Raw genomic sequence first — 114780 nt, forward strand, 5'->3', positions numbered from 1 at the left:
GTGATTCCGCCGTGGTGTGCAATCGGTCAATGGCTTCGGTTGCAATAGTGACCGCGGTATCAAAGCCGAAGGTGTAGTCCGTGGCGCTGAGATCGTTATCGATGGTCTTCGGTACACCCACCACGTGGAAACCGTGTTCGGTGAGTTTGGTGGCAACACCGAGGGTGTCTTCGCCACCAATGGCGATCAATGCGTCAATGCCCATTTCTTTGAGGTTCTTCTCAATGCGCTCGATGCCACCTTCAACCTTGATCGGGTTGGTACGTGATGAGCCAAGGATCGTGCCTCCTCGCGGCAAGATGCCGCGCACTGCTGCGATATCCAACGGCATGGTGACACCTTCGAGGGGACCACGCCATCCATCGCGGAAACCCACGAATTCATAGCCATAGTCAGTAACGCCTCGGCGAACCGCTCCGCGGATCACAGCATTCAAACCTGGGCAGTCGCCTCCGCCAGTGAGGACTCCAACGCGCATGAGGTGCTCCCTTCGCCGGCCAAACCGACCGGGCAATGTAACCGCTGTCACAGACAACCGTACACGACTCTTCAAGGGTTATCTAGTTAGTCGTCTTGGGACCCAACATTGGATGCATCTGCAGGCAGACCCCGTGCGATGAGCTCCTTAGCCTTGGTGGCATAGATATCGACGTACTGCTGCCCTGAAAGGGTTTGCACTGCGTACATCACCTCATCAGTGACCGAGCGAAGAATGAAGCGATCTTCTTCTTGCCCGTAATACCGGCTGAAGTCCATCGGCGCACCGATCCGGATACCAACGCGCCCCAGGCTTGGCTTGATAGCCCCCGGTGGCTGAATCTCGTAGGTATTAATCATTGCGACCGCAACGATAGGAACCTGTGATTCCAAGGACATGCGTGCCACACCTGTACGACCACGAAACAACGTGCCATTGGGTGAACGAGTGCCTTCTGGGTAAATGCCCAGCAAACCACCGCCCCGCAAAATTCGCTGTGCTGTACGCAAAGCGGCCTCGCTTGCCCGCCCACCTGATCGGTCGATTGGAACCTGCCCCACCCCGGCGAAGAAGGATTTGGTCAACCACCCCTTGATGCCCTTGCCAGTGAAGTACTCACTCTTGGCAAGGAAGGCGATATGGCGAGGAACTACAAGGGGTAAGAAAAAAGAGTCCGAAAACGATACGTGATTGCTGACCATGATGGCGGCGTCTTCTTTGGGCACATTTTCAAGGCCTTCAACCCAAGGGCGAAACAAAATGCGCAGCCAAGGTCCAATGATCAAGTACTTAAAGAACCAGTACATCACCGACAACCACTCCTACCAACGCTTCAGGGGCCGTTGCCCTTGAAGTGGCAGACTATCGCCATGAACGTTCAGTTCGGCAGTCATCCGTGAGCACGAACTCCGGCGTGCCCGACGAGCAGGCAGCATGGGCCGCGATCGTTGCCGATCTTTCCCAAGATCCTCATTTAGTGCGCCATACCTTCATCACGCCTCCCGCCACGCCCGTTGAACCCGTGCCCGAACACGAGACGGACTCAGACGATGTCTTTATCGAAGCACTGCTCGATGACACTCATGAAGAATTCCAAGCTCCCGATCCAGGTCCACTCGCACTCCCCTCACATCCAATCGCGCGATTTGCTTGGGCAGGCGCACTCGGTGGACCCGTGATGTTGTTGCTGTCGAACATCTTTGGCTGGGGAAAATTTATTTCAGGTATTGCGGTGGCCGCATCAGCCATTGGCTTTGTCACCTTGATTGCTCGCCATTCAGATGAACGCAAGGACGACGACGATAACGGAGCCGTCGTCTAGGTCGACATCATTTTGGCGGGTCTAGGTCGATCCAAGTAAACGGCTCATCATCATGAGTCTCTGACGCATTGGGCGACTGTTGGAATAACTGCATTGCCTTGCAGAGCAAACATGTCGGATGATCTGCAGGATTGAGATGTGCTTGGTGCGTGGTCAAAAGTGAATCGCGCGCCCACTCGATGATTTGTTGCGCACTGCTTGCAATGCCACCTAAGTCAAAAGTGCTACTCGGAGGTTCTTCTCCAGAAAACCACCAAGGTTTGCTGCCACTCATGATTGCTCCCGCCACACTTTTGGATCTGGCTCAAACTTCATCACCAGTGACGAACCAACCATCCCCCCACCTCTAATCGTGCAGCGCTTGAGCACTGCTGGGAGTTCAAGCTGTCGTCTATATCCGTCGCACACGACTAACACAAAATCACCCCGGCGCCCAACCTGCACATCAGCACCGGCCCGAAGGTGCACGCTCAGCGCGTAACCCTTTTTCGTTTCACGCATGACCCAGAAGTCATCTGACGCACTGGTGTCAGCCATCAATACATCGCTGAGGGGACCAAGCCATTTGGCAACCTTGGCTGGTTTTGGCGAACCTTGGGAGCGGTCGGGCAACATCACTACCGGCACGCCAATGCGATCTACTTGTTCAACACATTCGTTAAGTGCGCGACGCTTTACTTTTGCATCTTTCTTGGTCAACACCGGCATTTTGTTGAGCACAATGGCCGCGGGCGTGCATCCGTATAGTCGCAATGTGCCACTCGATTCAACCAGCACGTCGGCATCATGCGACGTACCAACAAGCACACTTTGGGCTGTGCTGACAGCATCGCGCGCAGCACCTACATGTGTGACGAGTCCGTACCAGGCAGCAATAAGTTCATCGGGATTAGGTGCAGAGAGTTGCGCGGCCGCAGGGCCAGTGAGTAATCGATCTAGGAGTACCGGAATGGTGTCGAGAAGCTGAAGGGTACGCAATGCTTCACGAGTAGAGCCCATATCCCAGACCACAACATCAATATTCGAGTTGCCAACTGCATCAGCAACCATGACACCCGTAAGCAGTTCATTAATGCCGATGAGACCTTCAATTTCGTTAGACGAAAGCGCAGATGACCCAAGACCTTTTAGCCATACGCCAAAGGTTGCAACTGCGTCAGACCACACCTGCGATGAACCAAGCGGTGCCGCAAGCGCCGATGTGATTTCAGCAGTCGTTTGCCCCTCTTGGCGAAGTACGCGAGCAATTCCTTGAGCAACAGTGGTGACACCTGAGCCGCCAGCGCCACTCACTAACAAAAGTGTCATGCCTGCTCAACTCGAGCTTTTAAGCCTTTGAGTGCTGTGTCAATTATGGTTTTTTCAGCTTTGCGCTTCAGCATTCCCAACATTGGGATTTTAATGTCAACCGTGAGCGCATAGGCGACCTCAGTTGAACCATCGCCCAAGTCTCGCAACTGGTAGGAGCCGTCCATCAAAGACAGCACTGTCGCGTCGACAAGATGCCACTCGACCAACTCCGGTTTCCAGGTATAGGCAAGTTCATATGTGTCTTTAATGATGCCAACATCCAGGATGAACCGCGCTGCGACTGGACGATTCTCCTGCGACTTCAGCACTTCGACTGAGGTAATCCCCTCACTCCATTGTGGATATGCCTCAAGATCTGCAATAACTTCGGTAATGGCGGCCACAGAAGCGTTGATAATGATGGTCGATTCAGTCCGGTCAGCCACGAGTTTTCTCCAGTTCTAGAACATACGGAACTTTCTTGGCATGGAAGTGCCCAACGTTGATGCATTCAGTACGTCCAATTCGAGTTCGGCGACTGAGCGGCTGATGCACGTGCCCAAATAAATGAAAACGTGGTTGAACTCGTTCAATGTAAGCATTGATGGCCCTACTACCCAACTCAAAGCGCCGCGCGACCACGTCGTAAGTCAACTCAGGTATCTGGGGCGGGATGTGGGTAAACAACACATCAACAGGCCCGAGCTGACCAAACTTGGCGGCATAGACCTCGGGTTCAATCTCATACGGCGTACGCATAGGGCTAATTAACCCGCCGCCAACGAAACCCATCTTCAGCCCATCAACATCAATGACTTCCCCATCAACGAGGCGATGGCCAGGCTTGCGATATTCATCCCACAGTGCAGGCAAATCAACGTTGCCATATGTCATCAGTGCTGGTTGCGGCATCGTAGCAAACATCGCCTCGTACTGCTTACGAATATGTGATTCCATCGCAAGCCTTCGGTCTTGCGGATCAACAATGCCAAGGCGTGCCCAGGCTGCAGCGCTCAGTTCCCGCGCATCCTCAAAACGACCCGCTGTTCGGGCTGTGATGTAGGCACGGGAATGCTCCTCGCCGAAGAGTTCGGCGTAAATTCCTTGGGATGGATCCTCATAGTCGAGGTACAAAATCAGGTCGCCTAGACAAACAAACACGTCACTTCCGACCGCGGCCCGGGCAAGGGCAGCAGCTGCACCGTGAACGTCAGACACGACATGGATGGAAACCACGAGGTCACAATGCCACGAGATCACCTGCACATGACTCTGGGGATCGCGTACGGTGACAGCTATCAAATTCAATGGGCTGCCTAGCCCACGAAATGAGGAGTCACCCATGCTGCAGGAGTACTCCTCACCTGGCCCGGCGGACTCCCCAAGCGCCCCGAATCTGGCAAGTCACATCATTGCCAATGCGCTGAGCCATCCCGATCGTGTTGCATTTCGTGTTCGCGAAGGTTTCTTGTTAACAGACGTGACCTGTGCGCAATTCCACGATGAAGTCCGGGCTATCGCTAAAGGATTCATGGCTATTGGGGTGGAGTTTGGACAGCGCATCGCATTGATGTCACGCACACGTTACGAGTGGACACTTTTCGACTATGCAATCGGTTATGCCGGTGCAGCAAGTGTGCCAATTTACGAAACATCGTCTGCTGATCAAGTGCAGTGGATCTTGGAAGACTCTGGCGCGGTAGCAATCATCTTGGAAGGTGAAAAACTCAAGCAGCTCTTTGAGCCAATTGCGGGGTCACTGCCTCAGGTCACTCACTCGCTTGTGATCGATGATGGGTGCATCGCATTTCTTAAGCAGGTCGGTTCAAATATTTCAGATGAGCAACTTGATGAACGCCAACAGCGCGTGCAACTCAGCGACACTGCGACCATCATCTACACGTCTGGAACAACCGGCAGACCAAAGGGTTGTGTTCTAACACAAGGCAACTGGGTCTTTGAAGTCGATGGGGCAATTGAGGCCTTCGGACACATCTTGCGAGACGAGAGTTCCTCGACACTGCTTTTCCTACCCTTTGCACATGTGTTCGGACGCATCATCGAACTTGCTGCAGTGAAATGTCGGACAGTGATGGGCTTTTGTTCGGATACCGCAACATTGGTTCCTGAACTTCAAGAATTCAAGCCGTCCTTCATTCTCGCTGTTCCACGAGTCTTCGAAAAGGTCTACAACACTGCAGCACAAAAAGCCCAGAACGATGGAAAGGGCAAAATCTTTAACACAGCAGTATCTGTAGCAATTCGCCATAGCGAGGGAATCGAGAGCGGATCGCATCCACTCGCACTCACCCTTAAGCACAAACTGTTCGATCTGTTGGTGTACAAGAAGATTCGTGCCGCAATGGGTGGTGAGGTGATGTACGCAATTTCTGGTGGCGCGCCCTTGGGCACGCGGCTTGGCCACTTCTACCGCGGTATTGGTCTTGAAGTATTTGAAGGCTACGGGCTCACGGAAACCACATCAGCAATTGCTGCTAATCATCCAAATGCCGTGAAGATCGGCACGGTCGGTACTCCGATGCCAGGTACCACGATTCGCATTGCCGAAGATGGTGAAATCATGGCTAAGGGCGGTCAGATCTTTACAAGCTATCTGCACAATGAACGTGCGACTGCAGATGCGTTTACCGCAGACGGCTGGTTCCACACTGGTGACATTGGAACCCTTGACGATGAAGGCTTCTTATCAATCACCGGCCGCAAGAAAGAAATCATCGTCACTGCAGGTGGCAAGAACGTTGCACCTGCAGTGCTTGAAGACCGCATTCGTGCACATTGGTTGGTATCGAATTGTTTGGTTGTTGGTGAAGCCAAGCCATATATCGCTGCAATCATCACGATCGACCAAGAAGCTTTTCCCGCCTGGCTTGCAGCACATGGAAAGCCAGCTGGTGGAACTGTGGCTGACTACATCAACGATCCAGATCTCATTCTTGAAATCCAAGGCGCGGTCGACGACGCCAACTCAGCTGTGTCACATGCAGAAGCAATTAAGAAATTTGTGATTTTGGATCACGATTGGACCGAAGCTGACGGTCACATCACGCCATCGCTGAAATTGAAGCGCTCAGTGGTGATGCGCAATTACCAAGAAGCCATTGATCAGCTGTACTCACGCTGACACACCGATTTAGAGAACGCGACCCACACCGGTGAAGTAGGTGCGGTACCAAGGGCCCAACACCGGAGTAATGACCACACCATCTCCTGGGTTCGCTGCATGCACCATTTTACCGCCACCGATATACATACCGACGTGGTGAACACTGCCGCCAAAGTAGAACACGAGGTCACCTGGCTTGGCCTGACTCAACGGAATTTTTCGCGCCTTGCTGTACTGCGAGTAGCTGTAGTGCGGCAGCGAAATACCTGCCTGCCGCCATGCGGCCATCGTTAAACCTGAGCAATCAAAGGTTGTGGGGCCAGATCGCGCTGCCACATATCTATTGCCAACTTTGGATAACGCGTAGCGCACTGCCTTGGAGGCGCGAGGATTCACACCTGGAATTGGCCGAGTTGAAATTTGACGCTTTGCTTTCTTAGCCGCTGCTTGGGAAGCCTTTTTAGCTTTGGCAGCTATTGCAGCAAGACGCTGGCGTTCTTCAGCCTGTAGACCAGCAAGAACAGCACTTGCTGCAGCAAGTTGCTTATCGGCTTCACGTTTGGCTGAGGCCATCTCATTGCGATTGCCTTGGGCAATTTTTTCTTTGGCAGCCATCTCAGCCTGGGTTTGCGCGAGACGAAGCCGTGCAGTTTGGGTGCGTCGAATTGAAGCCGACTGAGCTTTCGCGACTTGATCAACTGCCGCAGCCTGAGACAGGAACTGACTTGGATCATCCGCGAGCAAAATCTGCAGCGAACTATCAAGGCCTCCGCCGATATACGTGGCTCGAGCCAAGTTATCAACAGACCCACGTACTGCGTTGAGTTCAGATTGTTGACGGGCAGCCTTAGATTTGAGAACCGCCAGGGTGGCATTGACATCATTGAGGCGACCCTGCGCCTCGTTGAAACGCTCAGTTGCGCTCTCTGCCTTGGCTTGCAGATCCATCACATGATTGCGAACAGCTGCCAAGTTCCCCGGCTCTGCGCTCGCTGAAGTCGCCGAGATGGAAACAATGCTGCCAAGCGTGATGACGGCTCCTAGGAACGCGGCAAGTCCACGATGTCGTTGGTGAGCCAAGACAAGACCTTCCTCGCGTGCGCCGGTGTGAAACATCTTGGGTAAGACGCCTGCCACCTGCGGGCCGTTCCCGCATGCCCTAAACCAGCATTTTTCTCTGTTCAGAACGCTACGACGGTAACACGAAGGGCTATCCGGCCCGCCGCTTCGCGCCGATATTTGGACCATTTCCCGGGCCCATCACCAGACGCAATGGGGGAACCAACCCACCATGCGCCAAGGCTGTGACCGCCGCCACATGCTCATCAGCGATCGCCGGTACGTCATGTGTGGAAAATTCCGGCATTCCTAACAAAACGGAAACAACGCAATCCCCGCAAGCAAGCGGGGCTGCCGTGCACAGATCACAGTCAATGTTCATACCCAGAACGCTAAAACCTGGGTCTGACAATCAGCTGGCCTCAGACTCCGCCGTCTCCTGGGCCTTCACTGGCTGGACCACCAAATTCTGGACGAGCCACGATCTCAACAGCATCGCTGGCATTGCACCAACGGCATTGGATCTTTTCAACCTCTTCAGAGAGAACTTCGCGTTCTTCAATGACAGGAACACCCGCCATATCTAGGTGCCAGAACTCCTGCACGCGTGACGAGCGCACCACCGTAAACCGGGTCAGGTTGCCACAATGGGCACAGCGGAACCGGGACTTGTCATCAGGAAGAGTGTTTGCCACCCCTAAATCCTAATGGCCACGTGTGGCGAACCTGCCGCGCACTGTCACACGGGCGACATACCCTCATGAGTGTGTACGAGCAATTGGCTACCGAGGATCTGGGTCATCCCCTGCTCGAGACCACCTTTGTCATCGTCGACTTAGAGACCACGGGTGGCAGCCCGAAAGCCGCTGCCATCACTGAAATTGGTGCAGTAAAAGTCCGCGGTGGTGAAGTTCTTGGCGAATTCGCAACATTGGTGAATCCCCAAGTTGCTATTCCACCGTTCATCGCAGCACTCACTGGAATCACTGATTCGCTCGTTGCAAGCTCGCCAACTATTCGAGCAGTCATGCCGTCACTTCTTGAATTCATCGGCGATGCGGTTGTCGTTGCACATAATGCGCCATTTGATATTGGCTTTCTCACTGCTGCCTGCGTGCAGCAAGATCTCGCGTGGCCTAAACCTCAAGTAGTCGACACCGCACGGTTAGCGCGTGTTGCTTTGCAACGTGACGAAGTTCCGAACTGCAAACTCGGCACACTTGCCGCACACTTCCACTCACCCACAACCCCAACACACCGCGCACTTGATGATGCTCGTGCAACTGTTGACGTGTTGCACGGACTCATAGAACGCATAGCAAATCTTGGCGTGAACACACTTGAAGAACTCAAAGCATTTACTTCTCGTGTCACCGTCAAGCAACGTGAAAAACATTACCTAGCAAAGGGTTTACCCTCAAAGCCTGGTGTGTATGTGTTTCGTGATGCTCAAGGTTCGCCCTTGTATGTTGGAACGTCGAAAAACATTCAAGCAAGAGTGCGCAACTACTTCACTGCAGGTGAAACTCGACGCCGCATCAATGAAATGGTTGGCATTGCAACACAAGTTCAACCAATTGTGTGCGCAAGTGTTCTCGAAGCTCGCGTGCGCGAATTGCGTCTCATCTCCAGTGAGCAGCCACGCTATAACGTGCGTTCGAAAAAACCTGTGTCGCAAGCATGGATCACCCTGACCAGCGAAGCCGTTCCTCGTTTCACTATTGTGCGCACACCTAAGGATGACAACACGTTGGCATTTGGACCTTTCAGCGGTCGACATGCAGCGCAAAACGCACTTGAAACTCTGAACTGGGTGTTTAACATTCGCACCTGCACAACCAAGTTTCGCAAGATTGCAGTAGTAAACACATCGGCCGCACGTGGCTGTGGCCGCTTTGATCTTGGTCGATGCGTTGCGCCCTGTCAGGGAACTTACGAACCGCATGAAAGCGAGGTTGCCCGCGCCTCTCGCGCAATGGCCGGAGATTTGCGAGAGATCACCGAATCAATCACTGCGCACTTGCAATTCCTGAGTACCCAAGAACGTTTCGAGGACGCCGCGATGTGGCGTGATCGCTTAACCATGTTGGCTCAGTCAAGTGTTCGACTGCATCGCTTAGGCCAGTTATGTCAGATTGAAGAACTCGTCGCCGCATGCCCAACTGCTAGTGGCGGCTGGGAAATTCACGTGATTCGCTACGGGCGCCTGGCTGGCGCAGCTATTGCCGATCCCGGCATCGACCCACTTCCAATCGTTGATTCCCTGATTGCGACATCTGATGCTGGGATGCACGAGGTACTGACCGAGGAAACGGCAGCAATCGCCGATTGGATCGATCAACCTGGCGTTCGCCTTGTACGCACGAGCGCGGCCCTATCCATGCCAGTGCACTGCGGTGGACATTTAATGAATCAGCTCATTTCAGCCAGAAAAGCGGCACACACGGCCGTACTCCAGGTTGATTCTGGTTTGCCATCATTGCGTCCGATCGGTCCCGCAATGGATGCGGTAACGAGAATTCGCACTATTGCTTGAGGCTGAGTTCTTGACTCAAAGCAATCCATCTCGTCAACACTTCGGCAATAGCGCCACCGCTGAGAACTTCACGAACCTGAGGAAGTTTTGCAGCGACGCGCTCCTGAAGTGTGCCCGCTAAACCAATATCGCTGAGCGAGTCGTACGCAACGAGTGCTGCTGCCGCATTCAGGGCAACAACATCCTGAATCGCAGTGATTCGTTCTGCCTGGCCATTATCGATGACATCGACACCCATTGCTTGGCGAAGAAGTGATGCATTGCGTACGCGATCGCCACCAACAAGCATTGATGGATTCACTGCGTTCAATCCAAGCGCAGTTGGATCGAACGAGGTTTTTACAACACTGCCACCAGTAACATCCCAAACGGTTGATGTCGTGGTTGTAGAAAGCTCATCAAGGCCGTCATCACCTCGCACCACAAGCGCGCGCACGCCGCGAGCTGCGAGCACTTCAGCGATCACTGGTGCACGCTGAATATCTGCAACACCGAGCAGCATCGCTTTTGTGCCTGCAGGATTAGATAGCGGCCCAAGGATGTTGAAAACCGTAGGAATACCAAGCTCTTTTCGCACGGACCCTACATGGCGCATCGCGGGGTGATGGCGTGGCGCAAAGGCGAATCCAATACCAACGTGATCAACACATTGCTTCACATGTTCAGGCGTGAGCTCAATTGCAACGCCAAGTTCTTCAAGCACATCCGCCGTGCCTGTTTGTGATGATGCTGCGCGATTGCCGTGCTTGGCGATTGGGATTCCACTAGCAGCAACGACCAATGCTGTCATCGTTGAGATATTGACTGTGTTGGCTTGATCTCCACCTGTACCAACAATGTCCATGGCTGGTAGCTCTGTGGTGAAAGTGTTCGCATGCTTGGCCATTTCGGCAACGAGGGTGCTCACTTCGTTTGAAGTTTCGCCCTTAGCTCGCATGCCGATAACAAAACCGGCAATCTGCGCATCAGTTGCCTCGCCGGCCAGCATGCGTTGCATGGCCCATGAGCACTGCTCTGGAGAAAGTTCCTGACCTGCGACCAATGCACCAAGCAATTGCGACCAGGTGGGATCGGTGCTCACGGAAAATTAACTTGCGCGAGCGACCCGGCGCTGCAACTGCTCGCCCACGCGCATCGCTAGATCAATGGCATTGATGGGGTGCGCAGCAACTGCATCAGCGCGGGACCAGGTTGCCAACCATGCATCTTGGGCACGGGCGATCAGCACCAGTATCGGCGGGCATTCGTAGATCTCGTCTTTCAACTGACGTGAGATTCCCATGCCACCAGCTGGGGTTGCTTCCCCATCAAGGATGAACAGATCGATACCGCCGGCATCTGCTGCCGCGATGAGGGCTGGCTCAGTGGCCACTTCGAGGTAGGTCACCTCTGGGAGCCCTGGCACTGGGCGCTTACCTAGGGCCAGCAGGACATCGCGTCGAACAGCGTGATCATCGCTATAAACCAGGACGCGAAGTGGGCGTGGGGCAGGTGCTGAAGTCACCCGTGAACTGTAGCCGCACGGACCCAAATCCACCCCTTCGGGCACCCCGGCAAAAAAATGTGACGAATCCCTAACTAAATAGACCGGGGTCAGGGAGCATTCGCAGCGGCGATCTGCCAGACTCGCCCTGTGGCAACCGCAACCGTTCCCTCCGCATACACACACGCTCCGGCGAATCGCCCCAACATGGTGTCGATTGGCACCATCGTGTGGCTGTCCAGCGAACTCATGTTCTTCGCTGCACTCTTCGCCATGTACTTCACCCTGAGGGCGGTGAATCCTGAGCTTTGGGCCAACGAGACCGCGCTGCTCAACATCCCGTTCGCCAGCATCAACACGACCGTGCTGGTGTTGTCCTCGGTGACCTGCCAGCTTGGTGTGTTCGCTGCTGAACGTGGTGACGTCAAGATGTTGCGCCGTTGGTTCATCATCACGTTCCTCATGGGCGCGTTCTTCATGGCCGGTCAGATCACCGAATACACAGTTTTGGTGCGCGAAGGCCTCACCCTTTCGTCAAGTGCGTACGGAAGCGCCTTTTATCTGACTACCGGTTTCCACGGACTTCACGTGACCGGCGGTTTGGTTGCCTTCCTCTTCGTCTTGGCAACGACCTACGTGGCTAAGCGCTTCACCCATGATCAGGCCACCCGTGCCATCGTCACCTCGTACTACTGGCACTTTGTTGACGTCGTGTGGATCGGTCTGTTCTTCATGATCTACATCCTCAAGTAATCCCATTCACTTTCCCTCCTGCAGTACTCAAACAAGGAAAGGTCCCAGCGAGTGAAGTTCCTGGCCGCACGTCGGCGCAATCCACTGGTTGCACTTGGCCTGTTACTTGCCGCGCTCGTCGCGGTTGGTGGCGGCTACGCAGCCATCGCGAATGTGCAACCGGCACAAGCATCAGCGAGTTCCCAAACTCAGGTCGAAGAAGGCAAGAAGCTCTACCTTGCCGGGTGTTCCTCTTGCCATGGCATGGAAGCCCAAGGCTCCGCAAATGGGCCAACGCTGATCGGTGTTGGTGCAGCAGCGGTTGACTTCCAGGTGTCCACTGGGCGTATGCCAATGGCTGCTCCTGGTGCCCAGGCAGTAGCTAAGGCCAACACGTATACGCAAGAGCAAGTTGCAGCGCTGGCTGCATATGTGGCTTCTTTGGCCCCTGGCCCTGCCATCCCAACTGCGGAACAGATCGATTTTGAAGGTGCCGATGTTGCACAAGGTGGCGTTCTCTTTCGCACGAACTGCGCTCAATGTCACCAGGCTGCAGGCCAAGGTGGTGCACTGACTCAAGGTAAGTACGCACCAAACCTCATGCAGGCAACACCAACTGAAATTTACGAGGCCATGATCACCGGCCCACAGAACATGCCAGTTTTCAGTGACGGCACCTTGCCTGTGGACGACAAGAAAAAAATCCTGGCCTACATTGACGACCTCCAGAATGCTTCAAGCCCAGGAGGACTCGACCTTGGTCGACTTGGCCCGGTAACTGAAGGCTTGTTCTTGTGGACCGCAGTTTTCGCAGCTCTCATCGGAGCTGCCATCTGGATCGGAATTAAGGCGCGATGACCGACATCACTCCGCACGGCTCACAGCCGGCAAAATTAGGCCACTCCCCTGTGGCTGACGTTCCGCACGTACTTCGGGCAGCGGACACCAACCCAAAGGCCGCTAAGCGCGCTGAGCGGCAAGTCGCCAGCATGTTTTTGCTGTCCATTGTTTTGGTGATCGCCTTCATCGTTTCGTTTGTCACGATCGATAAAGACACCGTGGTGTATATCCCAGTGTTCGGTGAAGTTGGACTTCTCAACATCATGCTGGGTCTGACCAGTGGCCTGTCGATTTTCCTCATTGGCGCTGGCGCGATTCAGTGGGCTAAGAAATTGATGCCCGATGTCGAAGTGGTGCAGATGCGCCATGAAATGACCTCACCTGCTGATGCAACGGCAGAAGCTGCAGCCAACTACGAGCGTGGCAAAGAAGAGTCGGGCTTTGTTCGCTATCCGATCATTCGTCGCACGTTGATCGGCGCGATGGCGCTGTTCCCAATTCCTGCCTTGTTCCTGCTTCGCGATCTTTGGAGCGGTGGTCTGAGCGGGAAAGAAAGCCCAGATGAGATTCTTTCGCACACCATCTGGCGCAAGGGCGAACGCATCGTTGTTGACACTCCAGCAAACGAAGAGGATCTCCTCACCGGGCCTCAGCTCTTCGTCAAGCCTGAAGATCTCCCTGTCGGTGGCTTGGTCTCAGCTGTACCAGCCAGTTTGCGTGAAGTTCAGCATCATGACCAAAACCTCAATGCGCGCGGCAAAGCAGCGATCATCCTCGTGCGTATGGATCCATCGGAAATTGTTGCCCAACAAGGCGATGGTTGGGATTACCAAGGCATCGTGGCCTACTCCAAAATCTGCACGCACGTGGGTTGCCCAATCGCCCTCTACGAACAACGCACCCATCACCTCCTGTGCCCTTGCCATCAGTCGACCTTCGACTTGGCCAATGCTGGGGCGGTAGTCTTTGGGCCGGCAGCGCGCAATATGCCGCAGTTGCCAATCGGTGTAGACGATGAGGGCTACCTGGTAGCTCTCGCTGATTTTGCAGAGCCAGTCGGACCTAGTTTCTGGGAGCGTGGATGAGTACGACAAGCCCTATCGAAACAAAAGGTGCAAGCGCAGCAACCTACGTTGATCAACGATTAGGAAGCAATAAGTTCTTAGCACGCAACCTTGGCAAGGTATTCCCTGATCACTGGTCGTTCATGCTCGGTGAGATTGCCCTGTATTCATTCCTCGTTGTGCTGCTGACAGGTACCTATCTCACCCTGTTCTTCAAGCCTTCAATGGTTGAAGTCATCTATGACGGGTCATACGTGCCTCTTAAGGGCATCCAGATGTCCGAGGCATATTCCTCCACGCTGGATATCTCCTTCGATGTGCGTGGCGGTTTGTTGATTCGCCAGATGCACCACTGGTCAGCGTTGATCTTTGTTGCGTCGATGTCGGTTCACATGTTCCGCGTGTTCTTCACTGGTGCATTCCGTAAGCCACGTGAGTTCAACTGGATTATCGGTGTGGTGTTGGTGACCTTGGGCTTGGGAGCAGGCTTCTCGGGATACTCACTTCCAGATGACCTTCTTTCCGGCACGGGCCTTCAGATTGCTCGCGGCATTGTGCAGTCAATCCCAGTTATTGGTACGTGGGGAGCTTTCCTGCTCTTTGGCGGTGAATTCCCTGGGACCGACTTCATCTCGCGGCTCTATGCAATCCATATCCTGCTGATTCCAGGGTTGATCTTGGCCTTGGTCACTGTTCACTTGATTATGGTGTTCACCCAAAAGCACACCCAGTTCCCTGGGCCTGGTCGCACCAACGACAACGTTGTGGGCTACCCATTGATGCCGGTCTACATGGCAAAAGCAGGTGGCTTCTTCTTCATCGTCTTTGGCATCATCACCTTGATCGGTGGTCTGGTCACCATTAACCCAATTTGGTCCTTCGGCCCATACGTCCCAGATCAAGTCAGCGCGGCAACCCAGCCTGACTGGTACATCGGTTGGCTTGATGGTGCATTAAGAACGATGCCGAACCTCGAAAGCACAATTGCTGGGTTCACGCTGTCGTGGAACGTCCTTGTTCCAGCTGTGATCATTCCGGGCATCATCTTCACAGCACTAGGTGCGTACCCATTCATTGAAGCATGGGTCACCGGTGACAAGCGCGAGCATCATCTCCTTGATCGCCCACGCAATGCTCCTACCCGTACCGGTCTTGGAGTCATGGCAATCACCTTCTATTTGCTGCTGTTCATCGGTGGCGGTAACGACTTGATCGCGTCTGCATTCAATATGTCGTTCAACTCCATTATTTGGGCCTTGCGTATCTCGTACTTCGTATTGCCACCGTTGATGTTCGTGTTAACTCGTCGCATCTGCCTGGGCTTACAGCGTCGTGATCGCGAAAAGTTGCTGCACGGGTACGAAGCTGGCCGCATCTTGCGCCTGCCACACGGTGAATTCATCGAAGCGCATGAGCCACTGTCGGTTAAGGAACTCGCAGTCATCACCAGTAAGAACGATGTCGCTCCTCTCCCAGCTCCACAGAAGACCGATATCGATGGTGTGAAGAACAAGAAGTACAAGAGCCAAAACCGCCGTTCAAAGCTCAGCCACTTCTTCTACGGTGAAAATGTGCCGCTGCCATCGGCTGCAGAAATTGAAGCCGGTCAGGCGCACGCAGCGCATGGTTCCGAGCTCGAAGCACCGCTTCATGCTTACGAAGATGCCGATCAGATCAGCACGTTCCATGGTGGTGTGTTGCACCATCCTGGAATGGCCGACACGAATGCAGAGCAACAGAACGAACGTTAAGTGTCAAAGCATCAATGAAGAAGGCCCCCAACACATGTTGGGGGCCTTCTTCATTGCCTCGTTTCGATAGGTTGCTGTTATGGCATTTGCTCAACCACAACACCCCGCTTGGTATGGCTCTGTGATGGGCACAGGCGCTCTTGCGCTTGTGCTGTCAACCGAAGGTTCAACGGGGGATGCCGACTGGTTGAACGTCGCTAGCGCAGTGGGGCTCCTTGTAGCCAGCCTGCTTGGCGTGATCCTGCTCCCGCGCTATCTCAGGCGCTTTCGCGACCGTTTGGCCTTGATGAAGGAGATCTCCAACCCCACCGCAGGGCCCATGCTGGCGACCTTGCCCGCCGGGCTACTCGTGCTCTCAGCAGCGTGGGGGCGTGTGGGCCCTGAGCTGGTGTTAGCGGGCCTATCGCTTTGGATCGCAGGCATTCTCTTGACTATCGGCGCCCTGCTGGTCATCGTCTTTTCACTCACCTGGGCGCTGGCCATCATGCAAACTGATCTGCAGATGAATGACATTCACGGCGGGTGGCTCATCCCCCCTGTCATGAACCTGCTGATCCCAGTGGCATTGGCCCCGATCATCGAAGCCAACCTTGGCGCCTCAGAGCTACTCCTCATTATTGGCTTTGCGTTCTACGGCCTTGGCTTGTTGCTCTTCCTAGGTATGTTCAGTCTGTTCGTGGCGCGCATGGTGTTGGGGAGCCCATTCTTGGGCCCGTTGGCCACGGGTTTATGGATTCCCCTAGCCCCAGCAGGCTTGATCGGCCTGGGCGCGATCCGACTTCAGCAATCCGCAACTGCAACGACGATCGACTGGCTCCAAGTCCCTTCAGCCTTCGGAGTCATGGCCAGCGCGCTTAGTCTTGGCTTTGGTCTGTGGTGGTCGCTCTACGCCCTCATCGCCTTCAGGGGCATTCGCAAGACGGGCACTGCCCCAATCCAGCCTGGGTGGTGGGGACTGGTCTTCCCTATCGGTGCTCTCACCCTGTCAACTGCTGTACTTGGTCAAACCACCAACATCACTGCCATCGAGGTGTTTGGCGCCATAGGAGCGATTGTGCTGGCCGCTTGCTGGGCAGTTGTAGCCATAGTGACGTTTTCCCCAGTCAGGTCCTAAGACCCCCACGGCATTTCAATAAAGCAGAAGGGTCGGTGCCATTGGCGCCGACCCTTCTCAATTCGTGGGTAACTACTGGGCGAAGTTTCCGCGGTAGTACTCAAACAGCCAACCAACCAGTGCGATCACGAGCACGAATGCTCCAAGTGCGGTCAACCAGACTGCGAAGACTAAACCAAGGACGACCACGGTTGTTCCAAAACCAATCATCAATGGCCACCATGAATGCGGGCTGAAGAAGCCATATTCTGGATCGGCTTCATCAATATTTGCTTCGCCGCGATCCTCTGGGCGTGGGAACACGCGCTTAGCCGTGTAGAGAACATAGAACGCAACGAGCGCAGTCAAACCACCACACATCGCCAATACAGTGGTGCCGATTGGATCATGTGACACGTAGTTGTAGATGAACGCCACGATAAAGAAAAACGGCGTGCCATAAGCAAAGAGCTTGCCTTCAATCTTCATTAGTGGCCGCTCCCAACTGCTGCCGGCTTGCTCATCTGCGTTGGTGTATCCGAGAGTTCTGGATAGTGGAGATCGAACGCTGGGCGCTCTGAGCGAATTGGAGGAAGCGCAACGAAATTGTGGCGCGGTGGTGGGCAAGAAGTTGCCCACTCCAATGAACTTGACCAACCCCAAGGGTCATCAACTGTGACCTTTGGTGCGTTCTTCGTGGTTGTGATGACGTTCCAGAAGAAGAACAGCATCGAAATACTCAGTAGCACTGCTCCAGCCGTTGAAATCTGGTTGAACACCTCGAAATTGTCAGCTGGAAGGTAATCGCCATACCGACGTGGCATTCCTTGAACACCCAACCAATGCTGAATCAGGAACGTCACTTGGAAACCAATGAACAGCAGCCAGAAGTGCCACTTGCCGATCTTCTCGTTCAGCATCTTGCCGGTCATCTTCGGCCACCAGTAGTACAGGCCGGCAAAGAACATGAAGACCACGGTGCCGAAGACGGTGTAGTGGAAGTGAGCAACAACGAAGTAGCTGTCTGACACGTGGAAGTCCAACGGTGGTGCCGACAAGATGATGCCGGTCAAGCCACCGAACAAGAAGGTGACCAAGAAGCCCATGGTCCACAGCATCGGTGTATCAAACTGAACCGAGCCCTTCCACATGGTGCCGATCCAGTTGAAGAACTTCACGCCAGTTGGCACTGCGATCAGCATCGTCATAATCGCGAAGTAAGGCAGATAGACCGACCCAGTCACGTAGAGATGGTGAGCCCATACCGCCATCGAAAGTGCGCCGATTGCCAGCGTTGCAAAGACCAAGCCTTTGTAACCAAAAATTGGCTTACGCGAGAAGGTAGGAATGATTTCGCTAGCGATACCGAAGAACGGTAGCGCCAAGATATAAACCTCAGGGTGCCCGAAGAACCAGAATAAGTGTTGCCACAGCATGGCCCCACCGTTCTCTGACGCGAAAACCAGTGATCCGTATTCACGGTCAATGAAGGCCATCGCCAACGCGGCTGCAAGAACTGGGAAGCACAGGAGCACCAACACGCTGGTGACAAGAACCGTCCAGGTGAAGACCGGCATACGGAACATGGTCATGCCAGGTGCGCGCATGCAGAAGATGGTGGTGATGAAGTTGACCGAGCCAAGAATCGTTCCCAGACCACCCATGGTCAAACCGAGCAACCACAAACTGCCACCCACTTCTGGTGAAAACACCGCATTGCTCAGAGGTGCGTACGCAAACCAACCGAAGGCTGCAGCGCCACCTGGGGTGAAGAAGCCAGCTGCGGCAACCAAGCCACCGAAGAAGAACAGCCAGAAACCCAGCATGTTCAAACGTGGGAAGGCAACGTCAGGTGCACCAATTTGCAAAGGCATGATGATGTTGCCGTAGGCCACAAACAGTGGCGTTGCGAAGAGGAAAAGCATGATGGTGCCGTGCATCGTGAAGAGTTGGTTGTACTGCTCCAACGAAACAATTTGCAGACCAGGAACTGTAAGTTCCGCACGTATCGCAACAGCCATCAAGCCTGCAAGTACGAAGTAGAACGTTGACAAGATGAGGTACATGTAGCCAATGACCTTGTGGTCAGTTGAGGTAATCCATGAGACAACGACTGAGCCCAGGGACTTCTTCGGCTTAGGTGCAGGCTCTGGCGCAGCTGCGACTGGGCGTTCGCTCAGAATCGTCATACCGTCTTCTCCCCTGGCATGGTGCCTTGGTTGCTAAATGGTTCGCTGTTAAAGGTTCCGGTGTTGCCCTTGGCCTTGAGTTCAGCCATATGCGCATCAAAAGCCGGCTTTTCAACCACCTTCACGTTGAACAACATGCGTGAGTGGTCGACACCGCACAGTTCAGCACACTTGCCAACGAAGGTGCCTACTTTGTTTGGTGTGAGTTCGAAAACGTTGGTCTTGCCTGGAATAACGTCCATCTTGAACAAGAAACTTGGCACCCAGAAGGAGTGGATGACGTCAGGTGAGTTCAGTTCGAACCGTACCTTTTCATTGACTGGCAGCCACAGCGTTGGTGGTTCACCAACGGTGCCTTCGCCTTGTGGCATTCCGGTCTCGTAAACCTTCTGGTCAAGGTAGTTAAAGCCCCAACTCCAGCGGTAACCCACGACGCCGACGCTTTGCTGCTGATCGTTTTTCACGGTGAGCAGTTCACTTTGATCGCGAGCCGTGAAGTAGAACAAACCAAGGATCATGATCAACGGCACAACGGTGTACAGAATTTCAATTGGCAGGTTGTACTTGGTTTGCACTGGAGCACCTTGGCGCTTCTTGCGACGGTAGGCCACCGCAGCGAACAACATGAGCGCCCACGTGAAAGCACCAACGATCCACGCAGCGATCCATGAGCCCTGCCAGAGGTCTTGGATGATGAAGCCTTCTTTGGTTGCCGGTTCAGGCAAATCAAAGAAGAACGCCTCGTTGGCAGTACATCCTGAGAGGAAGACTGCAATTGCAATGGTGCCAAATCCGATAGCTGCACGCCGCATGGTGCGTGCGCCTCTCGGCTGGTGCGCGGTGGAAGCCACTAGTCGCCTTTCAGTCCACTTCGGGAAAGCACAAACTCCAGGGAGACTAGCGCACCGCTCCTCACAACTTCTCGTCGGATCCATGTGATCCGCCGCTCAATTTTTGCCCCGTTTGTCCGCCCCCAAGTACCGTGCACACCATGACTGGCCTACCCCGTGCACCTCGCGGGTACTTTGACGCCGTTGGCGGACTCGAAATGGCGCCCGCAACTGCTCGGGCACTCTCGCGGGCTAACGAGTTGGGCTGGGCAGATCCAATTCGCGCACACCAAGCAGGCCGCCAATCGGCTCTTTTAGCTCATACGGCCCGGGCCAGTCTGGCCGCCAGCCTGACAACGGTCACCGGTGTGGAACTCACAGCCGACCAGATCTTTTTGGCTCCCACGATGAGTGTGGCTGCATCATGGGCCATTCCTGGCTTTCGTGGAATCACGCAGATCATGCACAGCCCCATTGAGACCTTGGCCCTCCTTGATGCTTGCCAGGAAACTGGCCTACCGCTCACCTCGTTGACAGTTGATGCCCTCGGCCATGTTGATGTGAGTTCACGTGCAGACCTAAGTCAAGCGTTGCTGGTCATCCAGGCGGCGAATATTGAAATTGGGACAATTCAAGACTTATCTGGCATTTCATCGACTGCACTGCCCCTGTTGCTCGATGCCACCGCCATCATCGGGCGGGCACCAGTCCCTGCAGGGTGGTCCGTCCTGCTTGGCCATGCCAGTAGTTGGGGTGGACCAGCCGGAGTGACCGTGATTGCCGCACACCCGACATCTTCATGGGGACCTTCCAGCTTGGCACCGCATGGCTGGGTGAGCGATGGCTCCAATGTTCCGGCGATCGTTGCCGCAGCAACGGCACTTGAATCGCTTCTCCCCCATGTCGACGACCAAGGTCGTCTGACGTTTGAGCTCATCGAACACCTCCGCACTCGGCTTTCACATGAGATCGCCGATGTCGCATTTGCCGGTGATCCCGTTCAACGCGTTCCACACATCCTGAACTGCTCAGTGCTCTACGTCAGCGGTGAAGCGCTGGTCAGCGAACTTGATCGACGCGGATTCGCAGTAGCAAGCGGTTCAGCCTGTGTTGCAGATAGCGATCGAGCAAGTCATGTACTCGTTGCCATCGGCGCATTCACCGGTGGCAACCTGCGCATTTCACTGCCATTTAATTGCACGATTGATGATGTTGATGCACTCGTTGACGCTCTTGTGCTCGTTGTTGGCCAGTTACGCGCCGAGGCCGGCGCATGAGCCCCGAACTTTGGCTTGATGAACGCGGACGTCGTTGCCCTATTCCAGTGATCGCTCTTGCGCGTGCCCAAACACAGTGGATGAACGACGATGCTTATGCTTCACGCGTTGTTGGAGTACTCGCTGACGATCCAGCAGCGCAATATGACATTCCTGCTTGGTGCCGACTTAAAGGTGCTGAATTCATTGGTGAAGTGCTGGCACCCGATGGTGGGGTTGGTGTTGGTTACATCGTTCAATTCATTGCGAAAAACAACTAGGCGCAGCAACTGCTTCTGCCAGTAAATCAAGATATACATTTCTAGGGATTTCAACCACCCCAAGGCTTGCTAGGTGATCAGTTTTCCACTGCACATCAAAAAGGCGAATACCTCCAGCGGTTTTAAGCCGTTCCACAAGAGCAACGAATGCAACTTTTGATGCATCACGTTTGCGATGAAACATGGATTCGCCGGCGAATAACCCGCCAACTTCAATGCCATACAAGCCACCGACAAGTTCGTCGCCATCCCACACTTCAACTGAGTGCGTCCATCCCATTTCATGAAGTGCGCAGTATGACGAAATGAATTCATCAGTAATCCACGATTCATTTCGGCCTTCATCACATCCGCGCATCACCGCTTCAAAGGCTGTATCGAACGTGACGCGATAGCGGCGAATTGATTTTCTCAATGACCTTGAAACCTGCAAATTATTGAGGTCCATCACTCCGCGCGGATCAGGTGACCACCACGCGAGTTCACCCGTCGACACGTGCATAGGAAAAAGCCCACTGCAATAGGCAGAGAGCAATGTTGAGGGAGCTAAGTCAGCGCCAATTGCCAATATCTCTTCACCGGGTTCTCCGTCGCGCGGATCAGGAAGATTCCACACACATGGGCCCGGATCAATGAGGGTCACGAGACTTACGACACCACCACATGCGCAGAAACGTCAGCAGCAGCTGCATCCCCGTAATTCTGGGCAAGCCGATCAAGGAATGACTCTCGAGTAAAGGTGTACTCCTGAGTGCCCACGGTTTCGATGACATAAGTAGCCATCAAAGAACCAACCTGCGCTGCTCGTTCATCGCCTAATCCCCATTGGATACCTGTGAGATAGCCCGATCGGAAGGCGTCGCCAACACCTGTTGGATCTGCAATGCGTTCCGGCGTACATACGCCTACGAAAACGGGCTCCGCACCTCGACGATGAATACGTGCACCCTGCGCACCCAGCGTGGTTACTCGAATTTCCACCATTGCAGCAAGATCGGACGTGCTGAGCCCCGACTTTTGTTCGATCAACGCACCTTCGTACTCATTGCTGAATAGATACTTCGCACCCTCAATCAATGGCGCAATATCTTCGCCATCCATGAAGGCAAGCTGCTGACTTGGATCAGCAGCGAAGTCATAGCCGCGGTCACGGCACTCTTGGGTATGACGTGCCATCGCTCCTGGGTCGTTCGCGCCGATGAGCACTACATCTGCCCCACCGACGCGATCAACAATCGGCCGCAACTCAATGTTTGCAGCTTCTTGCATCGCGCCTGGGTAGAACGAGGCGATCTGGTTTTGTTCAGTATCTGTTGTGCAGATGAATCGCGCGGTGTGATGAAGCTCTGAGACATGCACGCCGGATGTGTTCACTCCATGGCGTTCAAGCCAAGCTTGATACTCTGCAAAATCAGCACCAACAGCTCCTACAAGCACTGGATTCAAACCTAGGCGTCCCATACCAAAAGCAATATTGGGCGCAACACCACCGCGTCGAACTTCAAGGTCATTCACCAAGAATGAAACAGAGATTTTGTCGAGTTTGTCTGCGACGAATGACTCGGTGAACTTCCCGGGAAACGTCATCAGGTGGTCAGTAGCAATAGATCCAGTTACGAGGATGGCCATGTGGCAGGACTGTAGTCAATGAACCGGGCATACTTTCGCCATGCGCACACGTTCCGCGATTCTCATCGCTTCGGCAACAATGCTCACCGCTGCCACTGTTGCTGGATGCAGCTCCCAAGACACCTCTGCAGCGACAAATCTCGTAGGTACTTGGAGTGGCACCTACTCCTACCCAAGCGTGACTCATGGCACTGAAACATCATCGTTATCGATCGTGATCACCAAGCAAGAAGGTGTGCTGCTCTGGGGAACTGAGAAGTGGACCAACCAAGGCAACAACCTAGAAGCCGCACTTGTGGGTTCCGCCGCTCCCTCAAATGGTCAAATTACCTTGGCCGAGGTAGGTGGCTCCTTCAATGGCTTTGTCCAAGACAGCACAATGAGTTTGCAGTTCGTTCGCACGGATGACCCACCAACAGCGTTCTACGTGACCCTGACTCGCACATCGTTGTAAAGAGACGGAGAAAGTGGTGTGGGGCAAGACCATTGGCCTTGCCCCACACCACTTAACTTCTCAGGTCTACTTCTTAACTTCTCAGGTCTACTTCGCCCACTTCGCGGTGAGGTTGATGCCAAGTTGCGAAACCGCGGTGATCTCCGCTGGCGTGAACTTTTCCTGAGGATTCACATAAGCGGTCGTTGCGATGATGACGTTGCCAGTTTGTGAGTACAGCGTGAAAGCAGACGTCTTATCGTTGTAACGCGGGATAGAGCTTTCGAAATTTGATTGATCCATTACGTAGAAATTCTGGTAAATCGCTCCGGGATTCGAACCGGTCGTCCAGGTTTCTGTGATCTTGCTGGTGGTGTCGGTTCCATTTTGAGCCGTTGTTGAACCGTCGCACTTCTTCGAACCTGCATAAAGGGAGTTGTAGGCAGCAAGCGCATCTTTCGCGCTCGCGTACTCATACACATGCTCCGTCACCGAGGTGTATGCATTGCCATTCTTGGTTTCGATGTCAACAACTGGCTGATTCTTTGGTGCCGGTTGTGAATACAACGTCACGCCAGCGGCATTCGAGCACAACCAAATTGACTTGTCGGGGCTTGCTGAATTGAAGTCGTAGTTCTTCGCCTTACCGAAAACCGAAGGCACCTCTTTCTTTGACAACATCTTTGAGGCAACTGACGGCGCAGCCATCGCTGCAGGTGCGAGCACTGAAGCAACTGCGAATGCAGCGGAGGTTGCCAAGAGTGCGGTGCGCTTGCGTGACATAAATCTTCTCCCTGAAATGCAATGAAGGGCCCGCATTCGCGGACCCTTCAAGGTTAAATCTTTTCGTTCAGGTTTAGCTGAATGAATCGCCGCATGCACAGGAACCGCTGGCATTTGGATTGTCGATCGTGAAGCCCTGCTTCTCGATGGTGTCAACGAAGTCGATGGTTGCACCATTGAGGTACGGAGCGCTCATGCGGTCAGTGACCACGGCAACGCCTTCGAAATCCTTGTTGACATCGCCATCAAGCTTGCGGTCATCAAAGAAGAGTTGGTAGCGAAGTCCTGAGCATCCACCTGGCTGCACGGCAACGCGCAGTGCAAGGTCATCGCGACCTTCGGATTCAAGAAGGGCCTTGACCTTCGATGCAGCGGTCTCAGTGAGCACGATGCCGTCAGTCGTTGGCGCCTCAATGGTGACGTCAGTGGTCATGGCGGTCCTTCCGTAGGTTGGTAAAGAGGAGTCTATGTCAGGTCTAACAACCCAACTTCACATCCCATTCCCATTTTTGGCAACGAATGTGGACAATATGCAGATGACCGAACTCGGGCTCGAGCCCAAGCCAACGCCTTTGGCACTGCTTCTCCTTGGCCGCGATGCGGATCCTGACAGCGAAAAAGGCGTGGAATGTCCAGGTTCACTCCCCCAAGCCTCTGATCCAGACCTGGTGGCGCGAGCTGGCGCCGCTAAAGCAAGGTTAGGTAATCGGGTCTTTATTTTGGGTCACCACTACCAGCGCAATGAAGTCATCGATTTCGCTGACGTAACCGGAGACTCCTTCAAGTTAGCTCAACAGGCCGCGGCACATCCCGAAGCTGAATACATCGTGTTTTGTGGTGTGCACTTCATGGCCGAAAGCGCCGATATCCTCACCTCAGCCTCACAAGCCGTGGTCCTGCCCGACATGGCCGCCGGATGCTCAATGGCAGATATGGCAGCAATCAACCAGGTCGAAGCCTGTTGGAAGACCTTGCAAGAAGCAGGCATTGCAGATGTCACCGTGCCCATCACCTACATGAACTCAACTGCCGCTATCAAGGCATTCACCGGGCGTAACGGCGGCGCTGTTTGTACATCGAGCAACGCAAAGCGCAGCCTTGAATGGGCCTTTGAACAGGGCGAGAAAGTGTTGTTCCTTCCAGACCAGCACTTAGGACGCAACACCGCAGTTATGGACTTGGGTTTTAGCCTTGAAGACTGCGTCATCTTCAATCCACTTCTACCCAACGGTGGCGTGAGTGCCGAAGAACTTCGCGCAGCCAAAATGATTTTGTGGCGTGGCCACTGCTCGGTTCATGCACGGTTCACTGCCAAGGCAATTGCCGATGTTCGAGCACAAGTGCCTGGTGTGAACGTGATCGTGCATCCAGAATGCGCCTATGAAGTGGTCGCAAACGCCGACGTCGTCGGTTCCACTGAGGCCATCATTGCCACAATTGCAGCGGCTGAACCTGGCACTGCGTGGGCGGTTGGCACTGAACTGAACTTGGTGAAGCGATTGGCTCAAGACAATCCAGACAAGCAGATCGTGTTCCTTGATCACTCCGTGTGTTTCTGCGCAACTATGAACCGCATAGATCTTCCGCACCTGGTGTGGGCCCTTGAATCCTTAGCCGATGGCAACTTGGTCAACCAGATCATCGTTGACCCCGATACCGCTCATTGGGCCAAAGTTGCCCTTGATCGCATGCTTGCCCTTCCCGGCCCGTCAACTGTGCGTGACTAACCAGCTACGCTGAACACATGTTTGGAAACAAATCAGAATCTGCACAAACTCCGGCTTCGAGTACGGAAGAGTCCGCCAGCGGTAAAGGCCGACCAACTCCAAGCCGCAAGGATGCAGAAGCGGCTCGCAAGATTCGCGCCAAGGTTCCCAACAATCCCAAGGAAGCCAAGAAGGCTGCACGCGATCGCGCCCGCCAAGATCGCGAACGCTCACGTCAAGGAATGATGGCGGGCGATCAGCGCTACTTGCAGGCACGCGACCAAGGGCCAGGCAAGGCCTTTACCCGCGACTTTGTAGATTCACGATTTGCGCTGGCTGAGTACTTCATCGTTGTTGCAGTTGCAGTGCTCGTTCTTGGTTTCGTGCCAGTTACAGCAATTCAATTTTGGGTCACCATCATCTTCTTTGCCTTTACAGCAATTATGGTCATCGACGTCATCATCATGGTGGTCTTGCTCAACAAAGCAGCAACGAAAGCCTTGCCAAATCCTGCTGACCGTAAGGGGCTAACTCTCTACGCGATTTTGCGCGTGATGCAGTTCCGTCGCTTACGCCTTCCACCTGCACGCGTTCGTCGCGGTGGCGCACCTAAGTAACTGCTACTCAGCTGGACGCAAACTCATCGGGCCGTACACAACCGTTGCACCATTGAGCAAAGACACCTGCTCAACACCCTCATCAAGCAACTCTTGCCAATTCTCACCGATCCAAGATTCTGCATCGCTTTGCGTTGGGAATGACGAATCATTGGCCAAGATTGATTCTGCGCTTGAGCCATCGGCGCGTTGGGTTTGCCAGGTCCAGTCCATGTTCAAATCCGTTTCTATGGTCGAGTCGTTGGCGAAGTGGTCAGTGCTGGATCCGTGCTCACGACATCTCCAAGAGCCAGATCGATTGCAGTCAAGACATCTTCAGAAAGCACCACACCAGATGCTTTCACGTTTTCATGAACTTGCTCTGCACGTGAGGCTCCAACGATTGCAGCAGAAATATTTGGTTGATTGAGCACCCAAGCAACAGCTAACTGTGCTGGCGTTAATGACAACTCTTGCGCAATTGGAACAAGGCGTTGCACAGCAGTGAGTACTTCATCGCGCATCCACCGCGCAATCATGTTTGCTCCGCCACTTTCATCTGTTGCTCGTGACTGAGCCGGTGGTGGCTGCCCTGGCAAGTACTTACCGGTGAGCACCCCCTGCGCAATTGGGGAGAACACAATCTGACCAACACCCAGCTCCTGAGAAGTTGGTACCACCTCTTCTTCAATCACTCGCCACAACATGTTGTAGTGCGGTTGATTTGAAATCAATCGGTCAAAGCCCATGTCATCGGCAATTTGAATTGCTGCCCGGATTTGTTCAGCATTCCATTCAGAAACACCGATGTACATCACCTTGCCTTGACGCACCATGTCGTCAAATGCACGCATCGTTTCTTCAAGCGGAGTCTCAACATCAAATCGATGGGCTTGATACAAGTCCACGTAATCTGTGCCAAGCCGACGCAGGGATCCGTTGATGGACTCCATCATGTGCTTGCGGCTCAAGCCACGGTCATTGGCACCACGCCCTGTTGGCCAATACACCTTGGTGAAAATTTCAACGCCTTCGCGGCGCTGACCTTTCAGTGCAGCACCCAATACCTCTTCGGCCTTAGTTCCGGCATACACATCTGCCGTGTCAAATGAGGTAATTCCCGCCTCCAACGCTGCGTGAACCGTCGCATGAGCGGTTGGGTCGTCAACCTGTGAACCATGGGTAATCCAGTTACCAAGCGTGATTTCACTGATTTTGAGACCGCTTCGACCTAGGTATCGATGCTGCATGGAATACACCCTAGGATGTGATGCACAACTTCATCCACGTACTTGAAATTCAGGGGAAGTCCGGTGAGATTCCGGCGCTGTCCCGCAACCGTAATCCTGTGCAAAGCAGGCAAGTCGGAGCACCTGACACGTACGAGCGGCTCCATCCGTCGAGGCAACGGAACGGGCCCCATTGAACCTTTGGGTGCTTTCCATTGGTTTGCGGGCAACTCGTTTCTTGGCCCGCTCACCGAAAGAGAAAAATGAAACGCACCATCACTCGCACCATCACCGCTGTTGCCGGCGTCAGCTTGGCGTCCATCGGTCTAATCTCTCCCGCAATGGCCGCATCCCCCGATGCAGGATTATTTGGATCAATGGATCCGACCTATGACGGCGTTTACCGTCAATCAATTGCAATCCTTGCTCTAGCCCCACTGAATAAAGTCCCGACGCAATCGGTCACTTGGCTCAAGAGTCAGCAATGCCTTGATGGTTCATTTGAGGAATATCGCAAATCAATTCGCACCGCATGTGCTGCACCAGACCCAGCGACGTTCACTGGCGCTGATTCCAATGCAACGGCGCTTGGCGCAATGGCGTTGCGCGTAGTGAAAGAAAATTCCGCAGCAGACAAAGCAATCGCAGTGTTGCTGACTAAGCAAAATAAAGATGGCGGCTGGGGCTACACCCTGGGTGGCGCTTCTGATGTGAACTCAACTGGACTTGTGCTCGCAGCACTGAACGGTTCGCCAAAATCATCGGTGATCAAAACAGCGGGTAACAGTGCACGTGGGTACCTGGCGGCAACACAGGTTGCTTGCACGGGTACCGGAACGTTCGGTCTGCCATATCAACCAGGCGGCGTCACTGATGCACTTGCATCAGGCCAAGGCCTCCTTGGGTTAGCAGGCAGTTTGCCAATCACAAAGCCCACAACATTTGGATCAGTCAACAAAACCACATGTAAGTCTCCAGTGATCAACAAGGTTGCGACCTACTTGTCTCAGCAATTGATGGCAACGCGCGGTGCGCTTCCATCATCGATGGATCCAAAGCAAACAGATTGGAACGCTACTACCAACGCAGTGTTGGCTCTCTCGTCAGCGAAGCTTGCAAAGCCCGCGATTGATGCAGGCGTCGCGGCACTTCAAAAGAATGTTGACGCCTACACCGGTAGTGGCGACAAGTTCAAGGCTGCCGCAAATGGCGGCTTAATTCTTGTCGCACAGGCAACCGGACTTAATCCCGCATCCTTTGGCGCGAAGAAGACCGACCTCGTGGCTCAACTGCTGAATTCAGTCACCAAGTAACGAGAGCCTCATGTTGAAGTCACGCCAACGAGTAGTCAGCATTTTTGCGCTGGCTCTCGTTGGCGTGCTCATAAGTTTTGCGGCAGGGACATCAGCGCAGGCTGTGTCGTACCGATACTGGACATACTGGACGACTCACAACGGGTCGTGGGAGTTTCGCCAGATTGGCCCTGCAGCCAATATTCCCAAAGATGGATCTGTTGAAGGCTGGAAATTTGCCATCTCCTCGCAAACCGGTGATGAGCAAGCCAAGCCAGCATTTACAGCTGTCGACACATTCCAGGAAATATGCGGATCAACGCCAGCAGTTACTCAAAAGAAACGCATAGCGCTCGTCATAGATCCTGGAACCCCGCAGTCCGCTCCCCAAGATGAGCAACCTGGTTCACTCACAAGTGCCTGCGTCCAGATAGAACCGAGCGCCACTGGCTATAACGTGTTGCGAAGTGTGTTTCAGGTCCGCACATCACTTGGATTGATTTGTGGCATTGACGGTTACCCAGCTTTCGAATGCGCCGATGTTCTCGACGAGTCAACAAGTGCGATGGAATCCACCTCAACTTCATCTGGCGAATCAATTTCTTCGTCTAGCCCACTTCAAGTGGTGATCGTTGCTGTGATTCTTGGCGTTGGCGGCGGCCTCTTATGGCACCTACGCAGGCGCAAGTGAAGGCCGCATTGCAAGTTGGGTCGCATGCGTCTGCGCGATGGCTACATCCCGGCGCTTGGTGGATATGGGCGCTTGGCCTTGCCGCCGCAGCGAGCCGCACACTTAATCCATTGCTCCTAGTTCTGATCATCTCTGTGGCAGCGCTAGTAGTCCACGTACGTAAACCAGATGCACCTTGGGCTCGTTCTTTTATGTTCTTTTTCAAACTTGGTATTGCCATCATTGTCATTCGCATATTTGTTCAAGTTCTCTTCGGCGCTGCCATAGGTCAAACCACGCTCTTCACATTGCCAAGTGTGATCTTGCCTGAATGGATGGCTGGTGTACGCCTCGGTGGGCCTGTCACCTTTGAAAGCATTTTGATGGCGTTCTACGACGGACTTCGTTTGGCAACCATCATCATCTGTATCGGCGCCGCAAACTCCCTTGCTTCACCTAGCCGTCTGTTGAAGTCGGTTCCTGCTGCGCTCTATGAAATTGGCGTCAGTGTGGTTGTTGCCTTGACATTCACACCCAAGTTGGTTGCTGATGTTTCACGCGTGCAATCCGCACGCCACTTACGTGGACGCGTTACTCGTGGCCCACGCGCGATTGCCGGGGCTGCGATGCCGGTACTCGAAGGCGCACTCGAAGGTTCTGTCACATTGGCCGCAGCGATGGACTCACGCGGCTATGGGAGACGGAACGACATGAGTGTGAAAGCAAAGCGCACATCTTCAGCATTACTTGTCGTTGGACTTATTGCAGCCTGTATTGGCACCTACGGACTTGTCGCAGCGACCTCCCCCATGGTGCTGAGCGCTCCTATGTTGATCGCTGGCGTTGTGGTCAGCTTGGTGGCGATCACTCGATCTGCACAATCAGCCGTGCGCACGAGATACCGCCCCGATCCTTGGTGGACGCCTGAGTGGCTCGTCACGATCGCGGGTATCAGCGTTGCTATGTGCTTCATCATCGGGATATGGATTGCACCTGGAGCAATGGAAACTTCCATTGACCCTGCGGCGTGGCCGGAATTGCCACTCATTCCACTCGCTGGACTCTTGATAGCGGTGACACCTGCACTGACTGCTCCTCCAATTCCACGCACCTTCGTTGATGAGCCTCGGCAAGAGCTGCAAAGCTTCGAGGTGGCTGCATGATCATTTTCGAAAATGTTTCTGTCACCTACGACGGTGAGAGCGCTCCCATCCTTCGCGATATCAATCTTGAACTTGTTGAAGGTGAAATGGTGCTCGTTGTTGGGAGAACCGGCAGCGGCAAAACAACCTTCTTGCAAATGATCAATGGTCTTGTTCCACATTTCACGGGTGGAACCCTGAGTGGTCGCGTCACGATTGACGGTCGCGATACGCGACTGAATCCACCCCGTGAACTTGCCGATCTCATCGGCGTCGTGCCACAGGATCCAGCGAGCGGCTTTGTTGCCGACACTGTTGAAGAAGAACTTGCCTTTGGTATGGAGTGCTTGGGCCTTGCCCCTGAAGTCATGCGGCGACGGGTTGAAGAAACCTTGGACCTGTTGGGTCTCAATGAACTTCGCTTCCGACCTTTAACGACCTTGTCAGGTGGCCAACAACAGCGCGTTGCCATTGGTGCCGTGCTGACCTCACACCCAAAGGTGCTGGTGCTTGATGAACCAACATCGGCACTTGACCCTGGTGCCGCTGAAGAAATTCTTGCGGCCTTACAACGTTTAGTACATGACCTGGGCATCACTGTTGTGCTGGCTGAGCACCGCTTGGAACGAGTGGTGCAATACGTGGATCGTGTCATCGTGGTTCCTGGAAATGCTGAACCATTGGTGATTGGCGCACCACAAGACATTATGCGCACCGCTCCAATCGCTCCACCCGTAGTGGAACTTGGTCGCGTGGCTGGGTGGAACCCCCTTCCTCTGAGTGTGCGTGATGCGCGACGCGTTGCTGGGCCACTGCGCAATTTATTGATTGACCAAGTTCCACCGGTACACAGCTATGCGAGCACTGAACCCGCTGAAGTTTTAACAGAAGCAACAGGCCTCACAGTTCGCTATGGCCAACACGCAGCACTCAAAAATGTTTCGCTTTCTGTTCAACGAGGCGAAGTGATTGCATTAATGGGCCGTAATGGAGCGGGGAAATCAACGCTCCTCAATGCCATGGTCGGCCTACGTATCCCAAGCTCAGGGTCAATCAGTACACACAACAAAGATCCAAAATCCTTGAAAGGCACAGAACTCCTGAAGAGCGTGGGACTGGTTCCACAATCGCCCGGTGATCTTCTCGAAGCGACAACGGTCGGCGATGAATGCAAAGCCGCGGATCGCGACGCACATGTTGAAGGCGGTACAACTCGTGCACTGCTTGACCTATTGGCTCCGGAAATCGACGACCGCACACATCCACGCGACTTATCAGAAGGTCAGCGTCTTCTCCTAGCGCTCGTGATCGTGCTGGCCGCTCGCCCGCCATTACTCCTACTCGATGAACCCACACGCGGCTTGGACTACCCCACAAAGATTCGTCTTGTAGATGCTCTTCGCAAACTTGCTCAGGATGGTCACGCAATCATCTTGGCCACTCACGATGTTGAACTAGCCGCTGAAGTTTCAACTCGAGTCATTGTCATCGCTGAAGGCGAAGTAGTCGCCGATGGCCCAACTGCCGATGTTGTGGTGGCGTCACCGATGTTCGCCCCACAAATCGCCAAAGTGATGGCGCCGTATCCATGGCTCACCGTGACCGATGTCGTCAACACGATCGGGCCATTGATTCTGAGAAGCCATGCGCCAATTAGTGGGGATGCACTCACATGACCCCCGCAATCGCTATCGGCAAACGGTCCTTCTTCGCGATACTTGCAACGACCATTGTTGGCATCATCGCTTTTGGGTGGCCACTCATCGCCGCCCCTGAATCTGATGCAGTTGCACATTCAGGCGATGCCCCCTGGCTCTTTGTGATTGTGGTGCCACTGTTGCTCGCAGTGGTGCTTGCACAATTCACCGACGGTGGCATGGATGCAAAAGCCGTTGCTGTGCTCGGTGTTCTTGCAGCAGTGGTCTCAGCAATGCGCCCGTTAGGCGGTGGAACCGCAGGCCTAGAACCCATTTGGGTCATTTTGGTTCTTGGCGGAAGGGCACTTGGCCCTGGATTTGGCTTCAGCCTTGGCGCGGTTTCGCTCTTTTCTTCTGCCCTCCTCACCGGCGGCGTTGGCCCTTGGCTTCCCTTTCAAATGCTTGGCGCGGCGTGGGTTGGTCTGGGGGCGGGCCTGCTCCCTCGCGCAACAGGGCGCAAGGAAATCTTCATGCTTGCGACCTACGGAGCGTTTGCCGCATTCGCTTACGGACTGTTACTGAATCTGTGGTTCTGGCCATTCACTGCTGGGCTTCCCAGCGCAATTGCCTTTGTTCCAGGTGCGCCACTCGCAGAAAATCTCTCTTCCTGGTTTCATTTCACATTAGTGACCAGCCTTGGCTATGACATCCCTCGTGCAATTCTTACAGTGGTGCTGATCTTCGCGGCCGGACCAACCATCTTGACTGCACTACGTCGCGTCAGTCGCAAAGCGCGTTTTGGCGCTCTTCCTACATTTGAATCGGTGACTCAGTGAAGATTCAACTCTTAGGTACTGGTTCTGCTGATGGTTGGCCAAATCCATTCTGTGAATGCGAAAGTTGCGCAACGCAGCGTGTAAGTGGCAAGGCCCGTGCATCAAGCGCTGCTTTGATTGACGATTCAGTGTTGATCGACTGGGGTCCCACCCTTGGGCACAACGCAAACCTGCATGGCGTATCGATGCGCAATGTCCAACACATCTTCTTTACACATGGCCACCCAGATCACCTCGCTCCAGATTTCCTTCTGTGGCGTTCGTGGATCTCCGATCTGTCCACCTTGCACATCTGGGGTCCACCTATGGCCATCGCTCGGTTTGAACATTGGGTGATGGATGATGCGCCTGTTTCATTCCACATTGTTGCTCCCGGCGACGAATGCCTAGCTCGTACTGCTGCCGGAAATGTTGTAGTCCAGGTACTGGAAGCTGCCCATGGCCATGGCAATGGCGATGTGTTTGCCGATGAAGCAGTGCTCTACGACATCACAAGTGTCGACGGCGATCGGTTGCTCTACGCCAGCGACACTGGGCCACTCAAGGCTTACACCGTTGCCGATGTTGCCGATAGAGAATTCAACGTAGTGCTCATTGAAGAAACCTTTGGATTCAAAACCGACCACAACACCGGTCACCACGATCTCTCAACCTTGCCAACAACTTTGCAACAGTTGCGTGATGCCCGAGCCGTTACCGCATCAACTGATGTGATTGCTTTCCACCTCAGCCACCACAATCCACCCACACAAGAACTTGCACTTGAACTTGCCAAGTGTGGTGCTCGCGTTGTTGATGACGGAACGGTGATCAACACTCGCACTTCCCGAACCAAGAAACACCTCATCCTTGGTGGTGCTCGTTCTGGTAAGTCAAGGTACGCAGAGCAGCGCGCACGCAATCTCGAGGCGGTGACCTATGTCGCTACAGGGGGTGTTCGTGCAGACGACGCCGAATGGAACGCTCGAGTCGCTCTTCACCAGGAACGCAGGCCGCAACATTGGTTAACAATTGAGTCAACCGACCTCGTCGGCGTCATTGCACAGGCCACTTCTCCCCTTCTTATTGATTGCCTCACTATGTGGCTCACCGCAAAACTCGATGAAGCAGATGCATGGAATGCAGACCAAACCGTCCATGCAAAAGCACTACACATAGTGCATATGGACATCGATGCACTCGTGCACGCCGTTCAGCAATCACCAGTTGAATTGATCTTGGTCAGCAATGAGGTTGGTCAAGGCATCGTTCCTGTCACGGCATCTGGTCGCCTCTTTCGCGATCTCATGGGAATAGTGAATGCCCGAATTGCCGAGGTTTGCACTGAAGCAGTCTTTGTCATTGCCGGTAAAGCCATTCCCCTACAAGCCATTGCACCGTTGCTAACAAAGGAATCACTGTGAGTGCGTTACCTCAGGTTGAATTGCCGAATGAAGCAATGCGCGAAGCTGCCTTTGCACGTCAACTTCAACTCACCAAACCCACAGGAGCACTTGGTCGCTTAGAACCGATGAGCACCTGGGCTGCCGCCGTGCAGGGCCAGTGCCCACCACACCAGTTCCGCCAACCAACCGTGGTCGTGTTCGCTGGCGACCATGGGATTGCGCGCACATCAGCAACCTCCGCTTACCCGCCAGAAGTCACTGCCCAAATGGTGCTGAATTTTATCAATGGTGGCGCCGCAGTGAATGTGTTTGCGCGGCAATTAGGAGCAACAGTGCGCGTTGTTGACGTCAGCGTTGATTGCGATCCGACATATCTTGATTCCCTGGCACCGATGGTCGCCGCACACCGAATTCGTCGAGCAAGCGGATCAATTGATCACGAGGATGCGCTCACTTTTGATGAAGCCAAGCGTGCCTTTGAACTTGGGCGCGCTATTGCTGATGAAGAAATTGATGGTGGTGCAGATCTACTTATCCCTGGCGACATGGGCATTGGCAATACCACTCCGGCAGCAACACTTATTGGTTTACTCACCAATCTTGACGCGGCGAAAGTCACCGGGCTTGGCACTGGAATCGATGACGCTACTTGGATGCGCAAGTGCGCAGCGGTGCGCGATGCAATGCGCCGCGGGCGCCCTGTGCTTGGTGATCCCCTTGCTTTACTTGCAACAGTTGCAGGCGCTGATTTTGCCGCCATGACCGGATTTATTTTGCAGGCAGCAATTCGCAAAACTCCAGTGATTCTCGACGGAACCATTTCAGGCGCATGCGCGATGGTTGCTGATCGCATGGACTTCCGAGCAAAGCAATGGTGGCTTGCCGGACATCAATCAACTGAGCCAGCTCACCGCGCAGCTCTTCACCATCTTGATCTTGAGCCGGTACTTGATTACGAACTGCGCTTAGGTGAAGGCACCGGTGCAGTACTGGCGCTTTCAATACTCCAAGCATCTATTGCAATTTTGAGTGACATGGCAACATTTGATGAAGCCGGCGTGAGCGATAAAGATGCCTAACGCACTCAGGTTGGCACTTGGCACGTTCACTCGCGTGCCAGTTCCACCTCCAACAATTGTCAACAATTCAATTGCAGGCCAAGCGATCGCACTTGCACCACTAACTGCTGCGCTACTGGCCTTGGTCTGCGGCATTCCATTGCTCTTTACCCAAACGCATGCCCCACATGCGCTGCTCGCAATCATCAGCGTCGCACTGCTGGCCTGGCTCACTCGCGGTATGCATCTTGATGGGCTGGCAGATGTTGCCGATGGCTTGGGCAGCAACAAGCCTGCTGCACTTGCGCTAGAAATTGCGCGAAAATCAGACATCGGTCCATTTGGCGTCGTCACGCTTGTGTTCACACTTGGCCTACAAATAAGTGCACTGACCGTATGCCTTGACCAGGGAAAAGGATTCTTAGCTTTCGCACTCGCGCTGTTTGCAAGTCGCACAGCATTGACCTGGGGTTGCATTAAGGGGTGGCCTGCAGCGCGCAGTAACGGTCTCGGCGCAATGGTTGCCGAAAGCACAGCAATTGCTGTGCCAATTATTTGGACCGCCCTAACCCTTGTGGGTAGCTACCTAATATTTGGTTCAGCCGGAACTGCTGCAACAGCAATAGGAATCATTAGCGCGATCGTGGTGCTCAACATCACCAAGCGCCGTTTTGGCGGCGTTACCGGAGATGTGTTCGGCGCAGTGCTCGAAGTATCGATGACTGCCGCCATCGTGGTGCTCGCGTTAGCGAACTGACGACGCCACAAATGGAACTTTCACCACTGCAAATCGAATTGCCTTACCGCGCACATCGATCAATACCTCGCTGCCAACTTCGAGATCGGCATTGAGCAACGCCAACGCGACTCCTTGCTTTAACGTTGGCGAAAAGGTTCCACTGGTGATGTCGCCAACAACCTCGCCTGCAAGCTCAGCATCATCGCTTGCGTAAGCATGCATGTGTGCGCGCGGAATTCCACGGTCAATAGCTTTCAATCCACGCAGCTTGCGCCTTGGACCGGCTTCGCGTTGCTTGACCAGCACATCGCGACCATGGAAGTTCGGCTTATCCCAGCCCACTGCCCAACCAAGCCCAGCTTCAACAGGCGAAATATCTTGAGCGATGTCTTGACCATGAAGCGGGTAACCCATTTCCAAGCGCAAGGTGTCACGTGCACCAAGTCCAACAGGAACGACACCAAACTGCGCACCCTTTTCCAGCAGTGCATCCCAGACCGAACCAAGAATGATGTTTGGAACGACGAGCTCAAAGCCAAGTTCGCCGGTATATCCCGAACGACACACAATCACTGGTTCACCGCGATGGCTCGCGCTGACCATTGACATGTAATCGTGATCTGCGGGCAAACCAAGAGCCTCAATGACTGCACGACTGTTTGGACCTTGCACCGCAATGATGCCGTGATCGTTGTGATGATTATCGATAGTTATCGAAGCCGGTGCAGCTTCACGAAGTGCTGCAACTACGTTCGATGCATTCGAAGCATTGGGCACCATGAAGACTTCATCATCAGACCACTTGTAGACGATCAGATCGTCAATGACACCGCCATATTCATTGCACAACATCGTGTACTGCGCTTGACCATCATTGATCCGGTTGAGGTCATTCGTCAGTACTGAATTTAAGAAGTTTGCTGCCCCCACACCATGGATGCGCACCTTGCCCATGTGTGAGACATCGAATATTCCAGCTGCACTCCGAACCGCTTGGTGCTCGACTAAGACGCCTGCGTACTCAATTGGCATATCCCAGCCGCCAAAATCTGCGGTTTTGGCGCCTAGAGCGACATGGCGGCTATGAAGTGGGGTCTGCTGCAGCAATGGATTCACAGCATGACCGTAGCGGTTGCCGGAACCATCAATTCAGGTACTCGACCCCCAAAGTCCGGGCTAGGGTTTCCCCATGACATTGACCTTGGCCACCACAGCCGTTTCTGCCACCACCTGCGACGCACTCGTTGTTGCCATCATGCCCAAAGGCAAGGCCCTTGAGCTTGCTGCACATGGCATCACAACAGCACAGAGCACCAAACTGCTTGCTGCGCTAAAAACACTCGGTGCGACTGGCAAATCCGGTGAAGTCACCAAGGTTGCAGGCATTGCTGGAATTAAGGCACCGCTGATCGTGGCTGTCGGCATTGGCGATACTCGCAAAGGACTTGACCTTGAAGCACTTCGAGTAGCAAATGGCAATGCCATCCGCGCACTTGCAGGTACCAAGAAAGTCGCGATCGCCGCTGCCCCTCAAGAAGAGATGCTGCGCGCATCAGCAATGGGTGCCGCGCTTGCTGCCTATTCATTCACTTCATTTAAATCCAACCCCGCCAAGGGCTCTGCGCCTGTCGCTAACATCGTGCTCCTTGTTCCTGGAGTTGCTAGCGACGCCCAGAAAGCTGTGGTTTCCGAAGTCAGTGTGATTGCCGATGCAGTGAAGCTCAGCCGCGATTTGGTGAACACTCCCCCAAATGCTTTGGCTCCCGCCGATCTTGCACTTGAAGCCAAGAAGGCAGTTGCTGGCCTTCCCGTGAAGGTCACCATCTGGGATGAAAAGGCGTTGATGCGCGAAAACTGCGGTGGCATCTTGGCCGTGGGCCAAGGTTCGGCAAACCCACCACGGTTGACCAAGCTTGAGTACACACCCAAGGGCGCAACTAAGACCCTGCACATCGTGGGCAAAGGCATCACATTCGATACAGGTGGCATCTCGATCAAGCCAGCTGCTGGCATGGATGAGATGAAGGGCGACATGGGCGGTGCGGCCGCAATCGTGGGGGCCATGCAAGCCATCGCTGCCCTTGGCTTGAACGTCAATGTCACCGGCTGGATTCCGTCAGCGGAAAACATGCCCAGCGGGACTGCCCAGCGCCCAGGCGATGTCATCACCATGTTTGGTGGCAAGACGGTCGAAGTGCTGAACACTGACGCCGAGGGTCGCTTGGTCTTGGCCGATGCCCTTGGCTTGGCAGCCCTAGAGAAGCCAGATCTCATCATCGATGCTGCCACCTTGACTGGTGCCCAGCGCGTGGCTTTGGGTTCTCGCCTTGCTGGCGTGATGGCCAATGACGATGCCTCACGTGCCATGGTCTGCGAAGCCGCCGAGATCGCTGGCGAGGCCATGTGGCCGATGCCGCTTCCGCAGGATCTTCGCCCATCGATTGATTCCGCGACTGCCGATTTGGCCAATATCGGCGATCGCTTTGGCGGCATGCTTTCCGCAGGTATTTTCCTTGCCGAATTCGTGCCGGCTGGCCAAAAGTGGGTGCACATCGACATCGCAGGACCCTCGTTTAATGACAAGGGCGCCTACGGCTACACCCCTAAGGGCGGAACCGGTTCGGCAGTGCGCACCTTCGTGCAGGTAGCCAAGGGGCTTGCGGCAGAATAAGGACCAACTCAGACATATTTAGTTTGGCTGAGAATCGATTTCGGTGACAGGAGTTCCGGTGGCAGACGCTGACCTAGTGATCCTTGGTGGTGGCAGCGGCGGCTACGCCTGTGCACTACGTGCATCTGAATTAGGCATGAGCGTGATCCTTATTGATAAGGACAAGCTCGGCGGCACTTGCTTGCATCGTGGTTGCATCCCGACAAAGGCGCTATTGCACGCAGCAGAAGTTGCAGACACTGCACGCGAGAGCGAGCAATTCGGCGTGAACGCCACCCTCCACGGCATCGACATGAACAAGGTCAATGAATACCGCGATGGCGTTGTGGGCCGTTTGTACAAAGGCTTGCAGGGTTTAGTGAAGAGCCGCAACGTGCAGTTCATCGAAGGTGCGGGTCGCCTCGTTGGACCAAAGACCATCGAAGTCAATGGCACCCAATACACCGGCAAGAACATCGTCCTTGCTACCGGTTCTTACGCTCGCTCACTTCCAGGTTTGGACATTGGTGGTCGCATCATGACCTCCGATCAAGCGCTCAACCTTGACTACATTCCGCAGCGCGTCATCGTTCTCGGTGGCGGCGTCATCGGCGTTGAATTCGCAAGCGTATGGAAGTCCTTCGGCGCTGACGTTACCATCATTGAAGGCTTGCCTCATCTGGTTCCTAATGAAGATGAAGCAATCTCCAAGCAACTTGAGCGCGCATTCCGCAAGCGTGGAATCAACTTCTCAGTTGGCACTCGCTTTGCGTCTGCTACCCAGGATGACTCTGGAGTGCACGTCACACTTGAAGATGGCAAAACCTTCGATGCAGATCTTCTCCTTGTTGCTGTTGGTCGTGGACCAAATGCATCAGGCATGGGTTACGAAGAACAAGGCATTGCGATGGAACGCGGTTGGGTGCTCGTTGATGAGCGCTTGCGCACCAATGTCGAAGGCGTATTCGCCGTCGGTGACATCACCCCTGGATTGCAGCTTGCCCACCGCGGTTTCCAGCACGGCATTTTCGTCGCGGAAGAAATCGCAGGTCTTCGCCCCATCGTGATCGCAGACGTCAATATTCCAAAGGTCACCTACTGCGAACCAGAAGTTGCCAGCGTTGGTGTCACTGAGGCTCAAGCACGAGCAGAACATGGCGACAACATCGCAACCTACGAATACAACTTGGGTGGAAATGGCAAGAGCCAGATTCTTGGCACTGCTGGATTCATCAAGCTGGTCCAAATTAAAGACGGACCTGTGGTCGGCATTCACATGGTGGGTTCACGCATGGGTGAACAAATCGGTGAAGCGCAACTGATCGTGAACTGGGAAGCACATCCAGAAGATGTTGCTGTGCTGATTCACGCTCACCCAACACAAAACGAAGCGATGGGCGAGGCACACCTCGCTCTTGCTGGCAAGCCGCTACACGCACACGCTTAATCACCACACACAAGATCCTTACGAAGGATCGCGAAAGAGGAGTCGAGTCACTATGTCGGTTTCAGTAACGATGCCACAGCTCGGTGAAAGTGTTACCGAAGGAACTGTTACCCGCTGGTTAAAGCAAGTGGGCGACACCATCACTGCTGACGAACCACTGCTCGAGATTTCTACCGACAAGGTCGATACCGAGATCCCCGCTCCTGCATCAGGTGTGTTGCTGTCGATTAGTGCGCTCGAAGACGCAGTTGTGCAGGTTGGCGCTGAACTCGCAGTGATCGGTGCAGCGAATGAATCAGCCACACCTGCAGCACCTGCAGCGCCGGAGCCAGTAGCTGCAGCACCAGTTGCTGCTCCCGTTGCTGCGCCAGTCGTCGAAACCCCTGCTGCCGCTGCACCTGCAGCCAGTGGCGCCACCTTCGATGTTGTTTTGCCTCAGCTTGGCGAGAGCGTCACCGAGGGCACCGTTACTCGCTGGCTCAAGCAAGTTGGCGACACCGTTGCAGCTGACGAAGCCCTCGTTGAAATCTCAACTGACAAGGTCGACACCGAACTGCCATCCCCTGCCGCTGGCGTCTTACTTTCGATCACAGTCCCTGAAGACTCCACTGTTGCTGTTGGCAGCGTGCTCGGCGTGATTGGTTCTGCTGCAAGTTCCGCTGCACCGGCTGCGACCCCAGCTCCAGCAGCTCCGGTTGCAGCACCAGTTGCTGCCCCAGCAGCAACGCCAGCTCCTGCCGCTGCTGCACCTGCTCCGGTGAGTGCACCTGCACCCACGCCTGTTCTTTCAGCACCAAAGAGTGGCGATGACGACTCATACGTCACACCACTGGTGCGTCGCCTCGCAACTCAAAAGGGCGTCGATCTTTCAACCATCGTCGGCACTGGCGTTGGCGGACGTATCCGTAAGCAAGATGTCTTGGCCGCTGCTGAAGGAACTGTCGCTGCTCCCGCAGCGCCTGCGGCGCCAGCAGCACCGGTTGTTTCCGCTCCAGTTGCCGCGCCTGTAACAAGTGCACCTGTAACTCCAGCTCCTGCAGCTCCATCAGCGCCTGCTGCCGTGTCACCACTGCGCGGTCGCACTGAACCAATCTCCCGCTTGCGCAAGGTCATTGCTGAGCGCATGGTGGAGTCACTTCAGGTGTCAGCTCAGCTCACTAGCGTTGTTGAAGTTGATGTCACCCGTATCGCAAATCTTCGCAATAAGGTCAAGGGAAACTTCGAATCACGCGAAGGAGTCAAGCTCACCTTCTTGCCTTTCATCGCCAAGGCTGCACTTGAATCACTGAAGTCGTTCCCAATGGTTAATGCATCCATCGATATGGCTGCCGGCACCATCACGTATCACGACACCGAGAATCTCGGTATCGCAGTTGACACAGATCGCGGCCTACTGGTTCCCGTGATTCGCAATGCAGGCGATCTCAACCTCGCGGGCCTGTCACGCGGCATCAGTGACATTGCAGAGCGCACCCGCGAAAGCAGGGTCGCACCCGATGAACTCAGCGGTGGCACTTTCACCATCACCAATACAGGTAGCCGTGGTTCGTTGTTCGATACACCGATCGTCAACCAGCCACAGGTTGCCATCCTTGGCACCGGGGCGATCGAAAAGCGCCCAGTAGTTGTTCCTGATTCAACAGGTCAAGATGTCATCGCAATTCGTTCGATGATGTATCTGGCCCTTTCATATGATCACCGACTTGTTGATGGTGCAGATGCTGCTCGCTTCTTGGTTGCGATCAAGAATCGTCTCGAAGAGGGCTCCTTCGAATCTGAACTCGGCTTGTAGCCGCGATCATGAGAGTCGCGATCACCGGCGCATCCGGGCTCATTGGCACGGCTCTTGTTGACCACTTGCGTTCACAGGGTCACGAAGTCGTCAAGCTTGTTCGTCGCACCGCTTCAGCAAGTGACGAAATCAGTTGGGATCCGATCGCTGGAACTGTTGACGTCGATGCCTTGAACGGTGTTGATGGTGTGGTTCACCTGGCTGGTGCTGGCGTTGGCGATCATCGTTGGAGCGATGAATACAAACGCGAAATTCTTGATAGCCGTGTGAATGGCACCAACACCATCGTGAAGGCGATGCTGCAGCTTGATTCCAAGCCACGAGTGTTGGTTTCCGGCTCAGCCATTGGTTGGTATGGCGATACCGCCGATCGTGCAGTTGATGAAACCGCTCCAGCTGGCGAAGGCTTCCTTGCTGATGTTGTCCAAGCGTGGGAAGCCGCAACGTTGCCAGCTCAAGAGGCAGGCATTCGTGTGGTTCGCGCTCGAACTGGATTAGTAGTTGCCAAACATGGCGGCGCGTGGGCACGCATGTTCCCACTGTTCAAGATGGGTGTTGGCGGAAAACTTGGTAATGGCAAGCAGTACTGGTCTTGGATTTCATTGCGCGATGAGGTTGCTGCACTCACTTTTTGCCTAACCAATGATTCAATCCAAGGCGCCGTGAATCTGACGGGCCCAACCCCACAAACCAATGCGGAAGTCACCAAGGCAATGGGCAAAGTCATGGGCCGACCAACACTGTTCCCAGCGCCCGCAGCTGCACTCAAGATTGCACTTGGTGAATTCTCAACTGAAGTACTCGGCAGTAGTCGCGTGCTTCCAGATGTATTGACGGTCGCCGGATTTACTTGGCAGGACCCAACAATCGACGATGCAATTCGAACGGCCTGGCAGTCATTGTGAGTGCCGATGTCGTTGTGATCGGGGCTGGCCTTGCAGGTCTTGCCGCAGCACGCGAACTATCAATACATGGCGTTCACGTCACGGTTCTTGAAGCCAGTGATCACGTAGGTGGGCGCGTTCGTACCGATCACATTGACGGAATCACCATGGATCACGGGTTTCAGGTCTACAACCCTGCGTATCCAGAAGCCGCAAGAGTTCTCGATCACCAAGCGCTCAATCTTCACGCCCTCACTCCAGGTGTTGGTGTGCGCCTTGGTCAAGGAAAGCTCGCTCGACTTGGTGACCCACGCAAGAACTTTCGGTTGAGCCTGGGTGGGTTAGGCCTATCCACCGGATCGCCATTGTCCAAAGCGAAATTTGCGAACTACGCACTACGGGCGTCACGGAGTTCTATCGCAGAACTTGAAGCGCGACCCGACATGTCTGCTCGTGAGGCACTCATCGCGGCAGGCATTCATGGCGATCTCCTCAACAAAGTGATTCAACCGTTTCTCACGGGCGTCTTCCTTGAATCTGAACTCAACACTTCGCGACACTTCCTAGATCTGGTGTTGCGATCATTTGTACGCGGAACTCCCTCACTTCCCGCAGCGGGAATGCAAGCCATTCCAGAACAACTGCATCACGCTCTTCCTTCCAACACCGTGCATTTCAATACTGCAGTCGCAAAGATCAACAACAAGTCAGTCACCACAGTTGACGATGGTCGAGTAAACGCAAAGCTCGTGATTGTTGCGACCGATCCGACAATCGCCAGCACACTGATCCCAGGAATCGCTGCACCAGAAGGTCGAAGCGTTACTACCTGGTATCACCTCGCCGATACCGCTCCACAAGCATTGGCCTTTGGAGAATCACTTCTGCTCGTGGATGGAAGTAACTCTGGCCCGGTCATCAACACTGTGGTGTTGACCCATGCAGTGCCGTCCTATGCAAAACCGGGACAGACACTCATCTCGAGTTCAACCTTGGGTACAGATTCAAGTACCGAAGCCGAAACTGCTGTGAGAAAACATCTTGCCCGGATCTATGGCGCCTCAACTCGCGCATGGGAACAGGTTGGCGTGTATCCAATCCCCTATGCACTTCCGGCAATGGTGCCGCCATTCGAGATTCGCCAGCCCATTGAAATAGGGCACGTGCTGGTTGCCGGCGATCATCGAGACACCGGCTCTATCCAAGGCGCAATGGTGAGTGGGCGTCGGGCCGCGCAACGAGCTCTTGAACTCTTGGAATTACGATGAGTCCTGTGAAAACAGCCCAGCTCGACGTGCAGCGCTTGGGCTTTGGCGATGAGGCCGTTGACTACGTACCAACCTGGGAACTCCAGCGCGCAATCCACGCAGGTGTCGTGGCAGGCGAGCGCTGCGACACAGTGCTGCTTCTCGAGCATCAATCCGTTTATACCGCGGGGCGCCGCACTGAACCCTTTGAGCGTCCATTTGATGGAACACCAGTAGTTGACGTTGATCGCGGCGGAAAGATCACCTGGCACGGCCCCGGCCAAATCGTTGGCTACCCCATCATCAAGCTCGTTGGTCGACTCGATGTCATTGCGCATGTGCGCCGCATTGAACAAATGCTGATCGCTGTTTGTGCAGATCTTGGTGTCACCACGTCACAAATCAAAGGCCGCAGCGGAGTCTGGGTTGCAGCCGATGAACGAGGCCCTGATCGCAAGATCGCAGCTATTGGGGTTCGCGTCGCTGAAGGCGTCACCATGCATGGCTTCGCTCTTAACTGCGATTGCGATATGACTTGGTTCGATCGCATCGTTCCTTGTGGAATCAAAGATGCAGAGGTCACCTCACTTTCACAAGAGCTGGGGCGCGATATCAATGTGCTCGAAGTTCTTCCGTTTCTTGAAGCGCATCTCACGATGGTGCAGCCAGAGTTGGAAGCATGAGCACTGATTCCGTGTACGGCGGAGTGAACCCAGAAGGTAAGCGGATGCTTCGCATCGAAGCACGCAATGCCGAAACTCCAATTGAGCGCAAACCAAGTTGGATTCGCACCAAATTGCGCACCGGCCCCGAATATCTGGAAATTCGCGAGCTGGTGAAGTCTGAAGGACTTCACACTGTGTGCCAAGAAGCTGGCTGCCCAAATATTTATGAATGCTGGGAAGACCGCGAAGCAACCTTCCTGATTGGTGGCGAGCAGTGCACGCGTCGTTGCGACTTCTGCCAGATTGACACCGGCAAACCCGCTCCCCTGGATCGCGATGAGCCGCGTCGAGTAGCTGAATCTGTGCGCACCATGCAATTGCGGTACGCAACCGTCACCGGCGTAACCCGCGATGACCTTGAAGATGAAGGCGCATGGTTGTGGGCAGAAACCATTCGTCAGATCAACTCACTCAATCCAAACACCGGCGTTGAAGTGCTTATCCCAGATTTCAGCGGTAAAGCGCATTTGCTCAATGAAGTATTCGAAGCCAAGCCGCAGGTGCTGGCTCACAACCTCGAAACAGTGCCACGTATTTTCAAGCGTATTCGCCCTGCCTTTGATTACGCCCGTTCACTCGATGTCATCGCCCTGGCACGCGCCGCGAACATGGTCACCAAGAGCAACCTGATTTTGGGTCTGGGTGAGGAAATTAGCGAGGTTGAGCAGGCCCTGCAAGATTTGTATGACGCTGGCTGCGAGCTGGTCACCATCACCCAGTATTTGCGCCCCACAAATCGTCACCATCCAGTGGAGCGCTGGGTGCATCCCGATGAATTCGTTGCTCTTGAGGCCAAGGCCACCGAAATTGGCTTTGCTGGCGTGCTCAGCGGGCCATTGGTGCGCTCGAGCTACCGTGCTGGGCGCCTCTATGAACAGGCCATCGCAGCCCGCTAACCCCATGATTATCTGAGCGTCTGAGGCAATACGCTTGGCGCCATGACCCTCCGCCCCCTTCGCATCACCGCTATTGGCACCTTGGCTCTGGGCACCCTTGCGGCAACCGCTGTTGTCCCGGCACAGGCTGCCAAGTCAACCTCTCCAATCGTGATTGCCGTGGAAGCACCGCTCACAGGAGCTCAGGCATCAAACGGCATCGACATGGCACGTGGTGTGCAACTTGCAGTTGACGAAGTCAATGCACGCGGAGGCATCAAGGGACGCAAACTCAGCCTGGTCAAGCTCGACGATATGGCTGACCCGAAGATGGCCGCTGACATGGTTACGGCTGCACAGAAAGCTGGCGCGGTCGCTGTTGTCGGCCCATACAACTCATCTGTTGGTTTGGTGAACTTGCCCCTGTACATCAAGGCTGGCATCACCCCAGTCCAAATGACATCAACTGACGAGACCACAGGCATGGGTGTCACTGTGCAACCAAAGAACAGCCAGATCTCTCCGGTCGAGGTCAAATACATCACGGGCCAGAAAGTGAAGAAGGTCGCGATGCTCGTGGATCCTTCTGACTACACCCAAGGTATGGCGGACCGCACACGAACCGCACTCACTGCTGCAGGCATCACTGTCACGTCTACAACAATCACCGAAGGGGCCGCTGACTACTCCTCACAGGTGAAGGCAGCGCTTTCCTCGTCACCTGACTTGGTCTACGTGAGCACCTACTATCCCGAAGGTTCAAAGATTGCTAAGGCTCTTGCCACAAGCAATTCAACGGCTCAGTGCTTCATGGGCTTAGCCAATGTTGACCCAGCTTTCGTCACTGAAGCTGGTACAGCGAATGCTGCACGCTGCAAGTTCAGTGGCGTTCCTGCTGCTGCACAGTTGCCTACTGCAGTTGCCTTCACCAAGAGCTTCACCAAGGCTTTCAACACAGCCCCCGGCGTATGGGGTGTATTCACTTACGACTCAACCAAGCTCCTCGCGGATGCTTTGAAGAGTGTGGGCAACACTAATTACCAGCCGGTGTTGAACCAGTTGAAAAAGACCAAGAACTACAAGGGTCAAACTGGCCTCATCACAATCGATCGCAAAACAGGCAATCGAACCAACGTGCCTGTCTTTATTTTGAAGGTCAACCCGTCCGGCATCTTCACCATCGCCTAGCCACATCGCAATAGAGGACATTCATGTTTAAGCGCGTACGCCAGTCGTTTGCAACGATTGCTCAGAACTGGGGCATGACCCAAAAGGTTCATAAACTTCTTGCACTCGAGGTCTTAGGTTTCTTTATTGCTGGTGCCGTAGTTGTTGGTGCTCCCGTCGCGTACTTCCTCAATGCGCTCAGTGGAATCATTCTGGCAATTCCTGCCGGCTTGATTGCTGCAGTGTTCTGGTTTAGCCGTCGCGCAATGTCAGCTGCATACTCACAAATTGAAGGACAGCCAGGTGCTGCTGCAGCTGTGGCTCAGCAGATGCGCGGTGGTTGGCAGACCACGCCAGGTATTGCGGTCAACAAGAACCAAGATCTCATTAGCCGTGTGGTTGGTAAGCCTGGCGTGATCTTGATATCCGAAGGCCCAAGTAGTCGCGTTGTTCCGATGCTCGCCGCGGAACGAAAGAAGACGGCTCGCTGGGTCCCTGACGTTCCAATTTATGAAATTCAAATCGGTGATGAGCCAGGTCAAATCACCTTGGCGAAGTTGCAGCGTGCGTTGAATAAGTTGCCACGCAACCTTCGCGGTGGAGAAATTACGGATATGCGTCGACGTCTTGACGCAGTCAGCGCAGTGGGTGGCGGCATGCCAATCCCTAAGGGACCAATGCCAACGAGTGCTCGTTCAGTACGCCGTAAGCGCGGGGCTTAACTCCTTTTAGTACGCAAGATCGCAACGCTGCCAACTGCTCGGTCGTGTAGGCCTCGACCTTGGCTGTCGTAAATCACAGCGGGTAGCACCAAACAGATGAGCACTGTGCGCAACGCAATGCGCCACAAACTCAAGCGACGCCCAGAAATATCAACAACGTCAATCCCGAGAATTTTTTGCCCAAAGCTCGAAGCGAAGAACCACGTAAAGAGAGTGACTTCAATAAAGAACACAATCAACGGGGGGAAGTCTGCGCTTGGTTCACCCAATTTGAAACCGGGGAAAATAACCGCTGCAACGAGTGCGCTAGCAACCCAATCGATGACGATCGCACCTAACCGGCGCCCTAAACCTGCAACATGACCTGGCAACTCAACGCTCACGAAGCGAAACCTACTTGGCCAAGCCACGTTGCCCTGAAGTGGGCCAGATCCAACACAAGCGGACGTGCGCAAGTCATGATTGGCAGCACCAACCCCGGGGAACACACAGATGAAAATCGCGAAACGACTTATCCAGCTCATCGCTGTGATGCTTTTTGTCGCACTGGCGTTTGTGGGTTGGTCCGTCTATCAATCTTCTAAAGACAATCCTGGCGAACCTCTCCAGGTGGTCACTGCCACATGGATGCGCGACCATGGGCTTGGCCCCGTTGTGGCGAAACTTGAAGATTTTTACTACCAATACATCAATAAGCCAGACGTTGGTGGCAAGCCAACAATTTCCGCTCAATTTGAAAATGGCGACTCTTCTGTCGCGAGTGAACCAATACCTGCTCCAACGGTTTCACTTCCAACTCCATCGCCCACTATCAGTGCAGCCGTCGAACCAACACCCACATTCACTTTTGCTCCACTCCCGGATGTCACCACACAACCAGTTCCCGCTGATGGCGCAGTCCCCCACTTGAATCCTCCTGACACATTAATTTCTCCTGCATCAGTTCTTGAACCTCTTGAAGGTGTCTGGCAACCCGTTGGCAATAAGGTCGCAGGTTTTCCAGCGGTGTACGTCACTCGCGTGCGCACAGACAATGTGCACACCTCGTACTACGCAACAGCAATGTGGATCGATACAGCATTGACGACAACAATGTTTATTCCTGGCTATGAAGAACCCAAGGGCGGACCAAACCCGTCGAATGGAGCGCTGCCGGAGCAGTACCAGTCAATCTTGATGGCCAATATCAATGGTGCTTTCAGGCTTGAAGATGCGCGTGGTGGTTACTACTACGACGGCGTCACCGTGCAGCCGCTAGAAAAGAAGCGAGCAAGCGCCGTGGTCTACCGCGATGGACACATTCGTATTGCGCGCTGGGGGCGCGACTTAGAACTCACACCTGACGTGCTTATGGTGCGCCAAAATCTTGATCTCATTGTTGACCACGGGCAATCTCAGGTAAATAACCCCAACTACACAGCAGCATGGGGCGCAACTACCGATAAAGAGAATCTTGCTTGGCGCGCTGGATTAGGTCAGCGCAGCGATGGCAGTTTGGTCTACGTCATTGGGCAGGCCTTGTCAGCACAAAGCCTTGCTGAAACCTTGGTGGCTAGCGGGGTCCAACGCGCAATGGTGCTCGATATGAATCAATACTGGTCGGCTGGGTTTTACTTCTCGCACAATCGCGCGGGCGACCCCATCTGCCATCGATTAGATCCAGACATCGGTGGCCCCTGCGATCGCTTCTTGCGCCCCTACAAGCGCGATAGCTTTCAATTCCTGGCTGCGTACCCCGTTGGGCGCAAAGTGAACTAGTCGCTGCGTTTCTGGTTAAAGACGAGGGAGGTAGCGATCAAGTTCCCATTGGCTGACCTGCGAACGGTAGTCCTCCCACTCTGCTTGCTTATTACGCAAGAAGAAATCGAAGACATGCTCACCGAGAGTCTCCTTCACCAACGCTGAATTTTCCATAACGTCAAGTGCCTGGCGAAGACTCGTGGGCAATGGCTTCATGCCCATGGCAACGCGCTCAGCTTCAGTCAAGGCCCACACATCTTCTTCAGCCCCAGCAGGCAGTTCGTAGCCGTCCTCAATGCCCTTCAATCCTGCAGCGAGGATCAACGCAAACGCGAGATAAGGATTCGTCGCGCTATCTGGCGAACGCAGTTCAATGCGCGTGCTGTTTCCCTTACTTGGTTTAGCCATAGGAACACGAACAAGTGCGGAGCTGTTGTTATGGCCCCAGCACACCCAAGCTGGAGCTTCTGAACCACCAACGAGGCGCTTATAAGAGTTCACCCATTGGTTAGTGACCGCAGTGATTTCTGGTGCATGCATCAACAGGCCTGCAATAAAGGAGCGACCAACTGCTGACAGTTGCAGTGGAGCGCCTTCTTCATAGAACGCATTGGTGTCACCTTGGAACAGTGACATGTGTGTATGCATGCCAGAACCTGGATGTTCACGGAATGGCTTTGGCATAAACGAGGCGTATAACCCTTGTTCAAGAGCAACTTCCTGACACACCAATCGGAAGGTCATCAAGTTGTCTGCTGTGGTCAATGCGTCTGCGTAGCGCAGATCGATTTCCTGCTGCCCTGGCCCACCTTCGTGATGCGAGAATTCAACGGAGATGCCCATGGCTTCCAGCATCAAAATTGCTTCACGGCGGAAATCTGCAGATTGCCCATGTGGGGTGTTGTCGAAGTAGCCGTAGAGATCTGCTGGCACGGGCAATTCACCAGCGCGGTGACGATTCTCAAGAAGGTAAAACTCAACCTCGGGGTGCGTGTAGAACGTGTAGCCACGTTCGGCTGCCTTGGTGAGTGTGCGCTTCAACACGTTGCGTGGATCAGCAAGTGACGGAGTGCCATCTGGATTCAAAATGTCACAGAACAAACGCGCGGCACCTGGACCTTCGCTGCGCCAAGGTAAAAGCGTGAACGTGCTTGGATCTGGCTTGGCAATCATGTCCGATTCATACACACGGGTGAAGCCGTCGATTGCCGAGCCATCAAAGCCGATGCCTTCGTCAAATGCGCCTTCCATCTCAGCGGGCGCAATTGCCACAGACTTCAAGGTGCCAAGAACATCGGTGAACCACAGTCGAACGAAACGGATGTCGCGCTCCTCGATCGTGCGCAGCACAAACTCGGCTTGCCTATCCATAACGACTCACTTTCCTCATGGCCCCCCTAGGCCACGCCCGACTATATGGAACCTATTGTGCCGCGAAAGTGTTACAGCCATATGTCGTGCCTACCCAATGTCACGACTCGGTACTCTCACCCAATGCCCATGATGCGCCTAGCCCTGGCCCAGGCCAATGCCACGGTCGGAGACCTCGCAGGCAATGCCACCTTGATCATGGACCTAGCGCAACAGGCCAGCCTTGCCGGTGCCGATCTCATTGTTTTCCCGGAAATGTTCCTCACGGGATACCCGGTTGAAGACCTGGCTCTGCGCCCCTCGTTTCAAGATGCATCTATCTCCACGGTCGATCGCTTGGCAGGTGACCTCTTACACAAGGGCCTGGGCGAGCTCATCACCGTGGTGGGTTACCTAGATTGCATTGAAACCGGATCATCCCCGCATCAGGTCACTTCACCCGTGAATGCTGTAGCGGTTCTCTATCAAGGGCGCATCATCGCGCGGTACATCAAACATCATTTACCAAATTACGGTGTCTTCGACGAGGCGAGATACTTCGCCCAAGGCAATTCGCCAACACATTTGCGCATTGATGGTGTCACCATCACGCTGGCAATTTGTGAAGATATTTGGCAAACCGGTGGCCCTGTTTCCTGGGCACGCGACGCAAAGAGCTCACTGCTTTTGGTCGTCAATGCATCTCCATATGAACGCAATAAGACTGATGTTCGGCGATTGCTGTGCCGTGACCGCGCAAAAGAAGCAGGTTGCGCACTTGCATACGTCAACCTCGTTGGCGCCCAAGATGAATTGGTGTTTGACGGCGATTCGATGGTGGTAGATGCCAAGGGCGAACTTCTTGTGCGAGGTGGGCAATTCTCAGAAGAACTTCTCATTGTTGATGTCGACCTGCCTACGAGTGAAGTTCCTGAAGAATTTACGCAGATTCCACACACATTCATCAGCCGTGATATGCCTGCGATCAATGAAATTCACGATCGCCTGCCTGAACTCGAAGAGGTATACAGCGCTTTAGTACTAGGCCTTGCTGACTACGTCAATAAGAACAAGTTCATAAGTGTGATTCTTGGTCTCAGTGGTGGCATCGACTCAGCATTGGTGGCCGCAATCGCCTGTGATGCCCTTGGCCCGAACCGTGTTTTTGGCGTATCAATGCCAAGCATTTACTCATCTGAACATTCCAAAGGTGACGCTGCAGATCTGGCGGAACGCACTGGCCTGCATTACCGTACGGTGCCAATTTCTCCCATGGTTGATGCCTTCATGAACTCTATGGAATTAACTGGCCTTGCCGAAGAGAATTTGCAGGCACGCGTGCGCGGAACCACCTTGATGGCTATTTCAAATCAAGAAGGCCATCTTGTGCTCACCACGGGCAACAAGAGCGAGCTCTCCGTCGGCTACTCCACCTTGTATGGCGACAGCGTTGGCGGCTTCAACCCGATTAAAGATGTACCCAAGATGCTGGTTTGGGATCTTGCGCGTTGGCGCAATGAGCATGCAACAAGGCAAGACAAGATCGCACCCATTCCGCCGAACAGCATTGAAAAGCCGCCAAGTGCAGAACTTCGACCAGACCAGCTCGATGCTGATTCACTACCTGACTACCCCGTGCTTGATGCACTCCTTGAGGGCTATGTGGCCTCTGACCATGGAGCAGAGCAACTCATCGCCAATGGTTTTGATCCAGCAATGGTTGAACGCATTTTGCGACTCACGGATGGAGCTGAATATAAACGCCGTCAATCAGCCCCTGGCACCAAAATTTCCCTTCGTGCCTTCGGCCGTGACCGCCGTCTACCCATTACTAATGCTTGGCGCGAGGGCAATAACTAACTCTTAGCTTGACCTTCTGGCCGCTCAAACTCTGTAGCAGATTCCGCTGCATAAGCCGCGCCTTCTTCCTTCACCAATGCATCGGTTGCATCAAGCGGTGGTCCTGTTGGTGCTCCATGCTGTGACGGTGGCGTGATCATTGGCAAACCAATACCAACGATCAACGCAGCAGCAACAACAATCACCAGTGAAATCAATGTTGTGAAGTGCGAGGCATTCACAAATGCATTGAATGCGCCATCTCTGAAATCTTGCAGCAGCGGTGCCGCATCCGCCGGAAGGCGATCGATCACACCAACAGTTGCGACTAATGATTGTGATGCTGCTTCCTGCGCTGCAGCGGGAACAGGAACAGGGGACTTGGCAAAGACTTCGGAAAGATTTGATGCGTAGCGAGTGGCGAGCAACGTTCCAATAATGGCGACGCCGAGTGCTCCACCAAGCTGACGAACAGTGTTCTGCACAGCTGAGCCCGCGCCCACTCGCGCAAGGGGCAGAACGTTTTGCATCAGCGTAGATGCAGGCGCGATGACGTTACCCATACCGAATCCAAAGAAGAAGAAGATGACCAAGGTCATCCAAATAGGAGTTGTCTCATTGATAAACAACAAGCCCAGCAACGCAAGAGATACGACAGACAAACCTGTAGTCATTACCTTGCGATAACCAAACTTCATGACCATGCCGCCGCTCCGCGGTGCTGCAAGCAATTGTCCAGCCGCAAATGGCACGAAGCACATTCCCGCAGCAAAGGTTCCAAAGCCACGAATTATCTGGAAGTAGAACGGAAGAGTGAAAGTAATACCTGAGAGCGCAAAGAAGGCCAGCGATACAGCAGTAAGACTGACTGCATAACCTCGATTCTTAAACAGCGTGACATCAAAACTTGCGTGATCACTCTTTGCCTCAAGAATGATGAAAATAGTGATGATGATTGCGCCTGCAAAAATCGGCACAAGCACCGGAGCAACGAGCCATGCCTTTGTTTCGGAAGCATGAATGATTCCGTACACCAATAAGAACAAACCTGTTGCCGAAATGATCAACCCTCGGAAATCCAACTTTCCCGCATTCGGATTCTTCGTTTCTGGAACGATTTTCCAAATGAAGTACAACCCAACGGCAACAATTGGCACGTTAATCAAAAAGACTGAACCCCAGTCATTTCCCGTGAGCCAGTTTGACCACTGAGGGTTTTGTAGCAACACGCCGCCAAGTACGGGTCCAAGCGCAATTGCGCCACCCACCGCACCCGCCCAAAGCCCAATCGCCTTACCTCGCTCATGCGGAGGGAACACCACAGTGATGATCGCAAGAGTCACAGGTAGCACTGCCGCACCACCTACGCCCATCACCGCGCGCCAACCGATCAACATGCCACCACTCGATGAGAACGCACAGATCGCAGATGCCACACCAAATGTGAACAAACCAAAGCTCAGAATTTTCTTGCGGCCATATCGGTCACCGAGCACACCCATGGTGAACAGAAGCGCCGCAAAGGAAAGGGTGTAGGAGTCAATGGCCCACACCAACTCACCTTGAGATGCATTGAGGTCTTTTTGGATTGTCGGCAACGCAATATTGAGCACCGTGTTATCCAGAACGACGACAAGCAAACTCACCACTAAAACAGCCAAAATTGCCCACCGACGAGGGTGCCCTGCTCCTGATGTCATCCAGCTGTTATCCATGGCGGCCTCTCAATTGCGGTGTGCCCCGACAGTACGAGATGCATAGCTGGCCTCGGGTGTGCCATGATTTATATGTCCGGGGACTGCGACCGCAGCCTCGAGATGGGAGAAAGTAATGGACGCTTCGTCGTCGACCCTGTATGGCTGCGTCGCTAATCGACGCTTCACCATGCGCGATCTGCAGCTGGCAACGGATCGCAATGAGCGCTGGTCAATGATCACCGCTTACGACGCACTCACGGCAAGCATTTTTGAATCTGCCGGTATCCCGTCACTCTTGGTTGGTGATTCAGCCGCTTCAGTGATCTTCGGTCACAGCACAACGCTTCCAGTCACTGTTGATGAGCTCATTCCTCTCGTGCAAGCAGTCGTACGTGGCACTCAACAAGCGCTCGTTATTGCAGATCTACCTTTCGGCTCGTATCAAGCTTCGCCCGCTCAGGCCCTTGAAACCGCTGCACGCTTCATGAAAGAAGGCGGTGCTCACGCGGTGAAACTTGAAGGTGGCGCTGCAGTACTCCCCCAGATTGAATTACTCGCAAACTCCGGCATTCCTGTGATTGGCCACTTGGGCTTGACACCACAGTCTGTGAATTTATTCGGTGGCTATCGCGTCCAGGGTCGCGGTGAGCAAGGCGAGTTACTCATTCGCGATGCCAAAGCAATGGAATCCGCAGGAGCCTGCGGTGTGGTGCTGGAAGTTGTGCCAAGTGCACTGGCGGCCAAAGTAAGTGAGATGTTGGCGATTCCCACGATTGGGATCGGTGCCGGTCCTGGCACAGATGCTCAGGTCATCGTGTGGCAAGACTTACTCGGCGTTACTGCCGATCCTGCACCGAAGTTTGTTCGTCGTTATGCAGATTTGCGCGCCATTATGAGTGATGCCGTACGCGCATGGGGCGAGGATGTCGTCAGCGGGCATTACCCCGCTGACGAGCACACCTACAAATAAATCGACTAAATGTCCGTAACTCGGATGCCTGAGTGAGCTTTGTAGCGGCGATTAATAGAAATTAAATTCGCGGTAAACGTTTCGATTTGTCCACAATTGCGAAGCCGACCTGCGAAGACTCCACGAATTCCTGGAATGCGTGATGCGATTGCCTGAACGACATCTGTGGAGTCGCGATCATCGCCAACAACGAGAACATCGGTCTCAATTGTTTCAACAGTTTCGTCGAGAAGTAACACTGCTGAGATGTGATGGAACGCGCCAACAACATGGCTCTCGGTAAGAATTGCTGCAGCTTGTTGTGCTGCTGAACCTTCCGCAACAGGCAAGCCGTATGCGCCTTGCTTATCGAAACCAAGCGGATTTACGCAGTCGATGACGATTTTTCCTACCAAATGCGCTTTAAGGCCCTCTAAAAGCGTTGAATGACCATCCCAAGGCACTGCAACGATGACAACATCAGTATTTGACGCACAATCTTCGTTTGTTGCACCTTGAATACCGAAACCGATCTCATCTGCAATTGATTGCGCACGTGATGCGTCACGCGATCCGATGACTACTTTCGAACCTGACATTGCAAGTCTGCGCGCTAATCCGCGGCCTTGTTCGCCAGTGCCACCAAGCACACCAATTGATAGTTGTGAAACGTCTGGAAGTACGCGAGCATCGCGTTGAGGGGCTGCAGAATCAGTTGTCATAGTGCTAAATCATGCCAGATGAAAAAAATCATTCGCGACACGAATGACATTCTGATTGTGTATGTGCTAGCGAAATGTGCAATGCTCTGCCAAAGTTTTAGTTGAAGGACTCTGCTAGGGATGCAAAGTCCGACTATTTTGGAGGAACAGTGGCAGTCGCAAAGAAGGCAGCAAAGAAGGCTCCGGCCCGTAAAGCTGCAGCAAAGCGCGTTGCAAAGAAGGCAGTTCGCAAGACTGCTGCAAAGCGCACCGTCAAGAAGGCAACCGCTAAGAAGGCAGTTCGCAAGACTGCTGCAAAGCGCACCGCCAAGAAGGCAGTTCGCAAGACCGCTGCAAAGCGCACCGTCAAGAAGGCAACCGCTAAGAAGGCAGTTCGCAAGACTGCTGCAAAGCGCACCGCCAAGAAGGCAGTTCGCAAGACCGCTGCAAAGCGCACCGCCAAGAAGGCAACCGCTAAGAAGGCAGTTCGCAAGACTGCTGCAAAGCGCACCGCCAAGAAGGCAGTTCGCAAGACTGCTGCAAAGCGCACCGCCAAGAAGGCAGTTCGCAAGGCTGCACCTCGCAAGACTGCTGCAAAGCGCACTGCCAAGAAGGTAGTTCGTCGCGCGAAGTAGTCACACCTGTTTGCGCAAACAAGGCCCGCACCGAAAGGTGCGGGCCTTGTTGTTTTCCTAGATCAGCGAAGCGACTGGTTAGTCGTCGTCATCCCCGTCAAAGGCTTCACTGCGTTCGTGTGCAGTCTTTAGCGCAGCGGCAGCATCGGCTTCAGTGGCGTAAGGACCCAAGCGTTCCGCATTGGGGCAACCAACCTGTGGCTCTACCTTCTGATGCTCAAGGCAGTAGTACCAACTCATGACTTTTCCCTTCGTTTACGGACAAGAACCTAGACTGATCTCCATGTCCAGTGCTACCCAACCCTCACCTGTCGTGCCAGGCCGAGTGAGCCCCATGCGCAGCGTGCCCGCATCCATTGCTCGCCCGGAGTATGTCGGCAAGCCAGGCCCTGCCCCTTTCACCGGGTCAGAAGTCAAAGATGCCCAGACCATTGAGTCGATGCGCCGAGCAGGCAAGTTAGCCGCATTGACTCTTGAAGAAGTTGGGAGGCATGTTCGCCCAGGTATCACCACTGAACAACTCGACGTGATTGCCCATGAATTCATTTGCGATCACGGCGCTTATCCCTCTCCCCTGGACTACCGGGGCTTCCCTAAATCAATTTGCACGTCGGTCAATGAAGTGATTTGTCACGGCATTCCAGATACATCCGTGCTCAATGAAGGTGACATCGTCAATATTGACGTCACGGTGTTCATCGAGGGAGTCCATGGCGATTGCAACGCTACATATCCCGCTGGTGAGGTCATCGAACCCGTCGCATTGTTGATTGAGCGAACCCGCGAAGCATTAAACCGAGGAATTAAGGCCGTGGCTCCAGGCCGTCCGATCAGTGTGATTGGACGCGTAATCGAAAGTTATGCGAAACGGTTTGATTACGGAGTGATTCGTGATTTCACAGGTCACGGCATAGGCACCGCGTTCCATTCAGGATTGGTTATCCCCCATTACGACGACCCGAACATGACCACAATCATGGAACCAGGCATGACATTCACCATCGAACCAATGATTGCTCTTGGAACTTATGACTATCAAATGTGGAATGACGGCTGGACTGTTGTGACCGCAGACCGCAAATACACCGCGCAGTTTGAACACACGGTGTTGGTTACGAACGATGGAGTTGAGGTGCTCACCGTATGAGTATCTGGCCCGCGGATGTGAAAACCCTCGCCATTGATATTGGTGGCACCTCGTTCAAAGCTGCGATCTTGAATCCCCAAGGCGAGATGCTGACTGAGCAGGTTCGCATTGAGACTCCTTATCCATGCTTTCCAGAAGTTTTCTTGAGCACGCTCAAAGATCTCGTTTCGAAACTTCCGTCAGCGCATCGCGTCACTGTTGGTTTTCCAAGCTTGATTCGCAATGGGGTTGTCGCGAGCATTCCGGGATCACTTTCGCGCAGCGTGCTCAACGGTGAACGCGACCCCGACCTCATCGATGCGTGGGTGGGCTTTGAAATCCTAAAAGCACTCACTGAAACTTTCGAATTGCCAACCAAGGTCGAAAACGATGCTGATGTGCAAGGGTGCGCAGTCGTCGAAGGCAAGGGCCTTGAGTTTGTCGTGACCTTTGGCACCGGAGTTGGGACAGCCCTATTTTTGAATGGTCAACTTGTGACGCACCTAGAGCTCTCGCATGGTCCGTACAACTCAGAGATGACCCACGACATTGCCCTTGGTGATGGCGAGCTGAAGAAAATCGGCGAAGATGCATGGAAAGAACGCGTCCATAAAGGGTTGGCGCAATTTGATGCGATCGTGAATTGGGATCACCTGTATGTCGGTGGCGGAAATGCGCGATTGCTTGATCAGAGCGATATTGGCGAGAACGCAACTTTGGTTTCCAATGCCAATGGTTTGCTTGGCGGTATCCGCATTTGGGACCTCCACGAATAAGTTTCGATTTCAACTACTTATGCGTATGCTGGGCTCGTGACGAACTGGTTGGACCAAGAGCAGCAGGCCGTTTGGCGTGCATGGCTGAGTGCAACCACCTTGCTTCCTGAGCAACTTGGACGAGACCTGCAAAGTGATTCAGACCTCACAAATGCCGATTACGAAATCCTGGTTCATTTATCTGAGGCAAGTGACCGGCGGGTTCGCATGAGCGAACTTGCCGAGCGCACTCTTTCTTCACGTAGCCGCCTTTCTCACCAAGTCGATCGCATGGCCAAGGCTGGGCTTGTGACTCGAGAATTGTGCGCAGACGATCGCCGAGGCTCCTTTGCAGTCCTCACTGACAAAGGCTGGGACCTTCTCGTAAGCGCTGCTCCGGCTCATGTCGAAAGTGTTCGACGTCACTTAGTTGATGTACTTACGCCTGAAGAATTTGCCGCATTAGGAAACGCATGCGCAAAAGTGAGCAATCACCTGAAATCGCTGGTAGTTGAACCCTAAACTTCCGCGGTGACTAACTTCGGAACATCGTTTACTGCAACTGTTCGCACCACCCCAGAACATCATGCGTCAGGTGAGCTCACCAAGGTCGTCACTGACCTCGGTGGCATCGTCACTGGCATGGACGTGGTGCATTCCTGCCATGAAGATGTAGTCCTGGAACTGACCTGCCTGATCGGTGGCGAAGACATTGATCGCCGACTTGAAGATGCCCTGAACGCGCTCCCTGAAACTGAGGTCGAGCATGTGATGGACACCGTGATGTTGATTCATCTGGGTGGAAAGCTGGAAATCCAGGCCACCTGCGCGATGGATAATCGCGTGGAGCTTGCTCGTGCGTACACCCCAGGAGTTGCACGCGTGTGCTTAGCAATTGCTGAAGACCCTTCACGCGCCCGTGAACTCACCATCAAACGCAACACTGTTGCTGTTGTCACTGACGGCTCAGCTGTGCTCGGTCTTGGCAATCTTGGACCCGAAGCATCAATGCCAGTGATGGAAGGCAAGGCAGCACTCTTCAAGCGCTTTGCTGACATCGATGCCTGGCCAATCGCGCTGGATACCAACGACGTTGATGAAATCGTGCGCACCGTGCAACTCATCGCTCCTGGCTTTGGCGGCATTAACCTCGAAGACATCTCAGCTCCACGTTGCTTTGAAGTTGAGCGTCGCCTTCGCGAGACCTTGACGATCCCTGTGATGCATGACGATCAGCATGGAACGGCAGTTGTGGTGCTTGCAGCTCTGAAGAATGCTGCGCGCTTGGTGAAGAAGGATCTCAGCAGCCTAAAGATCGTGATGTCAGGTGCGGGCGCTGCAGGAGCTGCTGTCACTGGCCTGTTGATGAAGGCTGGCGTCCAAGACGTAGTTGTGTTCGACTCAAAGGGTGCATTGCATCAAGGTCGCACGTTCGATGACCCCGACAAGGCAGACCTTGCCAAGCGCACGAACCCACGCAACGTGTCAGGCACATTGGCTGAAGCACTCGTTGGTGCCGATGTGTTCGTTGGTGTCTCGCAGCCAAACTTGCTCACTGCTGAAGACATCTCACATATGGCCAAGGATTCGATCATTTTCGCGTTATCAAACCCAACACCTGAAATTGATCCAGTTGAAGCCCATAAGCACGCTGCGGTGGTTGCAACGGGCCGTAGCGACTATCCAAACCAGATCAACAACGTATTGGCCTTCCCGGGCATCTTCCGCGGAATGCTCGATAGCGGTGCTCACATCATCACTGATGAGGTGCTGGTGGCTGCTGCAAACGCAATTGCCGATGTCGTGACCGATGAGAATCTCAATGCGGCCTACATCATTCCTAGTGTGTTTGATGACGGTGTGACGCCTGCTGTTGCTGCTGCCGTCGCAGCTGCAGCAATGAAGTAAAGGACGAGCTGACCGATAAGCCGGATTCTGTCTCGGTAAACCGAGGGTGATCATCCATCTGCGATCACTGTTGCCAGTGAACTGGTGCGGCCTACCTGCAAATACCGAGCGAGCAACTCATTTGCACAGATCGCAAGCGATCCTCTTGGCCTTGCTCCAGGTGGGGTTTACCTAGCCGCTGTAGTCACCTACTGCGCTGGTGGTCTCTTACACCACCGTTTCACCCTTACCTCGATTACTCGAGGCGGTCTGTTTTCTGTGGCACTGTCCCGCGGGTCACCCCGGGTGGGCGTTACCCACCACCTTGCTCTGAGGAGTCCGGACTTTCCTCGACACTTTCATGCCGCGATCACCCAGCCAGCTCGTCCACGTCAAGGTTAGGCCGCGATCAGCGAAACGTCCAATGCAAAGATGATCTCGTGCCCGTACCCAAAGTTAAGAATGGGTTTGACCCAAAAATCTGCGAACGGTGTGGTCGCCCGTTTGAATGGCGCAAAAAGTGGGCCAGGGATTGGGAACAAGTGAAGTATTGCTCAGAGAAATGCAAACGCGGATGATCACCGTTGTCATCCCCTACGACCAACTCAGCCGCACTCACGGCGCTATGAAGGATGCAGATCCTCGTACCCATGAGATTCTCTTGATTGAAAGCCAATCAATGATGGCATCACGCACTTGGCATGCTGAGCGGCTCTTCCTAGTGCTCTCAGCTCTTGAGCACTTTGCTGCTGAATTAACTGATGAAGGCTTCACTGTTCATCGAATGGAAGCGCCCTCTCTACGGGAGGGCATTTTGAAGTTCACATCTGAATATCCCTCGCACACAATCATTGCTACGCAACCTCGTTCACGTTCGTTGCAACGAGTATTCATTGAGCTGGAAATTGACCTCTTCAATGACGATTCATTTTTGACATCACGAAGTGATTTTGAGGCTTGGGCACAAGGAAGAAAAAATCTCACGCAAGAGCACTTCTACCGGTGGCAGCGCGCACGTCTGGGATACCTCATGGATGGCTCCGTACCCCTTGGAGGTGCTTGGAATTTTGACCAAGACAATCGGCTACCGCCACCTAAGCCAGGATACGAGTGGCCAACACCAATCACCTTCGCAATCGACAGCATCGATCAAGCGGTCGCAGCAAAAATCGAAAAGATCTCGGATTCGCATTGGGGATCTATCTCGATGGGAACCTGGGCTACAAATCGAGCGGGTGCTCTTCAACAGCTTGACTGGTTTCTCGAACATTCCCTCAATGCATTCGGACCATATGAAGACGCCATGCCAATGGATTCCTGGGCTGGTTATCACTCGATGCTTTCGCCTTATCTCAACCTTGGGCTCATAAGTCCAAGAGAAATATGTGACGCAGCTCTTGCCCGCTTTGCTCAAGGCGGTATTCCTATCAATTCAATTGAAGGTTTCATTCGTCAGTTGATTGGATGGCGCGAATACATCAATGGCGTGTATTGGCTATTCCCGGAGGAATACCAAGCAAAGAATGAACTCAACGCTCAGCGGCCACTACTTCCGCTCTTTGAAAATCCTGATGCCACACAAATGAACTGCATGAAATCTGTTATTTCAGATGTTGAAGCACGCGGGTGGGCACATCACATTCCTCGACTCATGGTCATGAGTAATCTCGCGCTGCTCGCCAACGTGAATCCACAAGAGTTTCTGGCCTGGATGCGAAGATCATTCATCGATGCTGCTGACTGGGTGATGGTGCCCAATGTGATCGGCATGGGAATGCATGCAGATAACGGCACCATGATGACTAAGCCCTACATTGCTGGCGGTGCGTACATCAAACGCATGGGTCAGTTTTGTTCAGGATGCAAATACAAGCCAACAGAACGCACTGGTGAAACTGCTTGTCCATTCACGACCTTGTACTGGGATTTCCTGGATCGAAACCAGGCGACCTTTGCCAAGAACCACCGCATGGTTCAACAATTTGCTGGCCTGAGAAAAATCAAAGACATCGATGCAGTGCGCATGAGGGCAACTGAGGTGCTTCTCGGACTTGAAGACGGGACTATTTAATTATCCGAGGTGAGGCACAGATCTGACCAGAGTTCTGCAGGAACGAGCGCATCAACCGGGCGCTCGCCATCGGTTGAGGGTGTGCCGCACACCGTCTCAGGTGCCTTGAGGACCCAGTTCTCACCCACCAACTCAAAGATGTATTCCTCTTGAACAACCACGCCTTGTTCGTCCATCACTGTGGCTTGCGCATATGCCCAGCTGGGCGCGCACTTCAACGAGTCAAAGGAACTGATATGCATGTTTGATTCATGCAAGAACATGTCGATCGTGCCTTGGATGGTGCTCTGATCGCAGGCTGTACTGCCTGTTGGCTCAGACGGAGTCGATTGACAGGCGGTCAACGCGAGAAATGAGGCGCACAACACCACGATCTTGGCTTTCATAGAGTCACGATCTCACACCTCGATGGCCTACGGTCAGGTTCACCATGCTGATTCTGCTACCGCCAAGTGAAGGCAAGTCTGCTCCGGGAGGTGGCGCCAGCACCCGAGAACTCTCCTACCCGGAACTCAAGAAGCCACGGGCACTCGTTTGGAAAGCCTTGATTGCAATGTGCAAGGCAGATCCTCAACTTGCCGCGAAAAATCTTGGACTCGGTGTCACACAACTTGATGAAGTAACCGCAAACGCTCATCTAGCCAAATCAACATGCGGCCCAGCAATAGATGTGTACACCGGGGTTCTCTACGAAGCCCTTGGAGCAGCGACCTTAAATTCACGAACTCGCACAAAGCTCAATACGTCTGTTGCGATTTCCTCAGCGCTCTTTGGTTTGGTGCGGCCCCTTGATTTGATCCCTGCGTATCGCCTGAGCGGTAATTCAACTGTTACTTCACTACCCTCACTCGCGCAGGTCTGGCGTGACAGCGCTTCGGAAGCCATCGCCACATCCTCGGGACCAATTATTGATATGCGTTCTCAGACTTACGTTGCTCTTGGCCCAATTCCCACGTCATGCCACGATCGAGCATTAACCCTTCGCGTACTTCATGAGCGAAATGGCAAGCGCAGCGTTGTGAGTCACTTCAATAAGGCCACGAAGGGTGAGTTCGTGCGCGCACTGATGCTGAAAGCGAAAACACCCACAAACATCAATGAGTTTTCAGCGGTACTCACTTCACTTGGGTATGAGTGGGAACTCAATGAACACAAGAAAGGCCCAGCTTTGCTGGACTTGATTACTCGCTAAACAAACGGAAACGTGTCCACTCCACGAAGGTGGGTACTTTCAGAAAAACTCGTGAGTGAAGCATTGCCATCTGCAAACCACATCATCGATGAGATCGATCCTGGGCGCAGCTCCATGCGATACACGCTTTCAAGTGGCGCATTCACAGCAATAGCCGCCATCAACTTGATCGGCGTCACGTGCGCAACAATTGCGATGCGCTTCCCGTGGTACCTCTTCAAAATTTCTAGGCGACCACGGTTCACACGATCGAGAACCTGAGCGAATGACTCGCCACCAGGCGGTGCAACTTCAACGGAATCAAGCCAGCGCTGCAGAGCCTCGGGCCATTGGGCACGCACTTCAGTGAAGGTGTATCCATCCCAGTCGCCAAATGAGCACTCAGCGAACTCATCCATGACCACTACTTCCGCTTCGCAAAGTTCAGCGATGTATTGCGCGGTTTGGCGGGTACGCAAGAGTGGTGAGGTAACGATGACGTCAATTTCACCACGCTCAGCAAGATCTTTTGCAGCGGCTTGAGCCTGTAAAATTCCAATGTCAGTCAGACCAACATCAGAGCCACCCAAACCGCTGAAACGCTTTTCCAAGCTCATCGGTGTTGCACCATGACGAACCATGATGGTGACCGTTGGTGTGCCAACTTCGTCCCAGCCCACCATGCGGTTGGGGGCTTTTTCGTCAACGACGGCCTGCGTTAAGGCTTCTTCCACTGATGCCAACACATCGCTTGCATCGTCAAACAAGGTTGCGGATTCATAGGAACGGGCAATCGGCGATGCACCGGCGTTGATTGCCGCAGCATCCATTGCTTCATTAGCCAGTGCATCCGCAGCAGCATTCTGAGCACGAGGCACCCAGGTATAGGTCACTCGACCAGCAGGAAACACTGCTCGCACCTGTAAAGCAAGAGCCTGCATATCTGGATGCTTAATCTTCCAACGGCCACTCATCTGTTCAACAACAAGCTTTGAATCAAGGCGCACTTCAACAATGGCATCGGGGTCAATGCCTCGCACGTGAGTGAGCCCAGCTAGGGCGCCGCGATACTCCGCCACATTATTTGTGGCTATACCGATGTATTCACCTAATTCAGCAATCACTGCACCAGTTGCGGCGTCTTTCACCACTGAGCCATAAGCGGCGGGCCCTGGATTACCCCGTGAACCGCCATCCGCCTCAACGATGTAATTCTTTGTCATTACAGACCGGACTCGGCATTGCGAACCAAGATGCGGCGACATTCTTCACAACGCACAACTTCATCTTGAGGAGTCGCGCGTAGGGATTCGATCTCATTTGGTGGCAACTGCAAACGACACCCTTGGCACTGACCGCGATGAAGGTGTGCTGCACCTACGCCGCCGCCATCGAGGCGAATTTTTTCGTATAGCGCAATGAGGTCAGCCGGAATTCGAGGCTTGAGTTCATTGCGATCTGCAACCACGTTTTGCCGCTCTGCATCAATTTCAGAAACGAGCGCTGCGATCTCACCTTCCAGCGCTTCACATTCGACAACTGCTTCTGCGTGCTGGCCGGCAAGTTGGCGCACGGCAGCTTGGGCACCTTCAACACGCTCCATTGCTTCGAGTTCAACTTCTTCAAGTTCACCTTGACGTCGAGCCAACGACTGCAACTCATGCTGAAGGTTGACCAACTGCTTTGGATCGCTGATCGCTCCTGAATCAAGGAGCTGTTGATCCTTCGTTGAACGCTCACGCACCTGTTCAACATCTGATTCAGCACGAGCTTGATCGCGCTCGAGGTCGCGGGCAATCACTACTGCAGCGACATGTTCATCATGAAGGCGCTGGATACGAACCTTGAGATCAGCGAGGGCTTGCTTCTGGGCAAGCGTGCTCTCCCGATGATCAAGCTGCGATGCTTTGGTATCGAGCTTTTGCAGATCGAGCAACAATTGCTGTGCTGCAGCATCAGCCTTCATGAGTAACTCCCTAGGTTGGTGCTCGGACGATGTGCCGTCCATGGATCAGTCGGTGTGGCGGAAACTTCCGCAGTAATTGCAAACCCCGCTTCAGCAAGGTCAGAAACCAAGAGCGCTGCAGCTTGATTCAGCCAGGGCCATTCACTTGCCCAATGAGCCACATCAACAAGCGCACAGCCACCATCAACTAGATGATCTTGTGCGCGGTGGTGGCGAAGATCTGAGGTCACATACACATCGGCTTGTTGCGCAGCGAGCTCAAGGAGAGAATCCCCTGCTCCGCCACACACCGCAACAGTGCGTATTTCGAGTTCCAGATCTCCTGCAATGCGCACACCATGATGCGTGGCTGGCAACACTGCAGCGACAAGATCAGCAAATTTCTGCAAGGTCATCGGCTCCAGCAGATCACCGATGCGCCCTGTGCCCGTATCGGGCCCAGATGGATCGAGTGGTCGAAGATTTCTCAATCCAAATTCGGCAGCCAACGCATCTGAGACACCAGGGTTCGCGTGATCAGCATTTGTGTGCGCACTTGCCAGAGCGATGTCATTGCTCATGAGCGCATGAACCACTTTGCCCTTGGCATCGGTTGCGCCAACACCATGAACTCCACGCAAGAACAGCGGATGATGCGTAATCACGAGATCAATGCCACCGAGAATTGCTTCATCAACCACAACCTGCACCGGATCCACAGCCAGAAGGATGCGATCGACGGTTGAGGCGGGATCCCCACAGACGAGCCCCACCGCGTCCCAATCGGCAGCAAGCCCCATGGGATACCTGCGCTCCAGCGCTGCCAAGACTTGAGCAACGGTGGCGGACATAAGCGAAGGTTACCTGTCACCGGGTGTGCGGCTGCCAACCTGCGCCCATTACTCTTATACCTTCCAACTGGGGCGCATAGCTCAGTTGGCTAGAGCGCCGCCCTTACAAGGCGGATGTCGGGGGTTCGAGTCCCTCTGCGCCCACCAAGCACGACTTAATTCAATCCAAGCACTGCTGCGAGATACGCCTTCGCATCGCGCTCAAACCCCGGTCCGTTGATCACTGACCACCGAACGATCCCCTGGCGATCAATCACGTAGGTGCCACGCGTAGCAAAGCCCTTGTCATCCAAGAACACGTCGTACTTCCTTGCGACCTCACCATGCGGCCAGAAATCACTGAGCAGAGGGATCGTGAGTGAGTCTTTTTCCGCAAACGCCTGTAGTGAATACGCACTGTCACAGGAGACGGCGACCACTTGCGCATTGAGATCAGCGAACTCTTGCGTCATAGAACTCAACTCCGCGAGCTCGGATCGACAAACACCCGTGAAAGCAAATGGAAAAAAGACCAAAACGATAGGTCCGTTGACACATTGCTCACTCAACGTGAATTTGCTGCCATCAGCCGCAGACAAGGTGAAGTCGGGTGCTTGTTGGCCAATCTGGACGCCAACTGACTGCATGGGTATGTGATTCACAGAAGTAGCCATTGCGGGCACCTCGCCCATGAATCACCTACCGCTTGGCGCGGGGTGCAACAAGGCGCGTGCCTTGCCAGTTTGATCCCGCACTGATGGTGCTGGTCTGCTGCAAGCCAGCAGTAGGCGCAGCATCAGCAATGTCTTCGGGCTCAATATGACCGTCACGACCAGGCTTAGGCGTCATCAACCAGACAACACCGTGATCAGCGAGCGGATGAATGGCATCCATGAGTCCATCAACGAGATCGCCGTCTTCGTCGCGCCACCACATCAGCACTACGTCAACAACATCGTCGAAATCCTCGTCAACGATTTCTTCGCCGATGATGGCCTCGATACCTTCGCGCAGGGCTTCGTCGATGTCCTCGTCGTAGCCAATCTCCTGCACGGTCATTCCCGCTTCAATTCCCAGACGAGCTGCACGCGTACGTGCCTCATCCCGATCCGCTGCGGCGGCCAACGCGTTCTCCATTCGCTCTTGTCACAGACTCAATGCCTGCTTCTGCAGCGCTAGTCCACCGGACCTGAGGCCGAATGGCAAGCGGCACCGCCGTAGAGCCCCAGAAAGTCACCCAACTTTGGTTGCCACACCCCCGATACGCAAGGATGTGACTCGGTACACACACCGTCACTCGACACCCCGGCGATCCCGGAAGTCGACCAAGCGAAGGGTCCAAACAATGACGCCCGCAAGTGACCGCGAAGCCCTGTTGGCTGGCGGCATGCCGACTCAATATGTCGATGCCGATCCAGACGAAACGAACGAATGGATTGACTCGTTCGACGACATGGTGGCAAGTAGCGGAAATAACCGCGCTCGATACATCATGTTGTCGCTTCTGCGTCGAGCAGCTGAACACAATGTTGGTGTTCCAAGCCTTCGAAGCACCGACTACATCAACACCATTGCTCCCGAGCGTGAACCTGAGTTCCCCGGTGATGAAGCAATTGAACATCGCATCCGTCAAATCATTCGCTGGAACGCAGCGATCATGGTGCATCGCGCGCAACGTCCGGGAATCGGCGTCGGCGGTCACATTTCGAGTTATGCATCGAGCGCCACCTTGTATGAAGTGGGCTTCAACCACTTCTTCCGCGGCCAAGACCACGCAGGTGGCGGCGATCAAATCTTCTTCCAGGGCCATGCCTCCCCTGGCATTTACGCACGTGCCTTCCTTGAGGGCCGCCTAACTGAAGCCCAGCTGGATGGCTTTCGCCAAGAAACTTCTGGCGTTGGTTTACCTTCTTACCCACACCCTCGCTTGCTGCCGCATTTCTGGCAGTTCCCAACTGTGTCGATGGGTATCGGACCCCTCAATGCGATTTACCAAGCGCGCTTTAACAAGTACCTCGGTCATCGCGGCATCAAAGACACCAGCGATCAAAAAGTGTGGGCCTTCTTAGGCGACGGAGAAATGGATGAGGTCGATGCCGTAGGCGCCTTGACTTTGGCCGCCCGCGAGGAACTCGACAACCTCGTGTTCGTCGTGAACTGCAACTTGCAGCGCCTCGATGGTCCGGTACGAGGCAACGGCAAGATCATTCAAGAACTTGAATCACTCTTCCGTGGTGCTGGCTGGAATGTCATCAAGGTCGTATGGGGTCGCAAGTGGGATGAACTCCTGAGTCAAGATCGCGAAGGCGCTCTTGTGAACTTGATGAACAAGACCGTTGACGGTGACTTCCAAACCTTCAAGGCCGAAGATGGCGCCTTTGTGCGCGAACATTTCTTCGGTCGCGATCCACTAACCGCGAAGCTTGTTGAAGATTGGTCTGACGACGACATCTGGAATTTGCGCCGTGGTGGTCACGATTACCGCAAGATGTACGCGGCATATAACGCAGCAACACAGGTCAAGGGTCAACCAACCGTCATCTTGGCCAAGACAGTCAAGGGCTGGACTTTGGGTTCACACTTCGAAGGTCGTAACTCAACGCACCAGATGAAGAAGCTCACCCTTGATGATCTGCTCGCCTTCCGCGATCGTTTGGAAATTCCCATTCCAGATAGCGCAATGGATCCCTACACACCTCCGTATTTCCATCCAGGTGCAGATGATGAAGCCGTGCAGTACATGCAGGCGTCGCGCAAACTTCTTGGTGGCGGCGTGCCTTCACGTCGAACTACTACTGCGGCATTGGTGTTGCCAGAAGCCAAAACCTACGAGGTTGCAAAGCGTGGTTCAGGTAACCAAGAAGTTGCTACGACCATGGCCTTTGTTCGCATGCTCAAAGACATCATGAAAGATCCAAACGTTGGACATCGCATCGTTCCGATCATTCCTGACGAAGCACGCACCTTCGGTATGGACGCAATGTTCCCAACGGCAAAGATCTATTCACCGCATGGTCAGCAATATCTCTCTGTAGACCGCGAACTGGTGTTGTCATACAAGGAATCAGAAACAGGCCAGATCCTGCATGAAGGCATTAACGAAGCTGGATCCACTGCCTCGTTCACAGCAGTTGGCACGTCATACGCCACGCATGGCCAACCAATGATTCCGATTTACATTTTCTACTCCATGTTTGGATTCCAGCGCACAGGTGATGCGTTTTGGGCTGCCATGGACCAGATGGCTCGTGGATTCGTTCTCGGCGCAACGGCTGGCCGCACAACACTCAACGGCGAAGGTTTGCAGCATCAAGATGGCCATTCCCTTTTGCTAGCAAGCACGAACCCAGGCGTAGTGGCGTACGACCCTGCGTACTCCTACGAAATCGCACACATCTTCAAGGATGGCATGCGACGTATGTACGGAGATGATCCAGAAAATATTTACTACTACCTCACTGTGTATAACGAGCCATACCAGCAACCAGCCGAGCCAGACAACGTCGATGTTGACGGCATCTTGCGGGGTATGCACTTGATCAGTGAATCAAATGGCGATGGGCCAAAGGTTCAACTACTCGCCAGCGGTGTCTCAGTGCCATGGGCTCTTCGCGCACAAACAATCCTTCGCGACGAGTGGGGTGTTCATGCCGATGTCTGGTCGGTTACCTCGTGGAATGAATTGCGTCGCGATGGTTTGGAAGTTGATCGCTTCAACTTCTTGAATCCTGATGCAGAGCAGCGCGTTGCTTACATCAACCAGCGCCTTGCTGGCCGCCCTGGGCCAGTTATTGCGGTTTCTGACTGGATGCGCGCTGTGCAAGATCAGGTTCGCGAATGGGTTGATCAGCCGTTTGTGTCACTTGGCACCGATGGCGCGGGCATGTCAGATACCCGAGGCGCACTTCGTCGTCACTTCCTCGTTGATGCCGAATCCATCGTGGTGCAGTCATTGACCATGCTCAGCAAGCACAATCAGATGGATCGCGCAACAATTGCCGAAGCAATTAATCGATACCAACTCAACGACCCATCTGCTGCGTCAGCAGGCAACACGGAAGGTTCTGGCTGAGATGCCTAACGATCCAAAGCGGTTCTTGCGTTACCTCGAAGAGGAACGTAAAGCTGCTCTGCTGTACCGCTCGTTAGCAACGACTATGACCGGCGATCGCCGAGAGGCTTTGTTGGAACTGGCGGACATTGAGGAACGGCATGCACGGCATTGGATCGCAAAGCTCACCGAAGCTGGTATCGATGTTCCACTAGCACCTCAAGATTTACACGAAGACGATGCAGCGCTGGTTCATCAAGCCAACACGATGAACGTTGACGATGTACTGGAGCACCTTGAAGCAGTTGAGACTGCCGCGAACTCGCTTTACGACAATGAGCCAGAAGCCCCTGACTCAATGGTTGAAGACGAGGCTTCGCATGCAGAAGCATTCCGACGTATGCGTGTGGATGAAGCAAACGTCCTGCCGATTCGCGGTGCGATGAAGGCGCCAGGCCCCGATCACATGGAGGCATGGCACAGCACAGATACCTCAGGTAAGGCGCGAGCTATCGTGTTCGGTGTCAGCGATGGCCTGGTCTCAAACACTGCACTCGTGATGGGCTTTGCTGGCGCAAATCCATCCGGCAAAACCATTCTTTTTGCTGGCCTTGCAGGCTTACTCGCTGGCGCGTTCTCAATGGCTGCCGGTGAATACGTGAGTGTCGCGAGTCAGAGAGATCTCTTCCATCGCGAGATCCAAAAAGAAGCCGAAGAACTGGCAACAAAACCTGAAGAAGAACAAAAAGAGCTCGAACTTATTTACCGAGCCAAAGGCGTACCCCGTGATGTTGCAGCGGCAACTGCAGCGCACATCATGCAAGATCCAAAGAAGGCTCTGGACACACTTGCCCGCGAGGAACTCGGTCTTAATCCTGACGAGTTAGGTGCTCCATTCAAGGTTGCCCTTTCAAGCTTCATTGCGTTTGCCATTGGCGCATCGGTTGCAGTACTGCCGTATCTGTTCTTCACTGGAAATGTTGCGTTGTATCTGACGATCGCGCTTTCGACGGTTTCCTTGTTGGTAGTTGGTGGCGTCGTGGGAAAGATTTCAGGGCGCGGAATCACCTTCTCGGCGCTGCGACAATTTGCATGGGGCGCCGGAGCTGCGTTGGTTACGTTCATTGTGGGCTCGATAATCGGCGTCAACGTCTAGCCGCGTGAGTGATCAGCCCCTACCGGCGAGCATTACGCAGTCAACCGGAGAACTCACCACCGCAGCCACGCTGCGCATGGAGGCCGAATTCCCTTGGTACCGCGAGCTCGGCGCTCGCGAACGTTCTTGGGTTGGCATGGTGGCGCAGGCTGGCATCACTGCATTTGTTGAGTGGTACACACACCCTGAACGCGTAGAAGAAATTACAGCCAGCGTGTTCTCCGCTGCTCCCCGCGAATTGGCACGAGTAGTTTCACTTGAACAAACAGTGGCGTTAATGCGGACCATCATCAATGTTGTTGAAGAAACCATCGAAGCAATTGATGAACCACAAACGCGCATTCCACTGCGTGAAGCTGTGTTGCGTTACTCACGAGAAATCGCATTTTCAGCAGCTGGTGTGTACGCCCGAGCTGCTGAAGCGCGCGGTGCTTGGGATGCGCGCGTTGAAGCACTTGTGGTCGATGCGTTTGTGCGCGGTGATCTTGATAGCACTGTCCTGGCCCGTGTCAGTGCACTTGGATGGTCTGGTCAAGGAAGCGTGATGTTGCTTGCCGGATCACCTCCAGTTGGCGAACCAGAGCTGGCCCTTGAAGTGCTTCGCCGGGCAGCTGCGAACCACGGCATCGATTTGATCACTGGAATCCATGGCAATGTCATGCTGGCCATCCTTGGTCGAGTGCAAGATCAAGCACGAATCGCTCGACTACTGTCCGTGCACTTTGGCCCTGGCCCAGTGATCGCCAGCGAACCACTGCGAAATCTTGATGAAGTTCCCGACGCCGCTCGCACCACCATGCGGGCACTCACGGTCGCCAACTCTTGGCCAGGCGCCCCTCGACCGGTCGTCACGACCGATTTATTGCCCGAGCGAGCCCTTGCCGGGGATCTTGATGCACAAGCCGAGCTCATCGCCAGCGTGTATTTGCCATTGGCCGCCGAGCCCACCTTGCTAGAAACCGCCTCGACATTCTTGGAAATCAGCCCATCACTTGAAGCCACAGCCCGCGCTTTGTTCATCCATGCCAACACCGTGCGGTACCGCTTGCGGCAGATCACCGACCTGACCGGCTACTCACCCACGGAACCGCGCGATGCCTTTGCCCTGCGTTTAGGGCTGACCTTTGGTCGGATTCAGCACTCAAATAGTTGATTTCAGCAGGATTTAGGCAATTTCAACCGCTTTCATCGGGTCAAAGTCGCTTTTTGTTGTAGGAATCCTCTAAATTTCAGGACATGACATTGGCGGCAGCAACAGCGCATATGTGCGCTCCCGTCCGCGAGGCTTAGGGAGTGCTCGCAATTGTTGCTCCCGGTCAAGGTGCTCAAGTCCCAGGAATGCTTCAAGCCTGGCTGGAATTACCTGGCGTAGCGGTTCAACTTGACGCCCTAAGTTCGGCAAGCGGACTTGATCTGGTTGCCCATGGCACCACCTCGGATGCTGACACCATCCGCGATACCGCAGTGGCACAACCCCTCATCGTTGCTGCAGGACTCATTTCATGGGAAGCCTTGAATGCTCCTTTAGCTGATGTCATCGCAGGTCACTCCGTCGGCGAAATCACCGCAGCGGTCATTGCTGGAGTACTCACACCTGCTGACGCCATGGGCTTCGTACAACTGCGCGGTGCGGGCATGGCGCAGGCAGCGGCCAACGTTGCAACAGGCATGAGTGCGGTGCTCGGCGGCGAAGCAAGCGTGGTGGTTGCTAAAGCCGGCGAACATGGTCTGACTCCAGCAAACATGAATGGCGCAGGCCAGATCGTGGTTGCTGGAACCTTGGAACAACTTGAAGCTTTCGCAAACGATGCACCCGAAGGTGGCAGAGTTCGCCCATTACCTGTTGCCGGCGCATTCCACACTTCGCACATGGCGCCTGCGGTTGCAGCCCTCGAAACGTATGCAGCATCAATGATCACTGCAGATCCCGTTGCAGTCCTGCTTTCAAATGCTGATGGCAACTCCATTGATGGTGGCAGCGAAGCACTGCGTCGTCTTGTCGCCCAGGTCAGCAATCCTGTTCGCTGGGATCTGTGCATGGACATGATGGTTTCCATGGGAGTCACTGGGCTATTGGAGCTCTCCCCTGGCGGCACGCTTGTTGGATTAGCGAAGCGGGCTATGCCTGGCGTGGCGGCTGTAGCAGTGAAAAGCCCTGAAGATCTCGATGCGGCTCGCGCATTGATCGCTGAGCACGTTGGGAAGGAATAGCAGTGACTGCAACCATTAAGGCCCCAACCCCGAACGCCTACACACGCATCATTTCTGTTGGTGCGTATCGCCCATCACGCATCGTCGACAATGCAGAAATTTGCACACGCATTGATTCAACAGATGAATGGATTCTTGAGCGCTCGGGTATTCGTGAGCGTCGCTATGCAGCACCAGATGAATCCGTCATCGATATGGCTGTCAATGCTGCCAAGGTTGCGCTTGAACGTGCCGGTATTGATCCAACAGAACTTGGACTGCTACTTGTGGCAAGTTGCACTTACCCATACCTCACACCGTCAGCCGCAACGCAAATTGCTGTGCGTATCGGCGCGACTGGAATTCCAGCTACGGATATTTCAAGTGCATGCGCAGGTTTTTGCTACGGCGTTGGCATGGCAAGCGACATCATTCGCAGCGGTAACGCTAAGTACGCAATGGTGATTGGTGCAGAAAAGCTAACTGACTGGTTTGATCCTGCAGATCGCTCACTTGCCTTCTTATTTGGTGATGGTGCTGGCGCAGTAGTCATTGGCCCATCTGACACACCAGGCATTGGGCCAACTGCGTGGGGATCAGATGGCACTCAAACCGAAGCTCTGGGCATCGCACCTTCATTCCTGGACCAACGCAATGACCCAATCAACAACGTGCCAATGCTCTACATGCAAGGCCAAACGGTGTTCCGCTGGGCTGTAACCGAAATGGCGCGCGTTGCAGAAGAAGCACTTGCAGCAGCTGGCATCACATCTGCTGATCTGTCAGCTTTCATTCCACACCAAGCCAACAATCGCATCACGGATGCATTGGTACGTTCCTTGAAGATGCCAGAAAGCGTCGTCGTTGCTCGCGACGTGATCATGACTGGCAACACATCAGCAGCTTCGATTCCATTGGCGTTATCTCGAATGGTCGAAGAAGGTGACGTTCCAAGTGGTGGTCTTGCACTGATCATCGGTTTTGGCGCAGGTCTTGCCTATGCAGCACAAGTAATAACCCTTCCCTAATTTTTTCAACCCAAATTACAAACAAAGAAATACGAAAGGAAAGTCATGAGTGAGGACATCCTGGCCGGCTTGGCTGGAATTGTGAACGAAGTTGCAGGCGTGCCAGCAGAAGACGTCCAGTTGGACAAGTCCTTTGTTGACGACCTTGACGTTGATTCATTGTCGATGGTCGAAGTTGTCATGGCTTGCGAAGACAAGTGGGGCGTGAAGATTCCTGACAGCGAAGTCAAGAACCTCAAGACCGTCGGCGACGCAGTCACCTACATCAGCGCCAACGTTTAATTCTGATCGCAGTGGGGTTGTATCCCTTACCGGAACAGCCCCACTGGCCTTCAATCCCAATGTGTAACAACGTGATTCAGGAGTAAGAGCAATGACTCGTAGTGTTGTGGTGACAGGTATCGGCATGACGACCCCTTTGGGTGGCGATGCACCAACAACGTGGGCGGCAGCTCTTGCAGGCACGCCAGGTGGCGTGCGCATGGGCGCTGATTGGGATCCTGAACAACCAGCGCAAATTGCTGCGCGCATGCTGGAAAACCCAGCTGAAATCTTGAAGCCAGTTGAAGTTCGCCGCATGGACCCTTCTGAGCAGTGCGCGGTTATCGCAGCGCGCGAAGCCTGGGCTGATGCAGGCGCACCTGAAGTTGACCCAATTCGCTTAGGCACTGTTGTTGCATCAGGCATCGGTGGCATCAACTCATTGATCTCTGCGTATGAAACCTTGCGCGATAAGGGCGCGGCTCGCGTATCTCCACACATGGTCACGATGATCATGCCGAACGGCCCAGCTGCCATGGTTGGCATCGAAGTCGGCGCACGCGCGGGCGTGCACACACCTGTAAGCGCGTGTGCATCAGGTGCTGAAGCTGTCTCGTATGCAGCAAAGATGATTGAAGACGGACGCGCAGACATTGTTGTTGCCGGCGGAACTGAAGCCTGCATCAATGGCGTCACCATGGCTGGCTTCGGTGCCATGCGCGCACTGTCCACGCGCAACGATGATCCAGCAACCGCATCACGTGCGTATGACATGGACCGCGATGGTTTTGTCATGGGCGAAGGCGCTGGCATTTTGATTCTTGAAGAAGAAGAGCACGCACGTGCACGCGGCGCAAAAATTTATGGCCGCTACGGCGGCGCTGGCTTGACCTCAGATGGTCACCACATTGCTCAGCCAGACCCTGAAGGCTCAGGTGCTGCACGTGCAATCACAATGGCCCTTGAAGATGCTGAACTTTCTGCTAGCGACATCATTCACGTCAATGCTCACGCAACCTCTACGCCGCAGGGCGACTTTGCAGAGTCTGTTGCTATCCGCCGTGGCCTTGGTGGCCAAGCAGATCACGCATGGGTGTCAGCCACGAAGTCGATGACTGGTCACCTTCTTGGTGGTGCGGGTGCAGTTGAATCCATCTTCGCGATTCTTGCGTTGCGCGATCGCATCGCTCCCCCAAGCATCAACATCTTCAACTTCGACCCTACGATCGAACTTCAGGTCACCAAAGATGGCCCAGTGCAGTTACCAGCCGGCGATATTGCTGCGCTCAACAACTCATTTGGCTTCGGTGGTCACGATGTTGCATTGGTGTTCAAGAGCGTCTAAATGACGTTGTGAAGCACCCGCACCGTTGAACCTTCATGGGAGCACCGGAAGGATTCAAGCTCTTCGTCCCATGGTTCACCAATGAGGCGGGCAATTTCGTCTTGTAAGCCTTCGCCTGTTGTCGCAGCGTGCTGTAGCGCCGTGCGCAGCCGCTCTTCGGCAACCATCACATCACCGTGCTCACCGATATCTGCGCGGAACAATCCCAACGTTGGGGTTGCGGCAAAACGCTCTCCTGGCCTGGCTCCATTGGCATCTTCGGTGACTTCGTAGCGAACCTGCTGGAATGCCAGCAGTGCACTCGCTAACTTGGCACCCATACCTGCGGGACCTTGCCACAGAATTTCGGACCGGACAGTGCCTGGTGCAACGGGTTGCTCACTCCAGTCCAATTTGACGGAAGTTCCAAACACTGAGGTCAGTGACCATTCCAAATGAGGGCTCACCGCTCGCGGGCATGAGTGAATGAACACCACTCCGCGCGCCCCAAATGCCTCATGGGACGTTGAATTTCCAGGCTTAGCCTGAATATGCGTGGTCATCGAGCCTCCTTAGTAACCAGTCGCCTTCCCCAGCCACTGTTACTTCGAAGTTCGTGCCAACCCATCAATGCTAACCGCTAAGGTTCTGGTGTCGCGAACGGCTCGCGCCAATCTTCACTGGAGGAATTCATGGCACTGGCAAATCCTGCCCCCCGCGTCCTTGCCGACGTCGTCACCCGTACCTGGGTTCGCAACGTGGCACTCGTCGTCGGCGGCGCCGCATTCGTGGGCGTCAGCGCACAAATTGCCATCCCACTGCCATTTACCCCAGTGCCTTTGACACTGCAGACCTTCGCTGTGCTGCTTACTGCTGCTGCTCTTGGTTCTATGCGCGGTGTAGCTGCGATGGCGCTGTATGCAGTTGTCGGCGCTGCAGGCTTCCCCTGGTTTGCAGAAGCCTCATCTGGTTACTCCGCTCCAAGCTTTGGTTACATCGTCGGCTTCATCGCCGCTGCCTTCGTCGTTGGTCGTATTGCAGAGCACGGTGCCACTCGCTCAGTCGTGCGCACCGCTGGCCTCATGGTCGTTGGCAACGTCATCCTTTATGCCGTTGGCTTGGTCTGGCTGAAGAACTCACTTGATGCTTCTTGGTCAGATGCGATTGCCTGGGGCTTGACCCCATTCCTCATCGGCGATGCCATCAAGATCGCTGCTGCTGCAGGTCTTCTTCCTGCAACGTGGAAGGGCCTGAAGAAGGCTGGCTTGACCGACTAAATCAAAAACATAAAGAGGAGCGGGTGCCCACTGGGCGCCCGCTCCTCTTTATGTCGTTAGAAAATATGAGTTACGCCAGCGCTTGCCATCCACTGATAGCCAGGTAAGCCGCCAGCAGGGTTGCCACGACACCCACGATTTGAAACTGATGGTCCATCGTGAACCGATAGACCTTAGCCATGGGATCCATTGACTTCCGATCGAAGAACAGTCGAATCGCAATTGGTAACAACACTGGTGAAAGCGCGAGCACATACAACACCAAAAGCGCGATGGCACCTTCGACAATGTTCGGCGCGATGGCAATTTCATGAAGCGCCGGTACCAGCATCACAAAGGACGACATGTCCTTGATACTGAGCAGGAAGGCAATGAGGAAAATTGATACGACGCCCGAACGTTGCACATATCCCTGAATCCGAGTCTCAACTGACTTCTGGAGAGCAGGGTGCGGAATAAATAGATAGATGGCACTGATGAACAGTACGAGCGCAGCAGCCAAACGAGTGAGGCCACCAACGAGGTCGGTCCCGCTGACATCTGGCGACGGAAGCTGGCGAAAACCAAAAATAATCAGCAGACCGAAAATGCCAAAGGCAAGTGCCGATCCGGCAGCTACAGCCAGTGCCCGCTTAGCCCAAGCCTCTTGCCCTGTTACCAATATTTGTAGTGCAAGCAATGAGGGCGTGAATGCTGCGCCAATCCCCAACGGGATTACATAGAGCAGCGTTTCCATAGGCAGATCATGCCGTATGGCGCTTTAACTACCGCTTGAGGAAGTCAAAGCGCCGTACGTACAAACGGACTCTTATGCGTTGGCTACTCGAGATGCATGTGCTTCAGCTTCTTGAACCTGCTTGGTTAATGCACTCAGCGCTGATGTGAGCTGACCATCCCATTGATCAGCACGTACGCACCACATCACCTTGTCTTGATCTTCAAGAACTCCATCACGCACTTCCTTATTGCCATCAGGGCCAAGGCGAACTAGTACACGTTCAGCTGCATTCACCCATTTCTCCGCGAGTAAGAGATGCTCGACTTGCTTTTCCAATTCGACCAACTCATTTCGACCACCAGGGGTGTCTTCGGTGAGGTCATGCAAGGCCTTGTGTACGCGATCAACAGCGTTCAATAGGTCTTTTTTCATTGAGTCATGTAAAGCAGAGCGTTTCACGTCGTGAACCAATTGCTCACACGAATGTTTGACATCCGTTTTAGCTGCAAAGAATCGGTCGGTCTTGCGATGAGGCACCTCTTTTGCCGCAATGCGGCTAAGGCGGGAGGGGCCGGAGGATTGCTGAGACATGATCACTCCTGTTCGGCGAGCTGCTTATTTGCTCACACCATTGTTTCTACTCCTATTAATCGAAAAGCGCACTAGCAAACCGCCGAAATTTTCTTCCCACATTCTTTCAGGACCTTCCGCCCTAGGTCAGCGGTGAGCCCCTAATAGAATGAGGATGTGTCAGGTCCTCACTCCTTCGCCGCACGCCCGTGGCGAACAGCGCTCCTTGCGCTGATGGCATTGTCGATAACCCTCGCAGGCCATGGCTTATCGTCTGGTCAACTCCCCAGCGCTTTTGTTTTATCTTTTACATCAATCGCAACCGTCATCGCAGCCCGGGCCTTCTTACGAACAACTCGTAGTTTCGCCTCAGTCACGATATTCATACTTGCATTACAACTGCTCGTGCACGTCATTTCCACTGTTGCTGGTCATCATGGAACGGGGCAACTTCTGCCCTCGCTCCAAATGATCACTTATCACGTCATCGCAAGTATTTTGGCTTCTATCGTCATTCGTTATGGCAACACGCTCATCACGCTTTGGTGTGTGCTTTGGCAAACATTGCTCATTTCGATTCGCCCCCTTGCGCTTCCAACTGCAGTGCGACTGAATCATCGACAACCCTCACTTCCTCATCACACTGAAGTTTTCGCCTATGCCATTTGGCATCGCGGGCCACCTGTATCACTCCAAAACTAGAGACCAGATCATTTTCCGCAATGCGGAACTTTCTTTTCATTATTTTTTGGAGCTTATTTTGAATACCGTTTTTCGTCGTACAACGATGTCCCTTCTTGCCCTAAGCGCTATTTCGGTGGGTCTTGCCCAACCAGCGCTCGCAGCAAACATTAAAGCTGGGCAAACCTGCACCATGCCGGGAGCAGTTCATACCGCCAACAAGCAGACCTACATCTGCAATCAGGTCGGTTCTGCCCTGAAGTGGTCAAAACCACTACCTGTTGGAAAATTCGCACTCGCAACTCAAGACACTTGGGCTAAGGCTGCCCCCAGTGGCAATACGGCCGTCTTTGGAATACTGAAGAATCCAACAGATAAGCCGATCACGATCGTTGGAGCCTTAACACCTGCTGCACCAGTGACCCAACTTCATGAAGTCATCATGAAAGACGGAGCAATGGTGATGCAGCAAAAGCCTGGTGGCTTTGTGATTCCTGCGAATGGGTCCTACGAATTGAAGCCAGGTGGCAACCACATCATGTTGTTAAGTCTGACCAAGCCAGTAAATGCTGGTGATCAAGTTCCTGTGACACTTATTGCGAGTAATGGTGCTCGCTTTACATTCAGTTCCATGGCGAAGGTGTTCAGCGGTGCAAACGAAACCTATAAGCCAGGTTCGTCAGCAGCGCCGATGCCCGGAATGAAGATGTAACTGACCATGGATGAGCAGACGCAAAATCAACGCGGTATTACTCGACGAGGAGTTCTTTCACTCGGCGGCGTTGCCGCTGCCGGAATTGCCGGTGGGTTTGCTCTTGGCCAGAAGGTGTCGGTGGCGCAAGCCACCGACACCACAGCCAAGACCACGCGGGAATCAGGGGTGATCGATTTTTATGGGCCGCATCAAGCAGGAATCGCTACCGCTCCAACCGTTCTCATTTCCTACATCGGGGTCAACGTCCAAGAACCCGCCAGAAAGAATGCAGAAAGGATTTTCCGCCTTCTCTCAGATGACGCCGCTCGTCTGACCCAAGGAAAACCGGCACTTGCTGACACTGAACCATCGCTTGCGGTTTCACCCCACAACCTCACGATTGGCATCGGCATTGGTTTGCCACTGGTGAGCAAGGCCAAACTCACGAATTCCGTGCCTAAATCTCTGGTTGAGATTCCCGCATTCGCAACCGATGCGTTGGAGCCAGGCTGGGATCAAACAGATCTCATCATTCAGATCGGCACCGATGATCCTTTAGTCATGGCTCATACGATCCGTATGCTCAGCAAGGACATCTCCTCATTGTCTGATATCGCTTGGGTGCAACAAGGCTTTCGTGCTGCACCATCGCCTGGTGATTCGCAACGCCAAGATCGCAATTTAATGGGTCAGGTTGAAGGCACCGACAATCCATCCATTGAAAACTTCAACGATGTTGTGTGGATAGAAGAAACCGGCGGCACTGTTTTAGTTCTCCGCCGCATCCGCATGCTGCTTGATACCTGGGATGCTTTGGATACCAATGCCAAAGAACTCGCGATGGGCCGAAAGCTTGATACCGGTGCACCGTTGGGCATGAAGCATGAATTTGACCCTGTCCCCCTTGACGCTGTTGACGATTTAGGGCTACCTGTCATTCCTGAGGATGCTCATGTTCGCTTGGCTCACACATCTCAACTCGACGAAATGATTTTCCGCCGCGGATACAGTTACGACAACGGCATAGTTCGTGGCACAAACGACATGGGCCTACTCTTTGCCGCTTATACAAAGAATCCTTCTCAATCTTTCATTCCCATTCAAACTCGCTTGGCGCAAAGCGATGCTTTCAACCGCTGGATCTCCACAATTGGTTCAGCGACTTACTACTTCCCCGGCGGATGCGCCGAGGGTGGATACATTGGACAGGAGCTTTTCACATGATCAAGGTTCGCTCAACGACAGCCATGACTGCAGGCATCGCACTAGCCGCTATCGGTTTACTGCAAATGCCTGGAGCTTTTGCCCACAGTCAAACCCAATCAACATCCCCAAAAGCTAATGCCGTGTTGAAAACGAGCCCTTCGCTTGTTCGCGTCAATCTCAATGAACCACTGATTTCAAGTGGCGCAGCCCTCATTGTGCGGTCCTCGAAAAATGCCAGCGTTGCATCAGGTAAACCAGCAATCTCAGGTAAGTCCATCAGTATTGCCTTGCTACCAAATTTGGCAGACGACACCTATCGAGTGTCATATCGAGTAGTCAGCAATGATGGACACGTGGTGACATCCAGTTACAAATTCACTGTGAAGCACTGAGCACTGGGGCTTACGAAATTTTCCCTAAGCTGCCTTCAGTGAACTTGATTCAAGATCTTCCATGTCTTCAAGTTCCACACCCTTGGTCTCACGCAATTTGCGCATTACGAATGGGATGGAAAGCACTGCAAACACGGTAAAGATGCCGTATGCCAAGCCAAGGCTCTTGCCTGCGATCGGCGGAAAGGCTGTGGACACGATGAAGTTTGCCGCCCATTGAGCTGATGCTGCAAGCGCCAATGCAGCCGCGCGTATGCGGTTGGGGAACATTTCGCCCAACAACACCCATACCACGGGACCCCAGGTTGCAGCGAAGAAAGCAACGTAGACGTTAAATGCGATCATCGCGATGACGTCTGGGCCATTGGTCAACACTGGATTGCCAGCTGAGTCGATTGGTGCTGTACCAAACACGTAGGTCAACACTGCAAGTGTTACAACCATGCCGATGGAACCAACAATCAGCAAAGGCTTTCGGCCAACTCGGTCGACAAGCATGATCGCAACGATTGTGAATGCAACGTTGACACCGGTCGTGATCATTGACGTTTGGAAGGCCTGATCTTCGGTGAATCCCACTGATTCCCAAATGGTGTTCGAGTAGTAGAACACCGCGTTAATGCCAACAAACTGCTGGAAAGCACTCAACAAAATGCCAATCCACACCAATGGCAACAAGCCGAAACGATTGCCGCGCAGATCCTTCATCGATGAACGGTGTTCGCCGTCCATGGATTTCTTAATGTCTTCAACACGAACATCGGGATCGACTAAGTAAATCTGGCGGAGCACCGCTTTAGCTTCGTCGTACTCACCCCGTTGAATAAGGAAGCGAGGTGACTCAGGAAGGCGCAGTGCGAGAAGTCCATAGATTGCTGCTGGGATCGTCATCGACAAGAACATCCACTGCCAAGCAGGTAATCCAAACAACCAATCATTGGTTGCCTTGCCGCCAGCTGCATTCAAGATCACCCAGTTGATAAGACCCGTGGCGAAAATGCCAATCACGATGGCGAACTGCTGAAGCGAGGCCATTTTGCCGCGCATCTGAGCAGGCGCGATCTCAGCGATATACATCGGCGCCATCACCGAAGCCACTCCGATGCCCGCGCCGCCGATAAAGCGCCAAATCACCAAATCGGGAACACCGAACGGGAAAGCCTGCCCAATTGCCGACAGCATGAACAAAAGCGCTGCGAGCATCATGACTGGTTGACGGCCATAACGATCAGCAAAGTAGCCGGCAAACCAAGCGCCAATTGCGGAACCGATGAGCGCAATTGAGACAACGAAACCTAGAGCGAAGGAACCCAACCCAAAGGTGCTCTTAATCGCAGACGCAGCGCCATTAATGACTGCTGAGTCGTAACCAAAGAGGAAACCACCTAAAGCAGCGGTGGTAGCCAGGCCGACAACTCGACCTGTTCGGTAATCCTTTTGCATGGCTTCCTTTCACAAACAATGGTGCAGGAAGTAAAGCAGGAACGTGTTTAGGAATTCTCGATGACTCCAGATCGCGGCTTGGTGATCAGGTAGGCACTGGCTGCAGTGACGAATGCAACGAGCAGCACCGAGGGCCATGAACCGATGACCTTGCCCAGGGGATGTGACGCCACGAATGCCACGGCAAATATGACAAGGCTCAGGCCCGCACGAACAGGTCCAGCCAACTTCCACCATTGAAATACGCAGTAGAACGCGCCAACTGCTAAAACCATTCCACCAAGGGCGCGGTTACCCGAACCTTGCGCTATCCCGAAACCCACCACAAGCACGACCCCGGACACCGCAGCAGTCATTTTTCGCATTTGGCCACGTTATGCCACCGAAACTTGATTCCTCGATAATGGGTCCATGGACAGCCACTCTCCGATTACCCGTTCTGGCCATGTGGTCGTGTTCGGATTCCAAGGAGTAGCCCGAAGAATCGTGCGACAACTCATTAACGCTGGGCAGGACATCGTGGTGGTTGACCCACGAATTACCCACGATGAGCGCCATGACCTAGAGCGCTGGGGCGTGCAGTACTTCGAAGGTTCTGGGCAGCGCGATAACACCTTGCGCAATCTGTCGTTGAATACTGCAAAGGCTGCACTCTGCGTCAATGTCCTTTATCGAAACGGTGACACGAAGAAATATCCACAGCATCCAGTTCGAAGATCAAGAATTTCTGGTCGCAACGTTCAAGAGCGGCGCCAAAGGCAAACTCCGAGGCACTTGGCAAGAACTCGCACCTGTTGCTGTGCAGCCGGCAGATAATTCCGAAATCGTGCCGTGCCCAAGTCGCGACTACATGAGCAGTCGCGGTGATTCAGTCACCCTGATTGGTACACAAACGGAATTCGATTCACTTGGCATCACACTTCCCCATAATCGCGAAATAGAAGTTGGCCCACGTTGGCGACGTGGCTTCCGTGAAAGCCTTCAGGCACTAACAGACACAGTTGATCGGCCATTTCGCATCGCACTCGGTGTTCTCATTGGACTTGGCGTGCTTTCCATTGCCATCTTGGCCGGTAGCTATGAGTATGAAGACGGCAGTCGCATGAACGTCTTCGACGCTTTGTACTTCACCTCAGAAACCATTGCCACTGTTGGCTTCGGCGATTTCTACTTTCGGGATCAAGATATTTGGTTGAGATTGTGGTCGGTCATCCTGATTCTTATGGGTGCAACGTTGGTGGCAATATGCACGGCGTTACTTACGGAAACGCTCATCACCAGACGACTTGCAAAATCACTTGGCCAGCAACGACTCACAAAGATGCGTGGCCACATGGTCGTTGTTGGCCTGGGTTCAGTCGGCATCAAAGTAGTTACCGATCTTCAGGCCGCTGGCTACGAAGTTGCGGTGATTGATCGAACCGAAAACAACAAATACATTCCACAAGCCAGAAATGCAGGCATCCCAATTGTCATTGGTGATGCCACTCTTCCAGAAACTTTGCTCGCAGCTGGAGTGGATCGAGCATCGGGCATCGCCGTACTCACCAGCGACGACCTCATTAACATCGAAGCGGGCCTTGCCGTTCGCGATGCCACGTCACCTCGTGCCGTTCCAATTGCGCTTCGCCTTTTCGAGCGTGATCTTGCTCGCGTGGTGGGGAGATCATTGAATGCTGGAATTGCCCGATCAACAGCTGAGCTTGCTGCTCCTTGGTTTGTTGGAGCTGCGCTTGGCGTTGATGTTCTCGGAACGTTCTATGTTGGCAACACCTTGTTCTTGGCTGCCAAATTGCACGTTCAGCCAAACAGTGGTCTTGACGGATTAGCGATGCAAAGTTTGGCTTCACAAACCCGCGTCGTTGCGATTGCTCGTGCGGCGAATGAGAGAAAAGTCGAACATCCCCCACTCCTGAATCGACCATTCGAAGCTGGCGATGACGTATTTCTTATTGGTCAACCGCGCGAACTCTTAAACTTGCTACAACGCCAATAGCTTGACCGCTATTCGTTGACGACATTGGAAATGAGACGCGAAAATTCTGGCTCGTTCACAGAACCAACAATGCGCACCGCGACATTGCCTTCACGATCAATGATGAGTGTGCTCGGCAAGGCGCCTGGTGGCACTCCAGGCTCACTTCGGAGAATCGCTCCCTTGGAGTCGACAATGTTTGGGTATGGCACTTTGTAGAGATCTACAAATTCTTTCGCTGACGAATCTTGGTCAGAAACATCGAGACCTACAAATGCCACGCCCTTCGTATCAAACTTCTGTGCCGCCGCAACCAAGACTGGGGCTTCGTCATTGCACGGTAAGCACCATGACGCCCAGTTATTGAGCACCAGGACCTTGCCACGAAATGAATCCAAGGAAAGCTGCTGTCCATCAAGGGTGGTACCACTGATGTTTGGCATGGTCACCCGATCAAATGTCGAAAATTGCGTTGTTCCCGCATTCTCAGAAATGCGAGAAGCTACTGGTTCGCGGCCACACCCCACCAGGACGATCGCAGTAAGTGCAACTCCAAGTACTTTGAACCTCACGGCGCCATTATTTCCGCTGCGAGCTCTTCGGCGATTTCTCGATCAATTCGACGGCCGGCACGTTCTTCACTCGTGAACCACTCAGCTGCGGCCAACATCATCCAGCCAGAATCCACCACCATGACCAGTGCCCACATGAGTGCGCCTGAGAAATGCTGATCATCAAGGGCCGCAGGGCCGAAAGGGCGTTCAGTGTCAAAGAACGGATACAGCATCACTGGGGCGAAATAAATGATGGCGCCGGTAATGGCTTCCGGAATCATCATCAGTGCAAGGGATGCCAAGCGGAACGAGTGCGATGGTCGGCGAGGCTGCAAGTTACTGCCGATGAGTGGGAAATAGAACAGGAATGCCGCGATGAAATACAGCGGCTGCTCAATGAAGTAGTCAACGTCATGGTTGAGCAGGGCCCAGTTATAAAACCCTGTGAAGTGCATGCCAAGGAGCACCGCAGCGAAAAGGAACCACGTGAAATAGGGATTGATGAGCCAACTCACTGCCCGGCTGCGCAGAATGGGGAGCACCCAGCGGCGCCGCGAATGCGGGCTACTGGCTTGAAACCACAAGGTGGTGGGGGCTCCCAGCACCAAAAGCGGTGCCACCGCCATCATCACAACCAAGTGTTGGGTCATGTGTGCCCAAAAAAACGTGTGCGACCAGGCTGCAATCGGCCCCAGATAGGTCAGCGCAAGCAGCGCCAAACCAGTCAAAAAAGCGAAGGTTTTCCATCGACTCCACTGGCCAGTGAGTCGGGCTCGCTTGACGGCCCACAGGTACCAATAACCCATCAAAACCAAGTTGACCAGCAGAAATAGGTCAAAAGTGCCGGTTTGAAAAAAGGTGAGGAAAGTGTTCACTCAATTGACCCTTTCCCAGCCCGTGGAAATTGTTCACTAGTACTGCGAGGTAACGATAGTGTTCGCCGATCTTCACCTAGATCTGGTGAAGAAATCGAGTGGAATGGCGGGGTGGCGTGAAGAGATTTCTTTTCACCGTCCTCACGGTGGTCATCGGCGCAGGAATTGTGGCTGGCTCCGTGTGGTTTCTCATGGCGGATCAGGCGCAACCAGCCACGATCCAGGCAAAGTTGGACGGATCAAGTGTGACCGTGGATGGCAAATCACTGCCACACGCGACCTTGGATCTATCAATTTATCCAAATGCCACAGCGGACAATCCCGGCCCAACCGGCGGTGTCTACGACTTTGTCGACAAGCTGGGCTGGCCCTTCTACTCCCCTTCAACCTCACTAGAGCTGCCGGCAAACTCCGTCATCACCGTCACGGTGAAGCAGTACGACAGTTCAACGACGGTGTGGAACCCATACTTTGCCCAGGCCCATGGCACCGTCGATGGCACCATGAAGGTCAACGGTCAAACAAAGACGGAAATTAACCCGAACGATGTAGCGCATACCTTCACCATTCACCAGTACCCACAGTCTGATCAGCCGTACTTCTTCGTGAGCGTTCCCATGCTTGCTGTCGGGAATAACGCAAAGAACCTGGCTAACGGCTACCCAGCACCAGAAACCATTGAATTCTCATTCAAGACCGGGGCCCCTGGCTCCTACGTCTGGAACTGCGAAGACCCTTGCGGTAACGGCTACGCCGACTTCGGTGGCGTAATGAGCGAACGAGGCATGATGAGCGGAACGGTCACGGTGGTCTGAGATGTCTATTGAAACCCCAGTCGATCAGCCAGAATCACCGACGAATCGCCCTGATTCCACGCACCGGATGAAGGAATGGTTCTCGCGCGATTACGTTCGCAAAATCATTGCGATCTTCATCGTGCTCACGATCATCATCATTCCGATCGCATGGTTGGTCATCCACTTCCTGGAACTATCAGGCGGCCCGGCTTCCTCAATCATGGAAGAACTCGAGACCACGATCTTTGTGTTCACTCTTGTTTCCGCGCCGTTGATGGCAATCACCGCTGCTGTCTTGGTCTACAGCCTCTTTGGCTGGGGATCAATCAAGAGTGAAGAACCACCAATGCAGGAAAACCCAGCGATTCGCACCAATGCGGTTGCGGTCATCGGTTGGACTGTGGCAACAAGCTTGCTGGCTGCTTTCCTAGTGATTTGGGGCTTGGTTGAACTCGCCACAATTACTGCTGACTCGTATGGATCAACACCATCAAGTCAACAACCAAACGCCACTAAGCCAATCGACGTGAACGTGACAGGCCAGCAATGGGTATGGACATTCGAGTACCCAGATCAGCAAAAGATCCAAAGCAATGTACTCGTCGTTCCAATTAACACGCCGATCTACTTCAACGTCACATCTAAAGACGTAATCCACAGTTTCTGGGTTGTGGAAATGGGAGTCAAGATTGACGCAAACCCAGGCGCAGTGACCAACACAGGATTCACCGCCAACAAGCTCGGCACATTCAATATTCGTTGTGCCGAACTCTGCGGTCTCCATCACGCGTATATGGAAACCAATGTCCAGGTAGTTACTCAGGATCAGTTTGACTCGTGGGTCCGCGAGCAGGGTGGAAAGAGAACCGTATGAGCCAGACTGCAGTAATTCACGAGCAACAGGCTGTTCCTCAGCCTAAGCAGCACGGAAAGCCTGGCGGCTTCCTTGCTCAGGCCAATATCTTCACCGGCCTCATCGGTGGCGTTGTCACCGCTGGCGTCACGTACTTCATTGGCGACAAGTTGGTGCCTTGGGGTACCCAAAATGCTGACTTCTCTCAAGTAGGCCTGAACGCACTGGTGTTTTGCACCTTCGTGGCCTGGGTCATCGGCTTTATGGTCGGCATTGGAGCCTTCGCTGGTCCGATTCGTTGGGCACTTGGTCACGACCTCACCCATGACGATGCTGAATACATGGCCGGCAAGGGCCAAGGACGCATGAAGTACTGGAAATACACCACTGACCACAAGGTCGTGGGTATTCAGTACCTCGTCATGGCCTTGGTGCTCTTTGGCTTTGGTGGCTTTTTCGCAATGTTGATCCGCACCGAGCTTGGTGTGACGTGGCGTGAAGTGTTCGACCCGAACTTCTACAACTCACTCATCGGTACACACGGCATCGTGATGATCATCGCAATGATCATCGTGGTGGCTGGCCCATTGGGTAACTTCATCATGCCGCTGATGATCGGTGCTCGCGATATGGCGTTCCCACGCCTGAACGCATTGAGTTTCTGGCTGTTGTTCGCTGCAGTGCCTCCCCTGGTTCTCAACTTGGTATTGGGCGGCATGCGCGACGGCTGGACGGCTTATCAGCCGCTTGGTACTCAGGCCCCTATCGGAATGATCGGCTACCAGGTCTGCATCATTACCTTCGCATTCTCGACAGGTATTGCAGGTGTCAACCTCATCACCACGATCGTGACCATGCGTGCACGTGGCATGACTTGGGCACGCACCCCGATCTTCATCATCGGCACCCTCGCTGCAGCGATCATGGGCTTGATCTGGTTCCCAATGTTCCAGTACGCACAGCTGCTCGCAGCAAGCGACAAGGTCATTGGTACCTCGTTCTACATTCCGCAAAACGGTGGCAGCGTGTGGCTGTACGAAAACCTCTTCTGGTTGCTTGGGCACCCTGAGGTGTATGTGATCGTGGTCCCAGCTACCGCCGGTATTTTGGAATTGATGGTGGTCTTCTTACGTAAGCCACTGTTTTCTTACAAGATGGCCGTTGCCGGCTTTGCTGGTGTGGTGGGCATTAGTGCGGTCGTGTGGGTGCACCACATGTACATGACGGGCTTTGCTCCACAAGCTGGCTACCCATTTATGTTGTCCACTGAACTGATCTCGATTCCATTCGGATTCTTGGTTCTCGTCATGCTCGGCACTATGTGGCGAGGTAAGGCATGGAACAGGCTTCCAATGATGATCGTCTACGCAGTGATTTTCGACAAGATCATTGGTGGCATCACCGGTGTGTACCTATCCGACGTTCCAGTGGATCAATACATGCACGGCAGCATGTTCGTGGTTGCTCACTTCCACTACATGTTGATGGGTGCTGGCCTCTTTGGAGCAATGGCGGTCATCGTCTATTGGTTCCCAAAGATGACAGGTCGCATGTTCGACGAGCGCATCGGCAAGATCGGCTTCTGGACTGCGTTCTTGGCCTTCCAGGTCACCTTCCTTTCGATGTTCGTTGCTGGCCTGCAAGGCATGCCACGCCGTGTGCTCCAGTTCGACAACGCCTTCGAGATCTCCAACTGGATCTCCACGATCGGCGCCTACTTCATCGGTATTGGCATGCTGATCTTCCTTTACGCAGTGATTACTTCATGGCGTAACGGCAAGGTTGCACCGTCCAATCCATGGGGTTCCAAGACTCTTGAATGGCAGACGCAAACTCCAGTGCCATTGGAGAACTTCCCTGTCCTTCCAGTAGTGACCAGCGACCCATATGGCTACGGCGTCCCTGACCCCTACCTCAAAGTCGAAGAACAGCTTGATAAAGACGACAACGAAACGGTGGGAGCCCGATGAGCGCGCAAACATCTCCAGCGCTGTACCCAACTACTGGCGAGCCAATTGAAGTCAATGCTCGCCGTAACCGACTAGGTGTTTGGCTGTGCGTTGTTTCTGACGCCACCGGTGTAGTCGCACTGTTGATCGCCTACATGTACCTGTGGTCGTTAAATGTCAACAACGCATGGGCACCTAAGGGTAAAAACCACTGGGCTCTTGACTGGCCATTCTGGGCAATCGTTGCTGGCACGGTCCTTGGCACCATCTGTATGTGGTGGGGCGTTAAGGGCATCGCTAAGGGCCATACCGGTCGTTTGATGGCAGGAGCATTGCTCTCGTCTCTCATCATCTTGATTGCCTTTATTGGTCAAATCATTCAGCTCTCGACCTTCCCATTTGGGCCAGGCGATGGTGCTTACGCATCAGCAACCTTCTGGCTAGCGATCGGTACCGCAATTCACCTGTCGCTGCTCACCTTCTTAACCACGGCAATCGTGGGTCGCACCCGCGCAGGGCGCATCACACCAGGCAACCACTCACATGCTCGCTTTGTCGCCATGTGGATGACCTATGTCTGTGTTGCTGCTCTCCTCGGTGCCATCTTCACGACCGTGATGAAGGAAAGCCCAAATCAAAACGCACCTACCTTCGGCACGTTCCAGAATTGAACTTCCGAATAGGGACCCGGCTATGGTTGGGAATCCTTGCACTGCTGGTCTTCTTTTGGGCGCTGAGCCTCTTTGCGGTCAAGCTGTATCCAGGTCTACCGACGCCCCCTGAGTTCACGCTTTGGGGGCTTCCGGTTTTGCGGTACACCCGAGATATCACCTCGATGGTGACCTTGGGTTGCATCGCCATCGGAGCGTTCCTCATCATTGGCCGCTCCCCTGCTGTACTGCGCTGGGCTACTGGCTGGGTAACCGTTTGGTTGGCTACGTTGATTGCACTCACGGTGTTCACCCTCAGCGACATCGAAGCGATCTCGCCGTTGGCTGCACTTAATCCCAATACCTGGTGGAGTTTCCTCAGCGGCACCTACATCGGCCGAGTCTTTGCCTTTCAGCTGGTGGCAGTCACTGCACTGTGGGTACTCCTGGCCATCGCCAATCGCCGCACTGCAAGGGCGTTGGTGTGGTCAGCCCTGATCCTTGGACTCGCAGCGTGTGCCGCACCCGCATTGCTTGGTCACGGCGGGTTTTCCAGCGAGCACGTCGCAATGACGATCAGTCTGGGTATTCACATTGCAGCAGTCTCACTGTGGGTTGGTGGATTGGCCGTGACAGTGGCGGCACTCGCGACTGATCGATCATTGCTGGCAACCTTGATGCCCCGCTTCTCGATGATGGCCCTGTGGTGCGTGGTGGTTTTAGCCGAGACAGGACTATTGAACGCTTCTTTGCGGGTGGGTTCTGCCAGTTCTTTTGTTGGATCGATCTACGGGTCATTGATTCTGGTGAAGGCACTGCTCCTGGGCTGGCTCATTTGGTTTGGGTGGCAGCAACGCTCCAAGATCCTGCCTTCACTTACTCAACGGTCGGACGCTCGACTTGCAATTAGCGCGTATGCAGGAATTGAATTCCTTCTGATGGCTGTGGCGATCGCAGTATCTATCACCTTGTCTCGCATTGGATTTGAGGCAGCTACAGCAACTGCTGGGCTCTTCACGCCAATTGCAATCCTCGTGCTCGCATTAGCCGCTCCCCTGCTCCTGGCGAAGACACACAACGGACCCAAACTCACGACAAAAACATCATTCAGCCGCAATTTCCCAGAGCTTGCTTCCGTCGTGCTCGTCGTTGCTGTCATTGAAGTGTGTGGAATTGGCATCACTACCTCGATATTTGGCATTCAATTCGGAGTGATTGTTGGTTCCATCCTTCTCTTTGCTGCAGGTTGGTTTTGGTCAGTGTCAATCGATGGCCCTCGTCGTCAAACCGGAGTGATCATGGCCATGGTTGGGTTCCCGCTCGCTATCTTGGTGACAAATGCAATCGTGGATACCTCAACTGACTGGCGCATTATTGCCGTGACTATTGCAGCTACCGAGGTGCTACTCGTTGCGCAACTGCGTGCTCGAAGTACCGCTCAACAAGATCGCGATGCATTGGAGCCCACATATGTCTGACCAGACTTCGCTACCGGAATTGACTCCCGAACAGAAAAAGACTAAGCGCCGCAAAGATCTTTGGCAACTTGATATACCTCTCGTGCTTGGTCTGTTGCTCTGTGGTTTCTTGAGCGTGATCGAGTTTCGACGTGCGTTCGAAGGTGTCGGTCGAGCATGGGTCTACGCCTTCCAATGGCCCCTCATCGGCGCAGTGTGCTGCTGGATTTGGTACCGCTATCGCACTGAAGGAAACGTCACTCAAGGGTTTATCAGTAAATGGAAACAACGTGTCGCAGCACTTGAAGCTGAAGCCAAGTCGGCCGAACTACATAACGACGAAGTCAAAGCAGGTGTAACGCCTGATGATCCTGATCTACAAGAATGGCAGCACTACGTCGAAGACCTCCAGCGTCGCGAACCACCAGGTCACCCACCAACACAAAAGTAGTTGCTGCCACTTATGACTCTAGGCGGGCTCGGAACTGCCTACTTCATTGCGGAGGCTTGCACCCACTGAATCTTCATACCCAGGGTGTTAGCGGGATCCGTCCAAGCTAACACTTCAGACTGCGCGATCACTGCGATTCCGGCTGCTTGTAGCCGAGTGCAAGTGTCAGCAAGATTTGGAACCGCAATGCAAAACGAGTGAAGGGTGTCTCGACCACTTTCTCCTTCATTCCGCTTTGCTAGGCGAATCACTACATCATTGATTCGTAGATCAATGACTTCTTGGCCAAGATCGCGTGGTAATCCATCAACGCGTGTTGTTTCAAGGATTCCAGAGAGCACAGCGGCACTTTTTGATGGATCGGCAACTTCCATTGAGAGCCATGCAAAGCTTGCGCCTTGAACAACACTTGAAGATGCAGAAGGTGGCAAGGCAGCTGGAATGTCACGCGGATCATTATCGAATTCAGTGTCGGTGAGTTCAATTAACAGCCCAGCAGTGTCGGCAGGGTGCATGAAGAAGTGTCGACCAGGCAGGTCCACTCCAGTAATGCGAATGTCGCTGCGACGCAGCAAGGTCTCTGAACGCCAAAGGTCATCCACTGTCCACGCCACGGAATGCAAACCAACCCCATATTTTGCAACGAAGGAACCTAACTGACCCTGGTCATCTGTTGCCACAAAAACACAGATGGGCAACGTGCCCAGCCAAATCATTTCCGTAAAGGCACCTGACTCCTCAGATACGCCGTCTTCGTTGCTACCCCCTTCGAACGGGATTCCACGCACCTGACGCATTCCTGAATCAATGCGCACAGCACCGAGCACCCGCTCACACCACGTTGTCAACGAATCTTCTGGTCGGGCAGCCAAACCTAAACGGTGAAAGTACCCCGGTTGGACTAATTGAGCTGAACTCGAATGCATTGCAGACATACGCGGACTCCCCTGTCCAGATGAACGTTGCACAAACTTAGGGCGCGAATGTGCAACTTGGAAGGTTCACGGCAACAAAAGGGGCGAAAGACCCTATGGGCACACACCTTCGGGGATTGATACTTGGAGTGCGAGAACTTCGCCTAGAACAAGGAGGTGCGCTATGCGCGCGAGGAACATGCATCATGCAGGTGTTGGAGCAGTTCCACTGGTTGTTGCTGTTGATTTCTTGGAGTCACGAATCTGGAAATTAGAGCACGTCGAGGATGACAGCGGTAAGCACATCACTGCGGCTACCCCATGGGGCATTCACAAATTGCATAGCAAGAAGGTTGATTCCATAAACCTACATTCCGTCACTGCGGACCCTAAATATTGGGCAGCATTGTCAAAGGAGGTTGCGGGCGCGACCGACATCGTGCTTCTGGGACACGGCAAGGGCAAAGCTAACGCCAGCCACCTCTTTGCTGGTTACTTAGAGAAACACCACAAGGATGTTGCACATCGCATCCAAGGTGAAATTCGATGCGATATTGATTCCATCACTGATGCACAACTGATTCAGATCGGTCGAGACTTCTTTGAACGGCTAGACGTGCTTGCATAATTCAAGGCTGCAAATCCACACCTGAAATACAGCCCTTGAAAAGCCTTCTTGTCTTAGAGAACCTTGGACAAGAAGGCTTTTGTACGTTCGTGCTGCGGATTTGTGAGTACATCGCGTGGATGCCCCTTTTCAACGACAACACCGTCGTCCATGAACACCAAACTGTCGCCTACTTCACGGGCGAATCCCATCTCATGGGTCACCACAATCATGGTCATGCCATCTACAGCAAGTTGACGCATCACATCGAGCACTTCACCCACCAGTTCTGGGTCCAGTGCGGAGGTGGGCTCATCAAACAACATCAACTTAGGCTCCATCGCTAGCGCACGAGCGATAGCAACGCGTTGCTGTTGCCCACCTGAAAGCTGGCGAGGATAGGAATTGGATTTATCGGCAAGTCCTACCCGCTCTAAGAGCACTTGGGCACGGGCCCGCGCAATCTCAGAAGATTCCCCGCGCACCCGCATTGGCGCCTCGATAATGTTTTGCATCACGGTCATGTGCGGGAAGAGATTGAAGCGCTGAAAAACCATGCCGATTTCGCGACGCTTCTTGGATGCATCTCGATCTTTTAACTCATAAAGTTTGTCGCCATGTTGGCGGTATCCCACGAGTTCACCATCAACAGATAGCCGACCGCTGTCAACCTTCTCTAGGTGATTGATACAACGCAAAAAGGTTGACTTGCCTGAGCCTGATGGGCCCACCAGGCAGAAAACCTCACCACGTTGCACTTCAAGGTCGATACCTTTGAGTACCTGGAGCGAACCAAAACTCTTGTGGACGCCTTCGCTTTTTACCATGGGTACGTTCATCGCACACCACTATTTGAGTCGAGCAAAGTTGAAGACGGCGGCGTTGGTGGCTGCTGATGGAACCTGAAAAAGTTCCGCCGCACACTTTGCATAAAGGATTGCGAAGAGCCTGACGATGAGCCCCTGCCGTAATGACGTTCAATGTAGTACTGACCGATCGTCAATAAGGATGTCAAGAACAGATACCAAATACTGGCCAAAATCAACAGTGGGATTGTTTGGTACGTGCGTGCGTAAATTTGCTGAGTGTTGTACAGCAGTTCTGGCATCGCCACCACAGATACCAAAGACGTGGTCTTGAGCATACTGATCACTTCGTTACCGGTGGGCGGAATGATTACTCGCATCGCTTGTGGCAACACGATGCGCCGCATTGTTTGCGTACGACTCATACCAAGTGCTGAAGCTGCTTCAACCTGCCCCTCATCAACAGATTGGATACCGGCACGTGAAATTTCGGCCATATATGCGGCTTCGTTAAGCCCCAAGCCTAGAAGCGCTGCGATGAAGGGTGTGATGACCGAGTTGGTGTCCCAAGAAACAAAGGTTGGTCCAAAGGGGATGCCTATAGAGATATTTGGAACCAGGACCGCCAAGTTAAACCAGAAAATTAATTGCACGAGCACTGGCGTACCGCGGAAGAACCAGATGTATCCGTAAGCCACGTTCGAGAGAACCGGGTTAGGCGATAACCGCATCACGGAAAGCACAACACCCAAAGCAATACCAGCAAACATTGCCACGATGGTGATCCAGATCGTGGCCCACACACCTTCAAGAATCTTGTTATTAAAGAGGTACTGCCCAATCACATTCCATTCGAACGCGGGATTTGTCAGAGCCATATTGATGAACATGGCGACAAACAACAAAATTACTGCCGTTGCAATCCAACGTCCAGGGTGGCGAACAGGGATCGCCTTGATCGGCTCAGGCCGCACATGTTCAGTCACTTCAACCCCTTGACCCTAGAAACATGATGGTGGGCACTGCCGAAGCAGTGCCCACCATCCTTGCAAATCAAACCTTTGGATTCACTTCCGAAGTCGTAATCACACTGGTTGAAAGGTTGTACTTGTCAGCAAACTGCTGGTAAGTGCCATTGTCGATCAACTTCTGGAAAGCAGCCTGGAGGGCTTGTGCAACGCCACTACCCTTTGCGCTCAATGCACCCAGCAGCACTGGGTTGAGCAATGGACCTGCAGGCACTTCAAACTTTCCATTTGAGTTCTGCGAGATTGTCGCGGCATTCGCACTGTCGGTTACTAGAGATTCCACACGACCGCTTTGCAACGCAATTGGCATTTGATCAGAAGCTGCAATCACAGTGAAAGCGATCTCTGGCTTGCCCGCCTTCTTGCATTCGGCATTGAGCTGTGGTGCCGAGTCTGTTTCTTGGGTACTGCCCTTGAGAACACCAACCTTGGTGCCACACAACGTGGTATCCAGAGCTAGGCCCTTTGGGTTACCAACCGGCACGACACCAGCATCGCCCGAGCTCATGTAGGTAGCAAAGTCAACCTGCTTCTCTCGCTCACCGGTAACCGTGAACGATGAGATACCAGCGTCGTAACGCTTGCTGATAACCGACGGGATGATCGAGTCAAATGACGAGTTCTTGAACTCAACCTTCAAGCCCATCAATTCTGCTGCAGCCGTCGCTAAATCGATGTCAAAGCCAGTGAGAGTGGTGCCATCAGCCTCAGTCATTTCAAACGGTGGGTAACCAAGTTCAGTTCCGAAAGTGATCACACCCTTCGCAGCTAAATCAGCCGGCACAAGTGCTACTACCGCTTCATCGGCTGTGACAGCTGACTCGGTAGGAGTGGCACTCTCGCTACCGCCACAAGCTGACAACGTAAGTGAAAGTGAGATTGCCATAACGGCAGCAGCGCCGATGTGACGCTTGCGCAGAGCGAGCATGAATCCTCCTAGAGTTGAACGAGCACCATGCCCGATCGATGTTTCCATCCGGTTACTTTGCTGAACTAATCGTTTTCTCAGCCGCAAGGAGTTGCCCCATGATTCGGCGCGCTTTTGCGATGCCTTCATCCTGGGCAATCAATACGTCTGATTCATTGCTTGGGCGAGACTTTAGGCCAATTTCTTGCCATTCGAGGGCTTCTTTGTCCTCAATCAGCACCGTGGCGAGGCCGTCGACGAGTTCTTCGGTGGCCCATTCCTGATCGATGCCGAAATTGCGGGAAAATGCGTAGTAATAATGCGAATTATGGGCATCAATCGGGGTGATCCCGTTCATTACCTTGATCAGGAAGCCTTCCTCACGCGGACGCCCCTGGCCAGTAATTCCTGAATGCAGAGCATGGAAGCTGGGAAGGTAGAACTTCGTGCAATGGAATCGGTCGTACAGGCCCTCAGTGCTCATGGTCTTGGCATAGAGCGGTGGTGCCTGGACCCTCGGCATCAAACGATCCACGCTCACCATGGTGCCTTCAACCTCAACGGTGACCCCATGCTGATAGATGTAGTCATCCCCAACCGTGGAGAGGTGAATAAAGGATTCGTGGGTGAGATCCAGCAGATTGTCATGAATGAGCTCTGCGCGGCATTGGAAATGGAAGCTGTGCGTGACTGTCGCCCATTCGGGGTCACTCATCCAGTGAGTGTCTGGCACCAGTGACTCGTCGGCTTTGCCCGCGTCACCTGTCCAAATCCAAATCCAGCCGTCCTTCTCAACTATTGGGAAAGAACGCACCCGAGCGCGCTGAGGGATGATCGATTGGGCGGGGATGCGCACACACGCACCCGAGCAATCAAATTGGAACCCGTGATACCCGCATTCCAATATGTCTTCAACCACGCGGCCCGCGGAGAGTGGGTATCCGCGATGCGCACAGCGATCTTCAAGCGCGACTGCGGTGCCGTCGAGTTTGCGATAGAGCGCTACGGGAATCTCGCAGATGACCTTGCGAATGGGCTCTCGCGATACTTCCGTTGACCAGGCAGCGACATACCAAGCATTCAGGACGAACATGCACTCTCCCTTCGCTCGATCGATTCAGCACTGTTTCGCAAATATGCGATGTGAAACACGAAGCGAAGCGTAATGACTAGACCAGTTCGTATGCGCGGTAGTGGAAACCACCATCAACAACCGCACCGCGACCTACGGCCTGGGTTCGGTTCAGCCAGTCGTATTTTTCAGCAGATGTTTCAAAGGTAATCATGACTTTCCAGTTGATCTTTGACTCGTCATATGGCTCACCTTTGCGTGCCTTGAGTACTTCATCCCATGGCTCGATAACACCCTTGTAGGACATCAAAATCTTGGCACCGTCATCAGTTTCGATAACGACGCGAATATCGGGCACCAATGCGTTGTCGGGACGACGGATCGCATAATCAATGCCTTCGATCACGCGAGCATTAATCCGTGGGCCTTTGACCCAACCACCAGTTATCGTGCCCACTGCGCGATAGCCCGATGGCGTAGGTCCCAGATCGTGCGCAGGCTTACTTGCTGACGCAAGCTCCATGAGGAACTCGAACAAGAATTCAAGTTCAATCGGACGATCTGGTGACACTGCAGCCATGGTCTTCTCTCGTAATGATGAAATCGATGAATACAACAGTCTTAGAACTTCGAAAGAATGTTTTCGCTCAAGTCTTGGTAGCGATCCTTTGATTCCGATATCGAATCTGACCAAAGATCAGCAAGTACCCAGTTCACACCGATGTCGCTGAGTTCACCAATGGCCTGAATTTTTTCTTCGTTACTTGCCTGTGAATCTGGGCGAAGCGCTGGAGTTGATGCCTGCACTGAGATCTCACTCATGGTGCGGCCATTGGCTTCAACCAGTGGTCGAAGGTTCGCAAGCGCTTCAGCAAGATCAGCTGTGGTTTCAATATTCTTCGTACGCGCTGTCTTTGACAAGGTTGGTGAACCCATCATGACCGACCAACCCTGACCCCATGCAGCAAGACGACGCATTGTGAGGTTGCTGTTTCCACCAAGCCATAGCGGTGGATGCGGAAGCGTTACAAAACCAGGCAACACGAGCTGATCAAGGGCTTCGTAGTTAGGTCCGGTGTGCGTGACAGGGCGATTTCCGCCTGCCATGCGAATAACTTCAATGGCATCGTCAAAAATGACGTTGCGGTTTTCAAAATCAACACCAAGCGCTGCGTACTCAGAGCGCAGGTAGCCCGCACCGAAGATGAACGAGGCGCGACCACCGGAGAGCACATCAACTGAAGCCATGCCTGAAACGGTGAGCAAAGGGTTGCGATACGGAAGCACGATTAAGTGACTGAAGAGTTCAATTTTCTTGGTGACTGCTGCACAGAATGACAACATGGCAAAGGGATCAAAGGCCTCGTGTCCGCCGCCTTGCAGCCACTTCTGTGAAGGCGCTGGATGATCAGTAATACCAAGCCCCTGTACGCCAACATTTTCAAGATGCTGAATAACGTCGATCATGTTTGCAGGCTTAACCCACTCGCCACCAAGGTCTGAACGCACTGGGTAGTCGGTAATGAACTTCATTCTTGATTCCTTTAGTAGTGGTGAGTGAGTAAGACGAATTAACCGAGACTTGCCCAGTAGTCCTTGATGACATCTGAAGTTGTCACCAAAGCGATATTGCGGATTGTGTATTTCAAGAGGTCATCAACGTAGGTCATGGGATCACCTGCGATGCAGTCACGTGGCACGATCATTCGGTAGCCAAGGTTCATGCCTTCAATTGCGGTGCCCACCAGCGACAGGTTCGCCGAGACACCGGTCAAGATCACTGTGGTGACGCCGGTGTTACGGAAGTACATATCGAGCGAGGTTGTAAAGAAGCCAGTCATTCCCTGCTGACGCTCGAGATAGATATCTTCAGGGCGCGGGGTCAGCTCAGCAACGATCTCGCCGTGACCACCGCTCCATTCGCGCTCCCCTGTCATTTTGCGATGCACGAAGGTGTTGTTGGCATGGCCGAAGCGATCCTTGCGGCGTTGATCGCAGACGAAGTAGACGCGTGATCCCACTGATCGAGCAGAATCGGCCAAGCTGGCGATGTTTGCAACCATATTGTTTTCAACGGCGGCCTTCGCTAACCCTGGCAGCACGGATCGGTCAGGAAGTACCAGGTTTTCTTGAACTTCAAGGGCCACGACGGCGGTGGTTGCCGGATTAATGAACGGACCTACATCAATCGCCATTGCACGCACCTTTGTTCATTGGATTCCGGAAAACCGCCATGAGGCGATAAGCCTTAATACACTACTGTTCCGAAAAAATATCCTCAAGGAATTTGAGCATTTAATGCGACAAATCACCCTCACCGCACACGAATCGGGGAACCATGAGCATGCTCGACGGCATTCGAGTTCTTGATCTGACCATGTGGGCATTTTGCCCAGCTGCTGGCTCGGTTCTGGCCGAGTGGGGTGCTGACGTGATTCATATCGAAAATGCCAATGCCCCCGACCCCATGCGCCTGTTCGGAGGCGGCAGTATTGAACCAGGCAAATCCCACTGGATGTTCAAGCATTACAACCGCGGCAAGCGAGCGATCGCTCTGGATTTGGCCAGCGACGAAGGCCGCGAAGTGCTCTATGACCTAGTGCGCAATTGCGATGTCTTCCTCACCAGTTTCTTGCCTGCTACGCGTAAGAAGCTTGGCTTCGATGTCGATCAACTTCGCGCCATCAACCCCAACCTCATCTACGCAAAGGGCACGGGAGCTGGCCCACTAGGCCCAGAAAGTGAACGCGGTGGCTTTGATGGCGCATCGTGGTGGGCCCGTGGCTCACTCGCAGCGACCGCAATGGAAGTCACCAACACTGATTTCCCGCCAGCCATGCTCGGCCACGGCGACGGCATGTCGGGCCTGGTGCTTGCCGGCGGCATCGTTGCAGCATTGTTCAAGCGCGAACGCACGGGTGAAGTCACAGTCGTTGACTCGTCGCTCTTTGGAACCGCAGCCTGGTTCAATGCGCCCGCGATCATCGGTGAAACAGTCGATCCGGCAAACAACACCATGGGGAAATTCAGTGCACGCGAAAAGCGCCACTGGAGTGTTGGTGATTACGCCACAGCAGATGGCCGCTACGTGCATCTCACCTTCTTAGGTGACCGTCAAGATCAATGGCTTGATCTTTGCAACTTGCTCGAGCGCAATGATCTTGCTGACGATCCACGATTTCTCACAGCGGTTGAACGTGCCGCGAACACTCTTGCTTTGATGGACGAACTTGATGCTCAGTTCGCAACAAAGACACTGAACGACTGGAAGCCAATCCTGAATAAGGCCAAGGGCGTGTGGGCTCCAGTGCAAACTGTTGGGGAAATGGTCAACGACCCTCAAGCGCAGGCCAACCGCATGATCCGCATGGTCACCGACGAAGGTGGCACCCAGCCAATCGTGATGCCACCTGTCATGTTCAATGAAGATGCCGGCCCAGGTAATCCGGCTCCGAACTTTGCCCAACATACGAATGAAGTTCTCGCAGAAATTGCTGGTCTTACGCAGGAAAGAATTCACGAGTTGCGTAGCAGCGGAGCCATTGCATAAGCCGTTGATCCTCTGGCTGATCCACTGGATGGTTTTTGCCAGCGAATTGTGACTTTCTCAACTACTGTGGAACAACAGCGCAATTGAAAGAGGACATGATGGGTTCACTCGACGGCAAGGTTGCATTCATTACAGGTGCGGGTCGCGGCCAAGGCCGTTCGCATGCGGTGCGCATGGCCGAAGAGGGCGCCAACATCATTGCTGTGGATGTCTGCAAAGACATTCCACTCCTCCCCTACGCGATGGCAAGTTCTGCAGATTTACTGGAAACAGTTCGTCTAGTTGAAGAAGCCGGTGGCAAGGCAATTGGCGTCGAAGCCGATGTTCGCGATGTGGATGCCATGAATGCTGCGGCCAAGCAAGGCTTTGAAGCGTTTGGTCGCATCGACATCATCATTGCAAACGCAGGGATTGCCGCGCAGCAGGTGGAGGAAGGTGATCCGTCAGCACTCTTTAATCTCACGCTTGCCATCAATGCTTTCGGTGTTCGTAACACCATTCATGCCGCGGTGCCGTACACGATCGACGGTGGCAACGGCGGCGCAGTAGTGATCACCAGCTCAACCCAAGGGTTACAGGGTCGTGGCGGCAATGGTTCGGGAGCCGGCGATGGTTATGTGGCTTCAAAGCACGCCGTGGTGGGTCTTATGCGCTCTTGGGCTCATTGGTTGGCACCACACATGATTCGCGTCAACACCATTCACCCAACAGGTGTTGATACCTACATGATCACCAACCCCGCGTTTCAGGACTACATCAAGGTCATGGCTGGCAAGTCAGATGGCCTCCAAAACCTCATGTCCGTTCCCGTGGTGCACGTTGAAGACATTACGAATGCAGTGATGTATCTGGTTTCCGATGCAGGCCGTTATGTCACTGGCGTGACCTTGCCTATTGATGCCGGCTTTAACGTTCGCTAATGAATCCAATTGACACAGCTAAGCGCTATATCGAACTGTTTAACACTCAACAGTTCACAGCAATGGGTGAACTCTTTGCCGAGGATTCAATCTGGGAAGGCCCGACTGCTCAAACACCTATTCGCGGGCGTGTAAATATCATTGCGACCTATAGCGCGATGGAACAGATGAACATGGATTTGCAGATGACCGGAATGCACTTTCATCGCGATGGCAACACTGTGATCGCGGAAATTGCTACTCATTCGTCGCGTGGACCGGCAGGGCGCGTTGCCGACGTATTCGAGATTGATCATGAGGGTCGAATAGTGCGCATGACCGGCTATGCGAGCGTGTACGAGATCGCCTCGCCCTGACTATTTCGATAACTACGCGCGGGATCACACTCAAAGTCACCACATATTGCGCCCTTAGTGATTCTGTTGAGCGCATCGTGATTACCGAGTAGTCACAGAGTTCTTTCAACTGCAGGCCTTAGCTCTAAACCATTGGCGAGCCCTGCCCCCCCCTATTTGGAGGGTCCTCTTGGCAGTCGAGAGGTGTCTGCAATCAGATAACCTAAAAAAACACATCGCTTCGAACAAGCAGCAACACAATCGTCGACACCTGAATGAGGACACCGTGGGCACTGGACTGACAAGAACACTGTTGACCACTGGAGCTTTGACCATCAGCACGATGGCTCTCACAGCAGGCTCGGCGTTTGCAACGACCGCCGCAAACTTCAACGCTCCTATGTTCGGCACGACCGCCACATTGACTGAGGCGCGCATGCCCACCTATGCACAGGTTTCCTGTTCAGATGCAAAATGTACAAACGGTGTGATTCCTAGTGCTCAGGGTGGCTTTACTCAGTACTCAAGCCCGGCAGTGGCATCTGGTGGGGTGTTTGCTACGTCCCCAGGCTTCATAGCCAAGCTCAATAAATCTTGGTCAAATGTCACTCAAGAAGACTCAGTTAACTACTCGGCAATGACAATTAACTTCACTCAGTTTGCACCAAACACTGATTTGACAGCATTGGTCACCAGTAATGCCGCTGAACTGAAATTGCCATTGACCGCTCAAGAAAAGACAGGGTCAACATCCACCTGGTCAGGCTCTGCGGTCATCGATGGCGATAACTGGAATGTTGTGTATGTAGCACAGGGCGATGCAATTGTGCGCGCCGTATGTCAGCAATTTGGAACAGAAAAGGGCTCCGTGACCTGCCCGATGCCAAATGTTCGAACTCTCGCACTCCAAGTTGTGAACACACCGCCTGCCACGTCACTGGCCGAGGCCACCTCGATTGCAGGTTTGATCCCCCAGACTCCTAGCCAACTCAAGCCCGTGTTGCTGAACATTGAGCCCGCTCAAGCGTTATGGACCTCAAACGCGCCTGGCGCCCAACTCAATCGAGCAATGGCGATTCGCAAGAATTCCGTCGCTCTGCAATACGGGATTCAGGGCTCTCCTCAACTGACGCTGCGCACCAAAGTCGCTGCGATTGCCACTGAAACACCAGCACGTCCATTTGTGAAGACGATCTGCGGTAAAGCTGTCGCTTCAACCGACACCTGCAAGCTCTCCAAGTTGCCAGGTGAGTCTTACGGATTCATCGGTGCTTCGAGCAAGCAAGCAACACCAAATGAAGTTGCACGAATGAGCCTTCATTTCACTGGCTCAAACAAACTGGGCGATGCTTCGTGCGGCACACTCACCCCACGCGAAGGCGGATTGACCAAGAACGAACAAGCCATTTGCAAGGCTGCGTTTGTGAGTTTTGCCAACGCGGTCGTGAAGTAATGTTGAAATTCATCACGCTTGCAGGTTTCCCTGCTGGTGATGCAGGCGCACGAAGTTGGGCTGAACAAAGCTGCCTGGATGAGGACAACCCTCGGCAACAATTTCGCGAAGTCACACAGTAAGTAGCCTCAACGCTTTTCATCGCTGAATCACGCAATGGCTGCACTTGGCATGTTCTTCGTGAATCTCCTTAAGAAGAAGTAGCCGATCATCACCACGAAGAATGAAAGCACGCCGTCAATTCGCAGGCTTGCCGCCAACGCCTCTAACTGACCATCACTCATCGCGCTCACCCCTTGCGCAACTGGAACGCTCGACATCACAATCGTGCCGAGTATCCCAACGCCAACAGCAGCGCCCATGGAACTTGCGGCAGTTCTAAATGAAGAAATCGCACCAACATTCTGCACGGATGCACAACGCATTACCTCAGTGTTTAAGGCAGTCAAGGCACCCATACCAATGAAACTAAACACTGTCGCAATTGCAACCATCGTCCAGACAGGTGTTGTTGCTCGAACGGCGATGAGGGAAAGCATGGAGATCGCAAGGGCGAACATCAACACACCTGCACCCGCAAGCCCCCCGAATTTCTTCATCGCCCAACTTGCCAGAAGTTTTGCTCCTAGGACCGCGCCAATCTGAGCAGGAATGATCGCAAGAGCTGCTTCGTAAGGGCTCATCTCATAGAAGAATTCCAATGCAATGCTGACAAAGGTAATCAGTCCGACCAAGGAAACCAACGCCACACAAGCAAGTAGCACCATCATCGCACGATCTGTGATCGGCGCAAGGAAATTCCTCATGTTTAAAGGTTCGCGCAGCAATGTGGCACAGAGCAGGCAGATTCCAGCGCCAATGACTAAACCGCTGATCACAGGCGCGGGCTCATATTCAATGTGACTGACTTCAGCCAAGGCTCGAGCAAATGCAGCTAACGCAACTCCCAAAAGTAGGGGCGCGCCCCAACTGCTACTGCGGATCACAGCAGTATTGCCTTGAAGGAACACGAATGCGCACAACAAAATAAGTAGTCCCCCACCGATCCAAATCTGCGGAATCAATCTCCATTGAGAAACTTCCAGCACACGCGCGGTTCCTACCGGTAGCACGAGAAAAGCAAGCGGGAAAACCATGCCATACGTTGTGAACGCTGAGGTTTGAGCCGGCCCTTGCCCCGTTGATTTACGAAGTAACCCAACACCAACAATTTGCATAGTGACAGCCGCCGCTGCACAAATCGCTAAGCCTAATTGCACCATTGGCGCGCCTCCCGCAATCGCAATCACGACAGAACCAAAGGTGAAAGCGCCCGCTGACCAGACTATGACGCGACGATGGCCAAATCGGTCACCTAACTGACCAGCTCCCAAAACCACGACTAATGCAGCCACACTTGGAATCGCAAGCATGTTTTCAACTGCCATATCCGTGAGCTGCAGATCCAATGCCATGGGCTCAATTAAGAATGCCAATCCCGTAGCCATCAACAAGGAAAGACCGACGATGAGGCTGACACCTAATGTGATTCGCCGCTGAGCAGACGTCATCGCTATTCACTCACCATACGTTGATGTTCGGCGATTTTAAGAGCAGCCTCATGATCCCCCGCAAGGTCAGCAGACATAAATTCCGCAGTCTCAGGTATCGCCAAATGGACATCACACACGTCATTGATTTCGACAAATAGGTGCTCAGCACTCATACCGAGCACATGGCCTCCATGAGCGCGATCATCACTAATAAAGTGCATGTGATACCCAGAAATTGAAATTGATTTGGTGTAGTCAGGGCTCCAAAAACCGACCAAGGTTCCTGTGATGTCAGCAAATGAGAATTCAGATTGCGTGGCAGTAGCTTCGACTAAGTCAATTCCTGACTGTGTTTTACAGGCGGCTCGAAGTGTCAAAGCCCTAAAAGTTCCATGCGCTCTCAACGAAACGATTCCGTTGTCCGATGTGCGCAATGCGTCAATGGCGCTAGTACACGCGTCGAACGAACTAAGACCGCTCAGAGTTGCGCAACGATCAGCCGCGAAGTTCACCACGCTTGCAAATGGCGTGAGTTCCGAATCTGCTGCTTCGACAACACTGCCATCAGATCGAGCTTGATAGCAGTGACCATCGAGCAGAATCATTTCGCCATCAAGATCCCCAAATGTTCCAAGACCTAGATCGCCGTGGCGTCGAAGATCTGCGACGGAAACACAACCTTGATACAGGCCCTGAACGATTGCGCCTGAGGTCGATACCTGAAAAAGCGAGTGGTGTTCAATATCGAGCGCCTCTGCAAGCGCTTCTTGCACGATGTGACTGACACTTTGGCCACTCGTTTGCGCACGAGAAACGAGCGCCTGCCAAAGACTTGACGAAACTCGAGTGTTCAATTGATGTGACATGGGCACACGCTAGAGCAAGACAACAAGACCACCCCCTCAAGGGGCGATCGCGCTCACAAAGCAGATGGCTCTACCTAGTTTGCCGTCATAAGAACAGCACCAGAGAATGGGCCGGTTGCATTGGCCCACACGGCGACCTCTGCATCCTTCACCTGCCGTGCACCTGACTCGTTTCCGCGAAGTTGTCGAATTGATTCGATGCAGAAATTTGCACCGTGTCGTCGCCCAACATTGCACGCGCCACCGTCAGTGTTCACTGGAAGGCTGCCATCAAGTCGTGTTGCACCGGACTCAACGAATGATCCAGCTTCACCTTCTCCACAGAATCCCAATGCTTCTAGCCACTGGAACACAATGATGGTGAAGCCGTCATACAACTGCGCGCAGTCAACATCAGATGGCTTCAAATCCGTGCGAGACCACAGTGTTTGTGCTGCGTGATACGGAGAGTTCATATTCAGGTCGTGTAGCTTTTCAAAACCAGCAGGCAAGATATCTGTTGCTGACAATGCGGCTGACTCAACGAACACGGGCTTCTTAGCGAAGTCCCGCGAGCGCTCTTCTGTGGTGTAAATGACCGCGGAAGCTGAGTCCACTGGGTAGTCACAGTCGAGCAGGCGAACCGGCTTGCTGACGTAGCGTGAGTTGAGGTAATCATCCATGGTGAGTGGATCGCGCATGATCGCATCATCGTTGAGTACAGCATTGGCACGTTGCGCGATGACATGCGCTCCGAACTGCTCTTCTGTCGTTCCGTAACGCTCCATGTGTCGTTGTGCCGGAAGCGCAGCGATTGTTTGAATTGGTGTGACTGAACCAAACGGCATTGTGAACTGCGAATCTCCAGGAATCCGCATCGGACCTTGCACTGAGTCACGCTCTTCAGCACTGCTCAACCGCTGGTTAATAACACGCACTGTTAGCACCGTGTGTGCCTGCCCGCTTTGGATCGCTGCAATTGCCGAGATAGCTGCGTGAATGTAGGCAGGGCCACCTTGATCTGAGTTATAAAAGGTGATCGGAGTGATTCCCAGCATCTGGGCCACGTCAAGTGCATCAATCCAGTCAAGACCTGGAGGCTCGGCGCCTGCAACACCTGCGTGCAGCACCACTCCATCAATTTGATCAGGGGTGATGCCGCAGTCCTCCATTGCTTTCTTTGCAGCTTGCGCAACCAACTGGCGGCGGTTGAGCCCGGTACGACGACCGGTCGTTGAGTAGCCAACGCCGATAGCGGCGACGCGATCACGGTTTGCCATGATTTTCTCCTTGGAAGTGTGGTGACAGCGCCGGTTAGGCGAGCTTGAAGAGTGGAAGGGTGAGCCCAGGCGCAACTTCTTGGAAGGTCACTTCGACGGGCATACCGATCCGGATATCGTCATTAGGAAAGTCAATGAGGTTGCTCGTGATGCGAATGTTTTCGTCTTCTTCCAAAGCAACGATGATCAAGTTGTAAGGAACCTTGTCAACGAAGTACGGATGGAAGGGCTGCACCGTGGTGGTGTGTGAGTAGATCGTTCCTCGACCGGACACCTGCTCTGGCGCAAGATCATCCATTGACAGGCATGACGGGCAAATTGGCCGTGGGTAATGGATGTAGGTTCCGCAAGCGCCACAACGAAGAATCATCAACTTGTGGTTCGCAACGCCCTCCCAGAAAAACTCGGTAAGAGCATTAGGTACAGGAATCGGTGGATAATCAGCAGCCGTAGCCGATTCAGGAATATTAATGCTCGCAGTAGTCATGACGCATTCCTCTACACCTTTGAATCAACCAGCAACCGCTGTTCGATCACATTCAACGAATGTAGGTGAAAGTAGCACCGCTTTAGACAAACGCGCAGGGTTTTCTCGTTCTCGAAGTATCAAGTGCTCTTGATCGTGCACCTGCGCGGCTTGCCATCGGCGGAGGGACTCTGCGAATCAGAAATGTCCACCGTGAATTCCTTCCACTGACCATCACCAAGCCGCGTGACGACAAATTTAAGCAAGCCGTCATCCCAAAGACGCGCCTCGTTGATATCCATGCCGTTGATCGCGGTGCAGTTAAATCCACCAAGGCCGGGCTCAGACAGAAAAGCCATTGGTGCGCCGACCCAAGGGTTTTGGGCTATGAGTTTGAGCGATCGAGGCGAACTCCCTGGAATTGCGATTTCTCCACCAACATCCAAGCCCAACCCGGCACTTGATCCTTCCGCGCACGCTTGCGTGCTGCGTTCAAGTCGACCTTCACCTCGCGCTGTGTCTTTATTCGTGAATGTCACGGTTGGTGTAGTCGAAGAGAAGTTCTTCACACACACGCGTGTGCCCAGCACGCCGCCGGCTGCCTTTTCTACCTCTGGTGATTGAGAACAGCCCGTGAGCACTGCAAGTGCTGCGAGCATTCCAACTGGTGCCATACGCCGCACAACGTGGATTGTTTGCTCTCTTTCTCTACCAAAAGTTTCGAATCGCAGATTACGCCATTGAATTGCCGAACGGCCACCCACATTTCGGGGGGGGGCTACCAAATTCATCTCAGTGGTGCGAGCAGCGCAACCATGCCGTAGAACGAAAAGCGCTCCCACATCTCGACGGCAGCAAGTACGAGTACACCGTGCGGCTGTGATTCACGGCGACTCATCGGCTAGTTCCTCGCATCTGTTGAGCACTTCTGTACCTACCTGACCGAGACGAACTGTGCCCGGTGGGATGCAAAGAAGGCTGGTTTGCCTCGTACTATTCAGAAGCAAAATCGCAGGGATAGACGTCTTTCGACGCCTTTATATTCGTGGGGCGGGCGGGGCTCGAACCCGCGACGACCAGATTATGAGTCCGGGGCTCTAACCAGCTGAGCTACCGCCCCCCACAACAAGCACTGAAGTCTAACCAGTTCCGGCCTTGCCCAATCGCGCAGACTGCAACCCATCAATTGGCCAGTAAATCGCCTTCGAGCAGTCCTTGATTGACACTCATCCATTGGTATTCCGTCTCCCCCGGCCTACGCGACAACACCCAAATCAGATCAAAGCGATCATCAGGCCAATGCTTTGGAATATCGTCTGCGTTGCTGATCGAAAACTTCGCGAGCACGTCCGGCATTGAGCCGTGATGCCACGCAACAAGGGTTGCGTGCTCACTACCCAGAATTGAATCCGTGAGTGCTTGCACATGATCATGATTGAAGGATTCGTCGATCGTTAACCCAAGGCGATGCGCAAGCGGTGTCACGGTGTCCACTTCGCGCTTGCTCAAGTAGTCATGCGTGGGCTTGGTTGCGATGATGCGCTGCGGAGCAACGATAGTTGGATGCAGCGTTGATGGGCCACGTGCGAGCAATCCAGCTAAGGCACCAGCACGCGTCCATCCGCGCACTGACAATGAATGCGGATCATGTTCGCCGTTGTGGTTAATGCCGTGCGGCGGCCCATTTTCTCCGGGCTTCTCTCCGTGTCGAATAAACATGATGACTTCAGGACCATTCACATTGCGACCTTATCTGGCGACATATGCAAAGAGGGTCAGGTTCGCTTTGGTGATGGCACATGGTTCGATGGCTGCAATGAGCACTGTTCGAGTCACTGTTCGCGTGAAGCCCGGCGCTTCGCGTGCCAAGGTTGGCGGCTCATACGGCCAACCAGCAGCACTCATCGTTTCGGTTCATGCTCATCCTGTTGACGGTCAAGCAAACATAGCGGTGATTGACGCCCTTGCGTCGGCTTTAGATATTCGCAAAGCAGACGTGACTGTGGTTGCGGGGCATACCGGCCGAACCAAAATTCTTGCGATTGAGACGAATGATGAAGCGTCTGTACAGCAACGTATTGATGAGTTGTTCGCCCTTTAGGCCTTCTTCACCACACTCGACTTCAACATCATTGGGCCAAAGCCGTCAACTTTGGCATCGATGTCATGGTCGCCAGTTCCTTGAACCAGACGAATGCCCCGCACTTTGGTGCCTACCTTGAGTGGAGTTGAACTGCCTTTTACTTTGACATCTTTCACGATGGTGACATCGTCGCCGTCAGCAAGAACGTTTCCGACTGCATCGCGGATGACTTTCTCTCCCGGTGCACTATCGTCATCGACTTGCGCCGACCATTCGTGCGCGCATTCTGGGCACACGAAAAGACCACCCAATTCGTACGTGAATTCACAACTACATAGCGGGCACGGAGGCGTCTCGTCCATGCCCGCCACTCTAGGCGATTAGGCCTTGAGGTCTGGATAGCGCTTACGTGCCTCCTCAAGCGCTATCTCTGAGCGCTGAGCGGCAACCTTGCGAGGAGCTGGGCCGTAACCCTTGTCAGCATTCTCCTTGCGCCAAGCAGCAACATCGCCTGCATGCCCGGTGACTTCCATCATCTGAAGACTTGCCTGCAAGTTCACACGCATACCCATGGTTTCCCAGGCACGCTTCACGCCAGCTTTGATGCCCATCAATACGGACAACGGAGCTTGCGCAATCTGCCAAGCGATGAGTTCTGCTGTTGCATCGAGATCTTCGCGAGGAACAACGCGGTTGACCATGCCAATGCGTTTTGCTTCTTCGGCATCGATGGTCTGTGACAAGTAGAGGTACTCATACGTCTGATGGAAGTTCATCGTGACCCAAGGCTCAATCAAGGTTTCGCCACCTGGGAAACCAAGACCCTGAGGTAGTGGCATCTGGAAGTACGCATCATCTGAGGCAATAACGATGTCGTTCAACAATGCGAAGTAAGTTCCGCCACCAACGCAGTAGCCATGCACGGCAGAAATCGTTGGCTTCTGGAATTCCCAGATGTGAAGTACTGGCCACGTGAAGAGCTTGGCTTGACCAGCCCATGGGTGACCGTATTCAGCGGCTTCCTTGAACTCTTCGTACGCAGGACCGCCACCCGGGCCCATGTCATGGCCTGAGCAGAATCCGCGGCCATTGGCCTTGAGGATGACGACTTTGATGTTGTAGTCGTTCTCAGCGTCTTTGAGGCAGTTCTCAACATCCCACACCATGGCTGAACTCTGAGCGTTCGCAGCCTCTGGTCGGTTCAGAATGATGCGAGCAATGGGGCCATCTTTTTCATAGATGACGGTTTCAAGTTCTTGGCGTTCCATGGGGACTCCTCCAGCCTTCTCACGTTAACGAATACTCACGTGAGGGTAGTGCTTGGCGCCTGCCCAAGAGGGGCGAATGGTGCATTCAGTGCGCGAAGCTCGCTTGCTTTGGCTCCCCCACTTGGACTCGAACCAAGAACCCTCCGATTAACAGTCGAATGCTCTGCCAATTGAGCTATGGGGGACTAAATCGGCGCCCGCAGAGAATAGCAAGAAGGTACGGGTGCCTTGACCACCGGTCAGATACCTAGGGCAACCCGCAACTCTTGAAGCGCAAAATCGGCCTGTTCGCGATTTTCCGGGTCTTGGGGGTCCACTCCGGCATCAAAAACCACGCTCCAGGTGATTTCATCGCGGTTGAGGCGCCTGGCAGCCACCAAGACCTCCTGCCCGTTGGGCAATTGGAGTCGCTCACTCACGATCACATTGGCAGTGACTTGAGCACGAACAGCCGCCGGCAGGTTTGCGGGGTTGGAAAGTTGGGTGCGCAAGCGTTGCCCGCGACCTGCATCATTTTGGATATCCAGATCCAGGAACGGGCTGGTCCAGGAGGCTCTCATGACCTTGAGCCATGAAATGCGTGCGGCCTGAACATAGAGGGCTTCATCGGTCGCAATCACATACGTGGGTTCATCATTGCCATCCGATCCCCAGGCAATAACTTTCTCACCAGACGGAACGCCTGCGTTTGCTAAAGCATCCTTAGGAATACGTGCCGCTTTGAGTTTTCCAAACACACTCATTCGCGTTCACCTAACGCAGCATTTCGCAATGATTTCTTATAGGCCTCAAGCGCCATGATCTCCGCAAACAATTGGTTGTGTTCCTCTTCTTGTTCAACTGGATCAGAGCGCTGCATTCGGCCACGCACATCAGCAATGCGGCGCGTTGCATCAAGTTCTAACAATCGCGCAATCAAACTCGTTGCGTAACGGTCATTCTGCTCAATTTCTGAAGGCAACGGATCAACGGAAAGTTCCTTGATCAAACGACGAACATCATCATCAGCGGCTTGATCGAGCACTGCGTCAATCCAGGCCAGGCCATCAACTTCAAGCCGCGGCAATCCCGCAGCAACGATCGCCTCATGCACTTCACGAGCCTTGGGATGAGTAAACGCAGTTTCTTCCAATGATGGGTACCACTCAACAACGGCACTCGGGAGTTGCAGCGCACACTTCAAAGCTTCGCGCTCAATTGTGAACGCAGGGCCATCACTCACAGGCGCTGGCGCAGTTGTTTTTGCTATGAGAGGCTCACTCGGCTGATCTTGTGGTGTTTGCGAAGCGCGCTGAACAGGCTTTTGCGTTGGTGTGGGCCGCTGCCCCACAACGTTTTGCACTGCTGACACTTCAAGCCCAAGCCATCCCGCAAGCAAACGCGTGTATTCAGGGCGAAGCGATGCGTCTTTAATTTTCGCCACAATTGGACCAGCTTCGCGCAATGCAGCTACGCGACCTTCGGCACTATTGAGATCGTGCGCAGCAAGAATGGATTTGATTGCGAATTGGAACAACGGCACTCGTCGATTCACCAGAGCGACAACTGCTTCATCACCCAGAGTCAAGCGAAGATCACAGGGATCCATGCCGCTTGGTTCAACGGCAACGAACGTGTTCGCAACGAAGCGCTGGTCTTCATCAAAAGCACGCAATGCAGCCTTTTGGCCTGCAGCATCACCATCGAAGGTGAACACCACCTCACCGCGCATTTGATCATCGTCCATTAACAAACGGCGCAAGACTTTGATGTGTTCGGTGCCAAATGCCGTGCCACAGGTAGCAACCGCAGTAGTGATGCCAGCCAGATGACAAGCCATGACGTCGGTGTAACCCTCAACGATCACTGCTTGCTGCTGCTTGGAAACTTCCTTGCGAGCCATATCTAGCCCATACAGCACCTGACTCTTTTTATAAATCGGTGTTTCTGGAGTATTGAGGTACTTCGGACCTTCGTCATCGTCGTACAACTTGCGCGCACCAAAACCGACAACATCACCGCTGAGCTCTTTGATAGGCCACACCAAGCGCCCGCGGAATCGGTCGTAGACACCCCGATTGCCCTGACTCATCAAGCCAGCCGTGAGCAACTCTTGATCATTGAATCCAGCTTTGCGCAAATGATTCAGTAACGCATCCCAAGACTTCGGCGCATAGCCCACACCAAATAACTTTGCGGCTTCTGCATCAAAACCACGTTCTGTTAAAAACTTGCGTGCTGTTTCGGCTTCTGGAGTTGCGAGCTGTTCGCGAAAATATGTAGCGGCTTGTTTATGCGCATCCACTAGCCGTGTGCGCTGACCCTGCTGACGATTAACCGCAGTTCCACCCTCAACATAGCGAAGTTCAATGCCAGTTTTCGCTGCCAGCTTTTCAACGGATTCAGCAAAACTTAAGTGGTCGATCTTTTGCAGGAAGCCCAACACATCGCCGCCTTCTCCGCAGCCAAAGCAGTACCACATACCTCGACTGGGAGTGACGTGAAAACTGGGCGAA

At 53.7% G+C, this 114780-nt stretch carries 122 protein-coding genes, 3 tRNA genes, 1 other RNA gene and 1 riboswitch (2 of these 127 cut by a window edge); of the genes, 66 read left to right on the forward strand and 60 right to left on the reverse strand.

Going from position 1 to position 114780, the window contains the following annotated elements; all coding sequences use genetic code 11:
- Positions 1 to 478: the beginning of a 6-phosphofructokinase gene (locus tag PHN51_02090; GenBank protein MDD2817572.1), read on the reverse strand. Its footprint begins 548 nt before the window's first position; only the first 478 of its 1026 coding nucleotides appear in the window; the start codon lies at positions 476 to 478; its stop codon lies beyond the left edge, outside the window.
- Positions 479 to 564: 86 nt separating this feature from the next.
- On the reverse strand, positions 565 to 1284 hold the full coding sequence (locus PHN51_02095) for a lysophospholipid acyltransferase family protein (GenBank protein ID MDD2817573.1): 720 nt from the start codon (positions 1282 to 1284) through the stop codon (positions 565 to 567).
- A gap of 47 nt (positions 1285 to 1331) precedes the next feature.
- Here PHN51_02095 and PHN51_02100 point away from each other — a divergent pair, with 47 nt between their 5' ends.
- Positions 1332 to 1799 carry a hypothetical protein gene (locus tag PHN51_02100; protein MDD2817574.1) on the forward strand — a complete coding sequence of 156 codons (468 nt, stop codon included), beginning with the start codon at positions 1332 to 1334 and terminating at the stop codon, positions 1797 to 1799.
- 7 nt (positions 1800 to 1806) lie between these two features.
- On the opposite strand, the gene PHN51_02105 is transcribed toward PHN51_02100, so the two are convergent.
- Genes PHN51_02105 through PHN51_02120 form a run of 4 tightly spaced genes read right to left on the reverse strand, consistent with a single transcriptional unit; the run spans position 1807 to position 4433 of the window.
- The gene (locus PHN51_02105) at positions 1807 to 2073 is read right to left on the reverse strand and encodes a hypothetical protein (GenBank protein MDD2817575.1); all 267 of its coding nucleotides are present in this window, start codon (positions 2071 to 2073) and stop codon (positions 1807 to 1809) included.
- Complete coding sequence (locus tag PHN51_02110) at positions 2070 to 3107, reverse strand: hypothetical protein (protein MDD2817576.1); 1038 nt, start codon at positions 3105 to 3107, stop codon at positions 2070 to 2072. The genes PHN51_02105 and PHN51_02110 overlap by 4 nt, the downstream gene beginning before the upstream one ends.
- A complete protein-coding gene (locus PHN51_02115) occupies positions 3104 to 3535 on the reverse strand; it encodes an SRPBCC family protein (GenBank protein ID MDD2817577.1) in 432 nt (143 codons plus the stop codon). The genes PHN51_02110 and PHN51_02115 overlap by 4 nt, the downstream gene beginning before the upstream one ends.
- Positions 3528 to 4433, reverse strand: coding sequence for a hypothetical protein (locus PHN51_02120; GenBank protein ID MDD2817578.1), 906 nt, complete (start codon positions 4431 to 4433; stop codon positions 3528 to 3530). Before PHN51_02120 ends, PHN51_02115 begins: the two co-directional genes overlap by 8 nt.
- On the opposite strand from PHN51_02120, the gene PHN51_02125 reads away from it, so the two are divergent.
- Positions 4432 to 6231: a long-chain fatty acid--CoA ligase gene (locus tag PHN51_02125; protein MDD2817579.1), complete on the forward strand. Its 1800-nt coding sequence runs from the start codon at positions 4432 to 4434 to the stop codon at positions 6229 to 6231. The genes PHN51_02120 and PHN51_02125 overlap by 2 nt on opposite strands.
- A 9-nt stretch (positions 6232 to 6240) precedes the next feature.
- Here PHN51_02125 and PHN51_02130 read toward each other — a convergent pair whose 3' ends face one another.
- The 3 genes from PHN51_02130 to PHN51_02140 form a co-directional block, all read right to left on the reverse strand.
- Positions 6241 to 7350: an NlpC/P60 family protein gene (locus PHN51_02130; GenBank protein ID MDD2817580.1), complete on the reverse strand. Its 1110-nt coding sequence runs from the start codon at positions 7348 to 7350 to the stop codon at positions 6241 to 6243.
- 73 nt (positions 7351 to 7423) lie between these two features.
- Positions 7424 to 7654, reverse strand: coding sequence for a hypothetical protein (locus tag PHN51_02135; GenBank protein ID MDD2817581.1), 231 nt, complete (start codon positions 7652 to 7654; stop codon positions 7424 to 7426).
- Between the two features lie 40 nt (positions 7655 to 7694).
- Positions 7695 to 7967, reverse strand: a complete 273-nt coding sequence (locus PHN51_02140) for a hypothetical protein (GenBank protein ID MDD2817582.1) — start codon at positions 7965 to 7967, stop codon at positions 7695 to 7697.
- 65 nt (positions 7968 to 8032) lie between these two features.
- Here PHN51_02140 and PHN51_02145 point away from each other — a divergent pair, with 65 nt between their 5' ends.
- On the forward strand, positions 8033 to 9808 hold the full coding sequence (locus PHN51_02145; protein ID MDD2817583.1) for a DEDD exonuclease domain-containing protein: 1776 nt from the start codon (positions 8033 to 8035) through the stop codon (positions 9806 to 9808).
- Here the strand turns inward: PHN51_02145 and trpD are convergent.
- Both trpD and PHN51_02155 read right to left on the reverse strand, forming a co-directional pair.
- Positions 9798 to 10889, reverse strand: a complete 1092-nt coding sequence (trpD, locus tag PHN51_02150) for an anthranilate phosphoribosyltransferase (GenBank protein ID MDD2817584.1) — start codon at positions 10887 to 10889, stop codon at positions 9798 to 9800. The two genes, PHN51_02145 and trpD, sit on opposite strands and share 11 nt — an antisense overlap.
- A gap of 6 nt (positions 10890 to 10895) precedes the next feature.
- A complete protein-coding gene (locus PHN51_02155) occupies positions 10896 to 11312 on the reverse strand; it encodes a hypothetical protein (GenBank protein ID MDD2817585.1) in 417 nt (138 codons plus the stop codon).
- A 195-nt stretch (positions 11313 to 11507) separates the two neighbouring features.
- Here PHN51_02155 and PHN51_02160 point away from each other — a divergent pair, with 195 nt between their 5' ends.
- The 5 genes from PHN51_02160 (at position 11508) to PHN51_02180 (ending at position 16792) form a co-directional block, all read left to right on the forward strand.
- Positions 11508 to 12044: a heme-copper oxidase subunit III gene (locus PHN51_02160; protein MDD2817586.1), complete on the forward strand. Its 537-nt coding sequence runs from the start codon at positions 11508 to 11510 to the stop codon at positions 12042 to 12044.
- 51 nt (positions 12045 to 12095) lie between these two features.
- A complete protein-coding gene (locus PHN51_02165) occupies positions 12096 to 12881 on the forward strand; it encodes a c-type cytochrome (protein MDD2817587.1) in 786 nt (261 codons plus the stop codon).
- Positions 12878 to 13948 (forward strand): Rieske 2Fe-2S domain-containing protein, encoded by a 1071-nt coding sequence (locus PHN51_02170; protein ID MDD2817588.1) that lies wholly within the window; start codon positions 12878 to 12880, stop codon positions 13946 to 13948. Before PHN51_02165 ends, PHN51_02170 begins: the two co-directional genes overlap by 4 nt.
- Positions 13945 to 15678, forward strand: a complete 1734-nt coding sequence (locus PHN51_02175) for a ubiquinol-cytochrome c reductase cytochrome b subunit (GenBank protein ID MDD2817589.1) — start codon at positions 13945 to 13947, stop codon at positions 15676 to 15678. Before PHN51_02170 ends, PHN51_02175 begins: the two co-directional genes overlap by 4 nt.
- Before the next feature lie 79 nt (positions 15679 to 15757).
- A complete protein-coding gene (locus tag PHN51_02180) occupies positions 15758 to 16792 on the forward strand; it encodes a hypothetical protein (protein ID MDD2817590.1) in 1035 nt (344 codons plus the stop codon).
- Positions 16793 to 16864: 72 nt separating this feature from the next.
- Here PHN51_02180 and PHN51_02185 read toward each other — a convergent pair whose 3' ends face one another.
- From PHN51_02185 to coxB (PHN51_02195), 3 genes are read right to left on the reverse strand one after another with little or no spacing between them, the layout of a single operon-like run.
- Positions 16865 to 17260: a cytochrome c oxidase subunit 4 gene (locus PHN51_02185; GenBank protein MDD2817591.1), complete on the reverse strand. Its 396-nt coding sequence runs from the start codon at positions 17258 to 17260 to the stop codon at positions 16865 to 16867.
- Entirely contained in the window at positions 17260 to 18960 is a 1701-nt protein-coding gene (ctaD, locus tag PHN51_02190) for a cytochrome c oxidase subunit I (GenBank protein MDD2817592.1), read from the reverse strand. Before ctaD ends, PHN51_02185 begins: the two co-directional genes overlap by 1 nt.
- Positions 18957 to 19772 (reverse strand): cytochrome c oxidase subunit II, encoded by an 816-nt coding sequence (gene coxB, locus PHN51_02195; GenBank protein ID MDD2817593.1) that lies wholly within the window; start codon positions 19770 to 19772, stop codon positions 18957 to 18959. Before coxB (PHN51_02195) ends, ctaD begins: the two co-directional genes overlap by 4 nt.
- A 179-nt stretch (positions 19773 to 19951) precedes the next feature.
- On the opposite strand from coxB (PHN51_02195), the gene PHN51_02200 reads away from it, so the two are divergent.
- Together PHN51_02200 and PHN51_02205 are read left to right on the forward strand one after the other, a co-directional pair.
- The gene (locus PHN51_02200) at positions 19952 to 21067 is read left to right on the forward strand and encodes an aminotransferase class V-fold PLP-dependent enzyme (protein MDD2817594.1); all 1116 of its coding nucleotides are present in this window, start codon (positions 19952 to 19954) and stop codon (positions 21065 to 21067) included.
- On the forward strand, positions 21064 to 21327 hold the full coding sequence (locus PHN51_02205) for a sulfurtransferase TusA family protein (GenBank protein MDD2817595.1): 264 nt from the start codon (positions 21064 to 21066) through the stop codon (positions 21325 to 21327). The genes PHN51_02200 and PHN51_02205 overlap by 4 nt, the downstream gene beginning before the upstream one ends.
- On the opposite strand, the gene aat is transcribed toward PHN51_02205, so the two are convergent.
- A complete protein-coding gene (gene aat / locus PHN51_02210; GenBank protein ID MDD2817596.1) occupies positions 21308 to 21970 on the reverse strand; it encodes a leucyl/phenylalanyl-tRNA--protein transferase in 663 nt (220 codons plus the stop codon). The two genes, PHN51_02205 and aat, sit on opposite strands and share 20 nt — an antisense overlap.
- Before the next feature lie 5 nt (positions 21971 to 21975).
- A complete protein-coding gene (locus PHN51_02215) occupies positions 21976 to 22956 on the reverse strand; it encodes a carbohydrate kinase family protein (protein ID MDD2817597.1) in 981 nt (326 codons plus the stop codon).
- 40 nt (positions 22957 to 22996) lie between these two features.
- Between PHN51_02215 and PHN51_02220 the strand changes: the two genes are divergently transcribed.
- Entirely contained in the window at positions 22997 to 23410 is a 414-nt protein-coding gene (locus tag PHN51_02220) for a hypothetical protein (GenBank protein ID MDD2817598.1), read from the forward strand.
- An 87-nt stretch (positions 23411 to 23497) separates the two neighbouring features.
- Here the strand turns inward: PHN51_02220 and PHN51_02225 are convergent, their stop codons facing one another.
- Together PHN51_02225 and PHN51_02230 are read right to left on the reverse strand one after the other, a co-directional pair.
- Complete coding sequence (locus PHN51_02225; protein ID MDD2817599.1) at positions 23498 to 24172, reverse strand: hypothetical protein; 675 nt, start codon at positions 24170 to 24172, stop codon at positions 23498 to 23500.
- A 73-nt stretch (positions 24173 to 24245) separates the two neighbouring features.
- Positions 24246 to 24605: an iron-sulfur cluster assembly accessory protein gene (locus tag PHN51_02230; protein ID MDD2817600.1), complete on the reverse strand. Its 360-nt coding sequence runs from the start codon at positions 24603 to 24605 to the stop codon at positions 24246 to 24248.
- Positions 24606 to 24639: 34 nt separating this feature from the next.
- Here PHN51_02230 and nadA point away from each other — a divergent pair, with 34 nt between their 5' ends.
- Both nadA and PHN51_02240 read left to right on the forward strand, forming a co-directional pair.
- Positions 24640 to 25899 (forward strand): quinolinate synthase NadA, encoded by a 1260-nt coding sequence (nadA, locus tag PHN51_02235; protein ID MDD2817601.1) that lies wholly within the window; start codon positions 24640 to 24642, stop codon positions 25897 to 25899.
- A gap of 17 nt (positions 25900 to 25916) precedes the next feature.
- The gene (locus PHN51_02240) at positions 25917 to 26495 is read left to right on the forward strand and encodes a DUF3043 domain-containing protein (GenBank protein MDD2817602.1); all 579 of its coding nucleotides are present in this window, start codon (positions 25917 to 25919) and stop codon (positions 26493 to 26495) included.
- Positions 26496 to 26498: 3 nt separating this feature from the next.
- Here the strand turns inward: PHN51_02240 and PHN51_02245 are convergent, their stop codons facing one another.
- Positions 26499 to 26708, reverse strand: a complete 210-nt coding sequence (locus tag PHN51_02245) for a hypothetical protein (protein ID MDD2817603.1) — start codon at positions 26706 to 26708, stop codon at positions 26499 to 26501.
- A gap of 14 nt (positions 26709 to 26722) precedes the next feature.
- The gene (locus tag PHN51_02250) at positions 26723 to 27724 is read right to left on the reverse strand and encodes an aldo/keto reductase family protein (protein ID MDD2817604.1); all 1002 of its coding nucleotides are present in this window, start codon (positions 27722 to 27724) and stop codon (positions 26723 to 26725) included.
- Between the two features lie 24 nt (positions 27725 to 27748).
- Positions 27749 to 27897: riboswitch (adenosylcobalamin (AdoCbl) riboswitch) on the forward strand.
- Between the two features lie 69 nt (positions 27898 to 27966).
- Here PHN51_02250 and PHN51_02255 point away from each other — a divergent pair.
- Genes PHN51_02255 through cobS form a run of 8 tightly spaced genes read left to right on the forward strand, consistent with a single transcriptional unit; the run spans position 27967 to position 36480 of the window.
- Positions 27967 to 29016, forward strand: a complete 1050-nt coding sequence (locus tag PHN51_02255) for a terpene cyclase/mutase family protein (protein MDD2817605.1) — start codon at positions 27967 to 27969, stop codon at positions 29014 to 29016.
- A gap of 10 nt (positions 29017 to 29026) precedes the next feature.
- Positions 29027 to 29686, forward strand: coding sequence for an SCO2322 family protein (locus PHN51_02260; protein ID MDD2817606.1), 660 nt, complete (start codon positions 29027 to 29029; stop codon positions 29684 to 29686).
- Positions 29662 to 30828 (forward strand): energy-coupling factor transporter transmembrane component T, encoded by a 1167-nt coding sequence (locus PHN51_02265; protein ID MDD2817607.1) that lies wholly within the window; start codon positions 29662 to 29664, stop codon positions 30826 to 30828. The genes PHN51_02260 and PHN51_02265 overlap by 25 nt, the downstream gene beginning before the upstream one ends.
- The gene (locus PHN51_02270) at positions 30825 to 32483 is read left to right on the forward strand and encodes an ATP-binding cassette domain-containing protein (GenBank protein ID MDD2817608.1); all 1659 of its coding nucleotides are present in this window, start codon (positions 30825 to 30827) and stop codon (positions 32481 to 32483) included. The genes PHN51_02265 and PHN51_02270 overlap by 4 nt, the downstream gene beginning before the upstream one ends.
- The gene (locus PHN51_02275; protein ID MDD2817609.1) at positions 32480 to 33280 is read left to right on the forward strand and encodes an ECF transporter S component; all 801 of its coding nucleotides are present in this window, start codon (positions 32480 to 32482) and stop codon (positions 33278 to 33280) included. The genes PHN51_02270 and PHN51_02275 overlap by 4 nt, the downstream gene beginning before the upstream one ends.
- Positions 33277 to 34683 carry a bifunctional adenosylcobinamide kinase/adenosylcobinamide-phosphate guanylyltransferase gene (gene cobU / locus PHN51_02280; GenBank protein ID MDD2817610.1) on the forward strand — a complete coding sequence of 469 codons (1407 nt, stop codon included), beginning with the start codon at positions 33277 to 33279 and terminating at the stop codon, positions 34681 to 34683. The genes PHN51_02275 and cobU overlap by 4 nt, the downstream gene beginning before the upstream one ends.
- A complete protein-coding gene (gene cobT / locus PHN51_02285; protein MDD2817611.1) occupies positions 34680 to 35744 on the forward strand; it encodes a nicotinate-nucleotide--dimethylbenzimidazole phosphoribosyltransferase in 1065 nt (354 codons plus the stop codon). The genes cobU and cobT overlap by 4 nt, the downstream gene beginning before the upstream one ends.
- Entirely contained in the window at positions 35737 to 36480 is a 744-nt protein-coding gene (cobS, locus tag PHN51_02290) for an adenosylcobinamide-GDP ribazoletransferase (GenBank protein MDD2817612.1), read from the forward strand. Before cobT ends, cobS begins: the two co-directional genes overlap by 8 nt.
- Here the strand turns inward: cobS and gcvT are convergent.
- Positions 36469 to 37578 (reverse strand): glycine cleavage system aminomethyltransferase GcvT, encoded by a 1110-nt coding sequence (gene gcvT / locus PHN51_02295; GenBank protein ID MDD2817613.1) that lies wholly within the window; start codon positions 37576 to 37578, stop codon positions 36469 to 36471. The two genes, cobS and gcvT, sit on opposite strands and share 12 nt — an antisense overlap.
- A 73-nt stretch (positions 37579 to 37651) precedes the next feature.
- Between gcvT and PHN51_02300 the strand changes: the two genes are divergently transcribed.
- Genes PHN51_02300 through PHN51_02340 form a run of 9 tightly spaced genes read left to right on the forward strand, consistent with a single transcriptional unit; the run spans position 37652 to position 47971 of the window.
- The gene (locus PHN51_02300) at positions 37652 to 39133 is read left to right on the forward strand and encodes a leucyl aminopeptidase (GenBank protein ID MDD2817614.1); all 1482 of its coding nucleotides are present in this window, start codon (positions 37652 to 37654) and stop codon (positions 39131 to 39133) included.
- 58 nt (positions 39134 to 39191) lie between these two features.
- Positions 39192 to 40559 carry a dihydrolipoyl dehydrogenase gene (lpdA, locus tag PHN51_02305; protein ID MDD2817615.1) on the forward strand — a complete coding sequence of 456 codons (1368 nt, stop codon included), beginning with the start codon at positions 39192 to 39194 and terminating at the stop codon, positions 40557 to 40559.
- A gap of 52 nt (positions 40560 to 40611) precedes the next feature.
- Entirely contained in the window at positions 40612 to 42351 is a 1740-nt protein-coding gene (gene sucB / locus PHN51_02310; protein MDD2817616.1) for a 2-oxoglutarate dehydrogenase, E2 component, dihydrolipoamide succinyltransferase, read from the forward strand.
- An 8-nt stretch (positions 42352 to 42359) separates the two neighbouring features.
- Entirely contained in the window at positions 42360 to 43256 is an 897-nt protein-coding gene (locus PHN51_02315) for a TIGR01777 family oxidoreductase (protein ID MDD2817617.1), read from the forward strand.
- Complete coding sequence (locus PHN51_02320; protein MDD2817618.1) at positions 43253 to 44503, forward strand: NAD(P)/FAD-dependent oxidoreductase; 1251 nt, start codon at positions 43253 to 43255, stop codon at positions 44501 to 44503. Before PHN51_02315 ends, PHN51_02320 begins: the two co-directional genes overlap by 4 nt.
- Complete coding sequence (gene lipB, locus PHN51_02325) at positions 44500 to 45165, forward strand: lipoyl(octanoyl) transferase LipB (GenBank protein MDD2817619.1); 666 nt, start codon at positions 44500 to 44502, stop codon at positions 45163 to 45165. The genes PHN51_02320 and lipB overlap by 4 nt, the downstream gene beginning before the upstream one ends.
- The gene (gene lipA / locus PHN51_02330; GenBank protein MDD2817620.1) at positions 45162 to 46103 is read left to right on the forward strand and encodes a lipoyl synthase; all 942 of its coding nucleotides are present in this window, start codon (positions 45162 to 45164) and stop codon (positions 46101 to 46103) included. The genes lipB and lipA overlap by 4 nt, the downstream gene beginning before the upstream one ends.
- A 42-nt stretch (positions 46104 to 46145) precedes the next feature.
- Entirely contained in the window at positions 46146 to 47270 is a 1125-nt protein-coding gene (locus PHN51_02335; protein ID MDD2817621.1) for a branched-chain amino acid ABC transporter substrate-binding protein, read from the forward strand.
- 23 nt (positions 47271 to 47293) lie between these two features.
- Complete coding sequence (locus PHN51_02340; GenBank protein MDD2817622.1) at positions 47294 to 47971, forward strand: DUF4191 domain-containing protein; 678 nt, start codon at positions 47294 to 47296, stop codon at positions 47969 to 47971.
- On the opposite strand, the gene PHN51_02345 is transcribed toward PHN51_02340, so the two are convergent.
- Complete coding sequence (locus PHN51_02345) at positions 47968 to 48354, reverse strand: RDD family protein (protein ID MDD2817623.1); 387 nt, start codon at positions 48352 to 48354, stop codon at positions 47968 to 47970. The genes PHN51_02340 and PHN51_02345 overlap by 4 nt on opposite strands.
- 109 nt (positions 48355 to 48463) lie before the next feature.
- Here PHN51_02345 and PHN51_02350 point away from each other — a divergent pair, with 109 nt between their 5' ends.
- Positions 48464 to 49729, forward strand: a complete 1266-nt coding sequence (locus PHN51_02350; protein ID MDD2817624.1) for a phosphodiester glycosidase family protein — start codon at positions 48464 to 48466, stop codon at positions 49727 to 49729.
- A gap of 15 nt (positions 49730 to 49744) precedes the next feature.
- Here PHN51_02350 and glnA read toward each other — a convergent pair whose 3' ends face one another.
- Complete coding sequence (gene glnA, locus PHN51_02355; GenBank protein MDD2817625.1) at positions 49745 to 51082, reverse strand: type I glutamate--ammonia ligase; 1338 nt, start codon at positions 51080 to 51082, stop codon at positions 49745 to 49747.
- A gap of 123 nt (positions 51083 to 51205) precedes the next feature.
- On the opposite strand from glnA, the gene PHN51_02360 reads away from it, so the two are divergent.
- Positions 51206 to 52921, forward strand: a complete 1716-nt coding sequence (locus PHN51_02360) for an NAD+ synthase (GenBank protein ID MDD2817626.1) — start codon at positions 51206 to 51208, stop codon at positions 52919 to 52921.
- On the opposite strand, the gene PHN51_02365 is transcribed toward PHN51_02360, so the two are convergent.
- Entirely contained in the window at positions 52918 to 54615 is a 1698-nt protein-coding gene (locus PHN51_02365; protein MDD2817627.1) for an MFS transporter, read from the reverse strand. The genes PHN51_02360 and PHN51_02365 overlap by 4 nt on opposite strands.
- Positions 54616 to 54730: 115 nt before the next feature.
- Between PHN51_02365 and panB the strand changes: the two genes are divergently transcribed.
- On the forward strand, positions 54731 to 55567 hold the full coding sequence (gene panB, locus PHN51_02370; protein MDD2817628.1) for a 3-methyl-2-oxobutanoate hydroxymethyltransferase: 837 nt from the start codon (positions 54731 to 54733) through the stop codon (positions 55565 to 55567).
- Between the two features lie 5 nt (positions 55568 to 55572).
- On the opposite strand, the gene npdG is transcribed toward panB, so the two are convergent.
- Positions 55573 to 56268: an NADPH-dependent F420 reductase gene (gene npdG / locus PHN51_02375; GenBank protein ID MDD2817629.1), complete on the reverse strand. Its 696-nt coding sequence runs from the start codon at positions 56266 to 56268 to the stop codon at positions 55573 to 55575.
- A 149-nt stretch (positions 56269 to 56417) separates the two neighbouring features.
- Here npdG and PHN51_02380 point away from each other — a divergent pair, with 149 nt between their 5' ends.
- The gene (locus PHN51_02380; protein MDD2817630.1) at positions 56418 to 56882 is read left to right on the forward strand and encodes a hypothetical protein; all 465 of its coding nucleotides are present in this window, start codon (positions 56418 to 56420) and stop codon (positions 56880 to 56882) included.
- A 78-nt stretch (positions 56883 to 56960) separates the two neighbouring features.
- On the opposite strand, the gene PHN51_02385 is transcribed toward PHN51_02380, so the two are convergent.
- Positions 56961 to 57122: a hypothetical protein gene (locus PHN51_02385; protein ID MDD2817631.1), complete on the reverse strand. Its 162-nt coding sequence runs from the start codon at positions 57120 to 57122 to the stop codon at positions 56961 to 56963.
- Between the two features lie 43 nt (positions 57123 to 57165).
- Between PHN51_02385 and map the strand changes: the two genes are divergently transcribed.
- The 4 genes from map to PHN51_02405 are packed head-to-tail and all read left to right on the forward strand — an operon-like array spanning position 57166 to position 60671.
- Positions 57166 to 58029, forward strand: coding sequence for a type I methionyl aminopeptidase (gene map, locus PHN51_02390; GenBank protein MDD2817632.1), 864 nt, complete (start codon positions 57166 to 57168; stop codon positions 58027 to 58029).
- Positions 58026 to 58784, forward strand: a complete 759-nt coding sequence (locus PHN51_02395; GenBank protein ID MDD2817633.1) for an ROK family protein — start codon at positions 58026 to 58028, stop codon at positions 58782 to 58784. The genes map and PHN51_02395 overlap by 4 nt, the downstream gene beginning before the upstream one ends.
- Positions 58785 to 58820: 36 nt before the next feature.
- Positions 58821 to 59285 carry a MarR family transcriptional regulator gene (locus PHN51_02400; protein MDD2817634.1) on the forward strand — a complete coding sequence of 155 codons (465 nt, stop codon included), beginning with the start codon at positions 58821 to 58823 and terminating at the stop codon, positions 59283 to 59285.
- Between the two features lie 9 nt (positions 59286 to 59294).
- Positions 59295 to 60671, forward strand: coding sequence for an NADP-dependent malic enzyme (locus tag PHN51_02405; protein ID MDD2817635.1), 1377 nt, complete (start codon positions 59295 to 59297; stop codon positions 60669 to 60671).
- Here PHN51_02405 and rnpB read toward each other — a convergent pair.
- An RNA gene (rnpB, locus tag PHN51_02410) (RNase P RNA component class A) lies at positions 60672 to 61036 on the reverse strand. It abuts the gene before it with no gap.
- 122 nt (positions 61037 to 61158) lie between these two features.
- Between rnpB and PHN51_02415 the strand changes: the two genes are divergently transcribed.
- Positions 61159 to 62721, forward strand: coding sequence for a cryptochrome/photolyase family protein (locus tag PHN51_02415; GenBank protein ID MDD2817636.1), 1563 nt, complete (start codon positions 61159 to 61161; stop codon positions 62719 to 62721).
- Here the strand turns inward: PHN51_02415 and PHN51_02420 are convergent.
- Positions 62718 to 63107, reverse strand: a complete 390-nt coding sequence (locus PHN51_02420) for a hypothetical protein (protein MDD2817637.1) — start codon at positions 63105 to 63107, stop codon at positions 62718 to 62720. The two genes, PHN51_02415 and PHN51_02420, sit on opposite strands and share 4 nt — an antisense overlap.
- Positions 63108 to 63151: 44 nt before the next feature.
- Here PHN51_02420 and PHN51_02425 point away from each other — a divergent pair, with 44 nt between their 5' ends.
- Complete coding sequence (locus PHN51_02425) at positions 63152 to 63913, forward strand: peroxide stress protein YaaA (GenBank protein MDD2817638.1); 762 nt, start codon at positions 63152 to 63154, stop codon at positions 63911 to 63913.
- Here PHN51_02425 and PHN51_02430 read toward each other — a convergent pair.
- From PHN51_02430 to PHN51_02440, 3 genes are read right to left on the reverse strand one after another with little or no spacing between them, the layout of a single operon-like run.
- Positions 63910 to 65115, reverse strand: a complete 1206-nt coding sequence (locus PHN51_02430; GenBank protein MDD2817639.1) for a bifunctional RNase H/acid phosphatase — start codon at positions 65113 to 65115, stop codon at positions 63910 to 63912. The two genes, PHN51_02425 and PHN51_02430, sit on opposite strands and share 4 nt — an antisense overlap.
- Positions 65115 to 65858, reverse strand: coding sequence for a C4-type zinc ribbon domain-containing protein (locus PHN51_02435; GenBank protein MDD2817640.1), 744 nt, complete (start codon positions 65856 to 65858; stop codon positions 65115 to 65117). Before PHN51_02435 ends, PHN51_02430 begins: the two co-directional genes overlap by 1 nt.
- Entirely contained in the window at positions 65855 to 66688 is an 834-nt protein-coding gene (locus PHN51_02440) for a Nif3-like dinuclear metal center hexameric protein (GenBank protein ID MDD2817641.1), read from the reverse strand. The genes PHN51_02435 and PHN51_02440 overlap by 4 nt, the downstream gene beginning before the upstream one ends.
- Before the next feature lie 70 nt (positions 66689 to 66758).
- Between PHN51_02440 and PHN51_02445 the strand changes: the two genes are divergently transcribed.
- A tRNA-Val gene (locus PHN51_02445) sits at positions 66759 to 66835 on the forward strand.
- An 8-nt stretch (positions 66836 to 66843) separates the two neighbouring features.
- Here PHN51_02445 and PHN51_02450 read toward each other — a convergent pair.
- Both PHN51_02450 and PHN51_02455 read right to left on the reverse strand, forming a co-directional pair.
- Entirely contained in the window at positions 66844 to 67341 is a 498-nt protein-coding gene (locus PHN51_02450) for a peroxiredoxin (protein MDD2817642.1), read from the reverse strand.
- Between the two features lie 25 nt (positions 67342 to 67366).
- The gene (locus tag PHN51_02455; GenBank protein ID MDD2817643.1) at positions 67367 to 67792 is read right to left on the reverse strand and encodes a DUF3052 domain-containing protein; all 426 of its coding nucleotides are present in this window, start codon (positions 67790 to 67792) and stop codon (positions 67367 to 67369) included.
- A gap of 262 nt (positions 67793 to 68054) precedes the next feature.
- Here PHN51_02455 and aceE point away from each other — a divergent pair, with 262 nt between their 5' ends.
- The 7 genes from aceE (at position 68055) to PHN51_02490 (ending at position 76698) form a co-directional block, all read left to right on the forward strand.
- The gene (gene aceE, locus PHN51_02460; protein MDD2817644.1) at positions 68055 to 70739 is read left to right on the forward strand and encodes a pyruvate dehydrogenase (acetyl-transferring), homodimeric type; all 2685 of its coding nucleotides are present in this window, start codon (positions 68055 to 68057) and stop codon (positions 70737 to 70739) included.
- A 1-nt stretch (position 70740) separates the two neighbouring features.
- Positions 70741 to 71874, forward strand: coding sequence for a VIT1/CCC1 transporter family protein (locus PHN51_02465; GenBank protein ID MDD2817645.1), 1134 nt, complete (start codon positions 70741 to 70743; stop codon positions 71872 to 71874).
- A gap of 4 nt (positions 71875 to 71878) precedes the next feature.
- Positions 71879 to 73027, forward strand: coding sequence for a helix-turn-helix domain-containing protein (locus PHN51_02470; GenBank protein ID MDD2817646.1), 1149 nt, complete (start codon positions 71879 to 71881; stop codon positions 73025 to 73027).
- Between the two features lie 140 nt (positions 73028 to 73167).
- Complete coding sequence (locus PHN51_02475) at positions 73168 to 74085, forward strand: ACP S-malonyltransferase (GenBank protein MDD2817647.1); 918 nt, start codon at positions 73168 to 73170, stop codon at positions 74083 to 74085.
- A gap of 2 nt (positions 74086 to 74087) precedes the next feature.
- A complete protein-coding gene (locus PHN51_02480; GenBank protein ID MDD2817648.1) occupies positions 74088 to 75092 on the forward strand; it encodes a ketoacyl-ACP synthase III in 1005 nt (334 codons plus the stop codon).
- A gap of 45 nt (positions 75093 to 75137) precedes the next feature.
- Positions 75138 to 75374, forward strand: a complete 237-nt coding sequence (locus PHN51_02485) for an acyl carrier protein (GenBank protein ID MDD2817649.1) — start codon at positions 75138 to 75140, stop codon at positions 75372 to 75374.
- A gap of 91 nt (positions 75375 to 75465) precedes the next feature.
- Positions 75466 to 76698: a beta-ketoacyl-[acyl-carrier-protein] synthase family protein gene (locus PHN51_02490; protein MDD2817650.1), complete on the forward strand. Its 1233-nt coding sequence runs from the start codon at positions 75466 to 75468 to the stop codon at positions 76696 to 76698.
- Here PHN51_02490 and PHN51_02495 read toward each other — a convergent pair.
- Positions 76695 to 77240 (reverse strand): DUF3145 family protein, encoded by a 546-nt coding sequence (locus PHN51_02495; protein ID MDD2817651.1) that lies wholly within the window; start codon positions 77238 to 77240, stop codon positions 76695 to 76697. The genes PHN51_02490 and PHN51_02495 overlap by 4 nt on opposite strands.
- 129 nt (positions 77241 to 77369) lie before the next feature.
- Here PHN51_02495 and PHN51_02500 point away from each other — a divergent pair, with 129 nt between their 5' ends.
- Positions 77370 to 77954 carry a biotin transporter BioY gene (locus tag PHN51_02500; protein ID MDD2817652.1) on the forward strand — a complete coding sequence of 195 codons (585 nt, stop codon included), beginning with the start codon at positions 77370 to 77372 and terminating at the stop codon, positions 77952 to 77954.
- A 70-nt stretch (positions 77955 to 78024) separates the two neighbouring features.
- On the opposite strand, the gene PHN51_02505 is transcribed toward PHN51_02500, so the two are convergent.
- Both PHN51_02505 and PHN51_02510 read right to left on the reverse strand, forming a co-directional pair.
- Positions 78025 to 78690, reverse strand: coding sequence for a hypothetical protein (locus PHN51_02505; protein MDD2817653.1), 666 nt, complete (start codon positions 78688 to 78690; stop codon positions 78025 to 78027).
- 72 nt (positions 78691 to 78762) lie between these two features.
- Complete coding sequence (locus PHN51_02510; GenBank protein MDD2817654.1) at positions 78763 to 79263, reverse strand: hypothetical protein; 501 nt, start codon at positions 79261 to 79263, stop codon at positions 78763 to 78765.
- Positions 79264 to 79419: 156 nt separating this feature from the next.
- On the opposite strand from PHN51_02510, the gene PHN51_02515 reads away from it, so the two are divergent.
- Genes PHN51_02515 through PHN51_02530 form a run of 4 tightly spaced genes read left to right on the forward strand, consistent with a single transcriptional unit; the run spans position 79420 to position 82215 of the window.
- Complete coding sequence (locus PHN51_02515; GenBank protein ID MDD2817655.1) at positions 79420 to 79944, forward strand: hypothetical protein; 525 nt, start codon at positions 79420 to 79422, stop codon at positions 79942 to 79944.
- 58 nt (positions 79945 to 80002) lie between these two features.
- Positions 80003 to 80635: a copper chaperone PCu(A)C gene (locus PHN51_02520; GenBank protein MDD2817656.1), complete on the forward strand. Its 633-nt coding sequence runs from the start codon at positions 80003 to 80005 to the stop codon at positions 80633 to 80635.
- A gap of 6 nt (positions 80636 to 80641) precedes the next feature.
- The gene (locus PHN51_02525) at positions 80642 to 81841 is read left to right on the forward strand and encodes a Dyp-type peroxidase (protein ID MDD2817657.1); all 1200 of its coding nucleotides are present in this window, start codon (positions 80642 to 80644) and stop codon (positions 81839 to 81841) included.
- On the forward strand, positions 81838 to 82215 hold the full coding sequence (locus tag PHN51_02530; GenBank protein ID MDD2817658.1) for a copper resistance protein CopC: 378 nt from the start codon (positions 81838 to 81840) through the stop codon (positions 82213 to 82215). The genes PHN51_02525 and PHN51_02530 overlap by 4 nt, the downstream gene beginning before the upstream one ends.
- 24 nt (positions 82216 to 82239) lie before the next feature.
- On the opposite strand, the gene PHN51_02535 is transcribed toward PHN51_02530, so the two are convergent.
- On the reverse strand, positions 82240 to 83658 hold the full coding sequence (locus PHN51_02535; protein ID MDD2817659.1) for a sugar porter family MFS transporter: 1419 nt from the start codon (positions 83656 to 83658) through the stop codon (positions 82240 to 82242).
- Positions 83659 to 83705: 47 nt separating this feature from the next.
- Positions 83706 to 84023 carry a hypothetical protein gene (locus PHN51_02540; GenBank protein ID MDD2817660.1) on the reverse strand — a complete coding sequence of 106 codons (318 nt, stop codon included), beginning with the start codon at positions 84021 to 84023 and terminating at the stop codon, positions 83706 to 83708.
- Positions 84024 to 84319: 296 nt separating this feature from the next.
- Here PHN51_02540 and PHN51_02545 point away from each other — a divergent pair, with 296 nt between their 5' ends.
- Entirely contained in the window at positions 84320 to 85654 is a 1335-nt protein-coding gene (locus PHN51_02545) for an NAD-binding protein (protein ID MDD2817661.1), read from the forward strand.
- A gap of 8 nt (positions 85655 to 85662) precedes the next feature.
- Here the strand turns inward: PHN51_02545 and PHN51_02550 are convergent, their stop codons facing one another.
- Positions 85663 to 86205, reverse strand: a complete 543-nt coding sequence (locus tag PHN51_02550; protein ID MDD2817662.1) for a TlpA disulfide reductase family protein — start codon at positions 86203 to 86205, stop codon at positions 85663 to 85665.
- A complete protein-coding gene (locus PHN51_02555; GenBank protein ID MDD2817663.1) occupies positions 86202 to 87062 on the reverse strand; it encodes a cytochrome c oxidase assembly protein in 861 nt (286 codons plus the stop codon). The genes PHN51_02550 and PHN51_02555 overlap by 4 nt, the downstream gene beginning before the upstream one ends.
- 116 nt (positions 87063 to 87178) lie before the next feature.
- On the opposite strand from PHN51_02555, the gene PHN51_02560 reads away from it, so the two are divergent.
- The 6 genes from PHN51_02560 to PHN51_02585 are packed head-to-tail and all read left to right on the forward strand — an operon-like array spanning position 87179 to position 93219.
- Entirely contained in the window at positions 87179 to 87877 is a 699-nt protein-coding gene (locus PHN51_02560; GenBank protein MDD2817664.1) for a hypothetical protein, read from the forward strand.
- 1 nt (position 87878) lies between these two features.
- A complete protein-coding gene (gene coxB / locus PHN51_02565; GenBank protein ID MDD2817665.1) occupies positions 87879 to 88733 on the forward strand; it encodes a cytochrome c oxidase subunit II in 855 nt (284 codons plus the stop codon).
- A complete protein-coding gene (locus tag PHN51_02570) occupies positions 88730 to 90682 on the forward strand; it encodes a cbb3-type cytochrome c oxidase subunit I (protein MDD2817666.1) in 1953 nt (650 codons plus the stop codon). The genes coxB (PHN51_02565) and PHN51_02570 overlap by 4 nt, the downstream gene beginning before the upstream one ends.
- Positions 90679 to 91332, forward strand: coding sequence for a hypothetical protein (locus PHN51_02575; protein ID MDD2817667.1), 654 nt, complete (start codon positions 90679 to 90681; stop codon positions 91330 to 91332). The genes PHN51_02570 and PHN51_02575 overlap by 4 nt, the downstream gene beginning before the upstream one ends.
- A gap of 26 nt (positions 91333 to 91358) precedes the next feature.
- Entirely contained in the window at positions 91359 to 92789 is a 1431-nt protein-coding gene (locus PHN51_02580; GenBank protein ID MDD2817668.1) for a CopD family protein, read from the forward strand.
- Complete coding sequence (locus PHN51_02585; protein ID MDD2817669.1) at positions 92782 to 93219, forward strand: hypothetical protein; 438 nt, start codon at positions 92782 to 92784, stop codon at positions 93217 to 93219. Before PHN51_02580 ends, PHN51_02585 begins: the two co-directional genes overlap by 8 nt.
- Before the next feature lie 38 nt (positions 93220 to 93257).
- Here the strand turns inward: PHN51_02585 and PHN51_02590 are convergent, their stop codons facing one another.
- Positions 93258 to 94154: a hypothetical protein gene (locus PHN51_02590; protein MDD2817670.1), complete on the reverse strand. Its 897-nt coding sequence runs from the start codon at positions 94152 to 94154 to the stop codon at positions 93258 to 93260.
- Positions 94155 to 94317: 163 nt separating this feature from the next.
- On the opposite strand from PHN51_02590, the gene PHN51_02595 reads away from it, so the two are divergent.
- Positions 94318 to 94761, forward strand: coding sequence for a hypothetical protein (locus tag PHN51_02595; protein ID MDD2817671.1), 444 nt, complete (start codon positions 94318 to 94320; stop codon positions 94759 to 94761).
- A gap of 53 nt (positions 94762 to 94814) precedes the next feature.
- Here PHN51_02595 and PHN51_02600 read toward each other — a convergent pair whose 3' ends face one another.
- The 7 genes from PHN51_02600 to PHN51_02630 all read right to left on the reverse strand — a co-directional run bounded on the left by PHN51_02600 (position 94815) and on the right by PHN51_02630 (position 100748).
- Complete coding sequence (locus PHN51_02600; protein ID MDD2817672.1) at positions 94815 to 95567, reverse strand: amino acid ABC transporter ATP-binding protein; 753 nt, start codon at positions 95565 to 95567, stop codon at positions 94815 to 94817.
- 8 nt (positions 95568 to 95575) lie between these two features.
- Complete coding sequence (locus PHN51_02605; GenBank protein MDD2817673.1) at positions 95576 to 96532, reverse strand: amino acid ABC transporter permease; 957 nt, start codon at positions 96530 to 96532, stop codon at positions 95576 to 95578.
- Between the two features lie 67 nt (positions 96533 to 96599).
- Positions 96600 to 97502: an ABC transporter substrate-binding protein gene (locus PHN51_02610; GenBank protein MDD2817674.1), complete on the reverse strand. Its 903-nt coding sequence runs from the start codon at positions 97500 to 97502 to the stop codon at positions 96600 to 96602.
- Positions 97503 to 97554: 52 nt separating this feature from the next.
- Positions 97555 to 98574, reverse strand: coding sequence for an aromatic ring-hydroxylating dioxygenase subunit alpha (locus tag PHN51_02615; GenBank protein ID MDD2817675.1), 1020 nt, complete (start codon positions 98572 to 98574; stop codon positions 97555 to 97557).
- Positions 98575 to 98650: 76 nt separating this feature from the next.
- Positions 98651 to 99133 (reverse strand): DUF3237 domain-containing protein, encoded by a 483-nt coding sequence (locus tag PHN51_02620; GenBank protein MDD2817676.1) that lies wholly within the window; start codon positions 99131 to 99133, stop codon positions 98651 to 98653.
- 41 nt (positions 99134 to 99174) lie between these two features.
- Complete coding sequence (locus tag PHN51_02625; protein ID MDD2817677.1) at positions 99175 to 100086, reverse strand: TIGR03619 family F420-dependent LLM class oxidoreductase; 912 nt, start codon at positions 100084 to 100086, stop codon at positions 99175 to 99177.
- 38 nt (positions 100087 to 100124) lie between these two features.
- Positions 100125 to 100748 (reverse strand): cysteine hydrolase, encoded by a 624-nt coding sequence (locus tag PHN51_02630; GenBank protein ID MDD2817678.1) that lies wholly within the window; start codon positions 100746 to 100748, stop codon positions 100125 to 100127.
- 143 nt (positions 100749 to 100891) lie between these two features.
- Here PHN51_02630 and PHN51_02635 point away from each other — a divergent pair, with 143 nt between their 5' ends.
- The 4 genes from PHN51_02635 to PHN51_02650 all read left to right on the forward strand — a co-directional run bounded on the left by PHN51_02635 (position 100892) and on the right by PHN51_02650 (position 104811).
- A complete protein-coding gene (locus PHN51_02635; GenBank protein MDD2817679.1) occupies positions 100892 to 102103 on the forward strand; it encodes a CaiB/BaiF CoA-transferase family protein in 1212 nt (403 codons plus the stop codon).
- 98 nt (positions 102104 to 102201) lie between these two features.
- A complete protein-coding gene (locus PHN51_02640) occupies positions 102202 to 103023 on the forward strand; it encodes a mycofactocin-coupled SDR family oxidoreductase (GenBank protein ID MDD2817680.1) in 822 nt (273 codons plus the stop codon).
- Complete coding sequence (locus PHN51_02645) at positions 103023 to 103379, forward strand: nuclear transport factor 2 family protein (GenBank protein ID MDD2817681.1); 357 nt, start codon at positions 103023 to 103025, stop codon at positions 103377 to 103379. The genes PHN51_02640 and PHN51_02645 overlap by 1 nt, the downstream gene beginning before the upstream one ends.
- A gap of 265 nt (positions 103380 to 103644) precedes the next feature.
- Positions 103645 to 104811: a hypothetical protein gene (locus PHN51_02650; protein MDD2817682.1), complete on the forward strand. Its 1167-nt coding sequence runs from the start codon at positions 103645 to 103647 to the stop codon at positions 104809 to 104811.
- Between the two features lie 149 nt (positions 104812 to 104960).
- Here the strand turns inward: PHN51_02650 and PHN51_02655 are convergent, their stop codons facing one another.
- From PHN51_02655 to PHN51_02685, 7 genes are all read right to left on the reverse strand, one after another.
- The gene (locus PHN51_02655) at positions 104961 to 106361 is read right to left on the reverse strand and encodes an MFS transporter (GenBank protein MDD2817683.1); all 1401 of its coding nucleotides are present in this window, start codon (positions 106359 to 106361) and stop codon (positions 104961 to 104963) included.
- Positions 106362 to 106363: 2 nt separating this feature from the next.
- A complete protein-coding gene (budA, locus tag PHN51_02660; protein MDD2817684.1) occupies positions 106364 to 107209 on the reverse strand; it encodes an acetolactate decarboxylase in 846 nt (281 codons plus the stop codon).
- A 74-nt stretch (positions 107210 to 107283) separates the two neighbouring features.
- On the reverse strand, positions 107284 to 108468 hold the full coding sequence (locus PHN51_02665) for a thiolase family protein (GenBank protein ID MDD2817685.1): 1185 nt from the start codon (positions 108466 to 108468) through the stop codon (positions 107284 to 107286).
- A 34-nt stretch (positions 108469 to 108502) separates the two neighbouring features.
- A complete protein-coding gene (locus PHN51_02670) occupies positions 108503 to 108955 on the reverse strand; it encodes a Zn-ribbon domain-containing OB-fold protein (protein ID MDD2817686.1) in 453 nt (150 codons plus the stop codon).
- A gap of 119 nt (positions 108956 to 109074) precedes the next feature.
- On the reverse strand, positions 109075 to 109608 hold the full coding sequence (locus PHN51_02675; protein ID MDD2817687.1) for a hypothetical protein: 534 nt from the start codon (positions 109606 to 109608) through the stop codon (positions 109075 to 109077).
- A gap of 372 nt (positions 109609 to 109980) precedes the next feature.
- Positions 109981 to 110054, reverse strand: a tRNA-Ile gene (locus PHN51_02680).
- A gap of 62 nt (positions 110055 to 110116) precedes the next feature.
- On the reverse strand, positions 110117 to 110674 hold the full coding sequence (locus PHN51_02685) for a hypothetical protein (GenBank protein MDD2817688.1): 558 nt from the start codon (positions 110672 to 110674) through the stop codon (positions 110117 to 110119).
- Between the two features lie 52 nt (positions 110675 to 110726).
- On the opposite strand from PHN51_02685, the gene PHN51_02690 reads away from it, so the two are divergent.
- Complete coding sequence (locus tag PHN51_02690; protein MDD2817689.1) at positions 110727 to 111035, forward strand: DUF167 domain-containing protein; 309 nt, start codon at positions 110727 to 110729, stop codon at positions 111033 to 111035.
- Here PHN51_02690 and PHN51_02695 read toward each other — a convergent pair.
- The 5 genes from PHN51_02695 to dnaG form a co-directional block, all read right to left on the reverse strand.
- Positions 111032 to 111379, reverse strand: coding sequence for a zinc ribbon domain-containing protein YjdM (locus PHN51_02695; GenBank protein ID MDD2817690.1), 348 nt, complete (start codon positions 111377 to 111379; stop codon positions 111032 to 111034). The genes PHN51_02690 and PHN51_02695 overlap by 4 nt on opposite strands.
- Before the next feature lie 18 nt (positions 111380 to 111397).
- The gene (locus tag PHN51_02700) at positions 111398 to 112285 is read right to left on the reverse strand and encodes an enoyl-CoA hydratase-related protein (GenBank protein ID MDD2817691.1); all 888 of its coding nucleotides are present in this window, start codon (positions 112283 to 112285) and stop codon (positions 111398 to 111400) included.
- 109 nt (positions 112286 to 112394) lie between these two features.
- A tRNA-Asn gene (locus PHN51_02705) sits at positions 112395 to 112470 on the reverse strand.
- A 54-nt stretch (positions 112471 to 112524) separates the two neighbouring features.
- Positions 112525 to 113028 (reverse strand): hypothetical protein, encoded by a 504-nt coding sequence (locus PHN51_02710; GenBank protein MDD2817692.1) that lies wholly within the window; start codon positions 113026 to 113028, stop codon positions 112525 to 112527.
- A protein-coding gene (gene dnaG / locus PHN51_02715; GenBank protein MDD2817693.1) for a DNA primase crosses the window boundary here: on the reverse strand, positions 113025 to 114780 show its 3' portion. Its footprint extends 140 nt past the window's final position; only the last 1756 of its 1896 coding nucleotides appear in the window; its start codon lies off the right edge, out of view; its stop codon occupies positions 113025 to 113027. Before dnaG ends, PHN51_02710 begins: the two co-directional genes overlap by 4 nt.

It is taken from the genome of Candidatus Nanopelagicales bacterium (genome assembly GCA_028687755.1).
Taxonomy (GTDB): domain Bacteria; phylum Actinomycetota; class Actinomycetes; order S36-B12; family S36-B12; genus UBA11398.

Coding starts and splice junctions, on each gene's coding strand:
- PHN51_02590 (MDD2817670.1), bottom strand. CDS start 94,154: ATGTCTGCAATGCATTCGAGTTCAGCTCAATTAGTCCAACCGGGGTAC.
- PHN51_02110 (MDD2817576.1), bottom strand. CDS start 3,107: ATGACACTTTTGTTAGTGAGTGGCGCTGGCGGCTCAGGTGTCACCACT.
- PHN51_02215 (MDD2817597.1), bottom strand. CDS start 22,956: ATGGCCATCCTCGTAACTGGATCTATTGCTACTGACCACCTGATGACG.
- budA (MDD2817684.1), bottom strand. CDS start 107,209: ATGTCACATCAATTGAACACTCGAGTTTCGTCAAGTCTTTGGCAGGCG.
- PHN51_02205 (MDD2817595.1), top strand. CDS start 21,064: ATGAGCCCCGAACTTTGGCTTGATGAACGCGGACGTCGTTGCCCTATT.
- PHN51_02505 (MDD2817653.1), bottom strand. CDS start 78,690: ATGGAAACGCTGCTCTATGTAATCCCGTTGGGGATTGGCGCAGCATTC.
- PHN51_02135 (MDD2817581.1), bottom strand. CDS start 7,654: ATGAACATTGACTGTGATCTGTGCACGGCAGCCCCGCTTGCTTGCGGG.
- PHN51_02640 (MDD2817680.1), top strand. CDS start 102,202: ATGGGTTCACTCGACGGCAAGGTTGCATTCATTACAGGTGCGGGTCGC.
- PHN51_02175 (MDD2817589.1), top strand. CDS start 13,945: ATGAGTACGACAAGCCCTATCGAAACAAAAGGTGCAAGCGCAGCAACC.
- PHN51_02430 (MDD2817639.1), bottom strand. CDS start 65,115: ATGACAAAGAATTACATCGTTGAGGCGGATGGCGGTTCACGGGGTAAT.
- cobS (MDD2817612.1), top strand. CDS start 35,737: ATGCCTAACGCACTCAGGTTGGCACTTGGCACGTTCACTCGCGTGCCA.
- PHN51_02710 (MDD2817692.1), bottom strand. CDS start 113,028: ATGAGTGTGTTTGGAAAACTCAAAGCGGCACGTATTCCTAAGGATGCT.
- ctaD (MDD2817592.1), bottom strand. CDS start 18,960: ATGACGATTCTGAGCGAACGCCCAGTCGCAGCTGCGCCAGAGCCTGCA.
- PHN51_02695 (MDD2817690.1), bottom strand. CDS start 111,379: ATGGACGAGACGCCTCCGTGCCCGCTATGTAGTTGTGAATTCACGTAC.
- PHN51_02265 (MDD2817607.1), top strand. CDS start 29,662: ATGGCACCTACGCAGGCGCAAGTGAAGGCCGCATTGCAAGTTGGGTCG.
- PHN51_02385 (MDD2817631.1), bottom strand. CDS start 57,122: ATGAGTTGGTACTACTGCCTTGAGCATCAGAAGGTAGAGCCACAGGTT.
- PHN51_02415 (MDD2817636.1), top strand. CDS start 61,159: ATGGCGCAAAAAGTGGGCCAGGGATTGGGAACAAGTGAAGTATTGCTC.
- PHN51_02490 (MDD2817650.1), top strand. CDS start 75,466: ATGACTCGTAGTGTTGTGGTGACAGGTATCGGCATGACGACCCCTTTG.
- PHN51_02495 (MDD2817651.1), bottom strand. CDS start 77,240: ATGACCACGCATATTCAGGCTAAGCCTGGAAATTCAACGTCCCATGAG.
- PHN51_02450 (MDD2817642.1), bottom strand. CDS start 67,341: ATGGCTACTTCTGTGAATCACATACCCATGCAGTCAGTTGGCGTCCAG.
- PHN51_02620 (MDD2817676.1), bottom strand. CDS start 99,133: ATGGCTGCAGTGTCACCAGATCGTCCGATTGAACTTGAATTCTTGTTC.
- PHN51_02540 (MDD2817660.1), bottom strand. CDS start 84,023: ATGCGAAAAATGACTGCTGCGGTGTCCGGGGTCGTGCTTGTGGTGGGT.
- PHN51_02245 (MDD2817603.1), bottom strand. CDS start 26,708: ATGGACTGGACCTGGCAAACCCAACGCGCCGATGGCTCAAGCGCAGAA.
- PHN51_02500 (MDD2817652.1), top strand. CDS start 77,370: ATGGCACTGGCAAATCCTGCCCCCCGCGTCCTTGCCGACGTCGTCACC.
- PHN51_02340 (MDD2817622.1), top strand. CDS start 47,294: ATGTTTAAGCGCGTACGCCAGTCGTTTGCAACGATTGCTCAGAACTGG.
- aceE (MDD2817644.1), top strand. CDS start 68,055: ATGCCGACTCAATATGTCGATGCCGATCCAGACGAAACGAACGAATGG.
- coxB (MDD2817593.1), bottom strand. CDS start 19,772: ATGCGGCGTGCAGCTATCGGATTTGGCACCATTGCAATTGCAGTCTTC.
- PHN51_02270 (MDD2817608.1), top strand. CDS start 30,825: ATGATCATTTTCGAAAATGTTTCTGTCACCTACGACGGTGAGAGCGCT.
- PHN51_02585 (MDD2817669.1), top strand. CDS start 92,782: ATGTCTGACCAGACTTCGCTACCGGAATTGACTCCCGAACAGAAAAAG.
- PHN51_02630 (MDD2817678.1), bottom strand. CDS start 100,748: ATGGCGATTGATGTAGGTCCGTTCATTAATCCGGCAACCACCGCCGTC.
- panB (MDD2817628.1), top strand. CDS start 54,731: ATGGACGCTTCGTCGTCGACCCTGTATGGCTGCGTCGCTAATCGACGC.
- PHN51_02420 (MDD2817637.1), bottom strand. CDS start 63,107: ATGAAAGCCAAGATCGTGGTGTTGTGCGCCTCATTTCTCGCGTTGACC.
- PHN51_02250 (MDD2817604.1), bottom strand. CDS start 27,724: ATGCAGCATCGATACCTAGGTCGAAGCGGTCTCAAAATCAGTGAAATC.
- PHN51_02655 (MDD2817683.1), bottom strand. CDS start 106,361: ATGACGTCTGCTCAGCGGCGAATCACATTAGGTGTCAGCCTCATCGTC.
- PHN51_02435 (MDD2817640.1), bottom strand. CDS start 65,858: ATGAAGGCTGATGCTGCAGCACAGCAATTGTTGCTCGATCTGCAAAAG.
- PHN51_02700 (MDD2817691.1), bottom strand. CDS start 112,285: ATGGAACGCCAAGAACTTGAAACCGTCATCTATGAAAAAGATGGCCCC.
- PHN51_02395 (MDD2817633.1), top strand. CDS start 58,026: ATGAGTATCTGGCCCGCGGATGTGAAAACCCTCGCCATTGATATTGGT.
- PHN51_02675 (MDD2817687.1), bottom strand. CDS start 109,608: ATGGCACCAGTTGGAATGCTCGCAGCACTTGCAGTGCTCACGGGCTGT.
- glnA (MDD2817625.1), bottom strand. CDS start 51,082: ATGGATAGGCAAGCCGAGTTTGTGCTGCGCACGATCGAGGAGCGCGAC.
- PHN51_02645 (MDD2817681.1), top strand. CDS start 103,023: ATGAATCCAATTGACACAGCTAAGCGCTATATCGAACTGTTTAACACT.
- PHN51_02465 (MDD2817645.1), top strand. CDS start 70,741: ATGCCTAACGATCCAAAGCGGTTCTTGCGTTACCTCGAAGAGGAACGT.
- PHN51_02185 (MDD2817591.1), bottom strand. CDS start 17,260: ATGAAGATTGAAGGCAAGCTCTTTGCTTATGGCACGCCGTTTTTCTTT.
- PHN51_02105 (MDD2817575.1), bottom strand. CDS start 2,073: ATGAGTGGCAGCAAACCTTGGTGGTTTTCTGGAGAAGAACCTCCGAGT.
- PHN51_02545 (MDD2817661.1), top strand. CDS start 84,320: ATGTCCTTTATCGAAACGGTGACACGAAGAAATATCCACAGCATCCAG.
- PHN51_02570 (MDD2817666.1), top strand. CDS start 88,730: ATGAGCCAGACTGCAGTAATTCACGAGCAACAGGCTGTTCCTCAGCCT.
- PHN51_02255 (MDD2817605.1), top strand. CDS start 27,967: ATGAAACGCACCATCACTCGCACCATCACCGCTGTTGCCGGCGTCAGC.
- lipA (MDD2817620.1), top strand. CDS start 45,162: ATGAGCACTGATTCCGTGTACGGCGGAGTGAACCCAGAAGGTAAGCGG.
- PHN51_02350 (MDD2817624.1), top strand. CDS start 48,464: ATGAAAATCGCGAAACGACTTATCCAGCTCATCGCTGTGATGCTTTTT.
- PHN51_02240 (MDD2817602.1), top strand. CDS start 25,917: ATGTTTGGAAACAAATCAGAATCTGCACAAACTCCGGCTTCGAGTACG.
- PHN51_02670 (MDD2817686.1), bottom strand. CDS start 108,955: ATGACTACTGCGAGCATTAATATTCCTGAATCGGCTACGGCTGCTGAT.
- PHN51_02120 (MDD2817578.1), bottom strand. CDS start 4,433: ATGGGTGACTCCTCATTTCGTGGGCTAGGCAGCCCATTGAATTTGATA.
- PHN51_02335 (MDD2817621.1), top strand. CDS start 46,146: ATGACCCTCCGCCCCCTTCGCATCACCGCTATTGGCACCTTGGCTCTG.
- PHN51_02665 (MDD2817685.1), bottom strand. CDS start 108,468: ATGGCAAACCGTGATCGCGTCGCCGCTATCGGCGTTGGCTACTCAACG.
- PHN51_02690 (MDD2817689.1), top strand. CDS start 110,727: ATGGCACATGGTTCGATGGCTGCAATGAGCACTGTTCGAGTCACTGTT.
- PHN51_02300 (MDD2817614.1), top strand. CDS start 37,652: ATGACATTGACCTTGGCCACCACAGCCGTTTCTGCCACCACCTGCGAC.
- PHN51_02200 (MDD2817594.1), top strand. CDS start 19,952: ATGACTGGCCTACCCCGTGCACCTCGCGGGTACTTTGACGCCGTTGGC.
- PHN51_02525 (MDD2817657.1), top strand. CDS start 80,642: ATGGATGAGCAGACGCAAAATCAACGCGGTATTACTCGACGAGGAGTT.
- PHN51_02510 (MDD2817654.1), bottom strand. CDS start 79,263: ATGTCTCAGCAATCCTCCGGCCCCTCCCGCCTTAGCCGCATTGCGGCA.
- map (MDD2817632.1), top strand. CDS start 57,166: ATGTCCAGTGCTACCCAACCCTCACCTGTCGTGCCAGGCCGAGTGAGC.
- PHN51_02440 (MDD2817641.1), bottom strand. CDS start 66,688: ATGTCCGCCACCGTTGCTCAAGTCTTGGCAGCGCTGGAGCGCAGGTAT.
- npdG (MDD2817629.1), bottom strand. CDS start 56,268: ATGACAACTGATTCTGCAGCCCCTCAACGCGATGCTCGCGTACTTCCA.
- PHN51_02610 (MDD2817674.1), bottom strand. CDS start 97,502: ATGCTCGCTCTGCGCAAGCGTCACATCGGCGCTGCTGCCGTTATGGCA.
- PHN51_02360 (MDD2817626.1), top strand. CDS start 51,206: ATGCCCATGATGCGCCTAGCCCTGGCCCAGGCCAATGCCACGGTCGGA.
- PHN51_02225 (MDD2817599.1), bottom strand. CDS start 24,172: ATGTCACGCAAGCGCACCGCACTCTTGGCAACCTCCGCTGCATTCGCA.
- PHN51_02230 (MDD2817600.1), bottom strand. CDS start 24,605: ATGACCACTGACGTCACCATTGAGGCGCCAACGACTGACGGCATCGTG.
- PHN51_02625 (MDD2817677.1), bottom strand. CDS start 100,086: ATGAAGTTCATTACCGACTACCCAGTGCGTTCAGACCTTGGTGGCGAG.
- PHN51_02365 (MDD2817627.1), bottom strand. CDS start 54,615: ATGGATAACAGCTGGATGACATCAGGAGCAGGGCACCCTCGTCGGTGG.
- PHN51_02125 (MDD2817579.1), top strand. CDS start 4,432: ATGCTGCAGGAGTACTCCTCACCTGGCCCGGCGGACTCCCCAAGCGCC.
- PHN51_02260 (MDD2817606.1), top strand. CDS start 29,027: ATGTTGAAGTCACGCCAACGAGTAGTCAGCATTTTTGCGCTGGCTCTC.
- coxB (MDD2817665.1), top strand. CDS start 87,879: ATGTCTATTGAAACCCCAGTCGATCAGCCAGAATCACCGACGAATCGC.
- PHN51_02145 (MDD2817583.1), top strand. CDS start 8,033: ATGAGTGTGTACGAGCAATTGGCTACCGAGGATCTGGGTCATCCCCTG.
- PHN51_02575 (MDD2817667.1), top strand. CDS start 90,679: ATGAGCGCGCAAACATCTCCAGCGCTGTACCCAACTACTGGCGAGCCA.
- PHN51_02220 (MDD2817598.1), top strand. CDS start 22,997: ATGCGCACACGTTCCGCGATTCTCATCGCTTCGGCAACAATGCTCACC.
- PHN51_02530 (MDD2817658.1), top strand. CDS start 81,838: ATGATCAAGGTTCGCTCAACGACAGCCATGACTGCAGGCATCGCACTA.
- sucB (MDD2817616.1), top strand. CDS start 40,612: ATGTCGGTTTCAGTAACGATGCCACAGCTCGGTGAAAGTGTTACCGAA.
- PHN51_02180 (MDD2817590.1), top strand. CDS start 15,758: ATGGCATTTGCTCAACCACAACACCCCGCTTGGTATGGCTCTGTGATG.
- PHN51_02425 (MDD2817638.1), top strand. CDS start 63,152: ATGCTGATTCTGCTACCGCCAAGTGAAGGCAAGTCTGCTCCGGGAGGT.
- PHN51_02595 (MDD2817671.1), top strand. CDS start 94,318: ATGCGCGCGAGGAACATGCATCATGCAGGTGTTGGAGCAGTTCCACTG.
- PHN51_02615 (MDD2817675.1), bottom strand. CDS start 98,574: ATGTTCGTCCTGAATGCTTGGTATGTCGCTGCCTGGTCAACGGAAGTA.
- PHN51_02485 (MDD2817649.1), top strand. CDS start 75,138: ATGAGTGAGGACATCCTGGCCGGCTTGGCTGGAATTGTGAACGAAGTT.
- PHN51_02315 (MDD2817617.1), top strand. CDS start 42,360: ATGAGAGTCGCGATCACCGGCGCATCCGGGCTCATTGGCACGGCTCTT.
- PHN51_02170 (MDD2817588.1), top strand. CDS start 12,878: ATGACCGACATCACTCCGCACGGCTCACAGCCGGCAAAATTAGGCCAC.
- PHN51_02635 (MDD2817679.1), top strand. CDS start 100,892: ATGAGCATGCTCGACGGCATTCGAGTTCTTGATCTGACCATGTGGGCA.
- PHN51_02600 (MDD2817672.1), bottom strand. CDS start 95,567: ATGGTAAAAAGCGAAGGCGTCCACAAGAGTTTTGGTTCGCTCCAGGTA.
- PHN51_02095 (MDD2817573.1), bottom strand. CDS start 1,284: ATGTACTGGTTCTTTAAGTACTTGATCATTGGACCTTGGCTGCGCATT.
- PHN51_02275 (MDD2817609.1), top strand. CDS start 32,480: ATGACCCCCGCAATCGCTATCGGCAAACGGTCCTTCTTCGCGATACTT.
- lipB (MDD2817619.1), top strand. CDS start 44,500: ATGAGTCCTGTGAAAACAGCCCAGCTCGACGTGCAGCGCTTGGGCTTT.
- nadA (MDD2817601.1), top strand. CDS start 24,640: ATGTCAGGTCTAACAACCCAACTTCACATCCCATTCCCATTTTTGGCA.
- PHN51_02535 (MDD2817659.1), bottom strand. CDS start 83,658: ATGCAAAAGGATTACCGAACAGGTCGAGTTGTCGGCCTGGCTACCACC.